The sequence below is a fragment of the Promicromonospora alba genome (assembly GCF_042654905.1).
GTDB lineage: Bacteria > Actinomycetota > Actinomycetes > Actinomycetales > Cellulomonadaceae > Promicromonospora > Promicromonospora alba.
Genome location: NZ_JBHSFI010000008.1, coordinates 56,042 through 165,945, shown reverse-complemented (window position 1 = coordinate 165,945; position 109,904 = coordinate 56,042). Strand labels below are relative to the sequence as shown.

The window sequence follows — 109,904 nt, the reverse complement described above, 5'->3', positions numbered from 1 at the left end:
CGCGAGCGCAGGCCACGGGCGAGCGTCTCCAGGGTCTGGGCGAGCTCGGTCACCGCCTGCTCGGCGAGGGCCCGCGGACGGCGCCGGGTGTCGCCGGGCGTGAGCAGCGCGACGAGGAGGGCGATCGCGCCGCCGACCAGGGCGTCCGTCCAGCGCCCGAGCGGCCCGCCGGAGACCGAGGGCAGGCCGACCACGATGATCGCCTGCACTCCGGCCTGCGTGACGAGGAGGGCGCCGCGGTCGATGAACCGGGCGGCGATCGCGGAGATGAAGAGCACCAGGGAGAGCTGCCACCAGCCGGATCCGATGAGGTGCACGATCAGGTCGCCCATGGCGACGCCGACCGCCACACCCACGGCCATCTCGGACACCCGGCGGACGTCCCGCTGCGCGGAGAACCCGAGGAGGACCCACGCCGCGACGGGCGCGAAGAAGGGCTGCTCGTGTCCCAGCAGGTACCGCGCGACCAGGTAGGCGGCGCCGGCGGCGAGCGAGGCCTGGGCGATCGGGATCAGGCCCGCCCGCGCGCGTGTCCAGCCCTGGCGCAGCCGGGTGCGCAGCATGAGCGTGCGCATGGCCTTGCGCCACATCTCGTCGGCCGAGCCGGACAGTGAGCTCACTGGTGCATCCTCGCATCCGCCCGCCCGGCGACCTGTCAGACCCCCATGGAGGTGTCAGACGTACAGGTCAGCGGAGTGACCTGCACGTCTGACACATGCGTGCGCGTCTGACAGGTACGCGGTCAGATCAGGCTGCCCGGACCGCGCAGGCCACGGGTCAGCGGACCGTGCGACTCGGGGCGGTCGACCGACATGCCGTCGCCCGGCACCACTACCTCCTGAGCCGCCGACACCTCGAGGATCTGGCCGGAGACCTCCCCCGCCACCATGAGCTCGGCCTCCTCGGGCACGTTGCGCTTGAGCACGGCCAGCCCGATGGGTCCCAGCTCGTGGTGCCGGGCCATCGAGGTGAGCGTGCCCACGACCTTGCCGGCTCCGCCGTCCGGCGCCGGGAGGCGCACCTCGGCGCCGGGCTCGGGGAGCAGGTGCTGGGAGCCGTCGAGGTGCAGCATGACCAGCCGGCGCGGCGGCCGGCCGAGGTTGTGCACGCGGGCGACGGTCTCCTGGCCGCGGTAGCAGCCCTTGTTGATGTGGACGGCGGTCCGCAGCCAGTCCAGCTCGTGCGGGATGCTGCGGGCGTCGACGTCGCGCGCGTACCGCGGGCGCCACGCCTCGACCCGGAGGGCCTCGGTGGCCCAGGTGCCGGCCAGCGGCCAGCCGGCCGCCTCACGTGCCGAGACCTCGGCGTCCAGGTCCGCACGCGGCACCAGCACGAGCCGCCACGGGCGGGTCGCACCGGGGTGCTCGGACTCGGGCGGGCCGTAGCGCGTACCGCCGGGCAGGACGTTCGGCCACGCATCGTGCCAGGTCACCGGCTCGCCCTCGGCGCCCTCCGCGGCGACGGGCTCGCCGATCGCCGCCCACTCGTCGGTGACGTCGGCGACCTCCACACGGAGCGTGAACCGCATCCGGTCGAGCCAGCCGGCCAGGCCGGGCGCCGACTCGCGCTCGGTGATCAGCCACGTGGCCTCGCCGTCATCCACGACGCCCGCCGCATGCTCGATGTGGCCCTGCGGCGAGAGGACCAGCAGCTCGGTGCTGGTCCGGGGCGCCAGGCCCTCCAGCTGCTGCGAGGTGATCGAGTGCAGCCACTTCAACCGGTCCGGGCCGGCGACCCGGACGATCCCGAGGTGCGACTGGTCGACCACCGCCCCGCCGCGCGACAGCGCGCGCTGCTCGGCCGTCGGGTCGCCGTAGTGCCAGGCGATCCCGGCGTCGGGACCGGATGCGGCGACCGCGCCGTGGCGGCTCAACAGGGGGCTCTCGTAATCCATGCTCACCTCAGGTGCAGCGTTGTGGGCCGACGGGGCATTCCCCGCCTGCGTTGTCACTGCCGGTTGTTACTGCCTGTCCAGCTCCGCCGACGCGTACGAGCGCATGGGCTCGCCGAACGCGGCGAGCTCCTCCACCCACAGCAGGCGGCCCTGCACCAGGCCGTACAGCCGCTTCGACGCACGCACCTCGGACGCCGTCGACGTCCGCGCAATGGCGTCCGAAGCCAGGTCGATCCGCCCGTTGCCCGCGGCGCCGACGTAGACCGTGATGCGCCCGGAGGCGTCGGCGACGAGCACCTCGAGCGCGTGCTTCTCCTCCTCGAGGCCGTCGGGGCGGTCGGTGGACACGCGCCAGTAGCCCGTCTCGGTGGACCAGACGGTGCCGACCGGGTCCGGCACGGGCGCCGGCCACTCGCCGTCGTCGGGCAGCTTGTCCGGGACAGTCTCGTCCAGTACCCGCAGCGTGGACTCGAAGCGCACGTACGGGCCGCCGTCGTGGTCGAAGACCAGGTCTTGCACGAACGTCTTCTTGCCGATGCTCGGGTACTCGATCACACCCTCGCCGCGCCACCGGCCGACCAGCCAGGCCAGCGGGTACACGTCGGGCGAGAGGCCGTCAGGGAACGTGAACGTCATCAGCGCTGGCCCGTGTACAGCTTGTAGACGACGTAGCCGGCGAACCAGGTGACCGCGACGGCAACGGCGACGATAAGGCCGGTGAAGATGAGCTCAAGGGCATGGATCGACATGCTGTCGATCCTAACGGTCGAGCGCTTACAGTCAGCGGCATGCGCCAGCTCGTGATCAAGACCACTGCGGGCCTGGATCGGCCCGAGGCCACCAACCAGGCATTCACCGTCGCGGCCGCCGCCGTGGCCTCCGGGGCCGAGGTGAGCCTGTGGCTCACCGGCGAGTCGGCGTGGTTCGCGCTGCCCGGCCGCGCGGCCGAGCTCGCGCTCGAGCACGCGACGCCGCTGCCCGACCTGCTGGAGGCCGTCCTGGCCGCTGGAACCGTCACGCTCTGCACCCAGTGCGCCGCACGCCGGGACATCACCGAGGCGGACGTGCTGCCGGGCGTCCGGATCGCGGGCGCGGCACTGTTCACGGAGGAGATCCTGCGCGACGGAGCCCAGGCGCTCGTCTACTGAGCGGCCTGGGCTCCGTCAGGAACTGATACCTCGATCAGGCGCGGACCAGGCCCGTCCGGCGCAGCAGCAGGTACATCTCGCACCCGAGGCACAGGCCGACGACGGCGTTGAGCGCCGCTGCGACGAACGCCACCGCCGCCGCGATCGGCACCGCCGGAAGCACGCCGAAGAACCCGAGGATCACGCCGACCGCCGTCACGAAGAGGCCGACTCCCTGCGCGAAGCGCGGCGGACGCCGGTCCTCCATCTCCGCGGGCGGGCCCAGCCGCGGGCGGACGAACTTCTTGAACAGCATGCCCTGCCACGAGCCCTCGGCTCCGCGCAGCGTGCCGAGCAGGAAGCTCAGCATGATGAACGTGAGCAGCCACAGGCCGGCGGTGCTCGCGCCGAGCAGCACCACGGCTGCCAGCAGCACCGCCGTGATGCTTGCCCCTACGCGCGGTCCGCGCGGGTCGATCCCCTTGTTCACGCTCATGACTGCCCTTCCCCGTCCGCTTCGGCCGCCGCAGTGGGGACCCGGTTGAGTGCCTGACGTGCCTGCGTGTCGGAGACTACGCCGCTCATGCGGGCCACCTCGCGACCGCCGCCGTCGACCACGAGCACCGTGGGTGTGCGGAGCACGCCCAGGCTGCGCACGAGGTCGAGGTGGTCGTCCACGAGGAGCTCGCGGTGCCCGACGCCGGAGCTCGAGCCGGTGAGCCCGCCGAGCACCCGTGAGGTGGACCGGCACGCGGCACACACCTCGGCGGAGAACTGCACGAACGTCACCCGGTCCGCGAGCGCGATCCCGGCCGACGCCCAGTCGATGCCGGCCGGCGCCTGCCGGGGTGCGCGCACAGCACCCTGACGTGCTGACCACCACACTCCGAGAGCTGCGGTACCCAGCACGAGCACGACCAGCGCGACCACTTGTCCCAACAACATTTAACCCACGATGCCGTGTGTTGCTCGTCCAGACAAGTCCTCACCTGCAATGACACCTGTCACATTGCGTGCCGACTCGCTTCTCGCAGGTTCGCCCGCGTGATTTCCTTGGCACCGCCCCCGACCGAAGCAGTATTTCTCGTGCCGAAATGCCTACCAAGCCCATGTCGCCCCGGTGGTAACGTGCATGTATCCGCATATATGGGAGAATTTGCTAAGATGGAAGTTTTGCCAACACGTACCTGGAACGGAATCACCATCCCGGCGGCCGGGAAGTACGCGCTCGACCAGAACCACAAGCGGCTCGGCTTTCTCGCCATGCACATGATGGTCAGCCCGGTCCGCGGCGAGTTCGCCGAGGGCGAGGCGACGGTGCTCGTCGCCGACGACCCCTTGATGTCCCAGGTCAGCTGCACGATCCAGGCGGCGTCCATCGGCACCCACGTGCCCGACCGCGACGCGCACCTGTCGGGGCCCGACTTCCTGGACGTCGAGAACCACCCCACCATCGAGTTCCGCAGCACCGGCTTCCGGATGCGGACGCAGGTGGACCCGATCTTCTCGTGGGCGCGGCTCAAGGCCGGCACCGCGGGACGCCGTCCGCACGACCCGGACCAGCCCGACGGCTCCTTCACGAAGTTCGTCATGGACGGCCTGCTCACGGTCCGCGGCGTCACGCGCCCGGTCTCGCTCGACTGCGAGTTCGGCGGCGTGGGGCACGACCCCTACGGCCAGGACATCTTCGGGTTCCACGGCAGCTGCGACATCGACCGCGAGGAGTGGGGCCTGCTCTGGAACGTCGCGCTCGAGGCCGGCGGCGTCCTGGTCGCCAAGAAGGTCCGCATCGAGATCGCCGGCGAGATGATCCGCCAGTCCTGATCCGTCGGTCCTAGAGGATCACCATCCGGCCCACGACGAACACGAAGATGCCGCAGACCGCTACGGGCAGCGCGGCCGCCGTGAGCCCGGCGAGCCGTGCACCGCGGGCGGGCAGCCGTTCCAGCAGCAGGTGCAGCGCACCGACCACGACACCGGCGACGAGCCCGCACCACAGGCCGCTCACGGTGTCGATGTCCGGCAGCAGCGTCGCCGCGGCCCCGCCCACCAGGACGGCGGCGACCGCGGAGATCCCCAGCGCCACCCAGCCGCGGACCGGCAGCGCCGCCACGGCAGCCGCGACCGCCAGGGCGACCGCGCTCGTCACCACCAGCGTGGCGCCGGCGTCGGACCGCGCGGCGGCGATCCAGCCGGAGGTCGCGATGGCGGCGACGACGCCCGCGACCGTGCCCGAGACCGACTCGGTCAGCTGCGGGCGGCCGTCGCGGCGCAGCATCTGTGCGATGAACGAGAGCACCACCGCGCCGGCCAGGACCGTCGGCAGGTGCCGCAGCACCGGCTCGCCCTGGGTGAAGTAGGTAGCGGCCGCCCCGCCGGTGCCGCAGAGCGCCACGACCAGCCGCGTGCTTCCCGCGGCGGGCAGTCGCAGGAGGGACGGCCAGCCCAGCGCGACGAGAACCACCAGGACCACCACCGCCGCCACGAGGGGCAGCGGCCGGGGCTGGACGTAGGACGCAGCGGCGACGAGGGCTGCGAGCACAGCGGTCGTCACGGCGCGGGTGGAGACGGACACGGCACGAGTTTTCCAGAGTCTGTCCGAGTTCTTTGAATCCAGCCTCCGAACAGGCCGCTGATCCGCCTGATCAAAGGCCTGTGAGAGTCGGGCAACGCGCGTGTCATGTGAGTGTCACGGGTCCTGAGCAGCATGGTGGTGTCCAGGAAAAGGGCGTGTAACATGCACGCAACAAGCAACAGGGCAGACTTCCGCAGAGCCAGTTGGACGCGACGGGACGTCTCGCTACAGCGAGACCCGAGCCAGGGACGGTTGCAAGACGCCGGTTCCGAGAGGAGGTGCGTCAATGGCAGAGCTGTTGATCCTCACACCCGCCACCGGTGGGTCTGCCGAGGTACTGCCCGCACTAGGACTGCTTTCCCATCGGGTCCGGGTGCTTCCGATGGAGCCCTCGGCGCTCGTCGATGCCCCGGATGCGGACGTCGTCCTGCTGGATGCCCGCCGTGACCTGGTCGCCGCCCGCACCACCTGCCGACTGCTGCACGCGACGGGCCTGACCGTGCCGCTCGTGCTGATCCTCACCGAGGGCGGCCTGACGGTGGTGACCCACGAGTGGGGCGCCAACGACCTGCTGCTGGAGACCGCCTCACCCGCCGAGGTCGAGGCCCGTCTGCGCCTGGTGATCGAGCGTTCGGCGCGCGGCCCCGCAGAGGAGTCGCAGCAGGAGATCTCCGCGGGCGAGCTCGCCATCGACGCCGGCGGGTACACCGCCAGGCTTCGCGGCCGCCCGATCGACCTGACCTACAAGGAGTTCGAGCTCCTCAAGTACCTCGTGCAGCATCCGGGCCGCGTGTTCACGCGTGCGCAGCTGCTGCAGGAGGTCTGGGGCTACGACTACTACGGCGGCACGCGCACCGTCGACGTCCACGTGCGGCGGCTCCGGGCAAAGCTCGGGCCGGAGCACGAACAGCTCATCGGCACGGTGCGCAACGTCGGCTACCGGTTCGACCCGCCGAAGGAGCGACCGATCGAGGAGCTCCCTGCTCCGCCGCCCTCCGCAGCGCTCCCGCCCGCACCGGCGGACGCCGCGGCGGCCGGCACGGACGACCCCAACGCCGGGCCGGCCGGGAGACAGGTCGCACAGACCGGCCACTGAGCCGGTGGCCGGTAGCCGGGCGCGCACGGCACCGACCGCGTAGGTTCGTACCTGTGACCGCACTCTCGGCCCGACCGGCCGTCCGCACGGCAGCCACCAGCGACTACACGTGCGCCCTGGTCGAGGGTCCATGGCAGCACGAGTTCGTCTCGTCGGGCGGCTCGCGCTTCCACGTGGCGGTCGCCGGGACCGAGAGCCGTTCGGCGCCGCTGGTCGTCCTCCTGCACGGTTACCCCGAGTTCTGGTGGGCGTGGCGCGCGCAGATCCCCGCTCTGGCCGACGCCGGCTACCGCGTCGCCGCGATGGACGTGCGCGGTGTGGGCGGGTCGGACAAGCCGCCGTCGGGCTACGGGGTGCCCGCACGGGCGGCGGACGTCGCCGGCGTCGTCCGCTCCCTCGGGCGCGAGCGCGCCGTGGTGGTGGGGCACGGTACGGGCGGCACGCTCGCCTGGGCGATGGCGTCCCTGCACCCCGGCACGACGGCGGCGGTCGCCGTGCTGGCCAGCCCGCATCCGGCCCGGGTGCGTCTGCGCAGCCGGGCCGCCTTCACGGCGGCGGCCCTGCGCGAGATCGCGTACCTGCAGGTCCCGACCCTGCCTGAGCGGGCACTGGCCCAGGGCGACCTCGTGGAGCGCACCCTCGCGCTGGGCGCGGCCACCCCGCTGCCCGATGACGTGGTCGACCTGTACAAGGCGGTCATGCGGATCCCGTTCGCCGCGCACTCGGCTGCGGAGGCGCTGCGCTGGGCCGTGCGGTCCACTCCGCGGATGGACGGCCGCCGGTTCGGTACCGCGCTGCGCCGTCCGCTCGGTGTACCCACGCTGCAGCTGCAGGGCGACCGGGACGGCATCGTGCGGCCCGAGCGCGCCGACCTCGACGCCATAGCCCTCGCGCCGGACCTCCACTACGAGCTGATCCCGGGCGCGGGCCACTTCCTGCCCGAGGAGGCCCCGGACGAGGTCAACGAGATCCTGCTGAGGTGGCTGGCCCGGGTGAGTCCTGCGCCGAGGTAGCGCTACTTGAGGGGCAGGCCCGCAGACTCCGAGCGCTCCGGCGCCGGGCGCACCAGCTTCGCCGCCTTGTCGGGGTCCGTCTCGCCCGCTCCGTAGGAGGGGCACAGGTCGGCGATGCTGCACGCCCCGCACGCCGGGTTGCGCGCGATGCACACCCGTCGCCCGTGCCAGACGAGGTGGTGGCTGAGCATGGTCCAGTCCTTCTTGGGGAACAGCTCCCCCACCTCGGTCTCGACCTTCACCGGGTCCTCCTCGGTGGTGAGGCCGAGCCGCCTTGCCACCCGCCCGAAGTGCGTGTCGACGGTGATCCCCGGGACGCCGAAGGCGTTGCCGAGCACCACGTTCGCCGTCTTGCGCCCGACGCCCGGGAGCGTGACCAGGTCCTTCAACCGGCCCGGGACCTCGCCGTCGTACCGCTCGACGAGCGCCTGGCCCAGGCCGATCACCGCGCGCGCCTTGGCCCGGAAGAAGCCCAGGGGCCGCAGGATGTCCTCGAGCTCGTCCGGGTCCGCCTCGGCGTAGGCCCGGGCGTCCGGGTACATCACGAAGAGCTCCGGCGTGGTCTGGTTGACCCGGACGTCGGTGGTCTGGGCGCTGAGCACGGTCGCGATCAGCAGCTCCAGCGGCGTCCTGAAGTCCAGCTCCGCCCGGGCATCGGGATAGGTCTCCGCGAGCAGCCGATTGATACGCCGTGCTCTGCGCACGAGCGCCAGCCTGCTCTCCGCCGTGCCCTCCGCTGCGTTCTCGGGTTCGCGTTCCCTGACTGTGGTCACATCGGCCAGACTAACGATCCCCACTGACATTCGGACCCTGAGCCCGGCCGCCCGGTTTGGCGCCATGTACCTAGGACGCGGAGTATGAGAAGGTCGAGGACGCATATCTGAGGACCTCACGACGGTCCACGTGAATCGAGGAAGAGTCACCATGCCGTACACGCACCACCTGCGCGTCTACCCGTCTGCCGAGCCGCTCAAGCGCACCGACCAGCTCGCATGGAAGCTCGCGGAGCTCGCCACGGACGCCGTCGAGCCCACCGCGGAGGTCACCGACATGGTGATCAACCGGGTGATCGACAACGCCGCCGTCGCGGCAGCCAGCCTGACCCGCGGACCCGCGGTCGCCGCCCGCTCACAGGCGCAGGCGCACCCGTACCGTCCCGGGTCCACCGTGTTCGGCCTCGCCCCCGAGGCGACCAGCAGCCCCGAGTGGGCGGCGTGGGCCAACGGCGTCGCAGTGCGCGAGCTCGACTTCCACGACACGTTCCTCGCGGCCGAGTACTCCCACCCGGGTGACAACATCCCGCCGATCCTCGCGGTGGCGCAGCACGCCGGCTGCACCGGCAAGGACCTGGTCCGGGGCATCGTGACCGGCTACGAGATCCAGGTGGACCTGGTCCGCACGATCAGCCTGCACAAGCACAAGATCGACCACGTGGCGCACCTCGGCCCGTCGGCGGCGGCGGGCATCGGCACGCTGCTCGGGCTGGACACCGAGACCGTGTTCCAGGCGATCGGCCAGGCCCTGCACACCACCACTGCCACGCGGCAGAGCCGCAAGGGCCAGATCTCCACGTGGAAGGCGCACGCACCGGCGTTCGCGGGCAAGCTCGCGATCGAGGCCGTGGACCGCGCGATGCGCGGCCAGACCTCCCCCGAGCCCATCTACGAGGGCGAGGACGGCGTCGTCGCCTGGCTCCTCGACGGGCCCGACGCCGCCTACGACGTCGTGCTGCCCGAGGCCGGCGAGCCGCGCACCGGCATCCTCGACACGTACACCAAGGAGCACTCCGCGGAGTACCAGGCGCAGGCCGTCATCGACATGGCCCGCGCGCTCGGCAACGAGCGGCCGGAGCTGCGGGACCCCCGGAACATCCAGGGCATCGTGCTGCACACCAGCCACCACACGCACTACGTGATCGGCTCGGGCGCCAACGACCCCCAGAAGTACGACCCGACGGCGTCCCGCGAGACGCTCGACCACTCGGTCCCGTACATCTTCACGGTCGCGCTGCAGGACGGCGGCTGGCACCACGTCGACTCCTACGCCCCGTCGCGGGCGCAGCGGCCCGACACGGTAGAGCTGTGGCGCAAGGTCACCACCGCCGAGGACCCGGAGTGGACCCGCCGCTACCACTCGACCGACCCCGCCGAGAAGGCGTTCGGCGGCCGCGTGGAGATCACGCTCACCTCGGGCGAGGTCGTGACCCGCGAGATCGCCGTCGCCGACGCCCACCCGCTGGGTGCGCGTCCGTTCGCCCGCGCGAACTACGTCGGCAAGTTCCGCACGCTCGCCGCCGGGATCCTGGCGGACGCCGAGATCGAGCGCTTCCTCGGCCTCGCCGAGCGGCTGCCCGAGCTGACGCCCGCCGAGGTCCGTGAGCTCACGATCGTCGCGGCACCCGGGGTGCTGGACGCGGTCAAGTCCCCGACGGGCCTCTTCGAGCTGGGGCAGGCCTGATGCTCTACTCCCACCTCACCGCCGCGGCCAAGCGCCGCGCCTTCCGCGAGGCCCTCGCCGGGCCGGACATCCTTCGCCTCCCGGGCGCGTTCAACCCGCTCAGCGCCAAGCTGATCCAGGACAAGGGGTTCGACGGCGTCTACGTCTCCGGCGCCGTCCTCTCCGCCGACCTCGGCCTGCCGGACATCGGTCTGACCACGCTGACCGAGGTGGCCGGCCGGTCCGGCCAGATCGCCCGGGTCACCGACCTGCCGGTGCTGGCCGACGCCGACACCGGGTTCGGCGAGCCCATGAACGTGGCGCGCACGGTCCAGACGATGGAGGACGCCGGCGTGGCCGGCATCCACATCGAGGACCAGGTCAACCCCAAGCGCTGCGGTCACCTGGACGGCAAGGAGGTCGTCGGGCTCGACGACGCCGTCCGCCGCATCCGGGCCGCCGTCGACGGCCGCCGCGACCCCGACTTCCTCATCATGGCGCGCACCGACGTGCGCGGGACGGAGCCGGGCGAGCGCGGGCTCAGGCTCGCGATCGACCGCGCCAAGGCCCTGGTCGACGCCGGTGCCGACGCGATCTTCCCCGAGGCGATGAAGGACCTCTCGGAGTTCGAGGCCGTCGCCTCGGCGCTGGACGTCCCCGTGCTGGCCAACATGACGGAGTTCGGCAAGTCCGAGCTCTTCACGGCCAAGCAGCTGCACGACGCCGGGGCGCAGCTCGTGATCTACCCCGTCACCCTGCTGCGGATCGCGATGGGTGCCGCGGAGCGCGCGCTGGAAGAGATCTCGGCGTCCGGCACCCAGGACGCCCTCGTGCCCCAGATGCAGACCCGCGCGCGGCTGTACGAGCTCACCGACTACGCGGCCTACAACCACTTCGACTCGAACGTCTTCACCTACAAGCCCTGATTTCGAAATCAAGTTCTGACTTAGTCTCGACACGAAGGAGTGCTCATGACCGAGACCACGGAGATCCGTAAGGGTCTGGCCGGCGTCGTCGCCGACACGTCGGCCATCTCGAAGGTCAATCCCGAGACCAACTCGCTGCTGTACCGGGGCTATCCGGTGCAGGAGCTGGCCGCGAGGAAGAGCTTCGAGGAGGTCGCCTACCTGCTGTGGCACGGCGAGCTCCCGACGTCCGCCCAGCTGGCCGAGCAGACGGCGACCGAACGGGTGCACCGCGAGCTGCCGGACAACGTCCGCGACGCGATCCTCGAGCTGCCCACCGACTGCCACCCCATGGACGTGTGCCGCACGGCGGTGTCGATCCTGGGCGCCCACGACCCTGCGGCCGAGGACTCGTCCGTGGAGGCCGAGCTCGCCAAGTCCGTCCGCCTGTGGGCGGTCCTGCCCGCCGTCGTCGCGCTGGACCAGCGCCGTCGGCACGGCCAGGAGCTCGTGCACCCGCGCGAGGACCTCGGCTACTCCGCGAACTTCCTGTGGATGGCGTTCGGCAAGGAGGCGGAGCCCGCCGTCGTGCAGGCTTTCGAGGCCTCGATGGTGCTGTACGCGGAGCACTCGTTCAACGCTTCGACGTTCACCGCGCGCGTCATCACCTCGACGCTCGCCGACCTGCACTCCGCCGTCACCGGCGCCATCGGCGCCCTCAAGGGCCCGCTGCACGGCGGGGCCAACGAGGCCGTGCAGGCCACGTTCGAGGAGATCGGCACCGCCGACCGGGCCGAGGCATGGCTCGAGGATGCGCTGGCGAACAAGAAGAAGATCATGGGGTTCGGCCACCGGGTCTACAAGAACGGCGACTCGCGCGTGCCGACCATGCGAGCCGTGCTCGGCGACCTGGCCGAGCACTACGGCGACACCGCGGTGCTCGACCTCTACGACACCCTCGAGAACGCCATGGGCAGCCGTAAGAACATCAAGCCGAACCTCGACTACCCGGCCGGCCCGGCGTATCACCTGATGGGCTTCGACACGAACATCTTCACGCCGCTGTTCGTGGCCTCGCGCATCACCGGCTGGACCGCGCACATCATGGAGCAGCGCGCCGCGAACGCGCTGATCCGACCGGTGTGCGAGTACGTGGGCCCGGAACAGCGCGACGTTCCCTGAGAGGTCCCCGGGACGCCCGTTCCAAACTCCCAGGTGAAACCCCCTAGGATTTATGGACGGGCGTCCTACTTCGCGCCGAGCAAAGCCGACATCCCGCATCTGGCGGACGATCACGTCGGGCTGCACGCCACGCGGACGCCGCGAGAAACCCGATGACCCGGCAATCTCGTGACATTGAGGCAGACTGAGAGGTGGAAAAGACTGATGGACGAAAGTCCCCGACACGTGAGGACACCACTGGTGGACGACGAAGTCGTACTCTCTGCCCCCCTCTTCGCGGACATGGAAGGCGAGGAGACGCGCGCGCTCTTCGAGTCCATGGTGCCCGTGGAGCTGGTCCGGGGTGACGTGCTCTTCCGCGAGGGCGAACCGGGCGACCGGCTCTATGTCATCGCGCAGGGCAAGATCAAGCTGGGTCGCCGGTCGAGTGACGGCCGTGAGAACCTGCTGTCGATCCTCGGCCCTGGTGAGATGTTCGGGGAGCTCTCCCTGTTCGACCCGGGCCCCCGCACCGCCTCCGCCTCCTCCGTGTCGGACTCCGTGGTCTACGAGCTGCGCCACGAGTCGCTCGTGCGCTGGATCGCCGACCACCCGGGTGTCGCCACTCAGCTGCTCGGCGCGCTGGCGCGCCGGCTGCGCCGCACCAACGAGACCCTCGCGGACCTCGTCTTCTCCGACGTGCCCGGCCGCGTGGCCAAGGCGCTGCTGGACCTCTCGACCCGCTTCGGCGAGCCGAACGACGACGGTATCCGCGTCGCGCACGACCTCACCCAGGAGGAGCTGGCGCAGCTCGTCGGAGCCTCCCGCGAGACCGTGAACAAGGCCCTTGCCGACTTCGCGACCCGCGGCTGGGTCCGCCGCGAGGGCCGCGCGGTGGTCCTCCTGGACCTGGACCGGCTGGAGCGCAGGGCGCGCTGAGTCCGTCGCTTGTGTGATCGGCAAAAGGTCAGGTGATCGGCAGCTCGGACTGCCGATCACCTGACCTTTTGCCGATCACACGGGACCGCGGCCGCAGCTATACCGCGCGGGCCGTCAGGGTCATCACTGTCGCCTCCGGGCGGCACGCGAACCGGACCTGGGCGTAGGGCGAGGTGCCGGCGCCCGCCGAGACGTGCAGCCACGTCGAGCCCTCGCCACCCTCGCGGTCGGGCCGGGCGCCGGGCCAGCCGTGCAGGCCGGACGCCCGCGTACGGTCCAGGTCGCAGTTCGTCACGAGCGCGCCGTAGAACGGCAGGCAGAGCTGCCCGCCGTGCGTGTGGCCGGCGATGATCGCGTCGACGCCGTCGCCCTTCAGCTGGTTCAGCACGCGCTTGTACGGCGCGTGCACGACGCCGAGGCGCAGCACCGCGTCTTCTTCACCGGGCACGCGGCCCGGCTCCGGCATGACGTCGCGGTCGAGGTGCGGGTCGTCCATGCCGACCAGCCCGACGGTGCGACCGTCGCGCAGCTCCACCAGGCCTCGGCTGTTGTTCAGGTCCACCCAGCCGGCTTCGGTGAACGCCTTGGTGAGCGACTCCGTGGGCAGCGCCACCTTCTTGTCCGCACCCGGGATGCGAGCATCGGGCAGCAGGTACCTCGCAGGGTTCTTGAACGACGGCGCATGGTAGTCGTTCGAACCCATCACGAACGCGCCGGGCACGTCCATGAGCTGGCCGAAGACGTCGAGCAGCGGGGCCAGCGCGTCGGTGTGCCCGAAGTTGTCGCCGGTGTTGATCACCAGGTCTGGCTCGAGCGCGGCCAGCGAGCGGACCCAGGCCTGCTTGGTCCGCTGGCTCGGCGTCAGGTGGAGGTCGGAGACGTGGAGCACTCGGATCGGCCGTTGCCCCGGGGGCAGCAGGGGCACGGTCACGCGCCGCACGCGGAAGAGTTTCGTCTCCACGTGCGCGTACGTGATTCCGGCGGCCACTACGCCCCCGACGATCCCGAGCGCCTTGCCGACGTTACCCAGCGTTGCCATAGAGATCAGTCGTCCCCGTTGTTGCCGCCGTTGCCGTTGCCGTTGCCGCCGCCGGCGTCAGCGTCAGCGTCGCCACCGCCACCGCCACCGGTGTCTCCGGAGCCGCCACCCTCGGAGCCGCCGCCGTTGGAGTCACCCTCTTCGTCGTCGTTGCTCTTTTCCGGCTTCGGCGCAGCCGGAGCCTTGCCGACGAGCTTGGGGTCGGGCGTGGGGAAGCTCTTGGCGGGCAGGTCGGCGACCGCCTGGTCCATGTAGCGACGCCACGTCGGCGCGGCGACCGTGCCGCCGAACAACGCGTCGGCCTCGGGGGAGCTGTCGTACCAGGTCTGCGCCGGCAGGAACACTCTCATGTGCGGGACATTGCCGCTGGCCTCACCCACCCAGACCGAGGTGGAGAGGTTGGGCGTGTATCCGGTGAACCAGCTCTGCATGGCGGAGTTCGTCGTGCCGGTCTTGCCCGCGACGGGCCGCCCGTCCCCAAGGCCAGGGCTCAGCTTCCACGCCGTGCCCCACGGGCTCGTCTGGAAGACCTTTGTCATCGCGTAGGCGACGGTATTGGCGACATTGGGCTCGAGCGTCCGCCTGCAGTCAGCGGAGGGCACCTTCAGCTTCTTGCCGTCGGTGTCCTTGACCTCGAGGATCGCGACCGGGTCGCAGTAGATACCGCCGGAAGCGAACGTCGCGTACGCCGATGCCTGGTTGATCGGTGTCGAGGCCTGCGTCCCGAGCGTCATCGACGCGAGCACGTCGATGTCACGCTGCTCAGGGTTGTCGATCGTCCGGAACTTGCCCACGCCGTCGTGCGTCAGACCGGACGTCGTCGGCCGGAAGCCCGCGTCCCATGCGGTCTTCTGCACGTTGCAGAGGTCGAGCTGCTGCGACATCCGGGCGTAGACCGTGTTCAGTGACTGGAAGGTGCCCTGGAGCACGCTCACGTTCCCGCTGGCAGCCCCGTCGACGTTCGACACGGGCCAGGCCTGGTTCGTGAACGCGTGGACGCAACCCGAGGCCTGGAAACTCGTCTCGTTGGCCGAGAAATTGTTCGCATTCACACGCTCCTGCAGGGTCCTCCCGCTACGCAGCCACTCGGCGAGGACGAACGGCTTGAAGTTGGAGCCCACCTGGAACCCCCGCGAGTTCCCGTGCAGGTAGTCGGCCGAGTAGTTCTGCGCGGTCGTGCCCGGCGTGGACTCCGCTCTAGCGTTGTACGGGATGTTCTGTGCCATGGACTTGATCTGCCCGGTGCCCGGCTCGACCGACGTGACGGCGGCCTCGAGCTGGCTGGCGTTGTCCCCCGGGACCGCCTCGACGATGGTCTTCTGAGCGGCCCTCTGCATCTTGACGTCCATCGTCGTCTTGATCCTGAGGCCACCGCGGTACAGGAGGTCGGCCCGGTCGTTCCTGGTCTCCCCGAACTCCGGGCTGGCCATGATCTCCTTGATCACGTAGTCGCAGAAGAAGGCTGCGCCACCCGCTGCGTCGCAGCCGACGTCGATGCGCTGGACGTCGAGCATGTCCGACAGCTCGGTCGCCAGCGCTTCGTCGCGCTCCTCCGTGGTGATGTAGCCGAGCTGCCACATCTTGCCGATCACGAGGTCACGACGGACCATCGCGTCCTTCGGGTTGGCCACCGGGTCGAACTGGCTGGGCGCCTTGGTGATTCCGGCGATCGTGGCTGCCTCGACGATGGACAGGTCCTTCGCGGACTTGTTGAAGTAGTGCCGCGAGGCCGTCTCGACGCCGTAGACCTTTGTGCCGAACTGCGCGATGTTGAGATAGCCCTGCAGGATCTCGTCCTTGGACATCTCCTTCTCGAGCGCGATCGCCAGCTTCGCCTCGCGAAGCTTTCGTGTCAGCGAGTCCTCGCGAGCCTCCAGGATGCCGAAGGCGTCACCCGACCGGTCGGCCTCCTCGATCAGGACGTTCTTCACGTACTGCTGGGTGAGCGTCGAGGCGCCCTGCGTGTTTCCGCCGCCGAAGTTCTGCAGCGCAGCGCGCGAGATGCCCTCGGGGTCCACACCGCCGTGCGTGTAGAAGCGCTCGTCCTCGATGGAGATCACGGCGTTCTTCATGTGAACCGACACCTTGTCGAGCGGCACGACGATGCGGTTCTGCGCATAGAACGTCGCCAGCTTCGTCTTGCCGTCGCTCGCGTAGATCTGGGACTGCTCCGACAGCGGCCCCGGAACCAGCTCGTCAGGCACCTCCTCGAACACTTCGACGCCGGTGTCGACGGCGGTGTTCACGCCGGACGCCAGCGGGATCACGAGCCCGGCCGCGATCACGCCACCAGCGCCTGCGGTGAGCACGAATGCGAGAAGAAGTCCGATGAGCTGCGCGGCGGGGATGGTTCGGGTGATCCGGCGCGGCTCGCGAGGGTTCGCCATGGCCATGGGCCCAGGTTACGGGGTGTCCCTGACAGGGCGCGCCCAAACCGGACTCGCCCGTGTGCAGGTCTCGTAGGGAATCGCTGCCGCCATTCGCGGGCTAGCTGGTGGGCTTGAGGGTTGTCGGAATGATCGAACTGACGTCCGGGTCGATCAGCGGTTGACATGCCGTTCACGGGTGTTTGTCAGTGGTCGGTGGCAGGATGAACTGCATGCCCAGGCACACGTCGTTCCGGTTCTGTCTCGACCCGTCGGTCGAGCAGGAACACGTGCTGTCCAGGCACGTGGGGGCGGCGAGGTTCGCGTTCAACCAGGCCCTGCGCCTGCACAAGGACGCCCGCGCCGCCGCCGAGCGCGGGCAGGGCCGCGACTCCACACCCGGGGCCACGCCCGGAGTCGGGTCCGGAGTCGGGTCCGGAGTCGGGTCCAACGATCACCCCGGGCGTGACGTCTCTGACGCCGTCCACGTGCCGTGGACGGGGTTTGGTCTGATCAACGAGTTCAACAAGTGGAAGAGGTCCGAGGCTGCCGGACGCCGGTTCGTGGTCGACGCGACCGGGATCGCGCGGGTGGAGGTGACGGGTCTGGTCTGGCGAGACCAGGTGTCTTCCCAGGTGTTCGAAGAAGCGTGTGTCGACCTCGGCCGCGGGCTGAGGGCGTTCACCGACTCCCGCACCGGTACCCGGAAGGGACCGAAGGTCGGGTTCCCACGGTTCAAGAAGAAGAGCCCGACGGGTGGGTCGTTCCGGATCCGGAACAAGACCAGCAAGGGGCGCGCCAGTGTTCACCTCGGGGACGGGGGACGCGTCCGGTCAGTGAGTCTGCCGAAGATCGGCGTCCTGCGCGTGCGGGACTGCACCCGACGGCTGCGTCGGATGATCGCCAAGGGCCGTGCCCGGATCCTGCACGTGACCGTATCCTGCGGGGCCAGCCGGTGGTGGATCTCCATCACCGTGGAGGCCGCGGACCTGCACCCCGCGCACCGGCACGCCGCAGCACGCCACGCCTCCCAGCCAGCCGAGGCGGGTAAGGGCAACCCTCAGCCCGCTGGGAGTGGCGGGAAAGGTTGGGTGGGTGTGGATCGTGGTCTGCATGCCCTGGCCGTCGCCGGCTCGTCCGACGGCACCGAGGTGCTCCGTCTGAACAACCCACGAGCCCTCCGGCGCGGGCTGCCACGCTTACGGCGGCTGTCCAAGGCCGTGTCCCGGAAGAAGAAGGGATCGAAGAACCGCAAGAAGGCTGTCGTGCGTCTGGGACGACAGCATGCCCGGATCCGTGACCGTCGTCGCCATGTGTTACATCAGGTGTCCAACCAGCTGGTCAAGAACCACGCCCTACTGGTCCTGGAAGACCTGAACATCACCGGCATGCGGTCCAACCCCAAGCTCTCCCGCGCCATCTCGGACGCTGCCTGGGGTGAGCTCGCCCGGCAGATCACCTACAAGCAGGCCTGGCGCAGCGGGCAGGTCGTGGTCGCGGATCGGTGGTTCCCGTCGTCCAAGACCTGCTCCGCCTGTGGTGAGCTGCGCAAGGACCTGACGCTCAAGGACCGCACCTTCGAGTGCCGCGAGTGCGGCCACAAGTTGGACCGTGATCTGAATGCCGCCGTCAATCTCGCCGCCTGGGCCGAGAACCACACCCTCACCGTCATGGACGGTGCGAGGAGTGGTGTTGCCCGGGTCGGGGACCGTCAAGCAGCCGGCCCCGTCACCAACGCCCACCGACAGGACACCCCCACCCACCCCGGCCCTCGTGGTCGTGGCGGAAAGGGACTGGACGACGTAGGAACCAACCCTCAGACCGCACCCGCGGCCTGAAACCTGGACGCCCGAGAAGGGCGGTGTTCCACAAGTCACACGACTTCAGAAACACGCCGTAGCATCGTCGCCATGGCAGCAACGAAGTGGGAGTACGCGACGATCCCCCTCCTCATTCACAACACCAAGGCGATCCTCGACCAGTGGGGCTCGGACGGCTGGGAGCTCGTGCAGGTGGTCCCCGGACCCGACGGCACCGGTCTCGTCGCCTATCTGAAGCGGCCCGGCGGTGACGCATGAGCTTTGAGAAGCGCCTCGCCGAGCTGGGCATCACGCTCCCCGAGGTAGCCGCTCCGGTGGCGGCGTACGTCCCGGCGGTGCAGACCGGCAACTACATCTACACGTCCGGCCAGCTGCCCTTCGTCGAGGGCAAGCTGCCCGCGACCGGCAAGGTCGGCGAGGGTGAGGGCCTGGTCTCCGCCGACGACGCCGCGGCCTACGCGCGCACGTGTGCGCTCAACGCGCTCGCCGCGGTCCGGTCGGTCACCGGCTCGCTCGACGCGATCTCACGGATCGTGAAGGTCGTCGGATTCGTCGCGAGCGACCCGTCGTTCACCGGTCAGCCCGCGGTCATCAACGGCGCCAGCTCGGTGCTCGGCGAGATCTTCGGCGACGCCGGCGTGCACGCCCGCTCCGCCGTGGGCGTGGCAGTGCTTCCGCTGGACTCGCCGGTCGAGCTGGAGCTCGTCGTCGAGCTGGCCTAGGGCCTCCGCAGCGGCCTGGAACGGGCGTGATCGGACCCACTCCGGATTCGGTTTCCGTTCCGGGCCCTGCGTCGGCTATTCTGAGCAGGCTCCCGCGGAAAGGCTTCGTGCCTGTCGTGAGGTGGACTCAATCGGGGTGTGGCGCAGCTTGGTAGCGCGCTTCGTTCGGGACGAAGAGGTCGCAGGTTCAAATCCTGTCACCCCGACCATGTGAAAGGCCCTCTGACCAGCAGAAATGCTTGGTCAGAGGGTCTTTTTCGTTACCCGGAAGGGCCTCGAGCCGACGTCCTCGGGCTGACCTCGCCTGGGCGCACATCCGCTGAACCGGCCGCCGTCGGGCGCTCGTGCCTGCCCAGCGCACCGGTGCAAGACTTGGGACCAACCCAGCACGGGAGGTATCCGATGGATCCGTACGTCCTCCTCGGCGGCGGGCTGACCACAGCCCGCGCCGCAGAAGCGCTCCGCACCGGTGGTTACGACGGCGACCTGGTGGTCGTCACGGCCGAGCCCCACCATCCGTACGAGCGCCCGCCGCTGAGCAAGGACTACCTGCGCGGTGAGTCGGAGCGAGACGTCGTCTTCCCGCTGAACGAGGCCTGGTACACCGAGCACGACGTCACCATCCAGGCCAACGAGACGGTGGTCGGGCTGGACGCGGCCGGACACACCCTGACCCTGTCCGATGGCGGCACGCTCGCCTTCGCGAAGGTCCTCCTTGCTCCCGGGTCCACGCCGCGCGCACTCGGCCTGCCCGGTGCGGATCTCGCCGGAGTGCACTACCTCCGCACCATCGACGACTCGGACCGTATCTCCAGCACGCTGCTCGAGGCCTCCCTGGAAGGTGTGGGCCGCCTCGTGGTGATCGGCGACGGGTGGATCGGGCTCGAGGTGGCCGCGTCCGCACGGTCCCTGGGCCTGGACGTCACCGTGGTCGGTCGAGGTTCACGCCCCCTAGGACGCGTGCTCGGGCCCGAGATGAGCGACTTCTACGCGGACGTGCACACCGAGCACGAGGTACACCTGCTCCGCAACGCCTCCGTCACGCGGATCCAGGGCGCTGACGGCCGCGTCACCGGCGTCGACCTGGCGGACGGCAGGCACGTCGGAGCGGATGTCGTCGTGATCGGCGTGGGGGCCACGCCGAACGTCGGGCTCGCAGAGGTCGCAGGCCTGGACCTCCGGCCCGCGGCGCAGGGCGGAGGCGTCGTCGTGGACGGCACGCTGGCGACGTCACACCCCGACGTGTTCGCCGGAGGTGACGTAGCCAGCATTCCGTCGCCCCACTACGGACGTCCGCTCCGGGTGGAGCACTGGGCCACCGCGCAGAGGACCGGAGCACATGCGGGCCGGGCCATGCTCGGAGCTCCCGACCAGTACGACAAGCTGCCTTACTTCTACAGCGACCAGTACGACGTCGGCATGGAGTACACCGGCTGGGTGGACGTCGAGGCCGGTTACGACGACGTAGTGGTCTCCGGCGACATCAGCTCGCGAGAGTTCGTGGCGTTCTGGCGGGTCGATGGCCAGGTGGTGGCCGGGATGGCCGTCAATGTGTGGGAACAGATGGAGCGTGTGGAGGAACTGATCAGGTCCAGGAGGAAGGTGCCGCGCGAGGAGCTGGAGGGGTTCACCGGCTGATCCCCGATGGGAGGATCCCCGGGTGTCGCCACTCCACCGGGCCCTCGTGCTCGCCACCGTCTCCGCTGTCGTGCTCGCCGGCTGCACCCCGGGCGCGGGGCAGCCCCCCGCCGAGATCCGGGCTGCGGCCGACTCGGTGCGCGACCTGGACGGCGTCGTCGCCGTCGAGGTCACCAGGAGCCGCCCGATCGAGACTGCCAGGGGCAACTTCGGGCAGCGGGAGCAGGCCAGGCCGAGCACGGTCGACGTGCGGGTCAGGCTGGACGAGACGCTCGGGCCGAGCGATGCCGGGGCGGTCACCGAGGAGGCGCAGTCGCTCCTGGTGTCTGATGCCGACCTGCTGGAGAGCCGTGACCAGGTCTCGCTGTCCGTCGAGTACTACACGGAGACCGAGGAGCCAGGCCCCACGCAGGGCGGGTACGGCGAAGGCCCGTCGCTGCACGTCACCACGGGTGCCGGCCCCGCGACGAAGGTGCTGCGTGACGCCGCGACGGACGCGTACCACCTGCGAGAGGCGGGTGCCCTCATGGTGACGATCAGCCTCGGCGACGGCCCAGGCACCTGGGAGGACGACCCGACCGCAGCGACGGCCCAGGTGCGCGCCCAGTCCGTCGACGCCCTGCCGGGCCTGGCCCGGACCGCCGTCGAGCTCGACCGCTCCGCCGATCTCTCCGCGTCCGGCGCCGACTTCCGGTCGGCGAGCCAGGTGCCCGACGTCGGCGCCGTGGCGCTGCTGGTCGCCGCGGCCGAGCGTCCGGAAGTCAGCAGCGCGACGTACCTCGCCCAGGAACGGCGGCTGACCGTACGGGCCGACACGACGTCGCCCGCGCACGACCTCACAGAGCTCCGCCGGTGGCTCGACCGGCAGGAGTACGCGCGAGCGAGCGGGTACCACGTGGCCTACACGGTCATCGACGCCGAACAGGCCGAGACGACCGGCTGGGTCTCTGGTTTCGAACCGTCCGCCCAGGACTCCGACACTCTCCCGCTGCCCGGAGGCGCCGCGCCGTGGCCCGTCGACCCTGCCGCCCCCGACTGCACCGGCGACGACCTCGAGGTCACCTTCGGCGTCGTCGACTCCTCGCTCGGCACGCGGGCGGCGAACGTGCGCGCCCGCAACATGTCGGGCGCGCCGTGCGCGATCGAGAACATCCCGGACCTGACCTTCCGCAATGAGGCCGGTCAGGCGCAGGAGAACGTCACCATCGCCCCGGGCGACGTCGAACCCGCCCGCGTGGTGGTCCCCGACGGTGAGTACGTCGCGTCCGCCTTCCTGTGGCGCGCGATGTCCACGGTCAACGACCCGGACACGACCACGACGGTCGAGGTCATCGCCGTCCCCGGCGCCGATCCGGTCCGGCTCGACGCCACCATGGACGGCACGCGGGCGTCGGGCCTCGACGTCCTCGACGGCGCCGAGGTGCGCCAGAGCCCGTGGACCCAGGCCGGCCCGCCCGAGGACCCCTTGACGGCCGGCTGACCTCTGCCGCCTCAGACCGCGAACAACAGCCCAGCGCTCACGAGCACGACGACGGCTGTGGCGAAGTGGATCCCGAACGCGACGGCCTTGCTCCCGCCGTGGCGGAGCACGATCACGGTGTCACCGAGCGGCGCTATCGCCACGGCGAGCATGAACCAGGCCCCGGCGTGCGCACCCGCAAAGGCAAGCAGGACGAGGCCCACGATGCCGAAGGTGGCGTCTCGCAGCCCCTTGATCTCGAGGTAGGCCCGGTCCTGCGTACCGGGGACGCCATAGCCGGCGGCGGCGGGGAAGGGCTGGAGCAGGAACCGCACCCCGATGAACAGGATGAACAGGTTCAGGACGACGGCCAGGCTGTACGCGACAACGGCCATGACAACTCCCTGCTAGCGCTGACAACTGATATAGCCACGCTAGCAGAGCGGGAGCAGATTGCCTAGCAGCGCTAGGATCTGCTCATGACGATTGAGACGCGCCGTGAGCGCGAGCGAGCGCAGCGGGAACAGCTGATCGTCACCGCTGCCCGGGAGCTGGCCGAGGCCGAGGGGTGGGAGGCGGTCACCACCCGACGGCTCGCCGCCGAGATCGAGTACAGCCAGCCCGTTCTGTACAGCCACTTCAAGGGCAAGGGCGCCATCATGACGGCGGTCGCCGTCCAGGGCTTCGAGGAGCTGGCGGTCGAGCTACGCGCCGCCCGGACCGCGGCCCGAGGAACGCGCGAGGCTCTCGCCGCGGTGGCGGCGGCCTACACCGACTTCGCCCAGAAGCGGCCCGCGCTCTACGACGCGATGTTCACGCATGCCGTCGATCTGACGTTCGCGAGCCCTGACGGGCCGGCCTATCTCCGCGACGGCTTCGACGAGCTGCTTCAGGCAGTCCGGGCGCTGGCCGGGGACGACGACCCCGGCATCCTCACCGAGACCTTCTGGGCAGGCCTGCACGGCCTGGCCATGCTCGAACGCAGCGGCCGCCTGCCCGCCGAGGCGCACGACCACCGGCTGGACCTGCTGGTCGGCCGGTTCGCGCCGGCAGCCGGCTGATCATGAGGATCAGGCCGAGCACGCCTCTGCCAAAGCCTTGCCGAGCTCAGCGCTGTCCCTGGACCCTCCGCCCACGTAAAGCGTTCCCTGATACGGCACGACGAGCTCGCGCTCGACACCGAGTGAGCGGACCTTCAGGGGGACGCCGTCGAAGCTGTAGCGGACAGTCGAACCACGGGTGATCTCCCCCTGCGGATTGTGGATCCACAGCGCTACCGAACGGCCCGGGGGAACAACGACGGAGCTCTGGGTTCCCTCAGGGAGGCTACCTTCGTCGCTGGCCGCGAATGTGTGGTCCATCGCGGGGTCCTCGCTGAGTGGCTGGAACCGGTACACCTCGGGGTCCGTACTGACGACCGCCACGGGCCACGGGGACGGGTTGCGCAGCGTGTGCGCGACGACAACGTCCTCGTCCGTACCGAACGACGTCCAGTAGTCGTCCTGTGGAATGCAGTCAGGAAGATCGAGGCCGCCGGACATCGCCGCCGAGCCGGTGTCGATCCGCCCGATCCGAGCAACACCCTGCCAGGCGGCTACGCCGACGAGCAGGGCCACCACCAGCGTGAGGGGAATCCAACGCCCACGACGTCGGCCCGTTGCCGGCGTCTGCACGGATTCAGCCGGGTCCACCGTGTCGTCGCTGTTCACAGGCTGAGGTTAGGTGCTGCGCGAGACCGGGTCCACGGAACTGCCGAGCTCCTCGCTGGTCGAGCTTGCCGAGACGGGCTCGACAAACTCGACCAGCGGAAGAACGCCAGGCTCAGCCGCGACGCTCGCGGACGGCCTTCGCCAGCTCCCGGAGGAGGTCCTCCGTGGTGTCCCAGTCCATGCACTTGTCCGTGACCGACTGGCCGTAGACGAGCTCGGACAGCGGGGCGGGCTTCTGCGCGCCGGCTTCGATGAAGCTCTCCATCATGAGGCCGGTGATGCCCCGCTCGCCGTCGGCGATGCGGTTGGCGATCTCGTGCACGACGCCGGCCTGGCGCACGTGGTCCTTGCCCGAGTTGCCGTGGCTGGCGTCCACGATCACGCCGTTCTCGACGGGACCACCCAGCCCGGAGGTGCGGGCCACGCGCAGCGCGGCGGCGACGTCCTCGGTCGAGTAGTTGGGGCCGGAGCGCCCGCCACGCAGGATCACGTGGCAGTCCGGGTTGCCAGTGGTCTCGACGGCGGCGGCACGGCCCTGGCCGTCGGCCCCGAAGAAGGTGTGCTCGCTCGCGGCGGTGATGCAGCCGTCCACGGCGATCTGCACGTCGCCGTCCGTCGCGTTCTTGAACCCGACAGGCATCGAGAGGCCCGAGGCGAGCTGCCGGTGCACCTGCGACTCGACGTTGCGGGCACCGATGGCGCCCCAGGTCACTGCGTCGGCGATGTACTGAGGGCTGGTCGGCTCGAGGAACTCGGCCCCGGCCGGGACACCGGCGTCGAGCACGCCGAGCAGTACCTCGCGGGCGAGGCTCAGGCCGTGCCGCACGTCGTGCGAACCGTCCAGGTGCGGGTCGTTGATGAGGCCCTTCCACCCGACCGTGGTGCGCGGCTTCTCGAAGTACACCCGCATGACGACGACCAGGTCGTCGGACAGCTCGCGCCGGAGCGTGGCGAGCCGGGCCGCGTAGTCGAGCGCGGCGACCGGGTCGTGCACGGAGCACGGGCCGACGATCGTCAGCAGGCGGTCGTCGTCGCCGGTCAGGACGTCACGCACCTCGCGGCGGGACGTCGTGACGAGGTCGCTGCGGGCGGTGCCGAGCGGCATCGACTCCAGCAGGCTGTTCGGCGCGGGGAGCGGGTCGAGAGCGCGGATGCGCAGGTCGGAGGTGCGGGTACCGAGGTCGGATAGCTCGGTGCTGGGTTCCGCAGGCGTGATGCTCATCGGGATCGGGGCTCCTGGTAGGCGGGTCTGGTTCGAAGGAACCGGACGGCCCGCCACCGACTCCTGGTCCGGAGCGGTCCGTCTGGCAAAGACGAAGGGCCTGGACGCGATCGGCGTCCCAGGCCCTGGCTCCGGGTGGAAAGTTGGTCAGGCGTGCGCCCGCCGAGCCCCACCAGGAGCCGACGTAAAGCGCCAATACCAACGGATGTCCACAACGAAAACGGTAGCCGCACCTCTACAGGCTGTCCACCTGGTTCCAGGATGCGGTCGGTCACAGTTGCGCCCGGCCACGCCGCTAGCGGGAGTAACGCTCCACGAACGCCCGCAGGATGCGCATCGGCTCGGTGATGGTCACGGCGACCGCCCGCGCGCGGACGAGCTCCGCCTCGTCCCTCGGGAAGTAGCCGTAGTCGCGGTAGACGGCGATCCGCTGGGCCATGCCCGTACCGTCCAGCTCGGGGTGGAACTGCGTCGCGTAGAGGTTCTGCTTGATCCGGAACATCTGCACCGGGCAGCCCGCCGACGACGCGAGCAGCACCGCGTGGTCGGGCAGCTTGCGCACCGCCTCCTTGTGGCCGACGTACGCGGAGAAGTTCTGCGGCATGCCCGCCAGCAGCGGGTCCGACGCCGCGTCCGGCGTCAGCTCCACGACCACCGGACCCACCGGCTCCGAGTACGTCCCGTCGATCACGGCGCCCTGGTGCGCACCGAGCGTGCCGACGCCGTAGCAGGCGCCGAGGAAGGGGAAGTCGCGGGCAACCAGCTCGTCGAGGAGCGCCGCGAGCTCAGCCTCGACGCGGCGCTGCACCGGCCCCTTCTTCTCCGCGGGGTCCGAGGAGTTGAAGGGGCCGCCGCCGACGAGCACGCCGGAGTAGTCGTCGAGGTCCACGGGCGGCAGCGGGTCGCGCTCCAGGCGCACCCGGTGCAGCTGCTCCGGCGCGAGGCCGCCGTAACGGCAGAACGCGTCGTACTCACCGTCGGCGGCCACGTCTTCTCCGCGGGTCGCCAGCAGCAGAAACGGCTTCATGACAAGAGAGTAGGTGAGATCAGCGCGTCTCGGGACGGCGCGCCCACCACGTCGCCAGGGCCGCTCCCGAGAGGTTGTGCCACACCGAGAAGAGCGCGGCCGGCAGCGCCGCGGCGGGCGAGAAGTGGGTGGCCGCGAGGCTCGCTGCCAGGCCCGAGTTCTGCATGCCGACCTCGATGCTGACCGCGCGGCGCGCCGGCCGGTCCAGGCGCGCCAGCTTCGCCGCTCCGTACCCGAGCAGCAGCCCGAGGAGGTTGTGCGTGATGACCGCGAGCGCCAGGAGCAGCCCGGTGGCGAGCACCGTCTGGGCGTTGGCCGCGACCACGCCGAGCACGACGAGGACTATGCCGCCCACGGAGACGATGGGCAGGTAGGGCAGCAGCTTCTCGACGAAGCGTCCGGCGACGGCGCGAATCACCAGCCCCGCGAGGACCGGGGCGAGCACCACCTGGAGGATCGAGCCGAACAGGTCCATGAACCTGATGTCCAGGGCCTCGTCGGCGAGCCGCAGGATGAGCAGGGGCGTGAGGAACGGGGCGAGCAGCGTGGAGATGGCGGTCATCGTCACCGACAGAGCGGTGTCGCCCTTGCCGAGGTACACGATCACGTTGGACGCGGTGCCGCCAGGGGCGGCCCCGACCAGGATCATGCCGAGCATCGCCATGCCGGTGAGGCCGTAGAGCCCGCCCACCGCCCATGCGAGCGAGGGCATGATGACGAACTGGGCCACGACGCCGATCAGCACCGCCCACGGGCGCTTGGCCACGAGGGCGAAGTCCCCGCCCCGCAGGGTCAGCCCCATGCCGAACATGACGATCCCGAGGAAGAGCGGGACGTGTCCCGCGAGGGGCGCCAGCTGGGTCGGGGCGAGCAGCCCGGCGACTCCGGCCAGCAGCACCAGTACGGCGAACCAGCGCCCGACCAGGTCCGCGATCTTCCGCAACGTTCCCACGTGTTCCCTCCCGGGTGTCAGCCTCGACATCGGCCGGGTCACCCTAGACCCGGCCCGGGTGAATTCCGGGCCGGGTCCGTCAGGTGGTCAGCTCCAGCGGAACAGCTTCACGCCGAGCGGGAAGAGCACGAGCGTCCAGGCGACCAGGACGAGCACCTGCGCCAGCGGGAAGCCCTCGTTGCCGAACCAGCCGATCGTCAGCCCCTGGGCAGAAGCACCGAGCGGCAGGTAGAGGCCGATGTTCTGCATCCACTCGGGCATGATCGGCAGCGGCACCCACACCCCGGAGAACATCAGGGACGGAAAGTAGATGAGCATCCCCAGGCCGGACGCCGTCGTTCCCTTCTCGGCACGTGCGGCCACCAGGAGCCCGAGCGAGAACATGGCGGTCGTCGAGAGCACGAGGACGAGCAGCACGACCAGCGGGTCGGCCGCGAACGGGACGCCCAGCACCACCATGGCGCTGACCACCGCGACGCCGGCCGACACGATCAGCGCAACCATGTTGATCACCATGTGGGCGCCGATCAGGTTCTGCGGCGGCATCGGCGTGGTCGACAGCCGCTTCAGGATGCCCTTCTCCCGGAGGGTGGCGAACTGCACCGGCATGGTGGTCAGTGCGATGGTCCCGACGGCCAGCGCCACGACGGTCGGCAGGTAGCTGGTGATACCGGGCGCCTCGTTCCAGGGCGGTGGGGCGTCGATCATCGGCTCCTGGAAGGAGGGGATGGCAAGCCCGAGGCCGAGCAGCAGCATGGTCGGGAAGACCAGCGCGAAGAACACGGTGGTCGGGTCCCGCAGCCACACCTTGAGCTCGGTGGCGAGCAGCTTTCCGAAGCCGCGCGTGCCCCCGCCGTGCCGGCGCGCGGGTGCGGGTGCGGCCTGTCCGACGGCGGTCATGCCGCCACCTCCTCGTTCTCGTTCGCCCGGTACTCCCGGCCGGTGACCTGCACGAACACGTCCTCGAGGGTGCGTTCGAGCGTGCGGACGTCGTCGGGGACGACGTCGGCTGCGGCGAGCGCCTGCACGACAGCGAACAGGACCTTGCGGGTGCCGGTCACCTCGATCTCGTCCCCGACGGGTACGGCGGCGGTGACGTCGTCGTCCCGCTCGGCGAGGGTGGTGAGGAGCTGGGTGGCGCGAGCACGGGCGCCGTCGTCGGCGAAGCGGAGCCGGACTCCCCTGTCGCCCTCGAGCCCTTCGATCAGGGCCGACGGCGTCCCCTCGGCGACCACGCGGCCGCCGTCGATCACGACGAGCCTGTCGCAGAGCCGTTCGGCCTCGTCCATGAAGTGGGTGACCAGCAGGACGGTGACCCCGGAGTCGCGGACGCGCTCCACGAGCTCCCAGGTGGCGCGGCGGGCCGCCGGGTCGAGACCCGTGGTGAGCTCGTCGAGTATGGCCACCTGCGGTTTGCCGACCAGCGCGAGCGCGATGGACAGCCGCTGCTTCTGGCCGCCGGACAGCTTGCCGAACTGCTGGTGGCGGTGCGCGGTCAGGTCGAGGAGGTCGAGGAGCTCTGCCGAGTCCGCGCGCTGGGAGTAGAACGAGCCGAAGACCTCGAGCGCCTCGGCGACGGTGATCTTGTCGTGCAGCGCGGCCTCCTGGAGCTGCACGCCGACGTGCTCGCGGATCAGCCCGGGATCGGCCTGGGGGTCCTGGCCCAGGACGCGGACCGTGCCGCCGTCTGCGTGCCGGATCCCGGCGACGCACTCGACGGTGGTGGTCTTCCCGGCCCCGTTGGGGCCGAGGATCCCGAAGATCTCGCCTCGGGCGACCTCGAACGACACGTCGACGACGGCGGTCTTGGGGGCGCCGCCGCGCTTGGCGGGTGGATAGGTCTTGCGGAGGTGACTTGCCACGACGACTGGGGACGTCATGTGAGCTCCTTCGAGGGTCGGATCAGCTGGGCCGTACGGGAATCGTGCGGAGCAAGGCGTAGAGCAGGAGGGCGGCCAGGACGACGGCGAGCGCTGCCCCGCCCAGACCGAGCAGCATGGTCAGCAGGCCCTCGGACGGAGGTACCTCCGCGTGTTCGATGTCGGGCCGGAGCTCGACGTTGGCGATGGACCCCACCACACCCGTCCGGGTCGCGAGGTCGACGAGTACGGCGGGTAGCGCGAACGGGACGACCAGGAGCGTGCCCCAGGCCCGGTAGCGCGCGAACCCCGCCCCGACGCACGCCCCGAACAGGAGGTACGTGGTGATCACGAGGGCTTCGGCGACGACGGTGCCGAGCACGGTCAGGGGCGAGTCGAACGGGAGGGCGCCCAGCCGCCGCCAGGTCATGCCGAGCGAGATGCTCAGCGCGCGTTCGCCCAGCAGGGCGATCGTGGTCACGACGCCGTAGCCTGCGCCGACGGCGAGGGAGCCGCGGAGCACGCCCTCGAACAGGGACCGGCGGCTCCCCCCGGCCGACACGTGGAGGGCCAGGACACCCACCGAGGCGGCGATGCCGAGCCAGATCATCGACCAGCGCGACGCGCCGAGCGTGGCGTCGAGCGCGCTGATCTCCAGGTCGTTGCCGGCCACGGCGTTGCCGACGGTGATCCCGACGGCGTACAGCGCGTAGATGGCCCAGAACCAGATCCCGATGACCAGGCCGGAGTGCCGGAGCCGTCGGCTCACGCCGACTACGCCTCGCAGGTGACCGGCCCGGACGAGGTCGGTGCGGCTCATCGTCGTCTCCTCAGCGGTCGGTGTCGTCACGGTCGCTCCCCTCATGGCGTCGGCCGGAGCGGGACGGAGCGCAGGGGGACGCTGAACAGCCAGGCTGCGAGCGCGATCGCGGCCGCGCCGCCCACCAGGCCCAGCAGCACACCGGTTCCGCCGTCCGGCAAGTTGTCGAGGCCTGCGATGAGGGCCGCGACACCGGTATGCGACGCCAGGTCGACGAGTGCCGCCGGGACGAGCGCCGCGAGGACGTAGACCGTGCCCCGCACCATGCCGAGGCGGTAGTAGCCGGCGGAGATCGCGGCACCCACCAGGTAGTACGTGGCGGCGACCAGCGCCTCGGTGAGGAGCGTCAGTGCGATGCCCGCGTAGCCGTCCACCGGCAGCCCGTACTCGCGCGACCAGGTCAGGTCCAGCGCCCCGAACAGCGCACGCTCGCCGACCGTGTACACCGCGGTGACCAGGCCGATCAGTGCGCCACCGACGACGGCGCCGCGGACGGTGCCGGTCACGAGCGACCGGCGGGTGCCGCCCGCCGCTACGTGCAGCCTGAGATATGCGGCGGGGACGACGGTGCCGAGCACCATCATGAACCAGCGCGACGAGCCGCCGATCTGGGCGTCGACGACACCCTGGTCCAGGCCCGAGCCGAACTGCACGCTGCCCACGACGACCGACACGGCGACGACCGTGAAGATCACCCAGTACCACCCGCCGATGACGCTGACGACCCGCACGCTGACCGCGGCGGCCTGACGGGCGCCGCGCCGGTCGGCCGCGCGGACCAGTTCCTCCCGGCTCAGGCCGGCGGTGACGGGGTGGGTCGTCCCGGCGCTCATGACTGCACGCTCCCCTGACCGGTCAGCCGGACGAAGAGGTCCTGGACGGGCACGGCGCCCACCTCGACGCCCGCACCGCGGGCCGCCGTCAGCTCGTCGGCCTCGAGGGCTCCCTCCAGCGTGACCTGGACGGTCGTGCCGAGCTGCTGGCGGTGCAGCACCCGGCGTCCGCCCGCGATCCGCTCGACGGCGTCCTTGGTGCCGGTGAGGCTGAACCCACGCGCCCGCATCTCGTCGGCGGACTCGGCCAGCAGCACGCGCCCGCGGTCGATGACCACGACGTCCTCGAACAGCCGCTCGACCTCCTCCACCAGGTGGCTGGAGAGGAGGATCGTGCGCGGGTGCTCCGCGTAGTCGGCGAGGAGCTCGTCGTAGAACGCGTACCGCGTGGGCGCGTCCATGCCGAGGTACACCTCGTCGAAGATCGTCAGCGGTGCGCGTGCGGCCAGACCGAGGGTGGCGCCGACCGCCGACCGCTTGCCGCGCGACAGCGCGGACGGGTTCTTGCGGACGTCGACCTCGAACAGGTCCAGCAGGCGCCCAGCCGTCTCGGCGCTCCACTCGGGCCGCATGTCGGCGTAGTACTTGAGGGAGGTGGCGACCTTCTCCTCGGCCATCAGGTCACCGCTCTCGCGGACGAGCTGCGTGCCCGAGGTGATCCAGGGGTTCTCCCACGGGTCCTCCTGAGCGCCCTCCGGCCCGACGACGACGGTGCCGCTCGTCGGGCGGGTGAACGCCGCCAGCAGCGAGAGCATCGTCGTCTTGCCTGCACCGTTGCGGCCGAGCACGCCGGTGATGGCCCCCGGCCGGATGGTCAGCGTGGCGCCGTCGAGCGCTGTGCCCGCGTCGTCCTTGATCGGGATGCCGTTCTGCTGCATCCGGTAGCTCGTGCCGAAGTGGACGACGACGTCGTCCAGGCGGGCGCCGAACGGTGCCGTGGTCATGACTCCTCCGTGGTTGGCTTGCGCCGGCCGTTCGCGCCGAGGACGTAGGCGACCACCTCGTCGGTGGAGATCCCGAGGATGTCCGCCTGCTGCAGAGCCGGCGCCAGGACCTCCTCGAAGTAGCTCTTGCGGTAGTCATCGAGCAGGCGCTCCCTGGCGCCCGGCGCGACGAACATCCCCAGACCCCGGCGCTTGTAGAGCACGCCTTCGTCGACCAGCCCCGCGAACGCCTTCTGCGCGGTCGCCGGGTTGATGCGGAACGTCGTCGCGAACTGTGTGGTGGACATGACCTGCTCCTCCTCCTTCAGCTCACCGGCGAGCACCTGCGCGCGGATCATCTGCGCGATCTGGAGATAGATCGGCTCGGGACCGTCGAACACCGGCTCACCCCCTTCGTTGGTTCGTTACTTGACTAATGAACCATACGCCACGTCGGCGCGCAAGGCCCTGTGCGGACGAAGAACGAGGGGCGGGGAAGCCTGCGCGATGTGCGCACGCTCCCCCGCCCCTCGTGGCGGTCGGTCGTCGGTCAGGCGTCGTCAGCGGCGTCCAGGGTCTGCAGCTCGGCCAGGTCGGCAGCTATGAGCTCGGCGATCTGGATCGTGTTCAGGGCTGCGCCCTTGCGGAGGTTGTCGTTGCTGACGAACAGGACCAGGCCACGGCCGTCCGGGACGGACTGGTCCTGCCGGATGCGACCCACCAGGGACGGGTCGATGCCGGCCGCCGCGAGCGGCGTCGGGACGTCGGCCAGCTGGACGCCGGGGGCTTCGGCCAGCAGCTTGCGGGCCTCGTCCGGGGTGATGGCACGCGCGAACTCCGCGTGGATCGACAGCGAGTGCCCCGTGAACACCGGGACGCGTACGCAGGTGCCCGCGACGGCCAGGTCGGGCAGGCCCAGGATCTTGCGGGACTCGTTGCGGAGCTTCTGCTCCTCGTCGGTCTCGCCCGAACCGTCGTCGACGAGGTTGCCCGCCAGCGGGAGCACGTTGAACGCGATGGGCGCCACGTACTGCTTGGGCGCGGGCAGGTCGACGGACCCGCCGTCGTGCACCAGGCCCTCGAGATCCTGCCCGACGGCGGACCGCACCTGCCCCGCCAGCTCCTCCACCCCGCTGAGCCCGGAACCGGACACCGCCTGGTAGGTCGCCACGCGGAGCCGCTCCAGCCCGGCCGCCTGCGCCAGGGGCGAGAGCACCGGCATCGCGGCCATGGTGGTGCAGTTCGGGTTGGCCACTATGCCCTTGGCCGCCTCGCTGATCGCCTCCGGGTTCACCTCGGAGACGACGAGCGGCACCTCGGGGTCGAGCCGCCAGGCCGACGAGTTGTCGACGACGAGGGCGCCCGCCTCCGCGAACCGCGGCGCGTGCTCGCGCGACGTGCCGCCGCCCGCGGAGAAGAGGGCGATGTCGATGTCGGCGAGGTCGTCCGTCGCGGTCGCGGCGAGGTCCTCCACCGGGACGTCGAACCCGGCGAACGGCAGGGTGCTGCCCGCGGAACGCGCGGACGCGAAGAACCGGATCGAGGCGACGGGGAACTCCCGCTCCTCCAGCAGGCGGCGCATCACGGCACCGACCTGGCCGGTGGCCCCGACGACTGCGACGTGCACACCGTGGTCGTTGATCTGTGCCATGTCAGCGCCCCGTTCCCGCGTAGACGACCGCTTCGCCGTCGACGCCGTCGAGCTCGAACGCGGTGTGGACGGCGCGCACGGCGTCGTCCAGCGAGTCCTCGCGAGTGACCACCGAGATGCGGATCTCCGAGGTGGAGATCATCTCGATGTTGATGCCGGCGTCACGCAGCGCGCCGAACAGCCGCGCCGAGACACCGGGGTGCGACTTCATGCCGGCGCCCACGAGCGAGAGCTTGCCGATCTGGTCGTCGAACTGCAGGGAGTCGAAGCCCACCTCGCCCTGCACAGCGGTGAGGGCCGCCATGGTGGCCGGGCCGTCGCCGTCGGGCAGCGTGAACGAGATGTCCGTGAGGCCCGTCGCGGCGGCGGACACGTTCTGCACGATCATGTCAATGTTCGCGCCCGCTCCGGCCACCACCTCGAAGATGCGGGCGGCCATGCCCGGCACGTCAGGCACGCCGATGACGGTGATCTTGGACTCGGAACGGTCGTGCGCCACGCCGGAGATGATCGGGGCTTCCATGGGGTTCTCCTTCGACTTCTTCTCTGCCGCGACCACGAGCGTGCCGTCGTGGGCGCTGAACGAGCTGCGGACGTGCACCGGCACGTTGTACCGGCGCGCGTACTCGACGCTGCGCAGCGCGAGCACCTTCGCGCCGCAGGCCGCGAGCTCCAGCATCTCCTCGTAACTGACCTGGTCGATCTTGCGGGCGGCGGGCACGATGCGCGGGTCGGCGGTGAATATGCCGTCGACGTCGGTGTAGATCTCGCAGACGTCGGCGTTCAGACCGGCCGCGAGCGCCACCGCGGTGGTGTCGGAGCCGCCGCGGCCGAGCGTGGTGACGTCGTTCGTGGACTCGGTGACGCCCTGGAAGCCGGCCACGATGGCAACCTGCCCCCTGTCGAGCGTCTCGCGGATGCGGTGGGGCACGACGTCGACGATCCGTGCCCGGCCGTGCACCGCGTCGGTGATGACGCCGGCCTGCTGGCCCGTGTAGGACTTGGCCTTCACGCCCAGGTTGGTGATCGCCATGGCCAGGAGTGACATCGAGATGCGCTCGCCGGCCGTGAGGAGGATGTCGAGCTCTCGCTTGGGCGGGAGCGGGGTGATCTGCTGTGCGAGGTCGAGGAGCTCGTCGGTGGTGTCGCCCATGGCGCTCACCACGACCACCACGTCGTTGCCCGCTCGCTTCGCCTCGGCGATCCGCTTCGCGACGCGCTTCACGCTGCGCGCGTCTCCGACCGAGGATCCGCCGTACTTCTGCACGACAAGAGCCATGCGCCTGCCTTCCGTTGCCGGCCTCCGTCTCTTTCAACGGCCCGCCGGGTGGTTGGGTTTGCGAATCGATGGTACGACGGCGGGCATCCCGGGCGGATGTGATGTTCACCGTGCGGGACAGACGGCCCTATCCGGCGAAGACGTCCCAGGCCAGGCGGGCGATCAGGGCGCCGACCACGACGACGAACACCACGCGGACGAACTTCGAGCCCTTCGCCACGGCCATCCGCGCGCCGATGTAGGCCCCGATCAGGTTGGCCACTCCCAGCCCGAGGCCGAGGCTCCAGATGACGGCCCCGCTCGGCACGAAGAAGATCAGGGCGCCCGCGTTGGTCGCGAAGTTCACGATCTTCGCGATGGCCGACGCCGGGAGGAACGAGTACCCGAGGGCGCTCACGAGGCTGATGACCAGGAACGTGCCCGTCCCGGGGCCGAGCAGCCCGTCGTACGCGCCGATCAGCAGGCCGATCACTGCGGCGATCCGCTTGTGCCCGTTGCCGACCCACCGCAGGTTGTCGTGCTGGCCGACGTTCGGCTTGAGCAGGGTCCACGCCAGCACACCGACGAGCACGACGAGGATCATCGGCTTGAAGAGCTGCTCCGGGATGTACGAGGCGCCGATCGCGCCGCCGAACGCTCCGGCCAGCGCCGCGAGCGCCATCGGGCCGGCGGTACGCAGGTCCGGCTGGACCCGCCTGTAGTAGGTGATGGCGCTGGTGGACGTGCCCATGATGCTGCCGAGCTTGTTCGTCGCCAGGGCCTGCACGGGGCTGATGCCCGGGACGAGCAGGAGGGCGGGCAGCTGGATCAGCCCGCCTCCGCCCACTACGGCGTCGACCCACCCGGCGGCGAGGCCGGCGAGCAGGAGGAGGACGATGGTGAGGAGATCGAGTTCAGGCACAGGTGCATTGTGCGCGAAACGATCCGATTCCCCGGCCCTGTCTCGTTCCCCGGGGGTGTCTCGTCCACCTGGACGCTCAGGACCGGGGCCGTCGCATGAGCTCCCAGGCGTCGGCGACCGGGCCGACGTGGCGGAGCTTGTCGGGGTTGATCACCGACCGGATCACCTGGATCCGCCCGTCGACGACGTCGAGCGCCAGCACGTTGACCACCTTGCCGTCGGCGTCGCGGATCACCGCACCGGGCTGGGCGTTCACCTCGTGCGGCTCCGCGGACAGGCCGGTGCCGGCGAAGCGCTGGCCGAGCCCGCCGAGCATGCGCGCGACGTTGTCGACGCCGACGACCACGCGCATCCACTGGGGTGCCTTGCCGCCGCCGTCGCCGTAGACCGCGACGTCGGCCGCGAGCAGCTCGCGCAGCCCGTCGACGTCGCCCTCGACGAGCGCGCCGAAGAACCGCCCGGCCAGCTCCTCACGCTCCTTGCGGTCGACGTCGAACCGGGGCCGTTCCTCGTCCATGTGCCGTCGGGCACGGGTGGCGAGCTGTCGGCAGGTCGCCTCGGACTTCCCGACGATGCCGGCGATCTCGCCGAACGGGAACCCGAACACGTCGTGCAGCACGAACACCGCCCGCTGCTCCGGGCTGAGCCGCTCCAGCACGAGGAGCGCCGCCATGGACAGCGAGTCGGCGAGCTCCGCCGCGTGCTCGGGATCGGCGTACGCGGCCGAGGCGTCGTCGGTCAGCAGCGGTTCGGGGAGCCAGTGGCCCACGTAGGTCTCGCGCCGCACGCGTGCCGAGCGCAGCACGTCGATCGAGACCCGGGTCACGATCGCGCACAGGAACGACTTCAGCGACACCGGCACCGTCGCGCTCGCCTGGTAGCGGATCCAGGTCTCCTGGACGGCGTCCTCCGCCTCGCCGACGCTGCCGAGGATCCGGTAGGCGATCGAGAACAGCAGCGGTCGCAGGTCCTCGAACTCGTCGACGTTCACGCACTCACCTCCGCGACGTGCCGGAACCCCTGGCGCCACGACGGCCACCCGGGCTCCCAGCCGAGCGCGCGCTTGGCGCGCTCGTTGGACGAGCCACGCGTGCGGGTCAGCATCGAGACCGCTACGTCGCCGGCCACCATCCGGACCAGCCACAGCGGCAGCCGGAGCGGCGGCTTCGCACCGACGCACCCGGCCAGGTAGGGCAGCCACTCCGACGCGGGAGCGGGCTCGTCGTCCACGACGTTGAACACGCCGCGCACGTTGTTCTCGAGGGCGAGCACTGTCGCCTTCGCCGCGTCGTCGAGGTGTACCCACGACATGTAGCCGGTGCCGCCGCCGGCCAGCGGGAACTGGCGCTTGTGCAAGATCTCGGCCATCGCGTCGCCGGGGTCACCGTAGAAGCTGCCGTACCGCAGCACGGTGCCGTCGGCCGCGCGCACGGCGGCCTCGAGGTGCCGGATCGCCGCAAGGCTCTCGCGCTGCGCAGGGGGCGGCGTGGGGTCCAGCGGGTCGTCCTCGTCCTTCACCCAGCCGCCGGTGCGCTCGTTGGTCCAGCCGGCGTAGCTGCCCGCCACGACGTGCGGCACCCCGGTGGCCTGGGCAGCGGCAACCAGGTGGTCGATGCCCTCCGTGCGCAGCCGGTTGGTGATCGCGAACGACCGGTCGAACTGCTTGGTCGAGATGCCGCCGGCGAGAGCGGTCATCTGGTGCACGACCGCGTCCGGGCGCACCGTCGCGACAGCCTCGCCGACGGCGGCCGCGTCCAGGCCGTCGACGACGATCGCGGTCGCGCCGAGGCTCTCGATCAGTGGGACCTTGGCCGCACTCGTCGTGGTCGCGGTCACCTGATGACCACGCTCGACGAGCTGGCGGATCAGTCGGGGTCCGATGGCGCCGGTGCCGCCTGCCAGGTACGCGTGCATCGCTCTCACCTCTCGTCGCTGATGTAGACGATCCCGAGACGAGTTGCTCCCGCGAGAAGTGACAGCTTGCCGGAGATCGCGCTCAGATCCTCGTCCCCCGCCGGACGACGACCGGCGAGCCGTCGGCGACGAAGGCCGAGACCGGTTCGGTGGCGAGGCTCTCGACGAACGCGCGGCCGTACACCTGCTCGACGTCGCAGTCGAGGCCCGGCTCGGCGGCCTGCCAGACGTGCCAGCTCGGGTGCTCGACGCGGTACTCGACGGTGCCGCCGCCCCGCTGCGCGGCGTAGCCCCAGTAGTGCTCGGTGATGAACTGCTCCTGGGAGCCCTCGACGAGCGGCTCCGCGCTCCCCTGGGTGGTGGCCCGGACGTGGTGCCAGGCTCCGGCGTCGCGCCACGAGTACTCCACGACACCGTCCGGGGTGTCGCGGTCGGGGGCGAGGTCGATCCGGTGCCGCATCGGCCGCGCCACGTACTTCTCGCCGTAGCCGGCGCGGGCCACGGCGGCCAGCGCCGGGCGCGGCACGATCTCCTTGACGAAGACGACGCCGCGCCGCCAGCCGTCGTCCGCCCGGCGGCGCACGTAGAACCGCAGGTTGATCTCGTCGAAGTCCCGGTGGAACGGGACCGGGACGCCGAGCAGACGGGTGTCGAGGAACTGGAACCCGACCACGCTGACGAAGTGCTTGCCGCCCCATGTGTCGAGCTCGACACCGCGGGGCACGAACGGCCGCAGGACGGCGGGGTCCGCCTCGTAGTTGAGCATCACCAGCCGGCGCCACTGCGCCGCGAGGAACTTCCCGGTCCGTGCCTCGGGGTCTGTCACGCGGGGAACGTACCAGCCTCGCCGTCCGGATGTCGGTGGCGACCCGTAGGGTGACCTCTTGTGTACGAAGGCGCGGTCCAAGACCTGATCGACGAGCTCGGCCGGCTTCCCGGCGTCGGGCCCAAGAGCGCGCAACGCATCGCGTTCCACCTGCTCGCGACCGACAACGAGGAGGTCAAGCGGCTGGTCGACGCGCTCACCGAGGTGAAGCTCCGCGTCCGGTTCTGCGAGCTCTGCGGCAACGTCGCGGAGTCGGAGCGCTGCCGCATCTGCCTCGACCCACGGCGCAGCGACGACGTGATCTGCGTCGTGGAGGAGCCCAAGGACGTGGTCGCGATCGAGCGCACCCGGGAGTTCCGCGGGCGCTACCACGTGCTCGGCGGGGCCATCAATCCCATCGAGAACGTCGGGCCGGACGACCTGCGCATCAGCGAGCTCCTGGCCCGGCTCGCGGACGGGACGGTGCAGGAGGTCATCCTCGCGACCGACCCGAACGTCGAGGGAGAGGCCACGGCGACCTATCTTTCCCGACTGATGGCGCACATGGGTATCACTGTCTCGCGGCTGGCCTCGGGTCTCCCCGTGGGTGGAGACTTGGAGTACGCGGACGAGGTGACGCTCGGTCGCGCGTTCGAAGGTCGCCGCGTCATCGCCAACAACTAGAGCATCGGCAACGACAAGTAGGTGGGATCACGATGAGTGAGATAACCCCTGGATCAGACCTCAGCGAGGTCGCAGACCAGGTGTCCGCACAGGCACGGACGTTCCTCTCGACGGTGACCCAGGTGGCGTCCGGAGGGATGCCGGGGGCGGAGCTCTCGCTGCTCGTGCTGGCGTCGTCCGACCTGCTGGCCGCCGGGGCGCGGCTCGCCGCGATCGTGGACGTGGTGCCCAAGGAACGCTACGAGCCCGACGCCGGGCCCGACACCGACCTCGACCCGCTGCGCGAGGCCCTGTCCAAGATGTTCGACGGGTTCGACGACTACACCGAGGTCGTGGACCCGGTACTCAGCGAGGACACCGGTTCGGCGTCGCTGTCCGGCGACCTCGCGTGCGTCGCCGAGGCGCTGGCCAAGGGCCTGCAGCACTTCGACAGCGGCCACGAGCTCGAGGCCCTGTGGTGGTGGCAGTTCTCCTACTTCTCGCTGTGGGGCGAGCGCGCGGCGTCCGCCCTGCGCGTGCTGCAGGGGCTGCTGGCGCACGTACGCCTCGATGTGGAGGACGACGTAGCCGCCGAGGCGGAGTACGACGCCCTCCACTCCTGACCGGGAGGTCAGGCGACCCGGGTGCCCTGCGGCAGCTCGGCCGTCGGGATCCGCAGGCGGTTGACCGCCACGAGGACGCCCGCCGCGCCGAGCAGCAGGTCGAACCCGAGGCCCCACGGCCACACGAGCTGGTCGGTGACCTGGACCGGCTCCACCGGGGACTCCGGCCGGGCTCCCTGGTCGCCCTCGTAGTACACGGCGTCGGTGCACCAGTCCTGCGGACCCGTGTTGCCGGTCCGCGCGTACCGGACGCCGTACTGGAGCGTCGCGAGCATGTTCCCCTCGTTCGCCAGCGACTCGACGTCGCCCTGGAGGGGCTGTGCGTCGGCGACCACGACGAACGGGTTCGGGGCCAGCAGCCACCACGTGCGCTCGCTGTGCCACACGGACATCTCCTGCGTCTGCCACTCGCACTCGGGTGCGGTGGTCTCTTCCCAGTCGTAGCCGGCCTCGACACCCCAGACCCTGACCTCCTCGGTGGTGCTGGTGGCGGGTACCAGCAGACCGAACGTGATCGGCAGCGCCACGGTGATCGCGCCGATGGTCAGGTACGTCAGCACTGCCGACCCCGACGTCTTGCCGACCAGGGCCGAGAAGCCCAGCCCGATGGCGCAGACGACGCCCAGCACCAGTGCCAGCATGAGCACCGTGGTCAGCAGCGCGAACCAGTGCACGCCGCCCCCGAGCAGCGCCCAGACGAGGAACGGGATGCTCGCGACGAGGAAGGCGAGCGCCGCGATCCAGGCGGCCGCGAGCTTGCCGAGCACTATCTCGGCGGGTGACAGCAAGGTGACCTGCAGCGTCGCGAGGGTTCCCGCGTTCCGGTCGCCGTTGATCGCACCCGACGACAGGGTCGGCGCCACCAGCAGACCCAGGAACAGCACGAACCCGACGACGATGCTGTAGACCGTCCCGCCGTACGAGACGCCTCCGGACATGGCCGCGTCGCCCGAGAGCATCTGGAACGCGCCGGTGGTCAGGAGCGTGATCAGGCCGACCACCACGAACCAGACGATCAGCGCGGTCTTCCACCGTGTCGAGCGCACGCGCTGCCGCAGCTCCAGCACCGTCACGGTCCGCAGGCCGTGCCAGGACAGGGACCAGGTACCGCGTCCGCGGGGTGCTCCGCCGGCGGCCGGCGCGGATCCGACGACCTCTACGTCAACGCTCATCGTCGCTCCTCCTCGAGGGCCAGGTAGGCCTGTTCCAGCACGCCGCCGGCCGGGGCGAGGCTCGACACCGCGACGCCGCCCTCGACCGCGGAACGCAGCAGCGCCGCGGCTGCCGCGTCGCCGGCGAGGTCGACGAGGACGCCGGGCCCGTCGGCCTCCTTGCGATAGGCGGGACCGTTCTCGTCCAGCCAGGCCGTGAGCGCTTCGGGGTCCAGGCCGGTCAGGCGCCACGCCCGCGGCCGGTCGCCGTCGGCGACGGACCGGGTGTCGACGGTGCGGCCCCGCGAGATGAACACCGCGTCGTCGGCCATCTCGTCGAGCTCGGTGAGCACGTGCGAGGAGACCAGGATCGTCTTGCCCTCGGCGGCGAGCTGCCGGAGCAGCACGCGCAGGTCCACCCGGGAGCGCGGGTCCAGGCCCGAGGCGGGCTCGTCGAGGAGCAGGACGTCCGGGTCGTGCACGAGCGCGCGGGCCAGGCCGAGCCGCTGCTTCTGACCGCGGGACAGGACGTGCGCGGGCTGGTCGGCCAGCTCGGAGAGGTGCACCAGCGCGAGCAGCTCGCTCGCGCGGTCCCGGCCGGCGGCGGCGTCGAGCCGGTACGCCGCCGCGACGGTCGTCAGCACCTCACGCGCCGTGAGGGAGTCCCAGGTGCCGAACACGTCGGGCATCCAGCCGGTCCGCGAGCGCGCCGCGTAGTTCTCGGCGACCGGGTCCGCACCGGCGATGCGGATGCTCCCCGCATCGGGCGCCAGCAGACCGGCGAGCATGAGCAGAAGGGTCGTCTTGCCCGACCCGTTGGGTCCGATGAGCGCGGTGACCCGACCCGGTGCGGCGACCAGGTCGACGTCGGCCACCGCGTGCACCGGACCGAACGAACGCCGCACGCCGTGCGCGCGGATACCACCGTCTGGTGTCATGACGGGACACTAGCGCGGCCGAGGTCCCACGGCCGTCAGCCCCGGGGATGACTCCGGTGTCAGGTCCGGCGCGCCTTGCCGGACACGTCCAGCACACCTCGGTCACCGAAGGCGACGTTCTGGTCGACCAGCACAGCCACGTCCTCGCCGGAGAACCGCAGCTCCAGGCGCAGCTCGAACGGTGTACCGAGGAAGATCATGCGGCCGCGCAGCGTCAGCTCGTCGGTCCAGGCCGCCGCGGTGGCCACGTCGGCCGGTGCGCCCAGGAACGAGGAGGTTCCCGGGCTCCACTCCTCGTAGCCGAACGGCACCACGAGGTCCACGCCGTCGACGGTGAAGGCCACCTCGGTCCGCCCGTCCGCGCCGCGACCGAGAGTGAGAGCGCTGAAACCTCGCGGGTTCGGCTCGAGGTCGTAGGTCACGCCCAGGAGCGAGTCCTCGACCGGGGTCGACTCCGCTCCGGCAGGCGTGTGCAGCGCGAGCTCCAGCGGGGCCACCCCCTCCGGCGTCGGGGCCTCGGCGCCCGCCGGCGTGACCCAGGCGTCGTCGCTCAGGAACGCGTCCCACACCGCCTCCGGTACCGCCGGCAGGTCCGACAGGCCCGAGGTCGTGGTGATCACCATGTCCTTCTCCGGCCAGACCAGGATGTACTGACCGAAGGCGCCGTCGGCCCGGTACGCGCCGTGCTGGCACTGCCAGAACTGGTAGCCGTAGCCCTGGTCCCAGTCGGGCGAGTCGCTCGGGCCGTTCTCGACCTGCTTCACCGTCGCCGCCGCCACCCACTCGGCCGGGACGAGCTGCTTTCCCTCCCAGACGCCGCCCTGCAGGTAGAGCTGGCCGAACGCGGCCATCTCCTCGATGGTGATCGAGAGGCCGAACCCGCCCGTGTCGATGCCGTCCGGGTCCTGCTCCCACTCGGCGTGCGTGATGCCCAGCGGCGCCAGCAGGCGCGGCGCCAGGTAGTCGAGCAGGCGCTCGCCCGTGAGCCGGTGCAGGATCGCCGAGAGCAGGTAGGTCGCCCCGGTGTTGTAGACGAAGCGCGTGCCCGGCTCGTGCTCCACCGGCTGCGCCAGGATCGCGCGGGCCCAGCCGGCGCCGGGCAGCGAGATCGTGCGGTTGATGCCCTCCATGGTCGAGGCGCTGTGGCCCGTCGTCATGGTCAGCAGGTCGCGTACGCGCATGGCGCGGAGGTGCTCGCCCGGGTCAGCGGGAGCGTCGTCCGGCAGGAGGTCGAGCACATGGTCGTCCAGCGTCAGGAGCCCCTCGTGGACCGCGATCCCGACCGCGGTCGACGTGAAACTCTTGCTCACCGAGAACATCGTGTGCGGCCGGTCGGCGGTGTGGGGATGCCACCCGGCCTCCGCGATGACGCGGCCGTGCCGCAGCACCAGCACGCCGTGCACGTCCTCGATGCGATCGAGGCTGTCGATCAGGCGCCGCACCGCTGCGGGCTCGACACCCTCGGCCAGCGGGGTGGACCGGGGCAGGATCCGAGACATGCGGGCACGATACCTGGCCAGACCTCATGCCAGCAGCCAGGTCGGGTTGCGGAGGTAGGACTCGGCCACCTCGAGCGTGCCGGGTACCTGCGCGGACCAGAGGTCCGGCGGCAGGGCATCGGCGCGGTGGGTGGTGGTCCAGCCCAGCATCTGCAGGCGGCGCACCATGGACAGCGCACACCCGAGCTCGACGGCGTCCCGCGTCAGCGGCCGCACGGACGTGTACCCGGCGAGCCACTCCACGGCCATGGTCGGCGCCTCCGGCGTGTGCTCCAGGAAGCTCAGCGCGGCCGCGAAGTCGTACTGGAACCAGGTGTGGCCGCAGTCGTCGAAGTCGATGACGGTCAGCGACTCCCCCTGGATCATGATGTTCGACGGCCGCAGGTCCGCGTGCACCAGCCCCCAGGCGGCGGTGTCCCGCGGGGCCCGGGCGACGACCTCGAGCGCCGCCGCCTGGGCCTCCTCCAGGAGGGTGCGCTCCGTGGCGTCGTCGACGGCGTCCTCCCAGCGTCCCCAGCGCGCCGTCGGCCCGAGCATGTCCGGGACGTCCCACGAGTGGCGGGCGAAGTCCGCGGGCGGGGCCCAGGTGAGCGCGTGCTCGTGCAACCGGGCGTTGATGGCGCCGATCTCGCGGTAGTACGACGTCGGGTCGGCGGCTGCGCCGCCTGCATCCGAACCTGCGTCGCTGAACAGGTCCTCCAGGATGCGCCCTGAGACGTAGCCGTACGCGACGCACCACCAGTCGGCGCCGTCGTCGGAGGCCAGGGCCGCGCAGAACGTGCCGGACCGGGTGCGCAGCGCGGCGGGCACCTGGCAGACGCCGTCGGCGGCGAGCGCCGCGACCCAGGCGACCTCGGACTCGAATGCGTCGGCCCCGGCCAGGTAGCCGGGGCGGGCGACCCGCACGACGGCGGCCGGCTCGCCGTCGGCGGTCACGAGGAACGTCGCGTTCTCGGAGACGGTGATGAGGCGCATGGCGACCTCGCCGCCGGGGGCCTGCCCGAACTGCCAGGACTCGGTCACGCCGTCGCGGAGCCAGCCGGGCGCCAGGTCCCCGGGGACCAGCGCGTCGAACGCGGCGAGCGCCGCAGGCGGGGTGGGTGGCTGCGGACCTGATGCGGACTGCGCTGCGGCGGTGGCGGGCATGTAGTTGCTCCTCAGGCTGGGAGCGGAGGCGGGCGGCCGCTGCCATGGTGCGCCGCCAGCTGAAGCCGCACAAGGGACGCAACGGGAAATTCACGCAAGTCACCAGCACGAAACAAGCCGGGCGGGTATTGCGCCGAACGGTTACCCGACCGTCATCGCGAGGCTGCGCCCGGGGCACACGCTGCCGCCACGATGGGGACCGTCCTGCGGACGGCCGGGCGGCCGTAAACCCCTCCTGGGACGCGAGGTGGGACGCGAGCGTGAGGAGCACTGCCGTGGCTACTCGGTCGACGATCATGGATACCAACGCCTTCCGGCCCGGTGACTCCACCGGTGGCCTGCCGCCACGGACCGCTGAGCTGGTGGACCGGCGGTCGGGCGTCCTGGGCTCCGCGTACCGGCTCTTCTACCGCGAGCCCGTGCACCTGGTGCGGGGCAGCGGCGCCCACGTCTTCGACACCGACGGCAACGACTACCTCGACGTGTACAACAACGTGGCCTCGGTGGGACACGGTCACCCCCGGGTCGTGGACGCGATCGCGAAGCAGGCCGCGGCGCTGAACACGCACACGCGGTACGTGCACGAGCGGATCGTCGACTACTCCGAGGCGCTGCTGGCCACGATGCCGGCCGAGGACTACCGGGTCATGTACCTGTGCACGGGTTCGGAGGCCAACGACCTGGCCGTCCGCGTGGCTCGCGCGCACACCGGCGGCACCGGCGTCATCGTCAGCGCCGAGGCCTATCACGGCAACACCGAGCTGACGTCGTCGCTGTCGCCCGCCCTGGGCTCCGGGCAGGACCTGGCGCTCGACGTGCGGACCGTCCCGGCCCCCGACCCGTACCGGGCGCCCGTCGCCGCCGAGGACCTGGGCCGGTGGTTCGCCGACCAGGTGGCCCGGCAGGTGGCCGACCTGGAACGGCGTGGCGTACGGCTGGCCGCTTTCCTGGCCGACTCGATCTTCTCGTCCGACGGCGTCTTTCCCGACCCTGCGGGCGACGCCGGCTTCCTGGCGCCCGCGATCGAGGTGGTGCGGCGCGCCGGCGGTGTGTTCATCGCCGACGAGGTGCAGCCTGGCTTCGGCCGCACGGGCGGCGCGATGTGGGGCTTCGCCCGCCACGACGTCGTGCCCGAGATCGTGACCCTCGGCAAGCCGATGGCCGCGGGCATCCCGGTCAGCGCGGTCGTCGCGCAGGCCGACGTGCTGGCCTCGTTCGGCGACAACATCCCGTACTTCAACACCTTCGGCGGCAACCCCGTGTCGATGGCTGCCGCGCAGGCCGTGCTCGACATCCTCCAGGAGGACAAGCTCCAGGAGCACGCCGCCCGCGTCGGCGCACGGATGCTCGCCGCCCTCCGCGAGGCGGCCGCCGACCATCCACGTGTGGGCGACGTGCGCGGCGCGGGCCTCTACGTCGGCGTCGACATGGTCGCCGACCCCGAGACCAAGACGCCCGACGTCGCCGCGGCCCTCGACGTCGTCGAGGCGCTGCGCGAGCGCCGGATCCTCACCTCCGTCTGCGGGCCGGGCAACGTGCTCAAGCTGCGCCCGCCCCTCGTGTTCGACGACCAGGACCTCGACCGCCTGATCGACGGCTTCTCCGAAGCGCTCACGGCGCTCGGCCACTGAACTCACTGGAGGACCGCATGGCAACAACCGGAACGACGCCCGGAACCGCGGGCGTCACCTACACGCAGGCCGACGGCCAGTACTTCGAGAAGCGGCAGCTGCGGCGCAGCGCCGGGTTCTGGGGTCTGTGGGGCATCGGGATCGCCGCGGTGATCTCCGGCCAGTTCTCCGGCTGGAACGTGGGCCTCGGCACCACGGGCTGGGTCCCCATGCTCGTCGCCATGGTCCTCGTGACCGTCATGTACTTCACGATGATCTTCTCGATCGGCGAGATGTCCGCGGCCATGCCGCACACCGGCGGCGCGTACTCGTTCGCGCGCGCCGCGATGGGGCCGTGGGGCGGATTCGTCACCGGGCTCGCCGAGACCATCGAGTACGTCGTGACCACCGCCGTCATCGTCTGGTTCTCCGGCGTCTACGCGGACGCCGCGCTGAGCGCCTTCATGGGGTATTCGCTGCTGCCGCAGTGGGTGTGGTGGATCGTGCTGTACGTGGCCTTCGTGGCGATTAACACGCTCGGGGCGCACGTGGGCTTCCGGCTGGCCGTGGTGGTCGCCGTGATCGCGCTGGTCGTGCTGGCGTTCTTCGCCGTGGCGACCGTGGTGTCCGGGGCGGTCGACTTCTCGCGCCTGAACGACATAGTGCCCGCCGACGGCGGTACCGAGCTGCTGCCGTTCGGCACCATCGGGATCCTCTACGCGCTGCCGTTCGCCATCTGGTTCTTTCTCGGGATCGAGGAGCTGCCGCTCGCCGCCGAGGAGGCGCACGACCCGGCCCGCGACATCCCCAAGGCCTCGGTATGGGGCGTCGTCACGCTCGCGGTCTTCGGCCTGATGGTGCTGTTCCTCAACCCCGCGGTGACGGGTTCCGCCGCCATCACCGTGTCGCCCGGCGACGGCGACGAGCCGCTGCTGGCCGGGTTCCGCGCGTTCCTCCCGGAAGAGGCGGCCGGCGTGCTGGCGCTGCTCGCGCTCGTGGCGCTGCTCGCGTCGCTCCAGGGCATCCTGTACGCCGCCGGGCGCAACATGTACTCGCTCTCGCGGGCGGGCTACTACCCGACGTTCCTCTCGCTCACCGGCGCCAAGCACAAGACGCCGTGGGTGGCGCTGGTCGCGACGGCGGTGCTCGGCCTCGTGATCCTCGCCCTTGTGCTCATGGTGGTCCCGGCGATCAGCCCGGACGCCGCGGGGGCGGCGTCGGGCGTGATCCTGTTCATCGCGGTGTTCGGCGCGGTGATCTCGTACGTCATGCAGATGGTGTCGTTCGTGCTGCTGCGCCGAAAGTTCCCCGACGCCGTACGGCCCTACCGGAGCCCGACCGGCATCTGGGGTGCCGTGGTGGCCGGCGTGATCTCCGTGGCGGCGTTCCTCGGCATCGTGCTGAACAGCGCGTTCCAGGTGGCGGTGGTGACGTTCCTGGTCGTCTTCGTGGTGGGGCTCGTCGTGTTCGCGCTGGTGGGGCGCAAGCGGCTGGTGCTGTCGCCCGAGGAGGAGTACGCGATGTCGGGCGGGCTCTCGGCGGCCGACGGCGTCTCCGGGACGAGCAGTGGGGACGCCGATGGCGCCACCGAGCCAAAGGCCGCAGCAGCCGACGTCAGCGCATGAGATGACCATGCATCTGCTGCCAGGATCAGCACCGTCCTGGCAGCAGGTGCATGGTCACCCCGTGCCAGACTCCCTGGCATGCCCCGCGACCTGCGCGCGCTGCCCAAGGCGAACCTGCACCTGCACCTGACGGGGTCGATGCGGCCGTCGACCGCCGCCGACCTGGCCGCCGGCTACGGCCTCCCGGCGCTCCCCGCCGTGGCGATCGAACCCGGCATGGTGCACGGCTGGGACGCGTTCCAGGCGCGGTACGACACCGCCCGCGCGGCGGTCCGCTCGGCCGAGGTCATCGCGCGCGTGGTCCGTGAGGCCGCGGAACAGGATGCCGCCGACGGCGTCGGCTGGACCGAGCTGCAGGTCGACCCGACGTCGTACGCGGGATGGCTCGGATCGCTGGAGGCGGTGGTCGAGGCCCTGCTCGACGCCGCCCGCGGACTGCCCGTCGGCGTGATCCTCGCGGCGAGCTGGGGCGCCGACCCCGCGCACGCGGAGCGGATCGCCGATCTCGCGGTGAGGTACGCGCCCGACGGCGTGCTGGGCTTCGGCCTCTCGAACGACGAGCGGCGCGGACGTGTCAGCGACTTCGTCCCGGCGTACCGGACGGCGGCCGAGGCCGGGCTGGCTCGCGTACCGCACGCCGGGTTCTATGAGGGCGCGTGGCACGTGCGCGACTGCGTCGACCTGCTGGGCGCCACCCGGATCGGGCACGGGCTGACGGCACTCCAGGACCCGTCGGTGGTCGCGCTCCTGGCGGAGCGCCAGGTGACGCTCGAGGTCTGCCCGACGTCGTATCCGCCGTTCGGCGTCACACCCGCCCTGGCCGCGGTGCCGGCGCTGCTGGCCGGCGGCGTCCCCGTCGCCCTCGCGAGCGACGACCCGCTGCTGTTCGGGGTCGGGGTGCGGGGCCAGTACGAGATCGTGCGGCAGGTCTGCTCCGACTCAGAGCTGGCGACGATCGCTGCCGCCTCGATCCGGGCCTCGCACGCGCCGGCCGGCCTGCGGCGGCAGCTGCTCGACGGAGTCCAGGACTGGCGGAAAAGCTAGCCGTCTCAGAGCAGCAGCTCTCCCACCACCTCGTCGAACAGGAGGTTCCCCGTCTTGCGGAAGCCGCAGCGCAGGTAGAACTCCTCGGGCCCGTCCGCGCCCGGGACCCACAGGACGGTGATGCGGTCGAGCCCGCGACGCCGTGCCTCCTCAGCAACCTGCTCCACCGCGAACCGGCCCACCCCGCGCTTACGCGCCTCGCGTGCCACGTTGAGTCGCCAGATCCCGGCCCGGAACTCCGGGATCTCCTCGTCCGGGTTCCAGTTCGCCATCACGAAGCCGACCACGTCGTCGCCGTCGAGCACCACCCTTGGCCATGCGGTGGGATTGACGTACGCCTCGGCGACCGACCAGGCGACCGGTGCCACCGGCTCCTTGTCAGGTGGTTGAGGTGGCAGCTGGATGGCCGCGAAGAGATTGTCCGTCGTGAGCTCGGCGATCTGGAGGTTGGCCATGGACTGACTGTGCCACGGGCCACCGACACTCTCGACGTGAGAGCGATCGCGGCGGACTAGCCCGCCGTGACCGCGCCCGACGGGTCACCGATCAGCCGTCGAAAGGCCGCTTCCGCAAGGGTCCACGCGCGTTCCCGGGCCTCGCCCGTACCTGGTGACCTCGAGTCCGGCAGCATCGCCTCCGCCGTCCGCAGCTCCGTCTCGACGAAGTCCAGGAGGGCGTCCTGCACCACGATCGAGCCCATCTCCCGGATGCGCGACTTACGGCCGATCAGCTCGTCGACAAGCGCCCCGAGGCCCTCAGGAAGCGCGGATCCCGCCGCGAGCGTCGGCAGATCCATCGGGGGCGGTGCCGTGGTCTCCCGCAACCGCATCCAGCGCAGCGTGACGGCCGGACGCAACGCGTAGAAGAACTTCTTTGTCACACCGCTGGAGGCCAGCAGAGCCAGGTTGTTCCGGGCCACGTGCACGTAGTGCTTCCGCAGTGCGTCCTGGTCCACGACGTCTTCGGCCAGAGCCAGCAGGTCGTCGCGAAAAGCCACGTCACCGCGATAGACGATCGGCGAGCGCAGCCACTCCCCCACCGTCGCGTTTCCCTTGACCATCAGTCCCAGGGCCTTGCGGACGTCCCAGCCGTTGACGTCGAAGACCTTGTCGAGGGGCGTCTCGACCACGTCACGCCGCGCGCGCAGGCTCAGGTAGTCGCCGGCGCGGCGCACGTAGAGAAAGCGGCAGTCGTAGTCCGAGTCCGGCGACGGAAACCCCCAGGCGCGGCTACCGCTCTCGATCGCCCACAGCACTCTGATGCCGTGCTCTTCCTCGACGCGGTCCAGACGCGCGTCGATGGCACGAACGACGTCCGGATCCATCGAGGCAGGGATGTTGCGCATGCACGGAACGTAGCGGCGGGCGGCTACGGAGTCGCGGTCTTTTCGATCCGTCCGATGGCCGGTCAGTCCGCGACGACCTCGACCTCGTAGCCGTCGCCGTTCTCCAGGTAGGCCGCGTAGTGGTCCGGTCCGCCGGCATGCGGATGCCGGTCGGGGAACAGGAGCGCCCAGCCGTGTTCCGGCGCCGCCTCGACCAGCCGGTCCACCTCGTCGCGCGTACCGCCGTGGAACGCGAGGTGGTTGAGGCCTGGAGCGAGCCGATCGTGGGTGTCGGCAGCGAGGGCAGGGCTCTGCTCGACGACGACGTAGGTGCCGTCGAGGATCCAGCTCAGGCCGGCGTCCCACCGCTGGTGCTCCGCGTAGCCGAGCGTCGTGAGGAGCCAGCCCCAAGACCGCTCCGCGCGACCGAGGGACGGGACCCACAGCTCGACGTGGTGCAGGCGGCCACGACTCACGGGGCAGCCGCCGCGATGACCCGCGTGAGGCTGCGGTGCAGCGCCTGGAGCTCCTCGGCGGACATGCCCAGCCGCGCCATGATCGCCGGCGGCACGAGCAGCGCCTGCTCGCGCAGCGCGCGGCCCTCCTCCGTGAGCTCGACGGCGAGCGCCCGCTCGTCACGGGGATCGCGGCGGCGTGTCACGTAGCCGATCGCCTCGAGCCGCTTGAGCAGGGGCGACAGGGTGCCGGGGTCGAGCTGGAGCAGCCCGCTGAGCTGCTTGACGGACAACGGCGACCGCTCCCACAGGGCGAGCATGACCAGGTACTGCGGGTGCGTGATGCCCATCGGTTCGAGCAGCGGCCGGTACAGCGCGATGACGCTGCGTGAGGCGACGGCGAGCGCGAAACAGACCTGGCGGTCGAGAGCCAGGAGGTCGTCGGCAGCTGTGGCGTCGGGCTGTGATGTGGCGGTCATTTCACTCCTCTCGGATCTCCCTTGGATATTGACCAGACTAACAGTTTGTGTGCAAACTATTGGTACACCAAGCAAATGGAGGAACGGATGCGCAACCGCGACGGCCTGACTCTCGGATACCGCTTCAAGTGGCGGCTCAACTGGCTGCTCCTGACCGTGGCCGGACCCGCGCAGCAGTCGGACGACACCGACCCCCGTCGCCGCATGGAGCGTGAACGCGCTGCGCTGGTGGCGCAGCTCCGGGCCGAGCGGGCCCAGGGCTGAGCTCAGTGCCCTGCGGCGATCAGCAGGTCCCGAGTGAGCGGCGCAAGGGGGTAGCTCGCGACCGGGTCGGCAGGATCGATCCACACCAGCTCCTCGATCTCTGCCCGGACGGCGACCTCGGTACCCGGTCGCAGACGGACCTGGTAGACGTGCGCGTCGACGACGTGGTCGGGCTCGTTCGCGGCCGGCGCCCCGAACCTGCCGAGGCTCTCGATGTCCGCCGGCTCGAGCCGCAGGCCTACCTCTTCCTCGACCTCCCGGACGAGCGCGGCCAGGGGCTCTTCACCCGGCTCGATCTTCCCGCCCACCTGCATGAACGTCTGTGTGCCTCGCTTGCGGACGAGCAGGTGCCGCCCGTCGGACCGCTCGACGACGACCGCGACGATGCGCAGCGTCGTGATCGGACCGACGGCGCCGTCCCCGCTCATGACTGCTCCAGGATCTCTTCGATCACCGTTCCGCCCAGCACCTGCACGACGAGCGGTACGCCGACCATGCCGGCCGACGTGATGTCGGGGTCGTCCTCGGACGGCTCGTCGTAGAAGTCGGGTTCGCCGGCCGGGGCAACCGCCGCTCGGGGCGCGCTCGTACCTGCGTCCGCGGTGGTCCCGCGACGGGGCTCGGGGGCGGCACCGCTCGCCGCTCGCGCCCGGCGCTCGTTCGCCTGTCGCAGGGCCTCGCGCGCACTGCCCGCCCCCGACATGGGGGCGGGCGCTGGTGCTGAAGCCGGCGCTGGGGCCCGGTCCTCGTAGACCGGCTCGGGCTCCGGCATGTCGTAGTCCGCGGGAGGTTCGGTCGCGCTGGCCCCCGAGAGCCAGGCCTGGTCGGCCGCGCTCGCCGCCGCCGGCGGGCGGCCGGCAGGCCTGGAAGGCTCCGGACGACCGGGCTCAGGACCGGTCGGCTGGTCCCGAGAAGGCTCGGGACGCTCGGCAACCGCGACGCTCCCCTGGGCCGACGCCGGAGCCACCGCCACCGACCCGCCCGAGGAGCTGCCGCCCACCGCACTCATCGTGGCAACACCGACGACGGCTACCGCATCGGCCGAGGCCGGCGGCGCGGACACCGTGGCCGAGGCCCCGCCGGGCGGCGGCACGTCGGGCCAGTCGGGCGCCGGAGCGGTATCGGGCGCCGGCGCCTCGCCGCGGGGCTCGTCCGACACAGGACCGACGCCGCCCTCCGCCGGACCGCCGCCCGACGACGCTCCGGCCGCGGGGCCTCCGCCGGAGGTCCCGCCGCCGGACGCCGCACCTCCGCCGGACGGCCCCTCGTCGAGAGTCGCCTCGACCCGGACCCGGATGCCGAGCGTCTGGTAGACCGCCTCTTCCACCGCGCTGGTGTGCCGTGCGTTCGAGAACGTGCGGGCCAGGCCGGGGGCCGCGAAGCCGAGCTTCAGCGTGTTGCCCTCCAGCGAGGCGACCTGCGCGTTGGGGCCGACGAGCGACCACGTCACGCGCGCAGCGGCGAGCGAGCCGAGCACCTCTGGCCAGCGCCGTCGGACCGTCTCCGTCGTGACAGCCGACTCCGCCTGGGATGTGGCGGCCGGCGCCGGGGCAGGCTCCGGCGTGGAACGCTCCGGGGCAGGCTGGGCCGGCGCCTCCTGAACAGGTGCCGCCGCGACCACCGGCTCGGGTTCTGCGGGCGCCGCCGGCGCGGGCGTGGCCTCGGTCGTCGGCTCGGGCTCGGGTGCGGCAGCAGCAGCCGGCGCAGCCTCGGGCGCGGGACGGGCAGGCTGTGTCGTAGCGGACTGGCCCGGTTCACCCCGCTTCTTGCGCGCGTCGAGCACCGCACGCGCCGCAGCCGCCCCGGCGAGCCCGCCCGCCGTCGGCTCCTGCGGCGGCGATCCGACAGGTGCCGCTCCGCCGGGTGCCGTGCCGTGGCCCGGTCCGGGTGCGGCCGGGGCTCCGGAGGCGACGATCCCGCCGCGCTCGAGCCGGTCGATACGCGCCGCGAAGCCAGCGGCACCGTCGTCGGCTCCGGGCAGGAGCAGACGAGCGCACAGCAGCTCCAGGTGCAGGCGTGGTGACGTAGCGCCCGTCATCTCGGTAAGGGCCGCGTTCACGAGGTCGGCGGCCCGGGAGAGCTCGGCGACCCCGAGGCGTCCCGCCTGGGTTCGCATGCGGTCGAGCTGGTCGGTCGGGATACCGCGCAGGACGGCACTGGCAGCGTCACCCGAGACACCGATGACGATGAGGTCGCGCAGCCGCTCCAGCACGTCCTCGACGAACCGTCGCGGTTCGTGCCCCGTCACGATGACCTGGTCGACCACCCGGAAGATCGAACCGCCGTCGCGCGCCGCGAGTGCGTCGACCACGTCGTCCAGCAGGGTCGCGTGCGTGAAGCCGAGCAGGCCGACCGCGAGGTCGTAGTCGACGACTGCGTCCGGTGCGCCGGCGATGAGCTGGTCCATCACGGACAGCGAGTCGCGTACCGAACCGCCGCCGGCGCGCGTGACCAGCGGGAGCACTCCGCTGGTGACCTCGACCTTTTCGGCCGCGCAGAGCTGCTCGAGGTACGGGGACAGCACGTCCGGCGGCACGAGCCGGAACGGGTAGTGGTGCGTCCGCGACCGGATGGTGCCGATCACCTTGTCCGGCTCCGTGGTCGCGAAGATGAACTTGATGTGCGGCGGCGGCTCCTCGACGATCTTCAGCAGCGCGTTGAAGCCCTGCGGCGTCACCATGTGCGCCTCGTCGAGGATGAAGATCTTGTACCGGTCGCGAGCCGGCGCGAACGTGGCACGTTCGCGCAGGTCGCGCGCGTCGTCCACACCGTTGTGCGACGCGGCGTCGATCTCCACGACGTCGAGCGAGCCGGAGCCTCCGCGCGCCAGCTCGACGCACGAGGGGCACTCGCCGCACGGGGTGTCGATCGGCGACTCGGGCGTGTTCTTCGCGCAGTTCAGCGTCCGCGCGAGGATGCGTGCCGACGTCGTCTTTCCACAGCCTCGTGGACCGCTGAAGAGGTAGGCGTGATTCACCCGCCCGCTGCGCAGGGCCTGCATGAGGGGGCCCGTGACGTGGTCCTGGCCGATCACCTCGGCGAACGTCTCGGGCCTGTAGCGGCGGTATAGGGCGGTGCTCACCCCCGCAACGATAGACGGCCTCACTGACACGTGGAGGACAGCCCTCCACAGGTTCGATCAGGGGCCGTCACCGGCCGGCTGACGCCCGGTCCTGCTGCCGTACGCGCAGCTTCATGACCAGCCCGGGGATGCCCACTCCCAGCAGGACCGGGATGGCCGCGAAGATCCCGACCCAGAGGACGATGGCGAGGTAGCCGAGAGCCGAGTTGGACGAGTCGGCGTCCGCCTGGACAAGAAACACGACGCTCGTCACGGACGCGGCCACCACGAACACCGCGATGACTGCCGCGGCCCAGACCAGGATGTTGGCCCATCGCCGGTAGGTGACGCTGATCTCGCGCGTCTGCGGTGGTGTGTAAGGGCCTGGCTGCTGATCCGTCATGGGTGCACTTCTACACCACCCCGCGGACCAGCAGCCATCACCTCATCGTCTGAGCGCCCGCCGCGCCAGCCCGTTCCCCAGCCACTGCACGGCCTGGACGATCACCACGATGATCAGCACGACGACGGCAGTCACCGCCCAGTCGTACTGGCGGTAGCCGTGGACGATCGCGAAGTCACCAAGACCTCCGGCACCCAGGTAGCCGCCGATCGCGGACATGTCGAGCACACCCACGAACAGGAACGTGTAGCCGAGGATCAGGGGCGCGAGCGCCTCGGGTACCAGCACCGTCCGGACGATCCGGAACGGTGAGGCGCCCATGGCCCGGGCGGCCTCGACCACTCCGGGGTCGATCGAGACGAGGTTCTGCTCGACGAGCCGCGCGAAGACGAACGTCGCCATGAAGCACATCGCGAAGGTGAACGCCTCGATGCCGATCGTCGAGCCGATGACGGCGCGGGTCAGCGGCCCGAGCGCCACCAGGAAGATGATGAACGGTATGGGCCGCACCACGTTGACGGCGAGGTTCAGCACCGCGAACACGACCCGGTTGCCGAGCAGGTTCCCTGGCCGGGTCAGGTACAGCCCGAGACCGAGGGCGAGCCCGAGGAAGCCGCCCACGAGCAGCGTGATCAGCACCATGTACGCGGTCTGGCCGGCTGCCTCCCAGAGCAGCGGCGTCAGCTGGTCCCAGCTCATGCGGCCGCCCTCCCGTGGTCGTCCACCCAGGTGACGTCGCGCAGTGCGGCCACGGCGGCCTCCACCGCGGACGTCTCGCCGACGAGCTCGACGGTCAGCGAGCCGTACGGCCGCTCCGCGACCTCCGTGATGCCGCCGAAGACGACGGTCCCGTCGACGCCGTGCTCGCGCAGCGTGCGCGTGAGCACCGCCGACGACCCCGCGACCTCGTCCACGCCCACCGTCACGATGTGCCCGGCGTGCCGGGCACGCAGGCGCGCCAGCACCTCCGGCGACGGCCGGTCGCGGAGCGCGGTGGCGACGAACCGCCGGGTCACGTCGTGCGCGGGCGCGCTGAACACCTGGTACGCCTCGCCCACCTCCACGACGCGCCCCCGGTCCATCACGGCGACGCGGTGACAGATCGAGCGCACGACGTCCATCTCGTGCGTGATCACCACCACGGTGACACCGAGCTCACGGTTGACGCGCTGGAGCAGGTCCAGCACGTCGCGCGTCGTCTCGGGGTCGAGGGCCGACGTCGCCTCGTCCGCCAGCAGGATGCGCGGGTTGGTGGCGAGCGCCCGGGCGATGCCGACGCGCTGCTTCTGCCCGCCCGACAGCGCGGACGGGTGCACGCCCGCCTTCTCCGACAGCCCGACGAAGGCGAGCAGCTCGGCCACGCGCGCCTCCCGCCGTGCGCGCGGCCAGCCGGCCACCTCGAGCGGGTAGGCGACGTTCCCGGCGACCGTGCGGGAGGCGAGCAGGTTGAACTGCTGGAACACCATCCCGATCCCGGCGCGCACCGGGCGCAGCCGGGCCTCGTTGAGGGCGCCGAGCGCGACGCCGTCGACCACGACCTCGCCCCCGGTGGTGCGCTCCAGCGCGTTGATCAGCCGGACCAGGGTGGACTTGCCGGCACCCGACTGACCGATGACGCCGAAGATCTCGCCCTCGCGGATGTCGAGGGTGACATCGGAGACGGCGCGCACCTCCGCACCTCGCCCGCGGCCCGGGAACACCTTGGAGGCACCCTCGAACCGCACGATGCTGCTGGTCGCAGCGTCGGTCACGGCAGACATCAGGACGCGTCCGCCTCGATGCCGGCCAGGATCTCCTGCAGCTCGGAGGCCGGGTTGTCCTTGATGACACCGGTGCCGCCCGAGGCCTCGAGCACGCCCTCCTCGACCTCCGGGGAGTGGTAGATCTCGATGAGCTGCTGGAACACCTCGTTGTCGGCGTCGGCCGCCCGTGCCACCCACACGTTGATGTACGGCTCGGCGGCGGACGCGTCCGGGTCGTCCGAGTAGATGGCGTCCTCGGCGGTCAGGTCGGCGTCGCCGACGAAGTCGTTGTTGATGATCGAGGCGTCGACGTCCTGCAGCGCGAGCGCGGTCTGGGCGGCGTCGACCGGAGTGACGGTCACGCGCGACTCGTCCTCGAGGATGTCGGCCGGCGTGGAGAACGCGCTGCCGCCGTCGCGCAGGGCGACGAGCCCGGCCTCCTGGAGCACGAGCAGCGCCCGGGCCTGGTTGGTGTCGTCGTTGGGGATGGCGATCTCGCCGCCGTCGGGGATCGCCTCGACGCTGTCGTGCTTCTGGGAGTACAGGCCCAGCGGGTAGACGGCGGTCGCGCCGATCGGCGTGAGGTCCTGCCCCGAGGCCGTGTTGTAGCCCGCGAGGAACTGCAGGTGCTGGAACTGGTTGAGGTCGAGGTCGCCGTCGGTCAGGCCCTGGTTGGGCAGCTGGTAGTCGCTGAAGTTCACGAGCTCGACGGTGATGCCCTCCTCCTCGGCCAGGTCGGTGAAGGTGTTCCAGTAGTCGTCGCCGGAGTTGACGACGCCGATGCGTACCGGGTCCTCGGCGGTGCCTGCGGCGGCCGTGGCGTCCTCCCCGGCGCCGCAGGCGCTCAGGGCGAGGGCGGTGGCGGCAGCGAGGCCGGTGGCCAGGACAGAGGTGAAGCGAGACATGGGTGGTCCTCTCAAGGGCGCACTGGCGCGGGTATGCCTGTGCTCAGGATGCGTGGGGTCTGCGTCTGACGCAGGCCGAGGTGAGACGGCGGGCCACGGCCATCAGCAACGTGGCGAGCTCGGAGGAGTTCGAACGGCCCTCAGCGGGCGGCGGGACAGAGCGGCGCTCTCAGCGCTCGCACATTCGCTCGCCGCGCACGTGGCCGCGACACATGGCGTCGCGACAGGTTCGCGACGTCGGTGCTGCGGTACAGGTGCGGGTCATACGGACATCGTGCGGCACTGCACGACGTCGAAGCGAATTGCCTCAGGGTAAATCCCACGATGCGGAACGAATGCCATCCACATGGTGGATGAGCCGCTGAATCCCGGGCATTGAAGGACCCCTCGCACACCCACCAGAGCTCACTTACCCTTGCTGCCTTCCGGCCCTGGGGGAGTTCGGCGAGGTGGTGCCGCACGAGGGGTCTACCCCCAGCCTAACCGATCCGGACACCCCGGCCCAACCAGGCAGAACCCGCTGTACGCGACCTCACAGCCGCGCCGCGCGCTCCGATTCGTTGTCCGAGCATGGCGTCCGGTATCCTCGACAGGCCGCGCCAGACTCCGGTCCTGTGGCCGCGCGCCGCCTCGGCGAGCGCGAGGAGGATTCGCCTAGTGGCCTATGGCGCACGCTTGGAAAGCGTGTTGGGTTAACGCCCTCGGGGGTTCGAATCCCCCATCCTCCGCAGTGCGCAAGGGCTCGGAACCGTTGGAATTCCAACAGTTCCGAGCCCTTCGTCATGTCCGGCGGGGTCCGCTCCCCAGACGATCGACTACGTCACGACCGCCATTCCGCGCGGTAGTCCGGGTGATCGGCGAACACCATGGCGTGGGCCAGGACTGCGACCTGGAGTCCGGCGAACAGGTTCCTGGTCACTGCGGCCTCGTCCGCGCGTCCGCTGTCCACGGCCTTGGCCAGGACCCGGCCAAGCTCCTCGTACGTCTCGACGATGGTCCGCTTGGCCGCAATGTCGACGAGGACCTGAGTCGGGCTCCAGCGGTCGATGTGCCGCTGCTGCTCCGGGAGGAACGGGGCGGCCGGCGCGGGCTCGCCATCGGTCTCGCCGGGAGGCGCAGAGGCACTGTCGGCCGCTCGTGCGATCGACTCGTCCTCATCCAGTCGTGCAATCAGGAACTCGGTGATGGTCATGCCACCGATCCTTCCACGCAGCCCCGGACTGGACCCAGGCTGCCGCCGTGTCCGCGGCAGTCGTCGGGCTCGGTGACTCCCTGAGCCGCGCAGTTCGCCGGCCCGTCACGCAGCGTTGTGGACGTGCTCACCTCTGTCTGGTCGGGTGGGCGGGCACCAGTTCCCTGACCTGGAGGAGAGCCCATGTCCACCACTCCTGGCACAGCCGGAGTCTCACGCCGCACGATACTGACGGCCGCAGGCGCTGCGGCAGCAGGTGCCCTCGGCGCCTCGACCGCACTGGCCGGCCCGGCCTCCGCCCGGACCGCAGGGGCCGGCCGGCCGGTGATCGGCCGCGCACGGGGCGAGCTGCTGCACGCCATGAGCTTCAACGTCCGCTACGACCGCGAGGGCCAGACCCAGCCCGGCGAACCCGACTACTGGCCGGAGCGCGCGCCGCTCACCTCGGCCTTCCTGGCGCTTGAGCAGCCGACCATCCTGGGGGTCCAGGAGGTGGAGTTCAACCAGCTCTCCGCCGTCGAGGCCGGGCTCGGACGCGGATACGAGATGGTGGGCTTCGGGCGCGACGGCGGTGCGGCCGGCGAGTACTCGGCGATCTTCTACGACGCCCGGCGCCTGACCGTGAAGTGGTGGGACCAGTTCTGGCTGTCCGACACCCCGAAGGTCATCGGATCCGCCACCTGGGGCAACACCGTCACCCGGATCGTCACCTGGGCCGAGCTCCACGACAGCGTGACCGGCCGCGACTTCCTGCACATCAACTCGCACTTCGACCACCAGGCGGAGAACGCGCGCGTGCGCAGCGCCCAGGCGGTCCGCGACCAGATCGCGGAGACCGACCTCCCGGTCATCTTCACCGCCGACTGCAACGCGGCGGCCGAGGGTTCGGCGGCGTACGACGTCCTGGTCGCCGAGGGCGGCCTCCAGGACACGTGGCTCACCGCCGACCGGCAGCTCACGCCGTACGCGGGCACGTTCCCCAACTACGGGACGCCGAACCCCGACGGCACACGCATCGACTGGATCCTCGCGTCACCCGGCGTCGAGGTTCGTGCGGCGGCGATCAACACGTGGACCCGCGGCGGCCGCTACCCGAGCGACCACACCCCGGTCCAGGCGCTGCTGAAGCTCTGAGGTCTCGACACGCTCGACCAGCAGGACGGGGCTCGACCACCGGGACCACCGGTGGTCGGGCCTGTCGAGACCAGCGCTCGTCAGCGAGCAGGCGTCGCCGACTCCTCGTCGGTGGACTCCCGCACATCGATCCTGGGCTGCGGGTCGATCTCCGCCGCCGGCACACATCCCTCGGCATTGGTCAGCGGCGTATCCGCCGAGATGCCGACGTCAGCGTTGTCCAGAGGGCCTTCCCACTTGGCCCCGATCAGGAGATCGACCGTACGGTCCCTGTTCCGCCGATCGTCGAGGACGAGCCGGACGTCCGGAAGGTGCGCCGCAACGGTGTACGCGGCGACGATCCCGCCCTTGCCGAACCGCAGCTCGGAGTACGCGAGGTTCTTGTCGGCGTTGGTCGCCTCGTCGACCTTGAAACCCCGCTCCCTGAGCGCGGTCTCGTACGCGCCCCCGAGGCCGGTCTGGCCGACGCCGCCGGGGCCCTCGCCCGAGGCGTTCAGGACTCGGATCCGGACGTCCGAGTACGCCATCGGCAGGGCGCCGTCCGGCTGGCCCTTCACCGCAGGCAGGCATGGCACCGGGTAGGTCTCCTGCTCCGCCACGCCCACCGTGTTGAACGGACGGTTGAACGGCGAGCTGATGGCGCCCGAGTAGACCGCGAGCGCGAAGATGCCGCAGACCGCCAGGAATGCGATCAGCACGCCGAAGACCACTGCCTGGCGCTCGTGCTCTCGGCGACGGCGCTCCACGCGCGCCTGGTCCAGCCCGGGGGATGTCACTCTTGGAACCTACCTGAGGTCAGCGGATGGTGAGCACGCGAGCGTGCAGCACTGGACGTTGTTGCAGGGCGGCGCGCACCGCGCGGTGCAGGCCGTCCTCGAGATACATGGTGCCCTCGTACTCGACGACGTGCGCGAACAGGTCACCGTAGAACGTGGAGTCCTCAGCGAGCAGCGTATCGAGGTCGAGCGTGCGCTTCGTGGTCACGAGCTCGTCGAGCCGCACCTGGCGTGGCGGCACGTCTACCCAGTCGCGTGTGCGCGAGCGCCCGTGCTCGGGGTACGGGCGGCCGTCACCTACGGCCTTGAAGATCATCGGTCCATCCTCACTGGACTCGGCGGGGCACGGTCCGGGAGCGGCGGTGAGAACCTGCCTGCTGACGCCGAACGGCGCCTCGAACCCTACCGGACGGAGTGTACGGAGGACAGCCGCACACCCCGCCCGGACACGTCAGCCGTTCTGCAGGTCGCGCCGCCGGAAACCGGCGAAGGCCAGCAGGAACAGCAAGGCGGCGACGCCGCACAGGCCCCACAGGTGAGCCGCGTCGACGCCGTCGACCATCGGGTTGCCCACCCACCAGAAGGGCGAGATCCCCCGCGCCCAGTCCGGCAGGCCGAACAGGTCCGCGAACATCCCCACCACGAACACGTACCCGAACAGCACCCAGGCGAGGCCTGTGGCCTTCGGCACCCAGGCGTAGAGCGCGGCCGCGAACGCGACGACGACCGCGAGACCAGGCAGGTAGGCGAGGGCGAGCTCCAGGTAGGCGCCGAAGCCGGGCTCGTCGAGGCCCGACGACGCGGCGCCCGCCCACAGGGCGAGCACACCGGTCACCTGCACGACGGCCGCACCGGCCAGTGCGAGGACCAGGCCGGAGGCCAACCACCGCGCACGGCTCACCGGCTTGGTGAGGACGAGCCCGGCACGGCCGCTCTCCTCCTCGCCCTTGGCCCGGAGCGCCATGGCCACCCCGAACGCCGCGGCGCCGGAGCCGGCATAGAGGCCGAACACCCCGAGGAACGCCCGGATCAGGTCGTCGCCCTCGCCCAGGATCGCGGAGTACACGGGGTTGTCGGCCACGGACTCGACGAGGTCGGGCACCGCCTCGACCACCCCGCCCGAGGCGAACCACATGAGGCCGAGCCCCAGGCTGGTCCACAGCAGGGCCGTCCGCTGCTGGACCCAGGCAAGGGCGAAGGGCCCGGTCAGTGCGGGGGCGGCGTCGGACCGGCCCGCTCGGACGGCGACCAGACCCGCGCCGAAGTCGCGTCGCGAGCCCAGCACGGCGGCCAGCGCGATGAGGAGGACGATCGCGGCGGCGCACAGGCCGAGCGGCCACCAGCGCAGGTCCACGAACACCCGGGTCTGCTGTACCCACCCGATCGGGGACAGCCAGGACAGCCAGCTCCCGTGCTCCTCCTGGATGTCGCCGACGGCCCGGAGCGAGTACGCCCCGCCGAGCACGGCGAGCGAGATTCCCGTTGCCCCCCGCCCGTGCTCCATGGCCTGCGCGGCCACCAGCGCGACGGCGCCGAACACGAGCGCACCCAGAGCTATCGAGAACGTCATGGTGAACGACTCGGCCGCGTCGAAGTCGAAGGCCACCAGCACCAGGCCCGAGACGACGGCGACGAGCACGTTGGCGATCACCACCTGCAGCAGTGCCGCCACGGACGACGCGTGCCTGCCCACCGCACCGGCGCGCACCAGCTCGGACCGGCTGCTCTCCTCCTCGGCGCGCGTGTGGCGCACGACCTGGAGGATGCTCATCACGGCGAGCGTGAGCACCAGCCACAGGATCAGCTCGTTCGCCACCGCCGCACCTGGCGTGTAGTCGTCCACGCCGTAGCCGGGGCCGGCCATCGAGATCATGGCGGGGGTCCGCATGAGGGTCGCCCGGACCGACATCGCCTCCGGGTCGTCGCCGAGGATCACGTACTCGCCGAGCGCACCCGCGTAGAGCAGCGCGACACCGAGCGGCCAGACGAGCAGCCGCAGCCGGTCCCGGCGCAGCATGAAGCGCAGCAGGCTGCCGGTGCCCGCGAGCGTGGAGCCGAAGACAGGCCCGCGCACGGCGGAGGGCGCGGCCGGCGCGGTAGCGAGGGCGGTCATCGTGCATCCACCAGCACGTCGCCGTAGTGGCGCATGAACAGCTCCTCCAGCGACGGCGGGGTCGCGGTGAGGCTGCGCACGTCGAGCGCGGCGACGGCGGACAGGACGGCGCCGATCTGCGCGTTGTCGACGTCGAACGTGACCCGCGTGCCGCCGTCGGCGGGCGTCGTGACCAGGTCATGGACGCCGGGCAGCCGCATGACGGACGACGGGTCGCCGGCCACTACTGCGGTCACGCTCGTGCGCGTGAGGTGTCGCAGCTCGTCCAGCGTGCCGGACTCGACGTCGGTCCCGTTGCGGATGATCGTGACGGTGTCGCACACCTTCTCGACCTCGGACAGGATGTGGCTGCTGAGCAGCACGGACCGGCCGGCGCCCTTGGCCTCGCGGACGTACTCGGTGAACACGGCCTCCATGAGGGGGTCCAGGCCGGACGTCGGCTCGTCGAGCACGTACAGCTCCGCGTCGGTCAGGAACGCCGCGACCAGGGCGACCTTCTGCCGGTTTCCCTTGGAGTAGGTGCGTGACTTCTTGCGCGGGTCGAGCTCGAAGCGTTCCAGCAGCTCGGCCTTGCGTGCCGCGAGCCGCTTCTTGTCGTGGCGGCCGCTGAGCCGGGCGAGGTAGTCGATGCACTCGCCGCCGGTCAGGTTGGGCCACAGGCTCACGTCGCCGGGCACGTACGTGATGCGCTTGTGCAGCTCGACGGCGTCGCGCCACACGTCCCCGCCGAACAGGCGGGCGGAGCCGGAGTCGGTCCGCAGGAGGCCCAGCAGGACGCGGATGGTGGTGGACTTCCCCGCCCCGTTCGGGCCGAGGAACCCCCGGATCTCGCCGGGCTGGACGGTCAGGTTCAGGCCGTCGAGGGCCTGGACGCTGCCGAACGACTTACGGAGGTCGTGGATCTCGATCGCGGGTGTCGCGGTCGGTGTGCTGCTGGTCATGGCTCGTTCGCTCTCTGACGTCGGTAGGTGGACGTGGCAGGGCAGCGCTCGCGGGACCGCAGTTCCGGTCAGCCGCGTATGGGCGCCGCCTCGTCCTGCGAGGGCGGGTCGGGCACGTACATCAGGTACTCGTCGAGCATGCGGCGCGAGGTGAGGAAGCCTTCTGTGAACAGCTCCAGCATCGGCAGGTAGCTGTTCGTGAGGTAACCGCGGACGATGCCCACGAGGTCGCTCGGGTCCGACGGCGGGCTGAGCGTCACCTCGAGCAGCAGCGCACCCAGCGACGAGAGGGTGAGGTAGCGGGCCCGCGCCACCTCGTCCCGGCTGGGCACGATCACGCCCGCCGCTACGCCGTCCCTGGTGTAGCCCACCGCGTCGTCGACCATGTGGCCGATGAAGTCCTGGGCAAGCGTGCTGCCGTCCTGCATGGACCGCAGGACGTACCCGACGATGGGCGCGTTCTCCTCGGCAGCCGCGAACTTGTGGAAGAGACTCTGGCCGGCGGCGGCCTCGGCGACGTTCTCGCGCTTGAGCCTGCCGATCGTGGCCAGCAGGTGCGCGTCGCACTCGGCGCGCAGCTTGTCCTTCGAGCCGAAGTGGTGCATCACGAGGCCGGCGCTCACGCCGGCGTCGGACGCGATGGCACGCACCGAGGCGCCGAAGCCCTCCACCGCGAACCGGTTGATCGCGGCGTCACGGATCCGGGCGCGCGCGGTGAGATCGCTCGTCGACTCTCCGCTGCCGGCTTCTCCAGCCCTGGCTGAACGCATGTTCAACATGCTAACCACGCGTTCAGTCCAGTGTCCAGACATGAGTCAGGCGCACAGATCACCGGGTGTGATCCGTGCGCCTGAGACCCGCGTGATCAGCCCTGAGCGGTGCCCCGCCAGCGGCCGATGGCGCCCATGACGTGGTAGATCACCAGGGCGGCGGCGGTGCCGAGAGCGATGGCGCCGAACTCCAGGTTCCCTGCGGTCCAGGTGAAGCCCGCGATACCGATGACGAGTGGAACGGCGGCCGTCGCCAGGTTGACCGGGTCGGAGAAGTCGACCTTGGCCTGCACCCAGATGCGCGCGCCCAGGATGCCGATCATGCCGTAGAGCATGGTCGTGACCCCGCCGAGCACGCCCTCGGGGACGCTAGCGATCAGTGCGCCGAACTTGGGCGAGAGGCTGAGCACCAGCGCACCGAAAGCGGCGACCCAGTACGCCGCCGTCGAGTACACGCGGGAGGCCGCCATGACGCCGATGTTCTCGGCGTACGTCGTGGTGCCCGAGCCGCCGCCGAGGCCCGCGAGGGTGGTGGCGACGCCGTCGGCGAGGAGCGCCCGCCCAGTCAGCGAGTCGTAGTTGCGGCCGGTCATCGCGGCCACCGACTTCACGTGACCCACGTTCTCGGCGATGAGGACGAGCACCACCGGGAGGAACAGGCCGAGCACGTTCGGATCGAACGAGGGTGCAACGAAGTGCGGCAGGCCTATCCAGTCCGCCTGCTCGACCTTCAAGAAACTGACCTCGCCGCGCGCCACGGCGACGACGTACCCGATGACAACCCCGAGCAGGATCGCGAGCCGGCCGACGAGACCCCGGAACAGGACCTGGATCAGGATGATCGAGGCGAGGGTGATCACCGCCGTCACCGGGGAGGTCTGGAAGTTGTCCCAGGCTACCGGCGCCAGGTTGAGGCCGATCAGGGCGACGATGACACCCGTCACCACCGGCGGCATGGCGACCTGGATCCAGCGCGGTCCCACGAAATGCACCACTACGCCGACGAGCGTCAGCAGCAGGCCGGTGGCGAGGATGCCGCCGATCGCTGCCGACTGCCCGCTCGACGCCGTGGCCGCCAGGATCGGCGCGATGAACGCGAAGCTGGACCCGAGGTAGCTCGGCAGCTTGTTGCCCGTGATCAGCAGAAAGGCGATGGTGCCGATCGCCGAGAAGAACAGCGTGGTCGCCGGGTCGAACGTCGTGATGGTCGGCACCAGGAACGTCGCACCGAACATCGCGACGATGTGCTGCAGACCGATCCCGATGGTGCGCGGCCAGCTCAGCCGCTCGTCCGGGGCGACCACCTCACCAGGGTTGATGCGGGCGCCGTCGCCGTGCAGCTTCCAGCGGAGTCGCATGTTCTTGTCCTTGATCTCGCAACGGGAGTGTCGCGCGGATCTTAGCGGCAGGTACTGCGGTACTCACCGATCAGCGTGTCCGGGACAGGCGGCGGGCAGAGGAACCGCGTGTACCGCTCGTCGTCGTCCACGTAGCGCTTGAGCCAGGACAGGCTGTACCTCGCGATGGTCGTGCTCTCAGCAGTGGGCACCGAGTGTGAGGCGTCACGCAGCTCCAGGTATGCCTTGTCGCCGTCGGCGGGCAGCGACTCGTAGAAGCGCTCGGAGTGTGACCGGACCGGCGCGATGCTGTCGTCCTCCGCGCCGATGATCAGGGTCGGTGTGGTGACCTCGGGGAAGGACTTGTCGGTGTTCCACGGCGCGAGCGGGATCGCCGCCTGCATCTCCGGGTGGTCCTTGGCGGCCTCCAGACTGCCGCCCCCGCCCATCGAGTGGCCCATCACGGCGAGCCGGCCGGGGTCGATCCGGTCGGCGAGCTCGGTGCGCTGCAGGTAGCCCAGCGCGGCCAGCAGCTGGTCGCCGCGCCGGTCGGGCGAGTCGGACAGGCGGAGCGTGTCGATGGTGATCACCACGAAACCCTGCGACGCGAGCCGCGGACCCAGCCAGGCGACGGCGGCCTGCGAGGACCGGTAACCCGGCGACACCGCCACCGCACCGAAGGTGCCCTCGGAGGTGTCGACGGGGTAGTACACCGTGCCGCCGCCGAAGCCCTCGGCGGCGGCACGCGTGACGACCGCTGTCCCGATCTCGAAGGTGCCCAGCGGCGCCTCGATGCTCTCCACCGTCGGGTCGGGTCCGCGCTGATAGCTGTCGTCGGCGACGGCGGCGGGCAGTGCGACGAGGGTTCCTGCGACGAGCGTGGTCGCCGCGAGAGCGGCTCGGACGGCACGAGAAAAGCTCTGCATTGAGTTCTCCGATGTGTGTCGCGGCAAGCACGGCCGACACGACCATAAGAAGAATCTCTCCGCCCGGCCTGCGGTAGCCGTAATTTCGCACCGCAGGCCGGGCGTGGCTCGTCAGCCGAGCTGCGGGCGCACCTCACGCGCGATCAGGTCGAGGTGGTCCAGATCGGCCAGGTCCAGGATCTGGAGGTAGACCCGCTGGACCCCTGCGGCCTCCAGGGCCTTGAGGCGGTCCACGACCTCGGTGACGGTCCCGGCGATGCCGTGCTCGCGCAGCTCAGCGGGCTCGCGGCCGATCGCCGCCGCACGCCTGGTGAACTCGGCCTCGTCCTGGCCGACGACGGCGACCAGCGCAACGGACTGGACCAGCGACCCGGGCGCGCGCCCGGCGTCGGCCAGCGCCTTGTTGATGACCTCGATGCGCGGGCCGATCGCATCGATCTCCGGGAAGGACTGGTTGTACTCGTCGCCGTACCTCGCCGCGAGGGCGGGGGTCCGGCGCGGGCCGCCACCACCGATGAGCACGGGGATCCTGGACTGCTGGGGCTTCGGCAGGGCCGGTGAGTCGACGATCTCGTAGTGCTCACCGGAGAACGAGAACTTCTCCCCCACCGGGGTGCCCCACAGGCCCGTGATGACGGCGAGCTGCTCCTCGAGGATGCCGAACCGCTTGTCGGGGAACGGGATGCCGTACGCGCGGTGCTCGGCGCCGAACCAGCCGGTGCCGAGGCCGAGCTCCACGCGGCCGCCGGACATCTGGTCCACCTGTGCGACCTGGATGGCGAGGACGCCGGGGTGGCGGAACGTCGCCGAGGACACCAGCGTGCCGAGCCGCACGGTGGACGTGTCGCGGGCGAGGCCCGCGAGCGTGATCCAGGAGTCGGTGGGGCCGGGCAGGCCGTCGCCGTCGCCCATGGCGAGGTAGTGGTCGGACCGGAAGAACGCGCTGAACCCCAGGCGCTCGGTCGCCTGGGCGACAGCGAGCTGGTCGTCGTACGTCGCGCCCTGCTGGGGCTCGGTGAAGATACGCAGGTCAAGAGTCATGACCTCAACCTTGCCACGCTCTACCGACGTCGGCTGCGGGCGACCAACGCGCTCAGTCGAAGGCGGGGTCCGTCGCGCGGGAGCGCTTGATCTCGTAGAAGTACGGGTACCGCGCGAGCGTCACGGAGGCGTCGAACAGGGCTGTCGCCTCCTCGCCGCGCGGGATGCGCGTGAGCACCGGGCCGAAGAACGCGACGCCGTCGACGTGGATGGTGGGCGTGCCGACGTCGTCGCCGACGGGCTTCATGCCGGACTCGTGGGAGGCCGCGAGCGCCGCGTCGTAGTCGGAGGACGTCGCCGCCGCCGCGAGGTCGGCGGGCAGGCCGGCCTCGGCGAGCGCCTTGACCGCCACCGCGTCGAAGTCCTTGTTCTGCTGGTTGTGGATCCGGGTGCCCGCCGCGGTGTAGAACGCGGAGAACGCCTCAGGGCCGTGGTCGGCCTGGACCGCCGCGGCGATGCGGCCGATGCCGCGTGACCGCTCGATGCGCGCCCGGTACCCGTCGTCGATGTCCCGGTCCTTGTTCAGCAGGTAGAGGCTCATCAGCTTGAAGGTCAGGTCGACGTCGCGGAGCTGCGAGACCTCGAGGGCCCAGCGCGACGTGATCCAGGCGAAGGGGCACATGGGGTCGACGTAGACGTCGACGACGGGCTTGGCAGCGTTCTCGGTCACGCCCGCAGACTACGCTCACTGCGTGACCGGGATCCGTTGGGCGAGTCTCGCCACCGTCGTCGGCGGTGGGGTGATCTTTCTGGTGTGCCTTGTCGGAGTTGTACTGGGTCATCCGTGGTCGGCGGTACCCGGTGGCCTCGGCCTCCTGATGGCCGTGCGCGAGGTGCGCTACCTGCACAGACTGCGGTCCGGCAAGATCTCGAGCCCGGAAAACTAGGGCCTTGACCGCCACGTATCGCTCAAGGATTTTTCCCGCAGCCCGAGGGGTACGCGGTAGCCTGCCTGGCATGACCGCCGTCCGTACCCACACGCATGCGCAGGCAGTAGACGTCGCGGTGGACCTGTTCACCCGGCAGGGGTACGAGGGGACCACCGTCGAGGAGATCGCCGACGCCGCAAAGGTCAGCCGGGCCACGTTCTTCCGCCGGTACCGCTCGAAGGAGGACGTGGTCTTCGCCGACCACGAGCTCCTGCTCGAGGAGGTGGTGGTGATGCTCGCCGCCACCCGCCCCGACGCCCGCACCAGCGAGGAGTCCGGGCACGACCTCGGCCGTGCCTGGGACCCGGAGATCGACCCGTACCTCGAGGTGTGCCGCGCGGCACGCATGGTGTTCGACCACCATGTGGGCCAGCGCGAGACGTCGCTCGCCCGGTACGCCCTGCTGCAGCAGGTCCCGGCCCTGCGCGACCGTGAGCTCATCACCACGCACCGCTACGAGCGGGCGTTCACGCACTACCTGCGCGACACGCTGCCGCCGGAGCGGTCGACGTCCACGGCGTCGATCGCGTTCGCGGCGTCCGTCGTCGCCGTGCACAACGCGATACTGCGGCGCTGGCTGCGCACGCCGTCGCTCGAGCTGCGGCCCGAGCTCGAGGAGGCGTTCGCCGATCTGCGGCGGGCCGCCGTCCTCGGCGCCGGCGGCAACGCTCCGGTGGGCGGCGGGGCGCCGTCGGGCCGCCGTGTGGTCGTGACCGTCGTCTCGGGCGGGGCTGGGCCCGACGAGGTGGCTCGCGCGGTCCGGGAAGCGCTCGCGTAGCGAGCTCACCCGGCGTCCGCGGCAGAGACCCTTCCGGCCGGGAATGACGCCGTGGCATCCTGTGTTCCGCAAGCAGCAGTGCAGTAGTTCAAGTGCAGCAGATGCACACGTGCTCCGGGGTCGGTGAAATTCCGAGCCGGCGGTGACAGTCCGCGACCCGGGTCGCTCCTTCGGGAGGGGCTCGGTTGACCTGGTGAAACTCCAGGACCGACGGTTAAAGTCCGGATGGGAGGAAGCACGTGCGGCGCGCGCCGTCACCCTTCGGGGTGCCCTCTCGCGTCGTCGTCGGTGTCCTTGTGGCGCGCCGACCCTCACCCCGGAGTCCCCGTGTGCGGACCTTCGGAGAGGGAAGAGACATGGACTGGTTCCGCGCCGCCTATGACGCGACGTTCCTGGTTGCCGACCAGCAGATCTACTGGCGCGAGGTCATCGGCAACCTGTTCGGGCTGGCGTCGGCGCTCGGCGGCCTGCGCCGCAAGGTCTGGGCCTGGCCCGTCGGCATCGTGGGCAACATCCTGCTCTTCACGGTGTTCATGGGCTCGTGGTTCGGCGACGCGACCCGAGCGGACATGCTGGGCCAGGCCGGCCGCCAGATCATGTTCATCGCCGTCTCGATCTACGGCTGGTACCGCTGGCGCCAGACCCAGCGGATGGGCGGCGTCGGCACGGTCGCCGTGCACCCGCGCTGGGCCTCCTGGCAGGCCCGCGTGGGCCTGGTGACGGGCATGTTCGCCGGCACGCTGCTCCTCACCCCGCTCTTCCGGGCCCTCGGCTCGTACGAGCCGGTCTGGGCGGACGCCTGGATCTTCATGGGCTCCGTGCTCGCGACCTACGGCATGGCCAAGGGCTGGGTCGAGTTCTGGCTGATCTGGGTGGCCGTCGACCTGGTCGGCGTCCCGCTGTTGTTCTCGGCCGGGTACTGGGCGACCGCGCTGATGTACGTGATCTACGGCCTGTTCACGCTGTTCGGGTTCTTCGCGTGGTGGCGGATCAGCCGCCGTGAGACCGCGGAGCCGGACGAGGCGGCGGTCGCCGGCGCGTGAGGGCGTAGCGTCGGGCTCCGTGACCTCACGGGACCGCACGGCCAGGATCGGGATCGTCGGCTCGGGCTTCCGTGCCCGGACCATGCTGCGGGTGCTGCATGCGCTGCCCGACCGCTTCGAGGTGGTCGGCGTGGCCACCCGCAACGCGGCGGACCGCGCGGAGCTGGCGGCCCGCGGCCTTCGCGCCGCGGGCCTGCCCGGGCTCCCGGCACCCGCCTACGCCTCGGTGTCCGAGCTGCTCGCCGGCGGCCGGCCCGACGTCGTCCTCCTGACCCTGCCCGCCGGCGCGGCCCAGCCGGTGATCCGCGACCTCGCCGAAGCGGGCGTCCCCGTCCTGACGGAGACACCCGCTGCGGGCACCGTCGAGGAGCTGACGGCCCTGCAGCGGCTCGTGGACGACGGCGCCTGCGTGCACGTCGCCGAGCAGTACCACCTGGAACCGCTGGTCGGGGCGCAGCTCGCGGTCGCCGGCTCGGGACTGCTGGGCGCCGTGACGGACGCGCACGTCGCCGTGGCACACGACTACCACGGCCTCAGCGTGCTGCGCCGGGCCCTTGGCATCACCTTCGAGGACGCGGTGATCACGGCCCGGCGCGATGCGCGCCGCGTGCTGCCGAGCCCCAGCCGCGCGGGCGACCCCGAGGACCTGGACCTCGTCGACACGGTGCACGCGACCGCGTGGCTGGACTTCGGCGGCCGCCTCGGCACCTACGAGTTCGACGACGTCCAGTACCGCTCCTGGGTCCGCTCCCCCGCGCTGTCGGTGCGTGGTGAGCGCGGCGAGCTGCGCGACGACGTCGTGCGCCGCGTCGGCGCCGACGGGCTCCCCCGGCGTTCCACGCTGGAGCGGGTGGCCGCGGGCGGGGCCGGCAGCCACGAGGGCCTGTTCCTGCGCGGCTACACGCTCGACGGCGGCTGGCTGTACCGCAACGAGTTCCGGCCGGCCCGCCTGCCCGACGACGAGCTGTCGATCGCGCGCATCGTCGCCGACATGGCCGACCACGTGCTGCACGGGGCGCCGTCGCCCTACTCCGTGGCCGAGGCCGCGCAGGACCAGTACCTCCAGCTCGAGGTGCGGTTGGCCGCGGCGTCCGGCGAACGGGTGCGGACCCGGCCGCAGCCATGGACCCACGGCTCGGCCTGCCGCCGCGCCGAGCCCGAACGTGAGACCTAGTATCGTTTGACCTGAGATCCAGTACCGGAGCACCATGGAACCATGACCCAGACCCCAGGAGTGACGGCGCCCGACTACGACGTCTCACAACCGCTCGACATCGACTTCGCCGGTGCCTTCGCCGACGTGACGGAGGAGGAGCGGGCACACCAGCTCGCCGTCCGCCAGTTCGTGCAGGACGAGGTCCTGCCGGTCATCGACGGCTACTGGGAGCGGTACGAGGTCCCGATGGACCTGGTCAAGCGCATGGCCGAGCTGGACTTCCTGCGCGACGGCGTGGACGTGCCCGGCTACCCGAAGATCTCCAAGATGGCCGAGGGCCTGGCCGCGATGGAGATGTCGCGCGGCGACGGCTCGGTCTCCACCATCTGCGGTGTGCAGGGCGGCCTCGCGCTGCGCTCGATAGTGATGCTCGGCTCCGACGAGCAGATCGAGAAGTACGCCGGCCCCATGGCCCGCGGCGAGATCCTCGGCGCCTTCGCGCTGACCGAGCCCACGCACGGCTCGGACTCGGTGGGTCTGGAGACGTCGGCAGTGCCGGAGACGCGGGACGGCGTCGAGGGCTACGTCATCAACGGCGAGAAGAAGTGGATCGGCCTGGGCTCGATCGGTGACATCTCGGTCGTGTGGGCACGTGGCGAGGACGGCCAGGTGCACGGTTACATCGTGCCGCAGGACGCCCCCGGCTACGAGGCGACGACCATCGAGGGCAAGGTCTCGCTGCGCGCCATCCACCAGGCGCACATCGTGCTGAACGACGTGTTCGTCCCGGCCGGGAACCTCCTGCCGAAGGCCCGCACCTTCAAGGACACCGGGCGCGTCCTGTTCGCGACCCGCCTCGGCGTCGCCTGGCAGGCCGTCGGCCAGGCCGTCGCGTGCTACGAGTCGGCGGTGGCCTACTCGAAGCAGCGGACGCAGTTCGGCCGCCCGCTGGCCGCGAGCCAGATGGTGCAGGAGCGCCTGACCAGGATGCTGTCGATCCTCACGCAGATCCAGCTGCTCGTGAAGCAGATGACGCGGCTCGACGAGGCCGGGCTGCTCACGGGCCCGCAGGCCTCGCTCGCCAAGTACACCTGCACGCGGGGCGCCCGCGAGATCGCGGCGATCGCCCGCGACCTGCTCGGGGGCAACGGCATCCTGCTGGAGAACCGCGTGGCGCGGCACTTCACCGACATCGAGGCCCTGCACACCTACGAGGGCACCGAGAGCGTGCAGGCGCTGATCATCGGTCGCGACATCACGGGCACCAGCGCGTTCGCCTGATCGCTCCACCAACGGGCCGGGGGTAGGGGAAACCCCACCCCCGTGCCGTGGGGCGGCAGCATGTCGCGGGGCCGCGCGTCGGCCTAGTGTCATGCACATGACCAGCGATGACGGCCCGACGCCGCCCCAGCCCCGCACCCTCGAGGACCGCGTCGCGCCCGCACTCGTCTCGGCCCCCGCGTTCTTCCGGGCGCCGTACGACGCCGCCACCTGGCGTGCCTTCGCCGCCCTCGCCGTCGGCTGGATCTGGCACCTGACGGGCGGGCTGGTCCTGTGGGTCCTCGTCGCGCTGTCCGCGGGCCTCGTCCCGGCGCTCGGCATCGGGGTGCCGCTCCTCGCCGCAGCCCTGATCGGCGCGCGGTGGTTCGGCGGGGTCGAGCGCGCCCGCCTCGCCACCCAGACGGGGCTCACGATCCCCGCCCCGCCGCCGCTCCAGGTCCCCGCGAGGCGCAGATTCGGGTCGACGCTGTGGGCGCCGGTCCGAGACAACCGCGCGTGGGCCGCCACCCTCTACGCCTTCCTCGCGATGCTGGTCAGCTCCGTGTTCTTCGCGGCCGCCGTCGCGCTGGTCGGCGGGGCCGTCGCCGCGCTCGTGTTCGTGCCGCTCGGCAGGGACAGCGCCCTCGCGAGCTGGTCAGGGCTGCCGTGGCCCGCCGCCGTCGTCGGCGCGCTCTCCGGCGCCGTCCTGCTCGTGTGGGCCGCGGCCGCCGTCGCGCAGTACGGGTCGTACCTCGTCCTGCGCCTCGCGACGTTCCTGCTCGGGCCGTCCGCCGCGGACATCGCCCACGCCCGCGCCGCCGTCGCCGAGCAGGAGACGCGCCGCGCCGAGGCCTCCGCACACACCGCCCGGGAACGGGCGGCGGTCCTCACCGAGTCGCGCACTGCGGTCGTCTCGGCGGCCGACACCGAACGCCGTCGCATCGAACGCGACCTGCACGACGGCGCCCAGCAGCGCCTCGTGGCCCTCGGTGTCGAGCTCGGTGTGGCCCGCCGGCTGGCCGACAAGAATCCTGAGCACGCGGTCGCGGCCCTCGAGCTCGCGCACCGCGAGATCAAGGAGACGCTCGCCGAGCTGCGCGACCTCGTGCGCGGTATCCATCCCGCGGTCCTCTCCGACCGCGGTCTCGACGCCGCGCTCTCCGCCCTCGCGGGACGCAGCCCGGTACCCGTACGCGTCGAGGTCACCGGCGACCTGTCGCCCGCGAGCGCCGCCGCCCAGGCCGCCGCCTACTTCGTGGTCGCCGAGGCCCTGACCAACGTCGCCAAGCACGCCGGGGCGGACTCCGTCCGGGTGGAAGCGGTCCTCGTGCCCGACGACGACCCGGTGCGCCTACGCATCACGGTGCACGACGACGGCCGCGGCGGCGCCGAGCTGTCCCACGGCAGCGGCCTCGAAGGCCTGCGCGGCCGGGTCATGGCCCTCGACGGCACGTTCGAGCTCGACAGCCCGCCCGGTGAGGGCACCCGCCTGACCGTGGAGGTCCCGTGCGCATCGTGATCGCTGAGGACTCCGTCCTCCTCCTGGACGGCCTCACGCGGCTGCTCGCCGCCGAGGGACACACCGTGACGGGGCACGGCACGGCGGACGATCTCGTCCGCGCGCTCTCCATGCCCGACGTCGAGCTGCCGGACCTGATCGTCACGGACGTCCGGATGCCGCCGTCGCACACCGACGAGGGGCTGCGTGCCGCCGTGCACCTGCGGAGCCTGCACCCCGACCTGCCGGTCCTCGTGCTGTCGCAGTACGTGGAGCAGAGCTACGCGACCGAGCTGTTCGCGCGCGGCGCCCGCGGCCTGGGCTACGTGCTCAAGGACCGCGTCGCCGACGTCGACGAGTTCCTCGACGCGGTGGCCCGGGTCTCCGGGGGTGGCACCGTCGTCGACCCCGAGGTGGTCACCCAGATCATCGCGCGCCATCCCGGCTCCGACCTCGACGTCCTGACCCGGCGCGAGCGCGAGGTGCTCGCGCTCATGGCCGAGGGGCGTTCCAACGCCGCCATCGCGGACCGCCTCGTCGTGGGGCTCGCCGCGGTGGAGAAGCACGTCACCAACATCCTGAACAAGCTCGGCCTCCCGCCGGCCGCCGACGACCACCGCCGTGTGCTCGCCGTGCTGCGCTGGCTCGACCAGAACGGATCCCGCTCATGAACCAGCCATATCCCCAGGACACCCCGGTCCCCGTCGACGCACCGGAGCCGCCGCAGCGCAGCGCCACCGGCCGTGTCCTGGCAGCCGCCGGCATCGCTCTCGCCGTCGTGGCGATCGTCCTCGGCGCACTGTTCCTGACCGACCTGACGATGTCGGAGACCCGCACCACCCACGAGTCCTACGACGCCGTGGACACCGTCGAGCTCGTGGCCGACGGCGACGTGACGGTCACCGCGGCCGAGGGCGACATCGAGGTCGACGTCATAGCGCACAGCGGCCTGCGGGAGCCCACGTACTCGTTCGACGAGTCCGCGAGCCGCCTCGAGCTGACGCACCGGTGCGGATGGTTCATCGCCCTGCCGCGGTGTTCGGGCGAGCTCGACGTCGCACTGCCGGCCGGCACCGAGGTCGTGATCCGCACGGAGAACGGCGACATCGTGGCGACCGGCCTCGCCGGCGACCTGTCCGTGGACACGAGCAACGGCGACGTCGAGACCTCCGGACTCACCGGCCCGCTGGACGCCCGCTCCAGCAACGGCGACATCGACGTCAGCGACTCCCGGGCCGACGTGGACGCCTGGACGTCGAACGGCGAGATCTCGATCGCCGACGTCGACGGCGCGGTCACCGCCGACAGCAGCAACGGCGAGATCACCATCGACTCGGTGACCGGCGACGCCTCGGCGGACACCAGCAACGGTTCCGTGGAGATCTCCGGGGTCGACGGCGACATCTCCGCCGTGTCCAGCAACGGCGAGGTCACGGTCGTCGGCGGCGGAGAGCCCGTGGCCCTCACGATCGACACGTCGAACGGCGACCAGATCATCGAGGGAGCCACCGACCCGAACGCCGAGCGCACGGTCGAGATCCGCAGCTCCAACGGCGACGTGGCCTACCTCGACAGGTAGACCCGGGCAGGTCCGCCATCCAGCACGTGCAAGGATGTGGCCGTGCCGAGTGCGTCAGACATTTCGCCAACGCCCCAGCCAGCCCCCAAGGCCGTGGGCAAGGACATCCTGCGGTCCGCCAACCATGTGCTCACCTCGTGGCCGGCCCTGTGGATCGGGTTCGTGCTGGCCCACGCCTGGATCATCCTGCAGGCGTGGGTCTTCGAACCGCAGATCCTCGGCGACGTGGGCCTGTACGAGTGGTGGGTCCGCAACGGCATGAACACCGGGTCGTGGCCGGTCTTCGACTACGACTGGGTCTATCCGCTCGGCGCGCTCGCGCCCATGGTGATACCCGCGCTGTTCACCGACTCCACGCACGACTACGACTGGGTGTGGATGGGCCTCGTCACCGTCGCGAACGCCGGTGCGGTGCTGGTGCTCGGCCGGGCCCGCCCGCGCGGACGGGTCGCCGTCTGGTTCTGGCTCGCCTTCCTCATGGCGCTCGGGCCCATCTGGATCGGCCGGCTCGACGGCCTGCTCGCGCCGATCATCCTCGTGGCGCTGCTCGTCGCGGCCCAGCGTCCGGCGCTTGCCATGGCACTGGCCACCATCGGCGCCTGGATCAAGATCGCCCCGGGTGCGGTGGCCCTCGCGCTGGCCGCGACGGCGTCGGGCGCCAAGGGGTTTCTCCGGAACGTGGTGCTGCCGGGCGCAGCGGTGTGCGCGGTGGTCGTGGGTGTCGCCGTCGCGGGCGGCGCACAGGACAACGTCCTCGACGTGTTCGGGGAGCAGGGCGACCGCCAGCTGCAGGTCGAGGCGGTCGGCGCGACGCCGTTCACCGTGGCACGGCTCTGGGACCCCTCGATCCGGGTCGAGTACGACAACGTCATCTACACGTACGAGGTGCAGGGCGCCCAGGCCGACGCCGTCGCCCAGGCCCTCGATGTCGCGCTCCCCGTCGCCGCGCTGCTGATCGCTGCCCTCGTCTGGTGGGCGGCACGACGCCGGCCCGACCGCGTCGGCGACGTCCTGCTGATCGGCGCCACCGCGGAGCTGCTGGCCCTCATCGTCTTCAACAAGGTGGGTTCGCCGCAGTTCATCGCGTGGATCGGGCCGCCCATCGCCGCGGCGATCGCGCTCGGGACCCGCAGCCAGGGCACCCGCCGCACCTGGTTCCTGCCCGCGCTCGGCACCATCGTGGTCGCCCGGCTCACCATGGAGATCTACCCGCTCCAGTACGGCGAGTTCCTGGGCGGGTTCCCGCTGGCCACGACCATCGGAGCCCTGCGCAACGTGCTTCTCGTGGCGCTGATGACCGGGGCGATCATCCGGCTGGTTCAGGTCGCCTGGTCGCGTCGGGCGGTCTCCAGAACGAGCTGAGGGGCCTTCGAGGAGGTTCGTCGTGCCAGTTGCATGATGGCTCGGTTACGGTCGAGAACGTGACATCGTGTGTAGCGGTTACCGTCTCGACGCCACCCGTTCCTCGGCTCGCCGCACTAAAGACTCCGTCCGGACATCGACGACCGGCAGGTTCGTAACGTGCGAGTAGCCATCGTTGCGGAGAGTTTTCTCCCGCAGGTCAACGGGGTCACGAATTCCGTCCTGCGGGTTCTCGAGCACCTGCACGAGCGGGGGGACCAGGCAATGGTCCTCGCGCCCGATGCCGACGCCTCGATCGGTCATGTCCCTCCCTTCGTCAGCGGCGCCCCGGTCGTCGAGCTCGGCTCCATCGGCTTCCCCGGGTACCCGGACGTGCGGCTCGTCGTCGGCAAGAAGTGGCGCACCGAGCGCACGCTGGCGACGTTCGCGCCCGACGTCGTCCACCTCGCGTCGCCCTTCATCCTCGGGTGGCGCGGCATCCTGGCCGCCGAGCGCCTGCGGCTGCCGAGCGTCGCCGTCTACCAGACCGAGGTGCCCGGCTATGCGGCGCGCTACGGGCTGGGCGGTTTCGAGCCGCTGCTGTGGAAGCGGGTGAAGGACATCCATGACCGCGCGACGATGACGCTCGCGCCGTCCACGGCGACCATGCGGCAGCTCGAGGACCACGGCATCCCCAACCTGCGGCTCTGGGGCCGCGGGGTCGACACGGAGGTGTTCCACCCGCGGTTCCGGGACGAGGCCTGGCGCCGCAAGGTCGGTGCCGGCCGCGAGATCCTCGTGGGCTACGTGGGCAGGCTCGCCGCGGAGAAGCAGGTCGAGGCGCTGCGTGTGGTGCAGAACCTGCCTGGCGTACGGCTGGTGATCGTCGGAGACGGGCCCGAGCGGGAGCACCTGCAGCAGGTTCTCCCCGAGGCCCACTTCACGGGTCTGCTGCGCGGGGCCGAGCTGTCGCGGGCGATGGCCGGCCTCGACGTGTTCGTGCACCCGGGCGAGCTCGAGACGTTCGGCCAGACGCTGCAGGAGGCCCACGCCAGCGGGGTCCCGGTGGTGGCACCCGCCGCGGGCGGCCCGCTGGACATCGTGCGGCACTCCCACGACGGCTGGCTGTACCCTCCAGGTGACCACGAGGCGCTCCGTGCCCGCGTCGTCGACCTGGTGGGCGACGAACGCAAGCGGCGCGCCTTCGGCACGTCGGCCCGCGAACGCGCCGAGGGCCGCACGTGGCACGACATCTGCTCCGAGCTCATGGGGCACTACGACGACGCGGTCCGGGTCCACGCGAGAGCCGGCTCAGCGGAGGTTTGACTTGCGAATCGTCCACGTCGCGAACTTCTACAGCCCCCGGTCCGGGGGCATCCGGACCGCTATGCACGCCATGGCCGGGCAGTACCTGTCCCGGGGGCACGAACCCGTGCTCGTCGTGCCGGGCAAGCGGGACGGGGTATCGCTCGTGGACGGCGTCCGGGTGGTCACCCTCGCCGCGCCGCGCGTGCCGTTCTCCGGCGGCTACCGCGCGGTCGTGCAGCCGGGCAAGATGCGGGGCCTGCTCGAGACCCTCGCGCCCGACCGGCTCGAGGTGAGCGACCGCACCACTCTCGCGGGGCTGGGCGACTGGGCCCGCGAGGCCGGTGTCCCGTCGCTGATGATGCTGCACGAGCGCGTCGACGGGGTGCTGCGCTCCTGGATCCCCGGTGCCGCGGCGGGCGGTGCGGCGGCCACGTTCGGTGCGGCCACGGCGCCGGTCCTGGCCGACCGGTACAACCTCGCCACGCTCACCCGGTTCGACCGGCTGGTGGCCACCACCCAGTTCGCGGCCGGCGAGGTGGAACGTCTGGCGGACCGCAACCGGTCCGCCGTGCTCCCGCCGCTCTACCGGGTGCCCCTCGGCGTCGACCTGGAGCGGTTCCGGCCCGACCGGTACTCCGACGAGGCCCGCGCGCTGTACGCACCGCCCGGCACCGCGCTCATCGTGCTCGCGAGCCGCCAGTCCGCGGAGAAACGCCCGGACCTCGCGATCGACGCCGCCGCGCAGCTCGTGCGGGACGGCCGGCCCGTGCGGCTCGTCGTCGCGGGCGCCGGGCCGCTCCTGCCGAAGATGCGACGCCGGGCCGAGGCTGCCGGGCTGCCGCACCGCTTCCTGTCGTTCGTCCCGGACCGCGACCGGCTCGCAACGCTGCTGACCTGCGCCGACGCCGTCATCGCCCCCGGGCCGATCGAGACCTTCGGGCTCGCGGCGCTCGAGGCGCTGGCGTCCGGGACGCCGGTCGTCTGCAGCTCGTCGAGCGCCCTGCCCGAGGTGGTCGGTACTGCCGGTGCCGCCGCACCGCCCGACGCCGCCGCGCTCGCCCTCGCGCTGCACGAGGTGCTGGACCGCGACGTGGACGGACGGCGCAAGGCCGCCCGAGCGCGCGCGGAGCTGTTCCCGTGGAGCGCCACCGGCGACGCGATGCTCGAGCTGCACTCCCGCAGGGCCTTCGACCTGGAACCGGACCCCGTGGGGCAGCGGTGAGATGACGCCGCCGGCGGGACGTGAGCGCGGCTTCCGACTCGCCGCCCTCGGCGACTCGATCACCGTGGGCGTCGGCGACACGGTCGGCGCCGACGCCGTCCACGGCCCCGGCTGGGCAGCACATCTCGCCACCGTGCTCGGCGCGGAGACGTTCGCCAACCTCGCCACCGAGGGCGCGCGCTCGCGCGACGTCGCCGGCACGCAGCTCGCCGCCGCCCTGGCGCTCCGGCCGCACCTCGCCACCGTGCTGGTGGGCGGCAACGACGTGCTCCGCAGCGACTTCGACGCCCGCCACACGCTCGCGGACCTGCACCGGTCCGTCGGCGAGCTGTGCCGCGCCGGTACCGACGTCGTGCTCGTGCTGCTGCCGGCCATCGGCCTGTTCGAGCTGGGCCCGCGGCTCGTGCGACGTGTGATGCGGCGCCGGGTGGCGTCGATCAACGCGGCGGTGGAGGAGGTGGCGGGCTCAGCGCCCGGGCGGGTGGTCGTCGTGGACGCCGCGCGGGCGATCGAACCGGCCGGGTCCAGGGCGTGGCACATCGACCGCGTCCACCCGTCGCCGCTGGGCCACCGGGCCCTGGCCCTGGCAGCTGCGGCCGCCCTGTCCGCCAGTCCCGGCACCGTGGATGAGAACGGGGTTGTGCACGCGACGTCGTCCGTCACGAACACAACCCCGTTCTCGGCCGCCGAGGCCCGCGGGCGGCTGCCTGAGGCGCCCGAGCCGCCGTCGGTGTGGGAGCGGCTGGTCTGGCTTGTTCAGGCCGGACTGCCCTGGTGCGTGCGCAGAGGGCGGGACTTTCTGCCCGGGCTGCTGCGTGCCGTCGTGCACGACGTCAAGCCGCGGATGACCCGCCGGACCCGTCCTGCGGCCGCATCGCGTCGATGATCCGGGTCCAGTTGTCGCCCCCGTGGCCGTTCTCGCGGACCCAGGTGTAGTGCGCCTGGACCGCCGCGGGCAGGGCCGTGTCGACGCCGACGGCCTCGCTCGCGGCGACCACGTGGTCCGCCGTCGCGCCCATCATGGTGGCAGTGCTCAGGTCCCCGGGGTGCTGGCCGGCGTCGATCTGGGCGCCGGGACTCCCGCCGACCGCGAGCATCTCCCCCACGCCGACCAGCGTGAGCATCAGCTCCTCCAGCGCTGCCGTGGCGGTGACCCCGCCGGACTCCAGCAGCGCCGTGGCGTGCATGAGCGACGCGAGAGACGTCAGGAACACGTCGAGGTTGGCCAGGTACATGAGCTGCGCCAGCCCCAGGTCCTCGCCGAGATAGCGCGGCCTGCCGATCGTCGCGAGCGTCTCCCAGTTGGCCTCCATCAGGTCGCTCGGGCCGCTGTAGTAGACGTACGCCGCCTCGGTGCCGACCATCGGTGCCGGCGTCATGACGCCGCCGGTCAGGAAGCGGGCGCCGTGCTTCTCGGCCCAGGCGGCACCCTCGCGGGTGCGGTCCGGCGAGTCCGAGCTGAGATTCACGAGCGTGCGGCCCGCGAGCCCCTCCGCCATAGGACCCAGGATGTCGTGCATCGCCTGGTAGTCGGTAAGGCTCAGGATGACGAGCTTGCTCGCCGCGAGGGCGTCGGCGGGTGTGGCGGCAAGGGTGGCGCCGGCCGCGACGACGTCGGCGGCCCGGCTCGGGGTCCGGTTCCAGACGGTGACCGGGTGCCCCGCGCGCAGCAGGGCGTGGACCATCGCCTGACCCATCGGGCCGAGGCCGATCAGGGTGACAGGTGCGTTCATCGTGCGTCCTCCGTGCTGTCGGCCCGAAGGCTCTCGTAGATTCTCGCGAAGCCCTCGGCTCCGTGGCCTGCTGCGATCTGCTTGCCTATCAGCTCCTGCACCGCGGCGATGGGCACGGGCTGCACGCCCTGCTCCTCGCTCGCCCGCACGATGTGGCTGAGGTCGGAGAAGTCCAGGCTCTGCTGTCCCGGGACCGTGTAGTCGCCGCCGTCGATCACCGACGCGAAGTGCGCGAACGAGTCGGTCATCGCGCTGAGGAACGGCGTGGCACGGCCCGCGAACTCGGTGGCGCTCATCCCTGCGGAACCAGCCATCGCGGCGCCGTGCAGGAATCCGGCGAACATCGAGTACATGCCCGAGAGCATCGCCAGGTCGAACAGGGAGGCCAGGCCGCTGTCGGCGCCGTCGTAGGTGCTGTCGGCCCAGCGGTCGAGCACCGGACGGGCATCGTCGAACACCTCGCGGAGACCGCTGTACAGGATCGCCGCCCCTGGGCCGCCGATCATGGGTGGTGTCGCCATGATCGCGCCGTCGAGGTAGCGGACGCCGTGGCCGGCTGCCCAGGTGGCGAGCTCACGCGCCTCGTTCGGCGTGGTCGTCGTGAGGTTCACCAGTGCGCTGCCCCGCATCTGCTCGATGACGGGGTCGAGGGTCTCGTGCACGGACGCGTGATCGAACAGGACGGCTACGACCAGGGGCTGCGCCGTCACTGCCGCGCCGATCGTCGGCGCCGCCGTGGCTCCCCGGGTGCTGAGCGCGGCTGCCCGCTCGGGCGTCCGGTTCCAGACCGTCGTGTCGTGGCCCGCGTCGAGCAGGGTGGCCGCGAGGGCGCTGCCCATCGCGCCCAGTCCGAGCACCGTGACGCCGGCGGGTTCGGGGTGACTCATCAAGATCTCCTCCGTAGTGGGTACGTGACTATGCTCGGCGTCGAACGTACGATCACGGAAGTACCCACTAATTACTGGGGTACTTACCTATTGGGAAGTACCCTTGAGTATCTGGAGCAGTGCGATGACGAAGTCACCCCGGAGCGGCCCTTACATCTGCGGCATCGACGCCGCGCTCGACGTCGTCAGCGGCAAGTGGAAGGGCCTGATCCTCTGGGAGCTCGACGAGCACGGCGTGCGCCGGTTCGCCGAGCTGCGGCGCGGCCTGCCCGGCGTCAGCGAGAAGATGCTCACCCAGCACCTGCGCGAGATGGAAGCCGACGGGCTGGTCGACCGCCAGGTGTACGCCGAGGTCCCCCCGCGCGTGGAGTACTCCCTGACGGAGCACGGCAGGGCGCTCAACGCAGCCCTGGCGCCGCTCGGCGTCTGGGGTATCGAGCGGATCCGACGGGAGCGGTCGGACCTGGTCGAGCACCGCGACGCTGCGGCGCTGCCGCGGCCGTGACCTACGGGGTTCCGGCCAGCGGCAGCAGCCCGCGCTCGGTGAACACCTTCCGCGCGACGCCGACGGCGTTCAGCGCACGCGGGAAACCGCAGTACACGGAGCTGTGCAGGAAGACCTCGATGATCTGCTCCGGGGTGAGCCCGACGTTGAGCGACGCGCCGACGTGCACCTCGAGCTGCGCCTCGCTGCCGCCGAGGGCGGTGAGGATCCCGAGGGTCACCAGCTGCCGCTGCTTGGGCTTCAGCCCGGGCCGGGCGTAGATGTCCCCGTAACCCCACGCGACGATCTGGTGCCCGAGCTCGGGGGCGATGTCCGCCAGGGAGTCGATGACGTTGTGACCGGGGTCGTCATGGACGGAGTCGAGGACCTTCTTGCCGGACGCGAATCGTTCCGCACGTACCGCATCGTTCTCGGTCATCGTCCTTCTCTCTCTGAGCTGCCGGCACGGGTGACGTGGGCTCGATTGTTGATGCAGGAGCATGCGCTGGTGGGCGCGGCCCCAGTCCAGCCCATGACCAGGCCGTAGCGCAAGATGTCTGCGCAGGTCAACGGGGCTTTCTTTCACCCGCTCACGTGCGGGCGACGTCGGGCCCGAGCTGTTGCTGTCCCGAGGCGTGACAGTCGACCTACGCTTGCCGTGTGACCGCATACGTACCCTTTGCTCCGCTACCTCTCGATCAGGAGGACGTCCGGTACGAGCACGGTCCTGACTCGGCACGCAGGCCCGGCGTGCCGCACGGCTTCACCGTCGAGCTGGTCTGGGAGAGCGCGGCGTACCCCGGGACCACGCGGAAGGTCTGGATCCACGTGCCCGCGGCCTACAACCCGGCCGAGCCCGCCGGGATCGCCGTCTTCCAGGACGGCTGGTGGTACCTCGACCCCGACGGCGAGGTCCGGGGCGGGATAGTCCTGGACAACCTCGTGCACAGCGGCGACATCCCCGTGACGATCGGCGTGTTCGTCGACCCGGGGGTCTTCGCGGACATCGAGGATCCCGACCGGCGCAAGAACCGCGACGCCGAGTACGACGCCTTCAACGGCTGGTACGGCGCCTTCCTCCTCGAGGAGATCGTCCCGGAGGTCCGACGGCGGTTCGCGATCACCGACGACCCGGAACGCTGGAGCATCGTGGGCGGCAGCAGCGGCGGGAACTGCGCCCTGACCGTGGCCTGGCACTACCCGGACCGGTTTCGCCGGGTCGCCGGCTTCCTGTCCAGCTTCACTCAGCTGCCGGGCGGCAACAACTATCCGGCGCTGATCCACCTGATGCCCCGCAAGCCCCTGCGGATCTTCATGCAGGCCGGGCACCGGGACCTGCGCTGGAACCAGCCCGACAACAACTGGCTCGCGGAGAACCTGCGGGTCGCCGCGGCCCTCGCCGAGGCCGACTACGACTTCCGGCTCGTGCTCGGCGACGGTGGGCACCATCCCAATCACACGGGGGTCCTGATGCCGGACGCGCTGCGGTGGCTGGGGCGCCCGGTTGCGGCTGCTCGTTAGAAGCGGACGGTCACCAGCGTCTTGTCGTCGTGGCTTCGATCGCGGCCAGCGGCGTCCGTTCAGGTCGGAGGCTTCCTGTGAATACAACAGCTGAGCGATTTCACCCCATCCAGTCTCGCGCCCCTATTGTCCGTAATGTTCGCTCTGCGTAAGTTGCTTGCGTCAACAGTGTCAGAGCATTGGGAGAGCGAGGAGAACCTCACGCGCAAGCAAAGTTCGCTACTGGGCGTCCGCCGTGGCTGCTGGACTGGTGGCCGCGTCGGCCTCGGTCTTCGGGTTGCCTGCGGTCGCCGCTGATGACGGTGACAGCACGTCCATCACGCCCGTTGACGATTCCTGGGTCGTCTCGTCTGGTGATGGGTGGCAAGTCTCGAGCGAGCCTTTGGCCGTCGGATCATCGTCGAGAGCCGCAACGTCGCCGGACGAGGCGGACTGTACGACGGTGTCGAAGGAAGGCATCTGGAGCTGCATCGAGATCGGCGACGCCAGCGAGGCCCCAGCAGCGGCACGGACCTCTCCGGGAGCGGCCCCTACCTTCCCCATCCCTGAGTGGTGCCTGGAGCACGGGGCTGATGGCGTCACCTACGTGACGCGGAGTGTCGGCTGCCGGATCGTTCCCATCGACTACACGGTGTACGAGCGCCGTGACGGTGTGCCCGTGGTCGTGGGGTACGCCCAGCTGATCGCCTACCAGTACATTGGCACGGCTGCCGATACTCCGTACTGGGCGCACGAGCTCACCGTGAGCCCGGCGATCATGACGGGGCTGGCTGCCGAAGGCCTGCACGTCGCGGGACTGCCGACCTGCTTGACCAGCCCCGGCAACTGTGCGTTGTACGACTACTCGTTCCCGGTCTCGGTGCTGGAGACCGTCGGGTCGGAGGAGTCCGGACTGGCCGAGTGGGAGTGGCCCGTCGTCGCCGGTGGACAGGGTACGAGCAACACGAGCTGGAGTCTGCAGGTCAACCTGATCGCGGACTCGGAGTGGGCAACCGCAGAGATCAGCAACGCAGCTGAAGTCCGATGCGACAACGAGCTCGGTGACCGCGGGCCGGGTTGTGTGATCCCCTTCGCCACGCCCACCATGACATGGGATGCCTCGGTGTTTCCGGAGTACGCATCGCACGTACCCGCCGCGGTGAACAGTGGACTCCCCGGAGCGAATCTCGGTGCCAGCTCCGTTCCGCTGCACCGACTGACCGATCCACCTCTGCGAGATGCCAACAGAAACAAGGCATGCCCTCAGTCACTGCCGAGGTCAACTGGAAAGTCCTGCGACGAGTATCCGTTCGCTTCCACCTACGAGGGAGCATCAACTGGAGGCGGCACAGGGCGCACTTTCAACTGGTGCAGCATCACGACCCTGCCCACCGGGATCACCGGGCCCACCGGTTACAGTGCGTGCATGATCGATGAGGTTCAGAACTCGGGAGCGGGCAACCTCCTGAACTCCCAGCTCTACTCGCCTCAGCGGGTGCTGGACGGCGACGCGTTCTGGATCAACTTCTTCCTGTGACGGCGAGGTGGCAGCCATGAGATACCTGACGCGCGTCGAAGAATCGTGCCTCAACGTGCACGGCACCTCATGGCTGCCACCGCATGTCCCAGGCCTGATCAAACACCTGGTGCTGGACGTGCCCGCACCTCCTGAGAGCACCTCTGACATTTCCCGCCTCATTGGACCGGGCCGCCGGTACCAACCGCGGCGACCAGCGGCCGTTGACCGCCTGCCCGTCCTGGACCGGGCGCCCCTGATCCGTGCGGGCATCTCGATGGGCCCCGTCTCGGTGGAGGTGCGCGAGTACGAGGCAGAGCCCCGTCGAGAGCCGTCCGGCTGGGAGGACGTAGCCGAGTTCAGCGTGCTGGTGCGGGACAAGCCGGCATATATCGGTGGGTTTAACCAGGACTTCAGAACGACTCCCAACATTGGCACTGCGGGTCCCGGCTGGTATCGGCTACGCGTACATGCACGGGGGAGGGCAACAGCGCCCGATCTTGTCGTGACCGAGCCAACCGAGGACTACCTCGTCCAGGTTTGGCGTGCGGATCACGCCGAGCCGCTAGCGCTTACCGAGTCCGTCACCCAACTGTGAGGCTGCGGCTACTTCGACGTCATCCACGGTGTCCGACGTCGTATCCGTCGCCGGCCGCCAAGCGCGTTCGGTAGACGGCACGCTCGGGTGCGCCAACTGCGTCGGCGAAGGGCGTCGGATGGCGGCGTGCCGGACGGCGGAATGGTCTGGCGGCTGACTCAGCCCAGCGCGGCGGCGAGGTAGTCCTGCACGACCGGCGCGAAGCCGCGCGGCACGTAGCTGCTGAGCTCTGCGGGCGCGGCCCACGCGATGTCCTGAACCTCGTCGGTGTCGGCGACGTGGGCCGTACCCTCCTGCACGCGACAGACCACGTAGCCGATGAGCCGGCCGGTTTCCGGGTGCACGCGCTCCCCCAGCGTCGTGACAGCCGCGACCACGAGACCCGCCTCCTCCGCCGTCTCGCGCACCGCCGCCTCGGCGAAGGCCTCACCAGGTTCGACGGCGCCGGCCGGGAGCTGCCACGACAGGGAGCCTTCCGAGACCCGCCGCTGGACCAGGAGGAGGCGACCGTCCTGGACGATGACCGCTGCGGCGATCGCGAGTCTCCCGTCTGCGGTGGCCTCGGGCATGTGCGCGCTAGGCGTCGAAGTCGTAGCGCAGCACGTAGGCACCCGCGTCCATCACCATGACGTTGACCTCGACAGGGTCGCCCGACTCCGTGACAGCAGTACGAGTCACGACGAACACAGGAGTTCCGGCGGGCATCGCGAGCTCTTCGCTCTCTGCCTTGGTGGGCATCCGGCCGACGATGTCCTCGCGGAAGTGAGCCGGCGCGTGGCCGAGGTCAGCCAGCCGTGCGTAGATACCGCCGGCACCTGTGTCCTCCGCCAGGATCTGACTACCGGCGACCAGCGCCGCCGGCAGATATGACGTGGCAACGATGACGGGCTTGTCGTCCAGGAGGTAACGCCGTCGACGGGTGGCAACCTTGTCGTCGCTGTCGAGGATGGCGGCGATGTCGTCGGGAGCATCGACCTCCGCGACGATCTCGAAATGATCGACAGTCGGGCGACGGCCGCGCGTCTCGTCATCCCAGACGCTGCGCCCAGCCTTCCACTTCCGCGCGCTGACACGGCTGATGCCGTTGCGCACGATCGGATCGAAAGAGCGCACGAAGACTCCGACCCCACGACGCGTCGTCGTCAGGCCCTCGGCCTGCAACATCCCGAGCGCGCTGCGCACCGTCAGCCGAGCAGCGCCGTAGTCCTTGATCAGTGCGTTCTCACCGGGCAGCTGATCGCCCGGCCGGTACTCCCCGCGCTCGATGGCGTCGCGAAGTTCGGCCGCAATCGTCTCGGCCACCCCCTGCTTCGCATCTTTAGACATGGCTCAAGCCTATGCGGCCCTCGCGGAAGCGAGTCACCCACGGCCGGGGTCCTCCAGGCGACTTCTTTGTAGATGCGGTTGACATCTTAAAGAAGCGATTCACAGTGGAGGTAGTCACATCTTTAAAGATGCGCCGCACGCCGGTCGACGCCGCTGAGCGAAGGAGCCATTCATGGCCGCAACGAAGAGGGTGCTGTGATGCCGGAGTATCGAGTCGAAGCTCTGGACGTGAGCCGCAAGTACTTGTTCGAGGCGACCTGGAGCCTGTCCCGCGCAGGACAGCGCCTGACCGAACACGGCTCGGAAGAGGACGGCACAGCCGAGGCCGGCCGGGAATCGTGGCGCCTGTCGCGGCAGGTCGAGGCACTGAAGACGGTCGTGCGTCAGGCGCACGATGCGGCAACCGCACCTACTCACCGAGCTGGGAGAAGCTCGGATCAAATGGGTCGAGATCTTCCGGGACCGCCTAGTCATGCACCCTGCGCGGCGGTCAGAAGGAGAGGCAATCGCCAACCAGCTGGGAATCCATGTCGCGACGGACCACCCGGCCACGCGGCCAGGATTCACGCTGTGGACCGGCAGCTGGAAGGGCATCGACATGTACATCTACGGAGAACTGCGCGAAGCCGTGCCGCAGGTTCGGCCGTGGTGAGCGCGCCCTCGGCGTCCGGCCACCCGTAGTCGTCGCCAGGGCTGATGACGTTGACCTCATCCTGCGCCTCGTCGCCGAACCCGGAGCTCGGCAGCCTCAGGGACAAGATCCTGCGCGCGCTGCCCGACGGCGGGATCCCGGCCGGCAGTCCTGAGGACGCCCCGGCTGAGGACATGGCGAAGGCCGGTCCGCGCGGGACCGGCCTTGGCCGTGCTCAAGCGAGGAGCAGGAGGACGGCGACGACGACCATGACCGCCGCGGTGGCGAAGTGGACACCGTAAGCGGCCGCGCGAGGCCCCTTGGAGCGCAGGACGATCAGGCCGTCGAAGACGGGCATCACCGTGGCGGCGAGCATGACCCAGCCGGCGAGCGAGGTGGTACCGAGGGCGATCACGACCAGGAGCATGAGTCCGGCGCCGACGTCGCGGCCACCTTTCACCGTGAGCCAGCTGTCGAGGACCGGGTCCGGGGCAGTGCCCGGGATGCCGAAGGTCGCGAAGAACTGGGGCCTGAGCATGCCGGTGGCACCCATGGCGAGGACGGCGAGCCCGATGAGCGCGGCGAGGGCGGTGGCGATGATGGCAAGCATGGGGTGGTTCCTCTCAAAAGGCGCGTTACGAAATCTAGCGTTGCTAGGTCCGCGCTCAACGATAGGCCATCAGTGATCAGAAAACTAGCGGTGCTAGAATATTGGAGTGACTGCTACTGAACGCCGTGAACGGCAACGCGCCGAGCGCCACCAGCTGATCATCACTGCAGCCCGCGAACTCGCCGAGGCCGAAGGCTGGGAGACCGTGACCACCCGCAGGCTCGCCGACAAGGTCGAGTACAGCCAACCGGTGCTCTACAGCCACTTCGCGAACATGGAGGCCATCCGCGACGCCGTCGCCATCGAGGGCATCGGCGAGATGGCCGAGCTCCTTCGGGAGGCACGCCTCGCCGCCCCCGAGCACGAGTCCATACGCGCGGTCTGCACCGCGTACCTGGAGTTCGCTGCCGCGCACCCGGCCGCGTATCAGGCCATGTTCTCCTTGCCCACCAACGTGAAATGGGCCAGCGCCGAGACTCCGGCCCCGTTGCGTGCCGCGTTCAACGAGATCGTGAGCGCGTTCGGCCCGATCAACGACAGGAACACGGCCCTCGCCGAACTGATCTGGGGTTCGCTCCACGGCATGGCGGTGCTGCTGCGCAGCGGCCGGATCCCGCAGTCCGCGCAGGAGCAGCGCCTCGACCTGCTCGTCACACTCTTCGCCAACGCCCCCGCGTAGGGACGTGCCGGGGAGTATTGACCGCGTGACCCTGACGATCCGACCCCGCCGCGAGGAAGACCTGCCGAGTCTCGCCAGCACCCTTGTGCGTGTGCATGCCGTTGACGGATACCCGGTCGAAGGCGTGGCCGATCCCGAGGCCTGGCTACGCCACCCCCACGAGATACAGAGCTGGACCGCCGCAGATGACGACGGACCCATCGGGCAGGTCACTCTCACCCGTGCCCAGCCCGAGGACGATGTCGCGGTGGCCTGGCACAAGTACACCGGCGGGGATATAGAGCGACTGGCCATCGCAGCAAGACTCTTCGTCGATCGCGACCACCGAGGCAGCGGTGCCGGGCACCTCCTGATGGAGACCGCGCGGGATTTCGCGCGGTCTCACGGGCTCGCGATCGCGCTCGACGTCGTGCTCAAGGATCGCGCCGCGATCAGGCTGTACGAACGGCTCGGAGCAGAGCGGATCAGCGACGTCATTCACTGGTACGGCGACGGCCTGACGGCCGCCGGCGTCGTCTACGTGATCTGAGGTCAGGCGGCCAGCGGCGCAACCGTCAGGGTCCCCGCATCGGCGTCGAGCTCGCACTCGACCCCGAGCGGGACAGACACCGGATTCTCGAGGTGCCCGAGCGGCAGCCCGGCCAAGACAGGCACGCCGAGCGAGCCGAGCCGGTCGCGAAGGACGTCCAGGACCGTCCACTCACGATCCTCGTAGTCCTCGAATCCCTCCAGGGCGCCCACCGCAACACCTGTGATCCCGTCGAGAGCGCCCGACATCAGCAGCTGCGTGAGCGCCCGGTCGACCATCCCGAGACCTACTTCCCGGTGCGTTTCCAGCAACAGGACATGGCCCGCGAGGTCGTTGTCGACGACGCCGACACCGCGGGCCAGCATCTCGAGATTGCCGCCGAACAACGCCCCGGAAGCCGTGCCGCCAGTGGTGAGCTCGGCACCGAACCGGCCGCTGTCGCTCCGCACCGGGTCGGCGCGCTCGCCGATCAGCAGCCGCCGGACGGTCCCCGCACGAGCCCCGGCGACGGCGCCATGGACCGACGGAACGCCCGCCAGGTGCCACACCTGGTGCAGCGCGGTGATGTCGCTGAAGCCGATGACGGGCTTCGGGTCCGCGCGCAGGGCGTCCGTGTCGACGTCGGCGAGCAGCCGGAAGCTGCCGCACCCGCCGCGCAGGCACACGATGGCCCTGACCTCCGGGTCACGGAGCGCGGCGTTGAGATCTGCAGCGCGCTCACGATCACCGCCGGCCAGGTACCCGAGCCGGTCCGTGGCGTGATGCCCGACGCGTGCCCTGAACCCCCATGACTCGACGGTAGCGACGCTCTGAGCCACCCACGGCTCGTCGCTCCAGCTGGCTGGCGAGACGAGCGCGATCACGTCGTCGGGCTCGAGCCTCCGCGGTCGAGGCACCGTGGACCGAGGCTGAGCGAGTCGCGACATGCGCGGGACCCTACCGGGCCGACGGCGGCGTCAGGCCGCTAACCTGCCGGCGTGCCCCGACCCGATGCGTTGTCCACAGGCCCTGTGGATCTCATAACCCTCCGCGAAGCGCTGGAGGCGTCGTGGAGTGCGAAGACGTCGTACGGCGGGGTGTGGGAGGAGGGCAATCCCGCGCTCGGCCAGTGCTATCCGACGTCGCGCGTGGTGCAGCACTTCCTGCCCACGAGCGAGATCGTCAAGGGAACCGTGTGGACCGGCGTCCGGCACGAGATCCACTTCTGGTGCGAGCTCACGGTCGGGGACGGGACGGTCGCGCTCGACCTGACGTGGCAGCAGTTCCCGCCCGGATCCGTCGTGACGGCGCGGGAGACCCTCGACCGGGACGACCTCGGAGACAGCCCGGCCACCGTAGCCAGGTGCGATCTCTTGCTGTCGGACGTCGAGGCGTACCTCGATCTGGACGGTCGCTAGCTCCGGTCACTCGCCGAGCGGAACCTCACGGATCACGTCCCACTCGTACATCCGCTGGTCCCGGTGCATGCGGATCAGCGAGACCTTCGTGTACGTCGCGGTCGACGGCGCTGCCGGCTCGGCTCGGTCGAGGGCCTCACGGATCGGCGCGGCGTCGGCGTCAGCATTGCCGTACGCAACTGAGACATGAGCGCGGAACCCGTCCTCGGATTCCGAGCACTCGCCGAGCGCGTCGGTGATACCCGCCCGGATGGCGCGGCGAACCTCGGCGAATGCCGCAGGATCGTCCGGCGTCAGGCTCACGGCTTCGCTCGAGATGTCGGCACGCAGGTACGACGTCGTGATCGGGGCGAGCACGCGCAGTCGGTCCGCCACTCGAAGGGTCACGAAGTCGAGGGCCGCGATGTTGATGTCCTCGACGTGGCCGACGCCCTGCATGGTCATGTGCAGCCACTCGTCCGGGATGGGGTCGAGGGTCTCTATCGTGCTCAGTGCGGTGCGGTACCGCTGCGCGAGGTCGTGCACCTCGGCCTGGTCGTCCTGTGTGATGTGCCAGGCGTAGAACCTGGTCCCGATCCGCCAGCCTGGACGCCACCACCAGTGGTCGGTCATGGCGTCGTGATCGGCGTTGCGCGCGCTGTCGTCAGTCATCAGATATCAGACTCCCGTGCGATGAAATCAGGCTCGACCAGCATGCCGTAAGTGGACGCACATAGCGTCTGACGTGATGGGTGATCCTGGCTCCAGGGACGACAACGGCCCCTGATCGACTGACACCCGGGTCAGGTGACGGGTCTTGTCCAGTTCACAGCGTCCCGCGCCCTGCCAGCCGACCAGATGGAACCTGGAAGGTCGAGGCCCGGCCCTTGAACAGAGACGATGACCTCAGACCCCGGGAACCAGTATCGAGAATGCAGCTCTGTGTCCCGATCGGCGATCAGCTCGGCCAATGCACCCTTGGCCAGTGTCCCCTCCAAAACCTCGGCGGAGGCAACGACAGGTTCGATGGGTCCGTATGTCGCGTGGATCTTTGGAGGCACGAGCAATGACGGGTCGCCGCGCAAACGATGCGTGTGAACGCTCGCGTCGGTGCAGGTCCAGTCCGCGTCCCACTTCTCGAACGAAACTTCGACCAGCCCGTAGTCGCGCCGCATTCGGCGGCCTTGCACATCGATGAGCGGCCAGTCAGGGCCACCCAACGCCCGATCCCAGGCGGCTGGACTCGAATCCAGGTCTGCACCGAGCAGCCGGCCAGACGTGATGAAGTCGATGCACAGTCCGGTTGCACTCATTCAGCGGCTCCAAGTCAGCCCAGGCACGGGCTCAGTGGTCATGCCGCCGATCGTCCCATTCAAGGCCCTACTCTGGCGCGCATGACCAAGAGCTCAGGCACGGGGGTCGAGGCGCGATGAGGACCTGGCCGGAGGCACCCGCCCGGGCCGACGTCGAAGCGGTGGTCCGTGACTACTTCGACCTGCTCCGGGCCGGGCAGGTCGACGACGCCGCGCAACTGGTCGACCACACGCCGGTCCCGCACGTGCTCAGGTCGCTCTGGAAAGGGTCGGTGGGGACAACCCTCGACGAGGGACTTGGCAGCGGTCTTCCCGCCGACGCGTGGAGCACCGACCTGTCGTGGCTCGGCGAGCTCCATCTCGGGGACTTCAGCTGGGGCGACAGCAACCACTTCTACGTCGAGATCGTCTACCGCGCTCAGGTGAGCGAGCTGTCGCTGGGCTTCTGGGTCAAGCCTCTCGATGACGGCTGGGCCGTCTCGGGGCCGTCGACGCTCTGGTAGGGCACGCCTGGCGTTGTCCGTCCGGGCGCGCGGCGTCCCGTCCCGCTCATGGTTTCCGCCGCGACTTGCCACTTCCGTAACGTCAACCTCTAGGGTCGCGAGCATGACCGACGAGCCCACGGTGTGCGCGGAGTGCGCCGCCGGAGCGCTCAGCGGTGGCCACGGTGACCATCGAGGACACCTCGCTGGATGGCACCTTTCCCGCAGCCGGGTACGAGCAGCGGATGCTCGACTGGGCGCGCTCGGTCTCGACCGAGCGCGCCCGCAGCTGACGGACGGCGCCGCCTGCTGCCTGCCGTCCACCGCAGACGACCGACGCGCCCGGGTGGGCGTCGTTCGGGGCGGTGGCGACCGCAGGAAGGGCATCCGAACCTACGAGGAAGGCCAGACTGGATCCCATGTTGAGGATGTCCAAGGAAAAGATGTCAGTAATCGACGGAACCTGCGCGGAGCGGTTCAGCTGGCCGGTCGAACACCTCGGCCAGGACGAGCACGGCACATGGCTGGGCGCGCGGCGCGGGAACCCGGTCCGTCAGCCCGACGGCCGCCGCGAAGAGGCTCAGGAACACGATGCCGTCTGGCTTGTCGCGGAGGGCGCATGGTTCCTGCCCGCCTTCTGGTTCACCGACTCGACCGACCTCACTATCGACATCTGCACGCCGCCGAGGCTTGATGGAGGTGTGTGGTCCTTCATCGACCTGGAGCTGGACCTGTTTCGCAGCACCGATGGTCGCGCCGGCATCGTCGACCAGGACGAGTTCGACGAGCTAGCCCGGTCCGGGCACCTCACCGACAGCCAGATAGCGACTGCAACCGAGGTCGCACAATCACTCCTGCCTCTCGTGCAGATGGAGGCAGAACCCTTCGGCGGAGCAGCGAGAGCATGGCTGCGGTCACTTCGCGCCTCGACATGACGAAGGCCCCCAGATCCGCATGATTTTGCGGTTGGGGGCCTTCAGGGTGCGGTAGCGGTGAGATTCGAACTCACGGTGGACTTTCACCCACACACGCTTTCGAGGCGTGCTCCTTAGGCCGCTCGGACACGCTACCTTTGCCCGCCACAAGAGGAGCGGGCCGTAGCAGGATACCCGGTCGAAGCCCGGTTCCACGAATCGACTTCGGCGCCCCCGGCACACAGTGACGAGCGTCTCTCCCAACCCACGACTGTCCGACGACCAGAACCGCCAGATCCCCCGGACGCGTCGCATCATCCAGCGACCCGGACCCGACCGTAGAGTGGCCTCATGGCGACGACCGCTGACGCAGAACCTCTTTCCGACACTGCGGCAGGCGCTGCGGCGAACACTGCGGACGACCCTTCAGACGCCAAGGTCGGCGACCTCGTCGAGCGCACGGCAGCCTCGATCCGCACCTGGATCATCACGGGCAAGGCTCGCCCGGGCGAACGCCTCTCGGAGAAGGCAGTCGCCGAGACCCTCGCAGTCTCGCGCAACACGCTGCGCGAGGCCTTCCGGGTGCTCACCCACGAGAACCTGCTCGTCCGGCGCCCGCATGCCGGCGTCATGGTGGCCGTCCCTACGCTGGCGTCGATTCTCGACATCTATCGCGTGCGCCGCATGATCGAGGGCCAGGCGCTGCGCGGCGCACTGCCCGGGCACCCGGCCACCGAGATCATGCGCAAGGCCGTCGAGAGCGCCGAACGAGCCCGCGACGAGAAGGACTGGCGCACGGCCGGCACCGCCAACATGGAGTTCCACCGGGGGATCGTCGCGCTCTGCGACTCCGAGCACCTCGACCGGCTCTACGCCACCGTCTCGGCCGAGCTGCGCCTCGCCTTCGGCCTGCTCGCCAACCCGGAGTACCTGCACGCCCCGTACGTGGCGCGCAACGCGCGCATCCTGGAGATGACCCTCGCCGGGGACAGCGCAGCAGCAGCGGCGGAACTCGACGAGTACCTCGTCCAGTCCGAGCGGACGGTCGCGGCCGCGTACTCCCGGCGTACGCCCGGCGACCCGGCCTGACGCCTCAGCGACCGACCGACCGACCGGCCGACCGACAAGCAGCACTCACCGCACCGGCAGCACCGCCAGCAGCTCCTCGAGCTGCGCTCTCGTATTGGCGACGTAGCCGCCCCGCAGCCGCATCGCCGCGTCCCACACCTCACGCTCCCCCGACGACTGCCGCTCCAGCACGCTCATGTTCTCGGTGAGATCCAGCCGCCGGTTGAAGCCCTGGACCGTGTCACGCCAGCGGTGCAGTGCGGTCACCAGCACTGTGTCCCGGCGCCGGTCGAGCGCCCCCGAGACGAGCGCCGCGTCGACGGCGGAGACCGCGAGCCGCGCGAAGACGGCTCGCGGCCGGTCGTCCGTCGTCCGCGCGAACTCGTTGTCGGCGAGCACCGCCCGGTTGCGCTCCAGCTCGCGCCGGATCGCCGCGAGCACCTGAGCGTGCCGTTCCGCCTCGCTGCTCAGCCGCTCCACGATCAGCCCCGTCATACCCGCGATGAGGGTCAGCGAGTTGACCGCCGGCTCCCAGCGCGGTTCTCCGGGAAGCGCGAACCACAGCACGCCCAGCACAAAGGCGGTGGCCAGCAGCACATAGGTGACCGTCGCGACGGTGGCGCGCGCGACGGTCACGTGCCGCTCGACCAGCCAGCCCAGGCCGGGCACGGTCAGGCCCAGATGGTGAACGGCCGGTCGTCCACCCGCGGCTCCGCCACATCAGGCGGGCCGACGACGTAGACCCGGTCCCCCGGACCCAGGACATCGAGGATGCGCTCAAGAGCAGCCGCGGCGTCGGCGTCGTCCGTGACGGCGAGGTCCAGGTGCAGGTGCAGGACGCCCGCACCCACCCGCGCCCTACGCCGGAGCAGAGGCACCGCGCGGACCAGCAGGCCGAGCCGATGCCCCACGGGCTGCTGCACTGTCGGTTCGGCCATGTCGGTCATCCTCCGGCGTGAGCGGGCAGATATCGCTGCACAACCAGGCTAGCGGCGTCCGACATAAGTATCTAGGTTGTTCAACAACTTTCCACCGACCGGCTGCACAGCAACGACGTCCGGCAAGCACGCCCAGGCGACTCCCAGCCAGTTCCAGGCTTAGCCCAGGCCCACCACAGGGCACCCCCGGGTCCATGCGTTTACCTGCAGTTCATCACCACGCAAACCCCGGAGAACCGATGAACCAGTTCGTGCTCTACGCGGTCGACCTCGTCGCCGTCACCATCCTCACCTTCGCGCTGTACTTTCCACGGCACCGGCGGCGCGACCTCGTCGTCGCCTATCTCGGCGTCAACGTGGGCGTGCTCGCGGTCGCCGCGACGCTCTCCGCGAGCGCCGTCGCAGCGGGCCTGGGGCTGGGCCTGTTCGGTGTGCTGTCGATCATCCGGCTGCGTTCGACCGAGCTGTCGCAGCACGAGGTCGCCTACTACTTCGCCTCGCTCGCACTGGGTCTGCTCGGCGGGCTCGGGACGAGCACGGGCTGGCTCGGGATCGCGGGCAGCGCGCTGATCCTGCTGGTCATGGCCCTTGCCGATCATCCGCGCCTGTTCGCGCGGCACCACAGCCAGCTGGTCGTGCTGGATCGCGCGATCACGGACCAGGAGGAGCTGGTGGCGCACCTGGAGCAGCTCCTGGGGGCTCGGGTCAATGCCCTCTCCGTGCAGCGCCTGGATCTCGTGAACGACTCCACGTGGGTGGACGTCCGCTACTCGGAGGCGCGTCGCCTGCCGATCGTGACCGACGACGGCACGGGCGCCCCCACCACCGTGCACGAGGGGACGGCGGGCGCCGGCCGCTCGGAGCTGGTGGCGGCCCGATGATCGAGACGCTCACCCCGGTCGGCCTCGACGAGCTCAACGACACCGCCGCGCTGCAGACGCGCCGCGACCGCAAGTACGTCCTGAACCCGGACGAGCTGGCCGGCCTGCTGGCCGCGCTCCCGCCGGCACGGGTCCTCGAGATCGACGGCGCCCGCTCGTTCGCCTACGACTCGACCTACTTCGACACCCCCGGGCTCGACGCCTACCGCCTGGCGGCGACGCGCCGTCGTCGTCGGTTCAAGGTCCGCACGCGGACGTACGTCGACTCCGGGTCGTGCTTCGTCGAGGTGAAGACCCGCGCGGGCCGCGGCACCACGGTCAAGGAGCGGCAGCCGCACGACGACGCCGGCCACCTCGGCGGGGCGCGCACCTTCGTCTCGGCCCGCCTGGCCGACGCCGGTGCCCCACCCGTACCGGTGCTCACGCCCACCCTGCGATCGAGGTACCACCGCACCACGCTCCTGCTCGACGACGCCCGGGTCACCCTCGACACGGGCCTGGTCTGGGAGCTGCTCACAACCGACGACGTCGGATCTGATGAACCGCGCAGTGCCTTGATCGGCGACCGCGTCGTGGTCGAGACCAAGACCGCCGCCGGCTCCGGGCCGTCGTCGGTGGACCGCCTGCTCTGGCGGGCCGGGCACCGCCCCGACCGCATCTCGAAGTACGCGACCGGGCTGGCCGTGCTCCTGCCGGGCCTGCCCGACGCGCCCTGGCGGCGCCTCGTCCGGCGCCGTCTCGACATCCGCTCCACCCCCGGCACGACCACCTGCACCACCCAGCTGACCAGCGAGAGGACCCCCTCATGACAATCCGCCGACCCAACCGCTTCCTGACTGCCACGCTCTCCGGAGCCCTCGCGATCGGTGCGCTCGCCGGCTGCAGCACTGCCGCGGCGACACCCACCGACACCGCCTCACCGGTCACGATCTCGGACGTCGCCACCTCTGTCGACGACGCCCTCGCCGACAACGAGGACTACACGGAGCTCGCCGCCCTCGCGGACGAGACCTGGGACACCGCGAGCGAGACCACCGTCGCGCTCGACGGCGACGGCGCGACCGTCTCGGGGGACGGCGCCACCGCGGACGGCTCCACGGTGACCATCTCGGCGCCGGGCACGTACCGGATCAGCGGCACCCTGGACGACGGCCAGGTGATCGTCAGCTCAGAAGCTGACGGCCTGGTCCGGCTCGTGCTCGACGGCACCGACATCACCAGCTCCACCGGCTCCGCCATCGCGGTCACGCAGGCGGACGACGTCTCGGTGGTCCTGGCAGACGGTTCGTCCAACAGCCTCACCGACGCCTCGACGTACGAGGACACCAGCGAGGACGCGCCGAACGCGGCACTCTTCTCGTCGGACTCGATGGTGATCTCCGGTACCGGCGCACTGAACGTGACGGGCCGCTCCAACGACGGCATCGCCTCGAAGGACGGCCTGGTGATCACGAGCGGCGACATCACCGTCACCGCGGTGGACGACGGCGTACGCGGCAAGGACTTCCTGGTCGTCACCGGAGGCACCCTCGACGTCGACGCGACCGGCGACGGCCTGAAGGCGGACAACGAGGACGGTACCAACGACGACGGCGAGACCGTGGGCTACGCGGCGCTTCTCGGCGGCGAGATCACCGTCGCGTCCGGCGACGACGGCGTGCACGCCGAGAGCGACCTCCTGGTCGGCGATGCGACGGTCACCGTGTCCGAGTCGGTGGAGGGCCTGGAGGCGGCGCACATCCTTGTCACGGATGGCACCGTCGACGTCACCTCGTCGGACGACGGCTTCAACGCGGCGGGTGGCACGAGCACCGCGGCGACCGCAGAGGCTGCGGAGACCGCGGCGGAGGGCGAGCCCCCGACGTCGGACACCATGCCTGAGGGTGGCCCGCCCCAGGGCGGCGGCGGTATGCCTGGCGAGGCCGCGGGCGACTTCTCGCTGGCGATCGCCGGCGGCACCGTGACGGTCGACGCCGGCGGCGACGGCCTGGACTCGAACGGGACGCTGACCGTCTCGGGCGGTGACGTCACGGTCTTCGGCCCGACGGACGGCGGCAACGGCACGCTCGACAGCGCCGGCGCGATCACCGTCGACGGCGGGACGCTGATCGCGGTCGGGTCCTCGGGCATGCTGCAGACGCCGGGCGACGGTTCGGAGGGCTGGGTCGCCGCGACCTTCGACACCCTGGGCGCCGGTACGGACCTGGTGGTGGTCGACGCGTCGGGCAGCACGGTTGCCGAGGTGACGCTGACCAAGGACGTGCAGGCACTGGTCCTGGCCTCGTCCGCCGTGACGAGCGGCGAGGAGTACACGATCCAGGCGGACGGCGCGGAGGTAGCGACGGTCACGGCGGGCGACACCCCGGAAGGCACCGGAATGGCCGCCCGCCCCTGACCGTCGGCGTTGAGTGCTGGGTATTTGTGTGTTCTGACCGTCAGAACACACAAATACCCAGCACTCAACGGGTTCAGTAGACGTACGGCCAGCCCGCCGAGTCGTAGGCCAGGAGGTTGATGCCCAGGCGGGACGCCCCGCTGTCCGTGTAGTAGTGGTAGAAGAATGCGTCGGCGTCGTTGTCGGCGAGCACCGCCTGGTGGCCGGGGCCGTGGATGCTCCCGTGGCCCGCCAGGATCTCCGTCCCACCACCCGAGTTCATGGCGGTCCCCGCGCGGTCGACGTACGGACCGGTGACCGACGTCGAGCGGCCCACCATCACGCGGTAGGTGCTGCTGGCGCCCTGGCAGCAGGCGTCGAACGAGACGAACAGGTAGTAGTAACCGCCCCGGTAGTGGATGGTCGGTGCCTCGATGGCGCCGCCGCCGCGGCCGGCGATGCTGTGGAACTCGGTCCCGGACCGCTTGCCCGTCGCGGCGTCGAGCCTGATCATCTTCAGCCCCGACCAGAACGAGCCGAAGCTCAGGTACCAGCGGCCGGACTGGTCGATGACGAGGTTGGGGTCGATGGCGTTCCAGTTGTCCGACGTCCGCGACTCGACGACGAGGCCCTGGTTGGTCCACGAGCCCTGCGCGCCGGTGGTGCTCGTGGCGAGGAAGATCGCCGAACGGTTCGAGCCGAACGTCGAGGCCGAGTAGTACATGTAGTAGCGGCCGTTGACGTAGGTGATGTCCGGCGCCCAGACGTGGTTGCTGTTGTTCGTGTACCCGTGCGCCCACGGGACGCCGTTCGGGAACGCGGCACCGGCGTCGTTCCACCGGGTGCGGTCGGTGGACGTCTTCAGGGTGATCCCGTTGCCCGTGTGGGCGAGCAGATAGCCGCCCGACGGCGTCTTGGCGACCTCCGGGTCGTGCACGCCGGTGCTCCCGGTGACGGTCCCCGGGTTGGGATAGGCCGCCACCACGCTGGGTGCGGCCATCGACGCGGCAGGGCTGATCGCGAGCCCCGCGGCGACAAGCAGCGCGACGGCCACCTGTCGACGTCGGGCTCTACTGGCTGATCGGGTTCGGAACTGGTGCATCTTTGCCTCCGTCCGGAAGGTGCCGGCCGCGACGGAGCCCGGTTGTGAGCGCTCACATTCCAGGGCCGGACCGTCGTCGCTCCGGCTTCTACAAGGTTGTAGAACAGTGTGGGGCGGGTGAATTGGCGCGTCAAGGGGTAACCGGGACCAGTGCTGGCAGCGCCCGGGTCGGTACCTCGAAGCGGTCGGCGAAACGGGCTGTCAAATCTCCCGTTCTGCGCGGTAGCCTTCCGACACCGCCGAGGGAGGACACCGATGCCCGCGCCCACGCTCTTCGACTACTCGGACCACAGTCCGTACTCGAACCCCGGAAATCACGCAGGACTCTTCACCGAGCTGAGCACCGCCCCAGCCGACCTGCACAAGTTCGTCTGCTCCGCCGTCGTGCACTACCGGGCCGGTGGCCCGCAGCTGACCGAGGCCCAGAAGGCCGACCCGGACCGTCGCTGGCTGACCTCGATCCTCGATGCCGCCGAGATGCGCGCGCCGCTCGACGGGCCGCGCACGCAGGCTCAGCAGGTGGCCGGCTGCTGCCGTGACCACACGCTCCTGTCGCTCGGCGTGCTGCGTACGCACGGCGTACCCGCGCGGTCCCGGATCGGCTTCGCCACGTACTTCATCCCCGGCTGGAACGCCGACCACGTGGTGGGCGAGCGCTGGGACGGCACCCGCTGGGTGCGGTTCGACCCGGAGCTCAGCCAGGAGGACTTCGACTTCGACGTCCACGACATGCCGACCGGACCGGACTCGCCGTTCCCGACGGCGGCCGAGTCGTGGCTGGCGATTCGGGCCGGCACCACCGACCCCGCCACGTACGGCGTGGATCCGGACCTGCCGGGCCTGAGCGGCCGGAACTTCGTGCGCGACTACGTGCTGCTCGAGGTGGCGCACCGGCACCGCGACGAGCTGCTGCTCTGGGACCTGTGGGGATCGCGGCTTCGGAGCCCGGTAGTCCGCGAGGCGGGGAACGGTCGCGCAGAGACCTGGGTCCAGGAGGCCGGCCTGCCGGGCGCGGACGTCTCGGACGCCGAGCTCGACGCCGTCGCCGACGAGCTCGCGTACCTGCTCGTCGCCGCCGACGCCGGAGACCAGGAGGCCGCCGACCAGCTCGCCGAGCTCTACCGCGAGGACGTGCGGCTGCACCCGGGCGAGCGCGTGCTCACGCTCTCCCCCACGGGCCACGGCGGCATCACGGACCTCTCCGCCCACTGACGGCCCCGCCCTCTGCCGAGATAGAGCTGTGGCGAAGTAGAACTGCGGCGAAAGGGGTCAGAGGCGGGTAGCCAGCTCCTGCAGGACGTCGCTCGTGCCCGCCTCGACCTTCACCGTCGCGTACTTGTCGCCGCGGGTGATGCCGCGGTTCACGATCACCACGGGCTTGCCCTCGCCCGCCGCGTGCCGCACGAACCGGAGCCCGCTCATCACCGTCAGGGACGAGCCCGCGACCAGCAGCGCGTCGGCGGAGTCCACCATCGCGAAGGCCCGCTCCACCCGCTCGCGCGGCACGTTCTCGCCGAAGTACACGATCTCCGGCTTGAGCACCCCGCCGCAGAACTCGCAGGGCGCCGGCCGGAAGTGGGCGGTCGACTCGATGACGGCGTCGGCGTCGGGCGCTATCTCGATGTCCGCGACGTCACCGATCGACTCGAGGAAGTCCGGGTTGAGGGCGTCGAGGCGCTCGGCGAGGTGCGTGCGCGAGATGACCCGGCCGCAGGACAGGCAGATCACCCGGTCGTAGCGTCCGTGCAGGTCGATCACGTTGCGCGAGCCCGCGTCCTCGTGCAGCAGATCCACGTTCTGCGTGATGATCCCGGCGAGGAGGTCGCGCTCCTCCAGCCGGACGAGGGCCCTGTGCCCCACGTTCGGGACCGTCCGGTTCACGTGCTTCCAGCCCACGTGGTTGCGGGCCCAGTAGTGCCGGCGGAACTCCTCGTCGCCCACGAACTGCTGGTAGGTCATCGGGTTGCGGGGCGGGGAGTCGGGACCGCGGTAGTCGGGGATGCCTGAGTCGGTAGAGACCCCGGCTCCCGTGAGCGCGGTGAACCGCAGGCCGGCGAGCACTTCGACGGCGTCGTCCACCGTGGTGCGGGCGACCTCGACGGGCTCCGGCTGCCAGGTGGTGGGTCGGGCTTGAGGGAACACGCTTACGAGGGTATGCCGGGAGACGTCCGGCGGCGCCGCCATGTGTTCCATTTCGCACCGGACCGCATCCCGCTAGCCTGAGATCTCTTTGCACCGGAGCACGAGGGGACCGCGTGGGCGACTCAGCGATATCAAGGATCGACAGCACCCTGGCCGGCGACGACTTCGGGTGGTCCGTGACCCTCGTCGGCGAGGACCAGTCGGACAAGCTCGCCACGCTCGCCCAGTACCTCGACGACGGGCACTCGAGCACCGGTGACGGCAAGCGCGTCCCCTCGGGGTACGCCTACTGGGGTATCGGTCCCACCATCGCCTGGTTCAGCGCCTCGAACGACCCGACCTACATGGTGATCAAGGTCGGCACCGAGATGTTCCGCAGGCAGTGGCGCACCATCTCGCCGCTCGTCACCGACGAGTGCGTGCACCTGGTGAGCCTGGGCGTCGGCACCGGCGCCAAGGACGGGATGTTCCTGGAGACGATGGCGCGAGCCAATCCGTCGATGCTGTACATCCCGATAGACATGAGCGCAGAGATGCTCCGGACCGGCTCTCGCACCGCCGTCCGGGAAGCGCGTTTTCCGCTGGACCGCTCGCTCGGCCTGCAGATCGACCTCTCCCTGGACGGGAACCTCGAGGAGCTCAAGCAGTTCCTCGACCGGCTCGTCGACGACGAGCCGATCCTCTACTCGCTGGTCGGCAACACGGTCGCCAACTTCGACGGCGACGAGGACTTCCTGAACGGCCTCGCCAAGGTGCTCCGTCCACAGGACCGGATGCTGGTCGAGTTCGCGAGCACGGAGAGCCTGTCCGACGTCGCCGTGCGCGACACCGAGGCCGAGTACCGCCAGACCCGCGGGTTCGTGGAGTTCGTCGCGAGCGCCGTCCGCTACAACACCGACCTCAAGGTCGATCTCGAGCACATCAGGTTCACCGGATCGGTCGAGGACGAGAGCATCCTGCTGAAGGTGTTCTGGCAGAACACGGGCTCCGAGGCGATCCGGATGCACGTCCCGGGCAGCCGTCCGATCCGCCTCAAGCCGCAGGACACGATCCGGCTGTACACGACGCGCAAGTACACGACGGAGCGCATCGACCAGCTGGTCTCGAGCGCCGGCCTGCGCACCACTCATGTGCAGCGCGAGCACTACCGGCACACGCAGCGGCACAACCCGTTCGGTCTGGAGCTGCGCCTCCTGGCTCCCGACGAGAACGCGCCGGTCCAGCTGCCGACGTTCGACGTGTGGAAGTGATGCGGGCGCGGCTGCGCCTGCTGCGGCGACGGGCCCTGGTGGCATGGTCGAGCCGCCGCTGGGCCCGCCGACGGCGCGTGATCGTCGCCGTGATCACCTATGCCCTGCTCGGAATCGCCTTTGTGCTCGGCATCCTGTGGATACTCGGCGTCGGACCCGAGTGGGAACCCTGGGTCAACTCGCTGACGCTTCTCGCCGGCGTCACGGGGCTCATCGTGGAGCGGCAGAACGCGGAGACGGAACGCCGCTCGGAGGTGGTCGCCTCGGTGGTCTTCGAGCTGCAGCAGAACCGTGCGATCGTCGAGCGCCGGCTCGCCGGGCTCCGGACCGGCGGTGACCGCGCCCTCTCGGTCAGTCCTCGGCTCGCGCTGTCCGCCGTCGACGCGGCACTCGCCTCGGGTGTGCTGAGCCGCACGCCCGACAGCCCGCTCGTCGGGCAGCTGCACCGCTGGCGCGAGCAGGTGCAGGGCTACAACTGGCGCCGGGACCTGACGGAGTTCGAGCTCATGCTCATCAAGTACCAGGACGCCGCGGCTGGATCGAACCTGTCCAGCCTCGCGAACGAACGGCTGTACCTGCTCCGTCTCCGTACGCTGCTCGACCAGCTTCACCTGGCGCTGCCCCAGGTCTGACGACCGCTCAGCCGCGCCGCGCCTCGAAGAACTCGCGGAGCAGCACCCCGCACTCCCCCTCGCGCACGCCGCCGAGCACCTCCACCTCGTGCAGCGCGCGCTGGTCACGCACGAGGTCCCAGACGGAGCCGGTGGCGCCCGCCTTCGGGTCCCACGCGCCCAGCACGAGGCGGCGCACCCTGGCCTGCACGAGCGCGCCCGCGCACATCGGGCACGGTTCGAGCGTCACCACCAGCGTGCAGCCGGTCAGGCGCCACTCGCCGCGCGTCGCGGCAGCGGCCCGCATCGCGAGCACCTCGGCATGGGCGGTCGGGTCCCCTGTCGCCTCACGCTCGTTGTGTCCGACGCCGATGACCCGTCCCGCCTCGTCGAGCACCAGGGCGCCGACCGGTACGTCGCCGGTGTCGAGGGCGCGGCGCGCCTCGTCGAGCGCGGCGCCCATCCAGCTCTCCCAGTGCGCGCGGCGCTCAGCGACGCTCATCGCGCTCAGGCCCTCCGACGTGTCAGACACAGAAGTCACCATAGTGACCCACACGTCTGACAACTCGGTGTGGCCGACGCGCGGTGTGGGCCTGGCAACGTTCGGGACCTCCACGCCGTCCTGGCGCGCGACTGCCCGGTAGCGTGGGGCCCATGCGCCTCCACGTCGTCGATCACCCGCTGGTCGCCCACAAGCTGACCGTCCTGCGGGACGAGACAACTGCCTCGCCCACCTTCCGCCTGCTCGTCGACGAGCTCGTCACGCTCCTGGCCTACGAGGCCACGCGGGACATCGCCACCGAGCCGCACGAGGTCAAGACCCCGGTCGCGACCATGACGGGCACCCGCCTCGCGTCGCCGCCGCCGCTCGTGGTGCCGATCCTGCGCGCCGGCCTGGGCATGCTCGACGGCATGAGCCGTCTGCTCCCGACGGCGGAGGTCGGGTTCCTCGGCCTCGTGCGCGACGAGGAGACGTTCAAGGCCGTCACGTACGCGAACCGCCTGCCCGACGACCTCACCGGTCGGCACGTGTTCCTGATCGACCCGATGCTCGCCACCGGCGGCACCCTGGTCGCCGCCATCGACTACGTGCTGGAGCGCGGCGCCCGCGAGGTGACGGCGGTCTGCCTGCTGGCGGCCCCCGAGGGCATCCAGCTCCTCGAGGAGCACGTGGGCGACCGCGCGAACCTGACCGTCGTCGTGGCCGCGGTGGACGAGCGGCTCAACGAGAAGGCCTACATCGTGCCCGGTCTGGGCGACGCGGGCGACCGCCTGTACGGCATCGTCTGACGGGTCGGCGTCAGGCCTGGTCGGCGGGCTGGTCGATGCAGGTGTCCAAGCCCTGCCAAGGCCACTGGTTCTCCGTGCGCGGGACGTCCGACGTCTCGTCCCTGCCCAGGGCAGCCGGATTCGCGTCCGGGGTCAGCTCGCACTCGGCGCCTATGCAGTTCTGGCCCCGGACGCCGTACGACCACTCCACCTCGTGGGTCCTGCCCTCGAGGTCACGGTAGAGCCGCACGGTGACCGAGCCGTCGGTGCTGAGGGCGGTCTGCCGAGTGAGCGTGAGGGCGGTGGTCTGCCCCGCGGGCACCGGCTGGTCGGGCCCGACGTCGTTGCTGCCCTCGCGGACCAGCAGGCCCGTCCAGTCGCGGCCGGTCCGGTTGTCCACGGTCGCCGTGAGCTGCACCTGCGAGTCGGCGGAGCACGCCGTCTCGGTACCGACCGAGACGGCGTCGCCGGGCCACGTGAGCTCGGCGCACGACTCGAACGAGACGTTCGTCCTGTCCAGCACCTTGCCCCCGGCCGTGATCTCGGAGGTCTCGGTACCCCAGACGACCGGGTACTCGATCACCTGGGTCTGTCCGGCCTCGACGGTCCTGGTCACGTCCCCCACGTGGAACCGCACGGGCAGCGTCGACGCCGTGTTGTCGGCGGTGAAGGAGTACTTCTGCACCGAGCGGTCCTGCGCGGCGTCGAACTCGCAGGCTCCTGCGATCACGGGCTTGTCGCCCAGTGCCGGGGCGATCGTCGCTGCGTCGTAGTGCGCCGTCGGGTTGTCCTTGGACACGACCGCCTGGGCAGGCGCGTCGCCGTCCTCGTCCTTGCCCTCCCGTGAGAGGCGGAAGACCGCCTCACCCTCGGGCACCATCGCGCTACCGGTGTCGACGGTAAGTGTCTGAGTTCCGCCCGGCGTCACGGGGAGGGACACCGACTTCATGGCGGTGCCGTCGACCGTGACCACCATGTCGACCGTCATGGTCTCGTCCGAGGTGTTGGTCACCTTGCCCTCGACCGCCACGGTGCCGCCGGTGTTGAACGTCTGTGCGCTCACCTCGGTCGTCCACGACGGCGTGTAGCAGTCAGCTGCCTCGTGGTCACCCGCCGGCACAGGCGTCTTGTAGGTCCGGCCGTCCACATCGGTGGCCAGGACGAAGACCGCCTGACCTGCCGGAAGCCGCAGGCCGTCGTGCACAGTCAGCTCGGTGGACTCCCCGGGTGCGAGACTCTTGCCCGTGGAAGCGCTGGTACCGGCCGCCTGGAGGGCTACCCGCACCGTGCGCTGAGTCGTGTTGGTGTACGTGCCGGTCACCACGGCGTCGGCTGTGCCGACTCCGCCCTCGTCGAGGCAGGAGGCCGCGACCGTACCCACGCCGTCGGCGGCGTTCGCCCAGGCGGACGTGACGGTCACCGTCGCGGTGGTGGAGTACGCGTAGCCCCCGGAGACGACCGGGCGGATGTTGGCGACGCCGAGCTCCGTGGCTTCCGCCGAAGCCTCGACCGCCGACGTGACGTTCAGCGCTACTGCGCGGCCGTCACCGGGCTCGACCGCGGTTGCCGCGTCGGTGTCCGCACGGGGGGCGCAGAACCAGGCGTTCGGCGACTCCGTAGCCGAGCAGGACAGCTCGGGCTGCGACCCGGCGGGCTGGACGCCGTCGGGCAGCGACACCTCGACGCCCCAGTCCGCGGGGACCGTGCGGTCGCCGGTGCTGTTGACGCGGATCGGCAGCGCGGCGGTCCCCGGGCTGCCCAGCGAGACGTTGTCGGTCGACGCGGAGAGCTCCGGGCCGAAGTGCGCCACCGTGCGGTCCGCGAGATCGATGGTCACGTGGTCGAGACCGTCGGCCCACACCTCGGCACCGATGGGGTAGTCACCACCGGCGTTGGCCCGGACGGGCACCTCGACGCGGTGCGCCTGTCCAGGTGCGACCTCGCCGAGCGAGCAGAGCAGCACGTTCGCCTGCTCGGTCGGGTTGCAGGCGATGGGGCCCTCGTTCTGGAGCGGTCCCACGGTGGCGGGCGCGCTCGGCGACGCACTCGGCTCGGCCTGCGTCTCGCCGTCGGACGTGTTCTCGGGCTCCGTACCGTCGGCGCTGTTCTCACCCGTGCCGGCATCGGGCGTCGAGGTCCCGGCGTCGTCGGCGCCTTCGGTCGGCTCCGCGGTGTCCCGGGCCAGCCGTCCTCCCACACCCGTGCCGAACGGTCCTTCGTCCGGCGTCATGGTCAGGCCGTGGGGAAGCGTGAGCTCCAGCTGCGTACCCGTCGCGGCGACCTCGCCCGCGTTCGTGATGGTGAAGCCGAGGATCTGGTGCTCGCGCGGTGCCAGCGGGTTCGAGGCGTCGGTGTAGTCGACGCGGAGAACTGCTTGCGTGCTCGGGTCCGGCTTGACGTCGTTGTTGTCGGACGGCGCAACCGGCTTGCCGTTGATCTCCTCGGCGCCGGGCAGCCCGCGGCCGTCCTCGGTGCTGATCACCTTGTCGTTGGCCACTGGCTCGGGGTCGCCGGGTCCCGCGATCTGCAGCGCCGCGACCATGCTGACGGCGGCGACGGCGATCGCGCCGGCCGCCACGCTGCCGCCCGTCGCGGCGGCGAACGCACTGGCGGTCGCGGAGACCGCGGACGACACCGCACCCGAGAACGTGCCGGTCGAGGCCGCGCCGACAGTTGCCGTCGCCGCCGGTGCGCTACCGACGGCCGCACCCGCACCGGCCTTGGCCGCGACGAAGATCCCACCGATCGGCGCACCGGCGCCGACGAGAGCCAGCCCGCCCGCACCGAGCACCAGCGGGGCGATGACCGTCTTCATGCCGTGTGCGACGTCGTGCAGCTCGAGCACCAGGGCGCTGCAGGTGCCGCAGGTCGCCAGGTGGTCGGCGATCTTCGTGGTCTCCCGCTTGGACAGGCTGTCCCGCACGTACCCGCCGAGCAGCGGGTTCACGGAGCGGCACGTGTCCGAAGGGGCATGCGTCAGGTGCTGCTGCAGGTAGCCGGCGCGCAGCGCTTCCTTGGCCCGGTAGAGCAGAGCGGAGACGCCGTTGGGGCTGAGCCCCAGCACCGGCGCCACCTGCGCGGGCTTCAGGTCGTCGACCAGGACGTACCAGAGCACCTCGCGCCAGCGCTCGGGGAGGTCGAAGTAGGCCTTGGAGACCACGCTGCGCTCGAAGCCGGCGAGCGCAGGGTCCTCGTCGGACGCGACCCGGCCGACCACGGACTCGATCTCGTCGTCAGTGCTGGGGCGCGTACGCGCGGCGCCGCGGGACACGTCGAACGACCGGTGGCGCACCACCGTGTACAGGTAAGGGCGGAACCCTGCGTCGGGGCCCGCGCCGCGACGAAGCATCTCGAAAAGCTTGCTGAAGGCGTCTGCGACGACATCGTCGGCGTCAGCGGGCGAGACGTACTGCCGCGCGAGCGCTCGCGCGGCCCCCGCGTGGCGCTCGTAGAGCACGCCGAAAGCCTCGCGGTCACCCGACCTGACCTGCAGGATCAGTTCCGCGTCACTCGGGGTTTCCCCTGTGCTGCTCTCGGCTTGTTTCACGTCTACCCAGACTCTCGGCCGTGTCCCTGCCCAAGACTATAGAGCCACACCGCCATCTTAGGGGCTGAAAAAAACATTACCAGGATGATCTTCGGGTGAAGTGCGGTACACCACCCCTGAAGGTGCGTCATGATTGGTCTCCGTGAGGGTCCCTTCATCATGAGCGAGTCACAGCAGGAGGCGCAGGTGCGAGTGCATGACCTGCGCGAGCGGTGGCGCGCCAGCAGTCTGGCCTCGGTCTGGATCCGACCGAACGACTGGGAGCACCCGGCCGCTGAAGCGCTGGCAGAGGCATTGGCTGAGGGCCGCGGAGTCATAGCACCCGCGGAGCGTCTTGGTGCCGCGCGGGCCGCCGTCGGCGCCGGGATCACCGAGGCGCTGGACGACGTCGCCTGTCTGTATGCCGCGTTCGGCCGCCCCACCGACGTCGGCGCGCTGCGCGCCGCGGCGATCGGCTGGGTCGGAGAGCGCGAGCGGGTCCCCTACCAGATAGCCACGCACGACCCGTCGACAGGCCTGCCGACCGGCGAGTACCTGGGCGAGCGTCTGCGCGAGACCTACGGCACCGCGCAACGCGCCGGCTCCACCGCCGGAACCACCCATTGCCTGCTGGTGCTCGACGTCGGCCTCGACAGCCTCGACACCTGGCAGCGGCTCGCGCGCTCAGCGGCGATCGGCCGGACCCTGCACCAGGTCTTCGGCGAGGGTCACCCGATGGCGGCCGTCGGCGACGGCACCTTCGTGGTGCTGTGCGAGCGCGGCCCCGCCACCGCGGAGCTGGGT

At 70.6% G+C, this 109,904-nt stretch carries 116 protein-coding genes, 3 tRNA genes, 1 other RNA gene and 1 riboswitch (2 of these 121 running past the window's edge); of the genes, 53 read left to right on the top strand and 67 right to left on the bottom strand.

Annotation, left to right across the window (positions count from 1 at the left end; all coding sequences use genetic code 11):
* The 3 genes from ACFO6V_RS23355 to ACFO6V_RS23345 all read right to left on the bottom strand — a co-directional run.
* Positions 1-620, bottom strand: partial view of an FUSC family protein gene (locus tag ACFO6V_RS23355; RefSeq protein ID WP_377140125.1) — the 5' portion only. It extends 496 nt beyond the left edge of the window; the window shows 620 of its 1,116 coding nt (coding positions 1-620); the start codon lies at positions 618-620; the stop codon falls past the left edge of the window.
* A 122-nt stretch (positions 621-742) separates the two neighbouring features.
* The gene (gene ygfZ, locus ACFO6V_RS23350) at positions 743-1,894 is read right to left on the bottom strand and encodes a CAF17-like 4Fe-4S cluster assembly/insertion protein YgfZ (RefSeq protein ID WP_377140123.1); all 1,152 of its coding nucleotides are present in this window, start codon (positions 1,892-1,894) and stop codon (positions 743-745) included.
* A gap of 66 nt (positions 1,895-1,960) precedes the next feature.
* Positions 1,961-2,530 carry a heme-binding beta-barrel domain-containing protein gene (locus tag ACFO6V_RS23345; protein ID WP_377140120.1) on the bottom strand — a complete coding sequence of 190 codons (570 nt, stop codon included), beginning with the start codon at positions 2,528-2,530 and terminating at the stop codon, positions 1,961-1,963.
* 152 nt (positions 2,531-2,682) lie between these two features.
* Between ACFO6V_RS23345 and ACFO6V_RS23340 the strand changes: the two genes are divergently transcribed.
* Complete coding sequence (locus ACFO6V_RS23340) at positions 2,683-3,042, top strand: DsrE family protein (RefSeq protein WP_116677078.1); 360 nt, start codon at positions 2,683-2,685, stop codon at positions 3,040-3,042.
* A gap of 34 nt (positions 3,043-3,076) precedes the next feature.
* On the opposite strand, the gene ACFO6V_RS23335 is transcribed toward ACFO6V_RS23340, so the two are convergent.
* Together ACFO6V_RS23335 and ACFO6V_RS23330 are read right to left on the bottom strand one after the other, a co-directional pair.
* On the bottom strand, positions 3,077-3,517 hold the full coding sequence (locus ACFO6V_RS23335; RefSeq protein ID WP_377140117.1) for a DUF4395 domain-containing protein: 441 nt from the start codon (positions 3,515-3,517) through the stop codon (positions 3,077-3,079).
* A complete protein-coding gene (locus ACFO6V_RS23330) occupies positions 3,514-3,966 on the bottom strand; it encodes a thioredoxin family protein (RefSeq protein WP_377140115.1) in 453 nt (150 codons plus the stop codon). The genes ACFO6V_RS23335 and ACFO6V_RS23330 overlap by 4 nt, the downstream gene beginning before the upstream one ends.
* A 219-nt stretch (positions 3,967-4,185) precedes the next feature.
* Between ACFO6V_RS23330 and ACFO6V_RS23325 the strand changes: the two genes are divergently transcribed.
* Positions 4,186-4,845 (top strand): YceI family protein, encoded by a 660-nt coding sequence (locus ACFO6V_RS23325; protein ID WP_377140112.1) that lies wholly within the window; start codon positions 4,186-4,188, stop codon positions 4,843-4,845.
* 10 nt (positions 4,846-4,855) lie between these two features.
* On the opposite strand, the gene ACFO6V_RS23320 is transcribed toward ACFO6V_RS23325, so the two are convergent.
* Positions 4,856-5,596 carry a hypothetical protein gene (locus ACFO6V_RS23320; RefSeq protein ID WP_377140110.1) on the bottom strand — a complete coding sequence of 247 codons (741 nt, stop codon included), beginning with the start codon at positions 5,594-5,596 and terminating at the stop codon, positions 4,856-4,858.
* A 286-nt stretch (positions 5,597-5,882) separates the two neighbouring features.
* Between ACFO6V_RS23320 and ACFO6V_RS23315 the strand changes: the two genes are divergently transcribed.
* Together ACFO6V_RS23315 and ACFO6V_RS23310 are read left to right on the top strand one after the other, a co-directional pair.
* Entirely contained in the window at positions 5,883-6,692 is an 810-nt protein-coding gene (locus tag ACFO6V_RS23315; protein WP_377140108.1) for a winged helix-turn-helix transcriptional regulator, read from the top strand.
* A gap of 53 nt (positions 6,693-6,745) precedes the next feature.
* Entirely contained in the window at positions 6,746-7,705 is a 960-nt protein-coding gene (locus tag ACFO6V_RS23310; protein ID WP_377140105.1) for an alpha/beta fold hydrolase, read from the top strand.
* A gap of 2 nt (positions 7,706-7,707) precedes the next feature.
* Here ACFO6V_RS23310 and nth read toward each other — a convergent pair whose 3' ends face one another.
* Entirely contained in the window at positions 7,708-8,487 is a 780-nt protein-coding gene (gene nth / locus ACFO6V_RS23305; RefSeq protein WP_377141141.1) for an endonuclease III, read from the bottom strand.
* Between the two features lie 142 nt (positions 8,488-8,629).
* On the opposite strand from nth, the gene ACFO6V_RS23300 reads away from it, so the two are divergent.
* The 4 genes from ACFO6V_RS23300 to ACFO6V_RS23285 all read left to right on the top strand — a co-directional run bounded on the left by ACFO6V_RS23300 (position 8,630) and on the right by ACFO6V_RS23285 (position 13,146).
* Positions 8,630-10,162 (top strand): MmgE/PrpD family protein, encoded by a 1,533-nt coding sequence (locus tag ACFO6V_RS23300; RefSeq protein WP_377140102.1) that lies wholly within the window; start codon positions 8,630-8,632, stop codon positions 10,160-10,162.
* Positions 10,162-11,067, top strand: coding sequence for a methylisocitrate lyase (gene prpB / locus ACFO6V_RS23295; protein WP_377140099.1), 906 nt, complete (start codon positions 10,162-10,164; stop codon positions 11,065-11,067). The genes ACFO6V_RS23300 and prpB overlap by 1 nt, the downstream gene beginning before the upstream one ends.
* A 45-nt stretch (positions 11,068-11,112) precedes the next feature.
* Positions 11,113-12,228 carry a bifunctional 2-methylcitrate synthase/citrate synthase gene (locus tag ACFO6V_RS23290; RefSeq protein ID WP_377140097.1) on the top strand — a complete coding sequence of 372 codons (1,116 nt, stop codon included), beginning with the start codon at positions 11,113-11,115 and terminating at the stop codon, positions 12,226-12,228.
* A 240-nt stretch (positions 12,229-12,468) separates the two neighbouring features.
* A complete protein-coding gene (locus ACFO6V_RS23285) occupies positions 12,469-13,146 on the top strand; it encodes a Crp/Fnr family transcriptional regulator (protein ID WP_116677089.1) in 678 nt (225 codons plus the stop codon).
* Between the two features lie 97 nt (positions 13,147-13,243).
* Here ACFO6V_RS23285 and ACFO6V_RS23280 read toward each other — a convergent pair whose 3' ends face one another.
* Complete coding sequence (locus tag ACFO6V_RS23280; RefSeq protein ID WP_377140094.1) at positions 13,244-14,185, bottom strand: metallophosphoesterase; 942 nt, start codon at positions 14,183-14,185, stop codon at positions 13,244-13,246.
* Between the two features lie 5 nt (positions 14,186-14,190).
* The gene (locus ACFO6V_RS23275) at positions 14,191-16,578 is read right to left on the bottom strand and encodes a transglycosylase domain-containing protein (protein ID WP_377140091.1); all 2,388 of its coding nucleotides are present in this window, start codon (positions 16,576-16,578) and stop codon (positions 14,191-14,193) included.
* Between the two features lie 206 nt (positions 16,579-16,784).
* Here ACFO6V_RS23275 and ACFO6V_RS23270 point away from each other — a divergent pair, with 206 nt between their 5' ends.
* The 6 genes from ACFO6V_RS23270 (at position 16,785) to ACFO6V_RS23245 (ending at position 22,211) form a co-directional block, all read left to right on the top strand.
* Positions 16,785-18,389, top strand: coding sequence for an RNA-guided endonuclease InsQ/TnpB family protein (locus ACFO6V_RS23270; protein ID WP_377140089.1), 1,605 nt, complete (start codon positions 16,785-16,787; stop codon positions 18,387-18,389).
* A gap of 72 nt (positions 18,390-18,461) precedes the next feature.
* Complete coding sequence (locus ACFO6V_RS23265; protein WP_377140086.1) at positions 18,462-18,629, top strand: DUF4177 domain-containing protein; 168 nt, start codon at positions 18,462-18,464, stop codon at positions 18,627-18,629.
* Positions 18,626-19,093: a RidA family protein gene (locus tag ACFO6V_RS23260; protein WP_377140084.1), complete on the top strand. Its 468-nt coding sequence runs from the start codon at positions 18,626-18,628 to the stop codon at positions 19,091-19,093. The genes ACFO6V_RS23265 and ACFO6V_RS23260 overlap by 4 nt, the downstream gene beginning before the upstream one ends.
* 132 nt (positions 19,094-19,225) lie before the next feature.
* Positions 19,226-19,302: transfer RNA gene (locus ACFO6V_RS23255), tRNA-Pro, on the top strand.
* A gap of 193 nt (positions 19,303-19,495) precedes the next feature.
* The gene (locus ACFO6V_RS23250) at positions 19,496-20,731 is read left to right on the top strand and encodes an NAD(P)/FAD-dependent oxidoreductase (RefSeq protein WP_377140081.1); all 1,236 of its coding nucleotides are present in this window, start codon (positions 19,496-19,498) and stop codon (positions 20,729-20,731) included.
* 22 nt (positions 20,732-20,753) lie between these two features.
* Entirely contained in the window at positions 20,754-22,211 is a 1,458-nt protein-coding gene (locus ACFO6V_RS23245; protein ID WP_377140079.1) for a DUF4232 domain-containing protein, read from the top strand.
* A gap of 11 nt (positions 22,212-22,222) precedes the next feature.
* On the opposite strand, the gene ACFO6V_RS23240 is transcribed toward ACFO6V_RS23245, so the two are convergent.
* Entirely contained in the window at positions 22,223-22,585 is a 363-nt protein-coding gene (locus tag ACFO6V_RS23240) for a DUF4267 domain-containing protein (protein WP_377140076.1), read from the bottom strand.
* Between the two features lie 84 nt (positions 22,586-22,669).
* Between ACFO6V_RS23240 and ACFO6V_RS23235 the strand changes: the two genes are divergently transcribed.
* Positions 22,670-23,251 (top strand): TetR/AcrR family transcriptional regulator, encoded by a 582-nt coding sequence (locus ACFO6V_RS23235; protein WP_377140073.1) that lies wholly within the window; start codon positions 22,670-22,672, stop codon positions 23,249-23,251.
* 9 nt (positions 23,252-23,260) lie between these two features.
* Here the strand turns inward: ACFO6V_RS23235 and ACFO6V_RS23230 are convergent, their stop codons facing one another.
* The 16 genes from ACFO6V_RS23230 to ACFO6V_RS23155 all read right to left on the bottom strand — a co-directional run bounded on the left by ACFO6V_RS23230 (position 23,261) and on the right by ACFO6V_RS23155 (position 38,106).
* Positions 23,261-23,899, bottom strand: a complete 639-nt coding sequence (locus ACFO6V_RS23230) for a hypothetical protein (protein WP_377140070.1) — start codon at positions 23,897-23,899, stop codon at positions 23,261-23,263.
* 112 nt (positions 23,900-24,011) lie between these two features.
* Positions 24,012-25,121: a 3-deoxy-7-phosphoheptulonate synthase gene (locus ACFO6V_RS23225; RefSeq protein ID WP_377140067.1), complete on the bottom strand. Its 1,110-nt coding sequence runs from the start codon at positions 25,119-25,121 to the stop codon at positions 24,012-24,014.
* A 295-nt stretch (positions 25,122-25,416) separates the two neighbouring features.
* Positions 25,417-26,148: a glutamine amidotransferase gene (locus ACFO6V_RS23220; protein WP_377140064.1), complete on the bottom strand. Its 732-nt coding sequence runs from the start codon at positions 26,146-26,148 to the stop codon at positions 25,417-25,419.
* Between the two features lie 19 nt (positions 26,149-26,167).
* Positions 26,168-27,100: a bile acid:sodium symporter family protein gene (locus tag ACFO6V_RS23215; protein ID WP_377140061.1), complete on the bottom strand. Its 933-nt coding sequence runs from the start codon at positions 27,098-27,100 to the stop codon at positions 26,168-26,170.
* Positions 27,101-27,187: 87 nt separating this feature from the next.
* The gene (locus ACFO6V_RS23210; protein WP_377140058.1) at positions 27,188-28,000 is read right to left on the bottom strand and encodes an ABC transporter permease; all 813 of its coding nucleotides are present in this window, start codon (positions 27,998-28,000) and stop codon (positions 27,188-27,190) included.
* Positions 27,997-28,980: an ABC transporter ATP-binding protein gene (locus ACFO6V_RS23205; protein WP_377140056.1), complete on the bottom strand. Its 984-nt coding sequence runs from the start codon at positions 28,978-28,980 to the stop codon at positions 27,997-27,999. Before ACFO6V_RS23205 ends, ACFO6V_RS23210 begins: the two co-directional genes overlap by 4 nt.
* 22 nt (positions 28,981-29,002) lie before the next feature.
* Positions 29,003-29,779: a hypothetical protein gene (locus ACFO6V_RS23200; RefSeq protein WP_377140054.1), complete on the bottom strand. Its 777-nt coding sequence runs from the start codon at positions 29,777-29,779 to the stop codon at positions 29,003-29,005.
* Positions 29,780-29,820: 41 nt separating this feature from the next.
* The gene (locus tag ACFO6V_RS23195; RefSeq protein WP_377140052.1) at positions 29,821-30,612 is read right to left on the bottom strand and encodes a hypothetical protein; all 792 of its coding nucleotides are present in this window, start codon (positions 30,610-30,612) and stop codon (positions 29,821-29,823) included.
* Positions 30,609-31,556, bottom strand: coding sequence for an ATP-binding cassette domain-containing protein (locus ACFO6V_RS23190; protein WP_377140050.1), 948 nt, complete (start codon positions 31,554-31,556; stop codon positions 30,609-30,611). Before ACFO6V_RS23190 ends, ACFO6V_RS23195 begins: the two co-directional genes overlap by 4 nt.
* Positions 31,553-31,936 (bottom strand): GntR family transcriptional regulator, encoded by a 384-nt coding sequence (locus ACFO6V_RS23185; protein WP_377140047.1) that lies wholly within the window; start codon positions 31,934-31,936, stop codon positions 31,553-31,555. Before ACFO6V_RS23185 ends, ACFO6V_RS23190 begins: the two co-directional genes overlap by 4 nt.
* Positions 31,937-32,085: 149 nt before the next feature.
* The gene (locus ACFO6V_RS23180) at positions 32,086-33,186 is read right to left on the bottom strand and encodes an aspartate-semialdehyde dehydrogenase (protein WP_377140044.1); all 1,101 of its coding nucleotides are present in this window, start codon (positions 33,184-33,186) and stop codon (positions 32,086-32,088) included.
* A gap of 1 nt (position 33,187) precedes the next feature.
* Positions 33,188-34,465, bottom strand: coding sequence for an aspartate kinase (locus tag ACFO6V_RS23175; RefSeq protein ID WP_377140041.1), 1,278 nt, complete (start codon positions 34,463-34,465; stop codon positions 33,188-33,190).
* Between the two features lie 127 nt (positions 34,466-34,592).
* Positions 34,593-35,366 (bottom strand): TSUP family transporter, encoded by a 774-nt coding sequence (locus ACFO6V_RS23170; protein ID WP_116677108.1) that lies wholly within the window; start codon positions 35,364-35,366, stop codon positions 34,593-34,595.
* Between the two features lie 76 nt (positions 35,367-35,442).
* Positions 35,443-36,357, bottom strand: a complete 915-nt coding sequence (locus ACFO6V_RS23165) for an RNA polymerase sigma-70 factor (RefSeq protein ID WP_377140037.1) — start codon at positions 36,355-36,357, stop codon at positions 35,443-35,445.
* A complete protein-coding gene (locus tag ACFO6V_RS23160; RefSeq protein ID WP_377140034.1) occupies positions 36,354-37,280 on the bottom strand; it encodes an NAD-dependent epimerase/dehydratase family protein in 927 nt (308 codons plus the stop codon). Before ACFO6V_RS23160 ends, ACFO6V_RS23165 begins: the two co-directional genes overlap by 4 nt.
* Positions 37,281-37,362: 82 nt before the next feature.
* Positions 37,363-38,106: a YqjF family protein gene (locus ACFO6V_RS23155; protein ID WP_377140031.1), complete on the bottom strand. Its 744-nt coding sequence runs from the start codon at positions 38,104-38,106 to the stop codon at positions 37,363-37,365.
* Between the two features lie 60 nt (positions 38,107-38,166).
* Between ACFO6V_RS23155 and recR the strand changes: the two genes are divergently transcribed.
* Positions 38,167-38,769 carry a recombination mediator RecR gene (gene recR / locus ACFO6V_RS23150; protein WP_377140028.1) on the top strand — a complete coding sequence of 201 codons (603 nt, stop codon included), beginning with the start codon at positions 38,167-38,169 and terminating at the stop codon, positions 38,767-38,769.
* Between the two features lie 32 nt (positions 38,770-38,801).
* Positions 38,802-39,371, top strand: a complete 570-nt coding sequence (locus ACFO6V_RS23145) for a DUF5063 domain-containing protein (RefSeq protein ID WP_116677111.1) — start codon at positions 38,802-38,804, stop codon at positions 39,369-39,371.
* 8 nt (positions 39,372-39,379) lie between these two features.
* On the opposite strand, the gene ACFO6V_RS23140 is transcribed toward ACFO6V_RS23145, so the two are convergent.
* From ACFO6V_RS23140 to ACFO6V_RS23125, 4 genes are read right to left on the bottom strand one after another with little or no spacing between them, the layout of a single operon-like run.
* The gene (locus tag ACFO6V_RS23140; RefSeq protein ID WP_377140023.1) at positions 39,380-40,543 is read right to left on the bottom strand and encodes an ABC transporter permease; all 1,164 of its coding nucleotides are present in this window, start codon (positions 40,541-40,543) and stop codon (positions 39,380-39,382) included.
* Entirely contained in the window at positions 40,540-41,460 is a 921-nt protein-coding gene (locus ACFO6V_RS23135) for an ABC transporter ATP-binding protein (RefSeq protein WP_377140020.1), read from the bottom strand. Before ACFO6V_RS23135 ends, ACFO6V_RS23140 begins: the two co-directional genes overlap by 4 nt.
* Before the next feature lie 59 nt (positions 41,461-41,519).
* A complete protein-coding gene (locus ACFO6V_RS23130) occupies positions 41,520-42,959 on the bottom strand; it encodes a serine hydrolase domain-containing protein (RefSeq protein WP_377140017.1) in 1,440 nt (479 codons plus the stop codon).
* Positions 42,960-42,983: 24 nt separating this feature from the next.
* On the bottom strand, positions 42,984-44,105 hold the full coding sequence (locus ACFO6V_RS23125; protein WP_377140014.1) for a phosphotransferase enzyme family protein: 1,122 nt from the start codon (positions 44,103-44,105) through the stop codon (positions 42,984-42,986).
* Between the two features lie 275 nt (positions 44,106-44,380).
* Between ACFO6V_RS23125 and ACFO6V_RS23120 the strand changes: the two genes are divergently transcribed.
* The 3 genes from ACFO6V_RS23120 (at position 44,381) to add (ending at position 48,384) form a co-directional block, all read left to right on the top strand.
* Positions 44,381-45,736, top strand: a complete 1,356-nt coding sequence (locus ACFO6V_RS23120; protein ID WP_377140011.1) for an aspartate aminotransferase family protein — start codon at positions 44,381-44,383, stop codon at positions 45,734-45,736.
* A 17-nt stretch (positions 45,737-45,753) separates the two neighbouring features.
* A complete protein-coding gene (locus ACFO6V_RS23115; protein ID WP_377140008.1) occupies positions 45,754-47,340 on the top strand; it encodes an amino acid permease in 1,587 nt (528 codons plus the stop codon).
* A gap of 78 nt (positions 47,341-47,418) precedes the next feature.
* Entirely contained in the window at positions 47,419-48,384 is a 966-nt protein-coding gene (gene add, locus ACFO6V_RS23110; protein ID WP_377140005.1) for an adenosine deaminase, read from the top strand.
* A 5-nt stretch (positions 48,385-48,389) separates the two neighbouring features.
* On the opposite strand, the gene ACFO6V_RS23105 is transcribed toward add, so the two are convergent.
* From ACFO6V_RS23105 to ACFO6V_RS23090, 4 genes are all read right to left on the bottom strand, one after another.
* Entirely contained in the window at positions 48,390-48,839 is a 450-nt protein-coding gene (locus ACFO6V_RS23105) for a GNAT family N-acetyltransferase (protein ID WP_377140002.1), read from the bottom strand.
* Positions 48,840-48,895: 56 nt separating this feature from the next.
* Positions 48,896-49,729, bottom strand: a complete 834-nt coding sequence (locus ACFO6V_RS23100) for a nucleotidyltransferase domain-containing protein (RefSeq protein ID WP_377139999.1) — start codon at positions 49,727-49,729, stop codon at positions 48,896-48,898.
* 62 nt (positions 49,730-49,791) lie between these two features.
* Positions 49,792-50,184: a VOC family protein gene (locus ACFO6V_RS23095; protein ID WP_377139996.1), complete on the bottom strand. Its 393-nt coding sequence runs from the start codon at positions 50,182-50,184 to the stop codon at positions 49,792-49,794.
* A complete protein-coding gene (locus tag ACFO6V_RS23090) occupies positions 50,181-50,642 on the bottom strand; it encodes a MarR family winged helix-turn-helix transcriptional regulator (protein WP_377139993.1) in 462 nt (153 codons plus the stop codon). The genes ACFO6V_RS23095 and ACFO6V_RS23090 overlap by 4 nt, the downstream gene beginning before the upstream one ends.
* 87 nt (positions 50,643-50,729) lie before the next feature.
* On the opposite strand from ACFO6V_RS23090, the gene ACFO6V_RS23085 reads away from it, so the two are divergent.
* Entirely contained in the window at positions 50,730-50,906 is a 177-nt protein-coding gene (locus ACFO6V_RS23085; RefSeq protein WP_377139990.1) for a hypothetical protein, read from the top strand.
* A gap of 2 nt (positions 50,907-50,908) precedes the next feature.
* Here ACFO6V_RS23085 and ACFO6V_RS23080 read toward each other — a convergent pair whose 3' ends face one another.
* From ACFO6V_RS23080 to ffs, 7 genes are all read right to left on the bottom strand, one after another.
* The gene (locus tag ACFO6V_RS23080) at positions 50,909-51,334 is read right to left on the bottom strand and encodes an NUDIX hydrolase (RefSeq protein ID WP_377139987.1); all 426 of its coding nucleotides are present in this window, start codon (positions 51,332-51,334) and stop codon (positions 50,909-50,911) included.
* Positions 51,331-53,988: a DNA polymerase III subunit gamma and tau gene (locus tag ACFO6V_RS23075; protein WP_377139984.1), complete on the bottom strand. Its 2,658-nt coding sequence runs from the start codon at positions 53,986-53,988 to the stop codon at positions 51,331-51,333. The genes ACFO6V_RS23080 and ACFO6V_RS23075 overlap by 4 nt, the downstream gene beginning before the upstream one ends.
* 67 nt (positions 53,989-54,055) lie before the next feature.
* Positions 54,056-54,370, bottom strand: a complete 315-nt coding sequence (locus ACFO6V_RS23070; protein WP_377139981.1) for a hypothetical protein — start codon at positions 54,368-54,370, stop codon at positions 54,056-54,058.
* A gap of 42 nt (positions 54,371-54,412) precedes the next feature.
* Entirely contained in the window at positions 54,413-55,069 is a 657-nt protein-coding gene (locus ACFO6V_RS23065) for a methionine ABC transporter permease (RefSeq protein WP_377139978.1), read from the bottom strand.
* Positions 55,066-56,130 (bottom strand): methionine ABC transporter ATP-binding protein, encoded by a 1,065-nt coding sequence (locus tag ACFO6V_RS23060; protein ID WP_377139975.1) that lies wholly within the window; start codon positions 56,128-56,130, stop codon positions 55,066-55,068. The genes ACFO6V_RS23065 and ACFO6V_RS23060 overlap by 4 nt, the downstream gene beginning before the upstream one ends.
* Complete coding sequence (locus ACFO6V_RS23055; protein WP_377139972.1) at positions 56,130-57,017, bottom strand: MetQ/NlpA family ABC transporter substrate-binding protein; 888 nt, start codon at positions 57,015-57,017, stop codon at positions 56,130-56,132. The genes ACFO6V_RS23060 and ACFO6V_RS23055 overlap by 1 nt, the downstream gene beginning before the upstream one ends.
* A gap of 375 nt (positions 57,018-57,392) precedes the next feature.
* An RNA gene (ffs, locus tag ACFO6V_RS23050) (signal recognition particle sRNA small type) lies at positions 57,393-57,489 on the bottom strand.
* A gap of 171 nt (positions 57,490-57,660) precedes the next feature.
* On the opposite strand from ffs, the gene ACFO6V_RS23045 reads away from it, so the two are divergent.
* A tRNA-Ser gene (locus ACFO6V_RS23045) sits at positions 57,661-57,745 on the top strand.
* A gap of 92 nt (positions 57,746-57,837) precedes the next feature.
* Here the strand turns inward: ACFO6V_RS23045 and ACFO6V_RS23040 are convergent.
* Positions 57,838-58,209: a DUF6221 family protein gene (locus tag ACFO6V_RS23040; RefSeq protein WP_377139969.1), complete on the bottom strand. Its 372-nt coding sequence runs from the start codon at positions 58,207-58,209 to the stop codon at positions 57,838-57,840.
* 183 nt (positions 58,210-58,392) lie between these two features.
* Here ACFO6V_RS23040 and ACFO6V_RS23035 point away from each other — a divergent pair, with 183 nt between their 5' ends.
* The gene (locus ACFO6V_RS23035; protein ID WP_377139966.1) at positions 58,393-59,343 is read left to right on the top strand and encodes an endonuclease/exonuclease/phosphatase family protein; all 951 of its coding nucleotides are present in this window, start codon (positions 58,393-58,395) and stop codon (positions 59,341-59,343) included.
* Between the two features lie 80 nt (positions 59,344-59,423).
* On the opposite strand, the gene ACFO6V_RS23030 is transcribed toward ACFO6V_RS23035, so the two are convergent.
* From ACFO6V_RS23030 to ACFO6V_RS22990, 9 genes are all read right to left on the bottom strand, one after another.
* Positions 59,424-60,119 carry a LytR C-terminal domain-containing protein gene (locus tag ACFO6V_RS23030; RefSeq protein ID WP_377139963.1) on the bottom strand — a complete coding sequence of 232 codons (696 nt, stop codon included), beginning with the start codon at positions 60,117-60,119 and terminating at the stop codon, positions 59,424-59,426.
* A 19-nt stretch (positions 60,120-60,138) separates the two neighbouring features.
* Entirely contained in the window at positions 60,139-60,435 is a 297-nt protein-coding gene (locus tag ACFO6V_RS23025) for a type II toxin-antitoxin system VapB family antitoxin (protein ID WP_377139961.1), read from the bottom strand.
* 135 nt (positions 60,436-60,570) lie between these two features.
* Positions 60,571-62,232: an ABC transporter permease gene (locus tag ACFO6V_RS23020; RefSeq protein WP_377139958.1), complete on the bottom strand. Its 1,662-nt coding sequence runs from the start codon at positions 62,230-62,232 to the stop codon at positions 60,571-60,573.
* Entirely contained in the window at positions 62,229-63,173 is a 945-nt protein-coding gene (locus ACFO6V_RS23015; RefSeq protein ID WP_377139955.1) for an ABC transporter ATP-binding protein, read from the bottom strand. The genes ACFO6V_RS23020 and ACFO6V_RS23015 overlap by 4 nt, the downstream gene beginning before the upstream one ends.
* 68 nt (positions 63,174-63,241) lie before the next feature.
* Positions 63,242-63,943, bottom strand: a complete 702-nt coding sequence (locus ACFO6V_RS23010) for a TetR/AcrR family transcriptional regulator (RefSeq protein WP_377139952.1) — start codon at positions 63,941-63,943, stop codon at positions 63,242-63,244.
* 95 nt (positions 63,944-64,038) lie between these two features.
* Positions 64,039-65,301, bottom strand: coding sequence for a uracil-xanthine permease family protein (locus tag ACFO6V_RS23005; RefSeq protein ID WP_377139949.1), 1,263 nt, complete (start codon positions 65,299-65,301; stop codon positions 64,039-64,041).
* A gap of 41 nt (positions 65,302-65,342) precedes the next feature.
* The gene (locus ACFO6V_RS23000) at positions 65,343-66,206 is read right to left on the bottom strand and encodes a poly(ethylene terephthalate) hydrolase family protein (protein ID WP_377139946.1); all 864 of its coding nucleotides are present in this window, start codon (positions 66,204-66,206) and stop codon (positions 65,343-65,345) included.
* A gap of 111 nt (positions 66,207-66,317) precedes the next feature.
* Positions 66,318-67,247, bottom strand: a complete 930-nt coding sequence (locus ACFO6V_RS22995) for an LLM class F420-dependent oxidoreductase (RefSeq protein ID WP_377139943.1) — start codon at positions 67,245-67,247, stop codon at positions 66,318-66,320.
* A 52-nt stretch (positions 67,248-67,299) separates the two neighbouring features.
* On the bottom strand, positions 67,300-67,917 hold the full coding sequence (locus tag ACFO6V_RS22990) for a DsbA family protein (RefSeq protein ID WP_377139940.1): 618 nt from the start codon (positions 67,915-67,917) through the stop codon (positions 67,300-67,302).
* Positions 67,918-67,939: 22 nt separating this feature from the next.
* On the opposite strand from ACFO6V_RS22990, the gene ACFO6V_RS22985 reads away from it, so the two are divergent.
* From ACFO6V_RS22985 to ACFO6V_RS22930, 12 genes are all read left to right on the top strand, one after another.
* On the top strand, positions 67,940-68,134 hold the full coding sequence (locus ACFO6V_RS22985; protein ID WP_377139937.1) for a hypothetical protein: 195 nt from the start codon (positions 67,940-67,942) through the stop codon (positions 68,132-68,134).
* Between the two features lie 70 nt (positions 68,135-68,204).
* The gene (locus ACFO6V_RS22980) at positions 68,205-68,954 is read left to right on the top strand and encodes a TetR/AcrR family transcriptional regulator (RefSeq protein ID WP_377139934.1); all 750 of its coding nucleotides are present in this window, start codon (positions 68,205-68,207) and stop codon (positions 68,952-68,954) included.
* Positions 68,955-69,059: 105 nt separating this feature from the next.
* A riboswitch (FMN riboswitch) is annotated at positions 69,060-69,197 on the top strand.
* Positions 69,198-69,310: 113 nt separating this feature from the next.
* On the top strand, positions 69,311-69,997 hold the full coding sequence (gene pnuC / locus ACFO6V_RS22975) for a nicotinamide riboside transporter PnuC (protein WP_377139930.1): 687 nt from the start codon (positions 69,311-69,313) through the stop codon (positions 69,995-69,997).
* 19 nt (positions 69,998-70,016) lie between these two features.
* Positions 70,017-71,171, top strand: coding sequence for a Gfo/Idh/MocA family protein (locus ACFO6V_RS22970; RefSeq protein ID WP_377139927.1), 1,155 nt, complete (start codon positions 70,017-70,019; stop codon positions 71,169-71,171).
* 42 nt (positions 71,172-71,213) lie between these two features.
* Positions 71,214-72,434, top strand: a complete 1,221-nt coding sequence (locus ACFO6V_RS22965; protein WP_377139924.1) for an acyl-CoA dehydrogenase family protein — start codon at positions 71,214-71,216, stop codon at positions 72,432-72,434.
* Between the two features lie 97 nt (positions 72,435-72,531).
* Positions 72,532-73,932 (top strand): sensor histidine kinase, encoded by a 1,401-nt coding sequence (locus ACFO6V_RS22960; RefSeq protein ID WP_377139921.1) that lies wholly within the window; start codon positions 72,532-72,534, stop codon positions 73,930-73,932.
* A complete protein-coding gene (locus tag ACFO6V_RS22955) occupies positions 73,920-74,582 on the top strand; it encodes a response regulator (RefSeq protein ID WP_377139918.1) in 663 nt (220 codons plus the stop codon). Before ACFO6V_RS22960 ends, ACFO6V_RS22955 begins: the two co-directional genes overlap by 13 nt.
* Complete coding sequence (locus tag ACFO6V_RS22950) at positions 74,579-75,490, top strand: DUF4097 family beta strand repeat-containing protein (RefSeq protein WP_377139916.1); 912 nt, start codon at positions 74,579-74,581, stop codon at positions 75,488-75,490. The genes ACFO6V_RS22955 and ACFO6V_RS22950 overlap by 4 nt, the downstream gene beginning before the upstream one ends.
* 93 nt (positions 75,491-75,583) lie before the next feature.
* Positions 75,584-76,852, top strand: coding sequence for a hypothetical protein (locus tag ACFO6V_RS22945; RefSeq protein WP_377139913.1), 1,269 nt, complete (start codon positions 75,584-75,586; stop codon positions 76,850-76,852).
* Positions 76,853-77,011: 159 nt separating this feature from the next.
* Positions 77,012-78,157 carry a glycosyltransferase family 4 protein gene (locus tag ACFO6V_RS22940; RefSeq protein WP_377139910.1) on the top strand — a complete coding sequence of 382 codons (1,146 nt, stop codon included), beginning with the start codon at positions 77,012-77,014 and terminating at the stop codon, positions 78,155-78,157.
* Between the two features lies 1 nt (position 78,158).
* Positions 78,159-79,361: a glycosyltransferase gene (locus ACFO6V_RS22935; protein WP_377139907.1), complete on the top strand. Its 1,203-nt coding sequence runs from the start codon at positions 78,159-78,161 to the stop codon at positions 79,359-79,361.
* 1 nt (position 79,362) lies between these two features.
* A complete protein-coding gene (locus ACFO6V_RS22930; protein ID WP_377139905.1) occupies positions 79,363-80,247 on the top strand; it encodes an SGNH/GDSL hydrolase family protein in 885 nt (294 codons plus the stop codon).
* On the opposite strand, the gene ACFO6V_RS22925 is transcribed toward ACFO6V_RS22930, so the two are convergent.
* Both ACFO6V_RS22925 and ACFO6V_RS22920 read right to left on the bottom strand, forming a co-directional pair.
* Positions 80,195-81,094, bottom strand: a complete 900-nt coding sequence (locus ACFO6V_RS22925) for an NAD(P)-dependent oxidoreductase (RefSeq protein ID WP_377139902.1) — start codon at positions 81,092-81,094, stop codon at positions 80,195-80,197. The genes ACFO6V_RS22930 and ACFO6V_RS22925 overlap by 53 nt on opposite strands.
* Entirely contained in the window at positions 81,091-81,981 is an 891-nt protein-coding gene (locus ACFO6V_RS22920) for an NAD(P)-dependent oxidoreductase (RefSeq protein ID WP_377139900.1), read from the bottom strand. Before ACFO6V_RS22920 ends, ACFO6V_RS22925 begins: the two co-directional genes overlap by 4 nt.
* A gap of 124 nt (positions 81,982-82,105) precedes the next feature.
* On the opposite strand from ACFO6V_RS22920, the gene ACFO6V_RS22915 reads away from it, so the two are divergent.
* A complete protein-coding gene (locus ACFO6V_RS22915) occupies positions 82,106-82,486 on the top strand; it encodes a winged helix-turn-helix transcriptional regulator (protein ID WP_377139897.1) in 381 nt (126 codons plus the stop codon).
* Position 82,487: 1 nt separating this feature from the next.
* On the opposite strand, the gene ACFO6V_RS22910 is transcribed toward ACFO6V_RS22915, so the two are convergent.
* A complete protein-coding gene (locus ACFO6V_RS22910; protein ID WP_377139894.1) occupies positions 82,488-82,904 on the bottom strand; it encodes a carboxymuconolactone decarboxylase family protein in 417 nt (138 codons plus the stop codon).
* A gap of 221 nt (positions 82,905-83,125) precedes the next feature.
* On the opposite strand from ACFO6V_RS22910, the gene ACFO6V_RS22905 reads away from it, so the two are divergent.
* From ACFO6V_RS22905 to ACFO6V_RS22895, 3 genes are all read left to right on the top strand, one after another.
* The gene (locus ACFO6V_RS22905) at positions 83,126-83,986 is read left to right on the top strand and encodes an alpha/beta hydrolase (protein ID WP_377139892.1); all 861 of its coding nucleotides are present in this window, start codon (positions 83,126-83,128) and stop codon (positions 83,984-83,986) included.
* 235 nt (positions 83,987-84,221) lie between these two features.
* Positions 84,222-85,502, top strand: a complete 1,281-nt coding sequence (locus ACFO6V_RS22900) for a NucA/NucB deoxyribonuclease domain-containing protein (protein WP_377139889.1) — start codon at positions 84,222-84,224, stop codon at positions 85,500-85,502.
* 16 nt (positions 85,503-85,518) lie between these two features.
* On the top strand, positions 85,519-86,079 hold the full coding sequence (locus tag ACFO6V_RS22895) for a hypothetical protein (protein WP_377139886.1): 561 nt from the start codon (positions 85,519-85,521) through the stop codon (positions 86,077-86,079).
* A 158-nt stretch (positions 86,080-86,237) separates the two neighbouring features.
* Here the strand turns inward: ACFO6V_RS22895 and ACFO6V_RS22890 are convergent, their stop codons facing one another.
* From ACFO6V_RS22890 to ACFO6V_RS22880, 3 genes are all read right to left on the bottom strand, one after another.
* A complete protein-coding gene (locus ACFO6V_RS22890) occupies positions 86,238-86,648 on the bottom strand; it encodes an NUDIX hydrolase (protein ID WP_377139883.1) in 411 nt (136 codons plus the stop codon).
* A gap of 7 nt (positions 86,649-86,655) precedes the next feature.
* The gene (locus ACFO6V_RS22885; protein ID WP_377139880.1) at positions 86,656-87,405 is read right to left on the bottom strand and encodes a GntR family transcriptional regulator; all 750 of its coding nucleotides are present in this window, start codon (positions 87,403-87,405) and stop codon (positions 86,656-86,658) included.
* Between the two features lie 866 nt (positions 87,406-88,271).
* On the bottom strand, positions 88,272-88,646 hold the full coding sequence (locus ACFO6V_RS22880; RefSeq protein ID WP_377139877.1) for a DUF4267 domain-containing protein: 375 nt from the start codon (positions 88,644-88,646) through the stop codon (positions 88,272-88,274).
* A gap of 106 nt (positions 88,647-88,752) precedes the next feature.
* Between ACFO6V_RS22880 and ACFO6V_RS22875 the strand changes: the two genes are divergently transcribed.
* Complete coding sequence (locus ACFO6V_RS22875) at positions 88,753-89,325, top strand: TetR/AcrR family transcriptional regulator (RefSeq protein WP_377139874.1); 573 nt, start codon at positions 88,753-88,755, stop codon at positions 89,323-89,325.
* Between the two features lie 25 nt (positions 89,326-89,350).
* Positions 89,351-89,854 (top strand): GNAT family N-acetyltransferase, encoded by a 504-nt coding sequence (locus ACFO6V_RS22870; protein ID WP_377139872.1) that lies wholly within the window; start codon positions 89,351-89,353, stop codon positions 89,852-89,854.
* A 2-nt stretch (positions 89,855-89,856) separates the two neighbouring features.
* Here the strand turns inward: ACFO6V_RS22870 and ACFO6V_RS22865 are convergent, their stop codons facing one another.
* The gene (locus ACFO6V_RS22865; protein ID WP_377139869.1) at positions 89,857-90,780 is read right to left on the bottom strand and encodes a S66 peptidase family protein; all 924 of its coding nucleotides are present in this window, start codon (positions 90,778-90,780) and stop codon (positions 89,857-89,859) included.
* A gap of 84 nt (positions 90,781-90,864) precedes the next feature.
* Between ACFO6V_RS22865 and ACFO6V_RS22860 the strand changes: the two genes are divergently transcribed.
* Positions 90,865-91,251, top strand: coding sequence for a YunG family protein (locus tag ACFO6V_RS22860; RefSeq protein WP_377139866.1), 387 nt, complete (start codon positions 90,865-90,867; stop codon positions 91,249-91,251).
* Between the two features lie 6 nt (positions 91,252-91,257).
* Here the strand turns inward: ACFO6V_RS22860 and ACFO6V_RS22855 are convergent, their stop codons facing one another.
* Together ACFO6V_RS22855 and ACFO6V_RS22850 are read right to left on the bottom strand one after the other, a co-directional pair.
* Positions 91,258-91,902 carry a 2'-5' RNA ligase family protein gene (locus ACFO6V_RS22855; protein ID WP_377139863.1) on the bottom strand — a complete coding sequence of 215 codons (645 nt, stop codon included), beginning with the start codon at positions 91,900-91,902 and terminating at the stop codon, positions 91,258-91,260.
* 131 nt (positions 91,903-92,033) lie between these two features.
* Positions 92,034-92,543, bottom strand: a complete 510-nt coding sequence (locus ACFO6V_RS22850; RefSeq protein ID WP_377139860.1) for a hypothetical protein — start codon at positions 92,541-92,543, stop codon at positions 92,034-92,036.
* Between the two features lie 116 nt (positions 92,544-92,659).
* On the opposite strand from ACFO6V_RS22850, the gene ACFO6V_RS22845 reads away from it, so the two are divergent.
* Positions 92,660-93,046 (top strand): hypothetical protein, encoded by a 387-nt coding sequence (locus ACFO6V_RS22845; protein WP_377139858.1) that lies wholly within the window; start codon positions 92,660-92,662, stop codon positions 93,044-93,046.
* Positions 93,047-93,453: 407 nt separating this feature from the next.
* Positions 93,454-93,960 carry a DUF402 domain-containing protein gene (locus ACFO6V_RS22840; protein ID WP_377139855.1) on the top strand — a complete coding sequence of 169 codons (507 nt, stop codon included), beginning with the start codon at positions 93,454-93,456 and terminating at the stop codon, positions 93,958-93,960.
* A 49-nt stretch (positions 93,961-94,009) separates the two neighbouring features.
* On the opposite strand, the gene ACFO6V_RS22835 is transcribed toward ACFO6V_RS22840, so the two are convergent.
* A tRNA-Ser gene (locus ACFO6V_RS22835) sits at positions 94,010-94,096 on the bottom strand.
* A 194-nt stretch (positions 94,097-94,290) separates the two neighbouring features.
* On the opposite strand from ACFO6V_RS22835, the gene ACFO6V_RS22830 reads away from it, so the two are divergent.
* Positions 94,291-95,028 (top strand): GntR family transcriptional regulator, encoded by a 738-nt coding sequence (locus tag ACFO6V_RS22830; RefSeq protein ID WP_377139852.1) that lies wholly within the window; start codon positions 94,291-94,293, stop codon positions 95,026-95,028.
* Positions 95,029-95,073: 45 nt separating this feature from the next.
* Here ACFO6V_RS22830 and ACFO6V_RS22825 read toward each other — a convergent pair whose 3' ends face one another.
* Together ACFO6V_RS22825 and ACFO6V_RS22820 are read right to left on the bottom strand one after the other, a co-directional pair.
* Entirely contained in the window at positions 95,074-95,676 is a 603-nt protein-coding gene (locus ACFO6V_RS22825; protein WP_357451307.1) for a hypothetical protein, read from the bottom strand.
* A 2-nt stretch (positions 95,677-95,678) separates the two neighbouring features.
* A complete protein-coding gene (locus ACFO6V_RS22820) occupies positions 95,679-95,945 on the bottom strand; it encodes a hypothetical protein (protein WP_377139849.1) in 267 nt (88 codons plus the stop codon).
* Positions 95,946-96,184: 239 nt separating this feature from the next.
* On the opposite strand from ACFO6V_RS22820, the gene ACFO6V_RS22815 reads away from it, so the two are divergent.
* The 3 genes from ACFO6V_RS22815 to ACFO6V_RS22805 are packed head-to-tail and all read left to right on the top strand — an operon-like array spanning position 96,185 to position 99,221.
* Positions 96,185-96,826, top strand: coding sequence for a DUF4956 domain-containing protein (locus ACFO6V_RS22815; protein ID WP_377139846.1), 642 nt, complete (start codon positions 96,185-96,187; stop codon positions 96,824-96,826).
* On the top strand, positions 96,823-97,635 hold the full coding sequence (locus tag ACFO6V_RS22810; protein ID WP_377139843.1) for a polyphosphate polymerase domain-containing protein: 813 nt from the start codon (positions 96,823-96,825) through the stop codon (positions 97,633-97,635). The genes ACFO6V_RS22815 and ACFO6V_RS22810 overlap by 4 nt, the downstream gene beginning before the upstream one ends.
* Entirely contained in the window at positions 97,632-99,221 is a 1,590-nt protein-coding gene (locus tag ACFO6V_RS22805; RefSeq protein ID WP_377139840.1) for a carbohydrate-binding domain-containing protein, read from the top strand. The genes ACFO6V_RS22810 and ACFO6V_RS22805 overlap by 4 nt, the downstream gene beginning before the upstream one ends.
* Positions 99,222-99,294: 73 nt before the next feature.
* On the opposite strand, the gene ACFO6V_RS22800 is transcribed toward ACFO6V_RS22805, so the two are convergent.
* Entirely contained in the window at positions 99,295-100,302 is a 1,008-nt protein-coding gene (locus tag ACFO6V_RS22800; RefSeq protein WP_377139837.1) for an arabinan endo-1,5-alpha-L-arabinosidase, read from the bottom strand.
* 255 nt (positions 100,303-100,557) lie between these two features.
* Here ACFO6V_RS22800 and ACFO6V_RS22795 point away from each other — a divergent pair, with 255 nt between their 5' ends.
* Complete coding sequence (locus ACFO6V_RS22795) at positions 100,558-101,514, top strand: transglutaminase-like domain-containing protein (protein ID WP_377139835.1); 957 nt, start codon at positions 100,558-100,560, stop codon at positions 101,512-101,514.
* A gap of 57 nt (positions 101,515-101,571) precedes the next feature.
* Here ACFO6V_RS22795 and ACFO6V_RS22790 read toward each other — a convergent pair whose 3' ends face one another.
* Positions 101,572-102,444 (bottom strand): Sir2 family NAD-dependent protein deacetylase, encoded by an 873-nt coding sequence (locus ACFO6V_RS22790; protein WP_377139833.1) that lies wholly within the window; start codon positions 102,442-102,444, stop codon positions 101,572-101,574.
* A 113-nt stretch (positions 102,445-102,557) separates the two neighbouring features.
* On the opposite strand from ACFO6V_RS22790, the gene ACFO6V_RS22785 reads away from it, so the two are divergent.
* Together ACFO6V_RS22785 and ACFO6V_RS22780 are read left to right on the top strand one after the other, a co-directional pair.
* Positions 102,558-103,694, top strand: a complete 1,137-nt coding sequence (locus ACFO6V_RS22785; protein WP_377139830.1) for an L-histidine N(alpha)-methyltransferase — start codon at positions 102,558-102,560, stop codon at positions 103,692-103,694.
* Complete coding sequence (locus ACFO6V_RS22780; protein ID WP_377139827.1) at positions 103,685-104,326, top strand: hypothetical protein; 642 nt, start codon at positions 103,685-103,687, stop codon at positions 104,324-104,326. Before ACFO6V_RS22785 ends, ACFO6V_RS22780 begins: the two co-directional genes overlap by 10 nt.
* A gap of 7 nt (positions 104,327-104,333) precedes the next feature.
* Here ACFO6V_RS22780 and ACFO6V_RS22775 read toward each other — a convergent pair whose 3' ends face one another.
* Positions 104,334-104,768, bottom strand: a complete 435-nt coding sequence (locus tag ACFO6V_RS22775; protein WP_377141139.1) for a nucleoside deaminase — start codon at positions 104,766-104,768, stop codon at positions 104,334-104,336.
* A gap of 191 nt (positions 104,769-104,959) precedes the next feature.
* Between ACFO6V_RS22775 and upp the strand changes: the two genes are divergently transcribed.
* Positions 104,960-105,595, top strand: coding sequence for a uracil phosphoribosyltransferase (upp, locus tag ACFO6V_RS22770; RefSeq protein ID WP_116677163.1), 636 nt, complete (start codon positions 104,960-104,962; stop codon positions 105,593-105,595).
* A gap of 10 nt (positions 105,596-105,605) precedes the next feature.
* Here upp and ACFO6V_RS22765 read toward each other — a convergent pair whose 3' ends face one another.
* On the bottom strand, positions 105,606-109,031 hold the full coding sequence (locus ACFO6V_RS22765) for a sigma-70 family RNA polymerase sigma factor (RefSeq protein ID WP_377139824.1): 3,426 nt from the start codon (positions 109,029-109,031) through the stop codon (positions 105,606-105,608).
* A gap of 249 nt (positions 109,032-109,280) precedes the next feature.
* On the opposite strand from ACFO6V_RS22765, the gene ACFO6V_RS22760 reads away from it, so the two are divergent.
* Positions 109,281-109,904, top strand: partial view of a hypothetical protein gene (locus ACFO6V_RS22760; protein WP_377139821.1) — the 5' portion only. The gene runs 144 nt beyond the window's last position; 624 of the gene's 768 nt are visible here — the first part of the coding sequence; its start codon is at positions 109,281-109,283; its stop codon lies beyond the right edge, outside the window.

Excerpts from the sequence above, each read along its gene's own strand:
- ygfZ (WP_377140123.1), bottom strand. The coding sequence starts at position 1,894 with ATGGATTACGAGAGCCCCCTGTTGAGCCGCCACGGCGCGGTCGCCGCA.
- ACFO6V_RS23345 (WP_377140120.1), bottom strand. The coding sequence starts at position 2,530 with ATGACGTTCACGTTCCCTGACGGCCTCTCGCCCGACGTGTACCCGCTG.
- ACFO6V_RS23340 (WP_116677078.1), top strand. The coding sequence starts at position 2,683 with ATGCGCCAGCTCGTGATCAAGACCACTGCGGGCCTGGATCGGCCCGAG.
- ACFO6V_RS23335 (WP_377140117.1), bottom strand. The coding sequence starts at position 3,517 with ATGAGCGTGAACAAGGGGATCGACCCGCGCGGACCGCGCGTAGGGGCA.
- ACFO6V_RS23330 (WP_377140115.1), bottom strand. The coding sequence starts at position 3,966 with ATGTTGTTGGGACAAGTGGTCGCGCTGGTCGTGCTCGTGCTGGGTACC.
- ACFO6V_RS23325 (WP_377140112.1), top strand. The coding sequence starts at position 4,186 with ATGGAAGTTTTGCCAACACGTACCTGGAACGGAATCACCATCCCGGCG.
- ACFO6V_RS23315 (WP_377140108.1), top strand. The coding sequence starts at position 5,883 with ATGGCAGAGCTGTTGATCCTCACACCCGCCACCGGTGGGTCTGCCGAG.
- ACFO6V_RS23300 (WP_377140102.1), top strand. The coding sequence starts at position 8,630 with ATGCCGTACACGCACCACCTGCGCGTCTACCCGTCTGCCGAGCCGCTC.
- prpB (WP_377140099.1), top strand. The coding sequence starts at position 10,162 with ATGCTCTACTCCCACCTCACCGCCGCGGCCAAGCGCCGCGCCTTCCGC.
- ACFO6V_RS23290 (WP_377140097.1), top strand. The coding sequence starts at position 11,113 with ATGACCGAGACCACGGAGATCCGTAAGGGTCTGGCCGGCGTCGTCGCC.
- ACFO6V_RS23280 (WP_377140094.1), bottom strand. The coding sequence starts at position 14,185 with ATGGCAACGCTGGGTAACGTCGGCAAGGCGCTCGGGATCGTCGGGGGC.
- ACFO6V_RS23275 (WP_377140091.1), bottom strand. The coding sequence starts at position 16,578 with ATGGCCATGGCGAACCCTCGCGAGCCGCGCCGGATCACCCGAACCATC.
- ACFO6V_RS23270 (WP_377140089.1), top strand. The coding sequence starts at position 16,785 with ATGCCCAGGCACACGTCGTTCCGGTTCTGTCTCGACCCGTCGGTCGAG.
- ACFO6V_RS23265 (WP_377140086.1), top strand. The coding sequence starts at position 18,462 with ATGGCAGCAACGAAGTGGGAGTACGCGACGATCCCCCTCCTCATTCAC.
- ACFO6V_RS23260 (WP_377140084.1), top strand. The coding sequence starts at position 18,626 with ATGAGCTTTGAGAAGCGCCTCGCCGAGCTGGGCATCACGCTCCCCGAG.
- ACFO6V_RS23250 (WP_377140081.1), top strand. The coding sequence starts at position 19,496 with ATGGATCCGTACGTCCTCCTCGGCGGCGGGCTGACCACAGCCCGCGCC.
- ACFO6V_RS23240 (WP_377140076.1), bottom strand. The coding sequence starts at position 22,585 with ATGGCCGTTGTCGCGTACAGCCTGGCCGTCGTCCTGAACCTGTTCATC.
- ACFO6V_RS23235 (WP_377140073.1), top strand. The coding sequence starts at position 22,670 with ATGACGATTGAGACGCGCCGTGAGCGCGAGCGAGCGCAGCGGGAACAG.
- ACFO6V_RS23225 (WP_377140067.1), bottom strand. The coding sequence starts at position 25,121 with ATGAGCATCACGCCTGCGGAACCCAGCACCGAGCTATCCGACCTCGGT.
- ACFO6V_RS23220 (WP_377140064.1), bottom strand. The coding sequence starts at position 26,148 with ATGAAGCCGTTTCTGCTGCTGGCGACCCGCGGAGAAGACGTGGCCGCC.
- ACFO6V_RS23210 (WP_377140058.1), bottom strand. The coding sequence starts at position 28,000 with ATGACCGCCGTCGGACAGGCCGCACCCGCACCCGCGCGCCGGCACGGC.
- ACFO6V_RS23205 (WP_377140056.1), bottom strand. The coding sequence starts at position 28,980 with ATGACGTCCCCAGTCGTCGTGGCAAGTCACCTCCGCAAGACCTATCCA.
- ACFO6V_RS23200 (WP_377140054.1), bottom strand. The coding sequence starts at position 29,779 with ATGAGCCGCACCGACCTCGTCCGGGCCGGTCACCTGCGAGGCGTAGTC.
- ACFO6V_RS23195 (WP_377140052.1), bottom strand. The coding sequence starts at position 30,612 with ATGAGCGCCGGGACGACCCACCCCGTCACCGCCGGCCTGAGCCGGGAG.
- ACFO6V_RS23190 (WP_377140050.1), bottom strand. The coding sequence starts at position 31,556 with ATGACCACGGCACCGTTCGGCGCCCGCCTGGACGACGTCGTCGTCCAC.
- ACFO6V_RS23180 (WP_377140044.1), bottom strand. The coding sequence starts at position 33,186 with ATGGCACAGATCAACGACCACGGTGTGCACGTCGCAGTCGTCGGGGCC.
- ACFO6V_RS23175 (WP_377140041.1), bottom strand. The coding sequence starts at position 34,465 with ATGGCTCTTGTCGTGCAGAAGTACGGCGGATCCTCGGTCGGAGACGCG.
- ACFO6V_RS23160 (WP_377140034.1), bottom strand. The coding sequence starts at position 37,280 with ATGCACGCGTACCTGGCAGGCGGCACCGGCGCCATCGGACCCCGACTG.
- ACFO6V_RS23145 (WP_116677111.1), top strand. The coding sequence starts at position 38,802 with ATGAGTGAGATAACCCCTGGATCAGACCTCAGCGAGGTCGCAGACCAG.
- ACFO6V_RS23140 (WP_377140023.1), bottom strand. The coding sequence starts at position 40,543 with ATGAGCGTTGACGTAGAGGTCGTCGGATCCGCGCCGGCCGCCGGCGGA.
- ACFO6V_RS23135 (WP_377140020.1), bottom strand. The coding sequence starts at position 41,460 with ATGACACCAGACGGTGGTATCCGCGCGCACGGCGTGCGGCGTTCGTTC.
- ACFO6V_RS23130 (WP_377140017.1), bottom strand. The coding sequence starts at position 42,959 with ATGTCTCGGATCCTGCCCCGGTCCACCCCGCTGGCCGAGGGTGTCGAG.
- ACFO6V_RS23125 (WP_377140014.1), bottom strand. The coding sequence starts at position 44,105 with ATGCCCGCCACCGCCGCAGCGCAGTCCGCATCAGGTCCGCAGCCACCC.
- ACFO6V_RS23115 (WP_377140008.1), top strand. The coding sequence starts at position 45,754 with ATGGCAACAACCGGAACGACGCCCGGAACCGCGGGCGTCACCTACACG.
- add (WP_377140005.1), top strand. The coding sequence starts at position 47,419 with ATGCCCCGCGACCTGCGCGCGCTGCCCAAGGCGAACCTGCACCTGCAC.
- ACFO6V_RS23105 (WP_377140002.1), bottom strand. The coding sequence starts at position 48,839 with ATGGCCAACCTCCAGATCGCCGAGCTCACGACGGACAATCTCTTCGCG.
- ACFO6V_RS23100 (WP_377139999.1), bottom strand. The coding sequence starts at position 49,729 with ATGCGCAACATCCCTGCCTCGATGGATCCGGACGTCGTTCGTGCCATC.
- ACFO6V_RS23090 (WP_377139993.1), bottom strand. The coding sequence starts at position 50,642 with ATGACCGCCACATCACAGCCCGACGCCACAGCTGCCGACGACCTCCTG.
- ACFO6V_RS23085 (WP_377139990.1), top strand. The coding sequence starts at position 50,730 with ATGCGCAACCGCGACGGCCTGACTCTCGGATACCGCTTCAAGTGGCGG.
- ACFO6V_RS23080 (WP_377139987.1), bottom strand. The coding sequence starts at position 51,334 with ATGAGCGGGGACGGCGCCGTCGGTCCGATCACGACGCTGCGCATCGTC.
- ACFO6V_RS23070 (WP_377139981.1), bottom strand. The coding sequence starts at position 54,370 with ATGACGGATCAGCAGCCAGGCCCTTACACACCACCGCAGACGCGCGAG.
- ACFO6V_RS23065 (WP_377139978.1), bottom strand. The coding sequence starts at position 55,069 with ATGAGCTGGGACCAGCTGACGCCGCTGCTCTGGGAGGCAGCCGGCCAG.
- ACFO6V_RS23060 (WP_377139975.1), bottom strand. The coding sequence starts at position 56,130 with ATGTCTGCCGTGACCGACGCTGCGACCAGCAGCATCGTGCGGTTCGAG.
- ACFO6V_RS23055 (WP_377139972.1), bottom strand. The coding sequence starts at position 57,017 with ATGTCTCGCTTCACCTCTGTCCTGGCCACCGGCCTCGCTGCCGCCACC.
- ACFO6V_RS23040 (WP_377139969.1), bottom strand. The coding sequence starts at position 58,209 with ATGACCATCACCGAGTTCCTGATTGCACGACTGGATGAGGACGAGTCG.
- ACFO6V_RS23035 (WP_377139966.1), top strand. The coding sequence starts at position 58,393 with ATGTCCACCACTCCTGGCACAGCCGGAGTCTCACGCCGCACGATACTG.
- ACFO6V_RS23025 (WP_377139961.1), bottom strand. The coding sequence starts at position 60,435 with ATGATCTTCAAGGCCGTAGGTGACGGCCGCCCGTACCCCGAGCACGGG.
- ACFO6V_RS23020 (WP_377139958.1), bottom strand. The coding sequence starts at position 62,232 with ATGACCGCCCTCGCTACCGCGCCGGCCGCGCCCTCCGCCGTGCGCGGG.
- ACFO6V_RS23015 (WP_377139955.1), bottom strand. The coding sequence starts at position 63,173 with ATGACCAGCAGCACACCGACCGCGACACCCGCGATCGAGATCCACGAC.
- ACFO6V_RS23010 (WP_377139952.1), bottom strand. The coding sequence starts at position 63,943 with ATGCGTTCAGCCAGGGCTGGAGAAGCCGGCAGCGGAGAGTCGACGAGC.
- ACFO6V_RS23005 (WP_377139949.1), bottom strand. The coding sequence starts at position 65,301 with ATGCGACTCCGCTGGAAGCTGCACGGCGACGGCGCCCGCATCAACCCT.
- ACFO6V_RS23000 (WP_377139946.1), bottom strand. The coding sequence starts at position 66,206 with ATGCAGAGCTTTTCTCGTGCCGTCCGAGCCGCTCTCGCGGCGACCACG.
- ACFO6V_RS22995 (WP_377139943.1), bottom strand. The coding sequence starts at position 67,247 with ATGACTCTTGACCTGCGTATCTTCACCGAGCCCCAGCAGGGCGCGACG.
- ACFO6V_RS22980 (WP_377139934.1), top strand. The coding sequence starts at position 68,205 with ATGACCGCCGTCCGTACCCACACGCATGCGCAGGCAGTAGACGTCGCG.
- pnuC (WP_377139930.1), top strand. The coding sequence starts at position 69,311 with ATGGACTGGTTCCGCGCCGCCTATGACGCGACGTTCCTGGTTGCCGAC.
- ACFO6V_RS22965 (WP_377139924.1), top strand. The coding sequence starts at position 71,214 with ATGACCCAGACCCCAGGAGTGACGGCGCCCGACTACGACGTCTCACAA.
- ACFO6V_RS22960 (WP_377139921.1), top strand. The coding sequence starts at position 72,532 with ATGACCAGCGATGACGGCCCGACGCCGCCCCAGCCCCGCACCCTCGAG.
- ACFO6V_RS22950 (WP_377139916.1), top strand. The coding sequence starts at position 74,579 with ATGAACCAGCCATATCCCCAGGACACCCCGGTCCCCGTCGACGCACCG.
- ACFO6V_RS22930 (WP_377139905.1), top strand. The coding sequence starts at position 79,363 with ATGACGCCGCCGGCGGGACGTGAGCGCGGCTTCCGACTCGCCGCCCTC.
- ACFO6V_RS22925 (WP_377139902.1), bottom strand. The coding sequence starts at position 81,094 with ATGAACGCACCTGTCACCCTGATCGGCCTCGGCCCGATGGGTCAGGCG.
- ACFO6V_RS22920 (WP_377139900.1), bottom strand. The coding sequence starts at position 81,981 with ATGAGTCACCCCGAACCCGCCGGCGTCACGGTGCTCGGACTGGGCGCG.
- ACFO6V_RS22915 (WP_377139897.1), top strand. The coding sequence starts at position 82,106 with ATGACGAAGTCACCCCGGAGCGGCCCTTACATCTGCGGCATCGACGCC.
- ACFO6V_RS22910 (WP_377139894.1), bottom strand. The coding sequence starts at position 82,904 with ATGACCGAGAACGATGCGGTACGTGCGGAACGATTCGCGTCCGGCAAG.
- ACFO6V_RS22895 (WP_377139886.1), top strand. The coding sequence starts at position 85,519 with ATGAGATACCTGACGCGCGTCGAAGAATCGTGCCTCAACGTGCACGGC.
- ACFO6V_RS22890 (WP_377139883.1), bottom strand. The coding sequence starts at position 86,648 with ATGCCCGAGGCCACCGCAGACGGGAGACTCGCGATCGCCGCAGCGGTC.
- ACFO6V_RS22885 (WP_377139880.1), bottom strand. The coding sequence starts at position 87,405 with ATGTCTAAAGATGCGAAGCAGGGGGTGGCCGAGACGATTGCGGCCGAA.
- ACFO6V_RS22880 (WP_377139877.1), bottom strand. The coding sequence starts at position 88,646 with ATGCTTGCCATCATCGCCACCGCCCTCGCCGCGCTCATCGGGCTCGCC.
- ACFO6V_RS22865 (WP_377139869.1), bottom strand. The coding sequence starts at position 90,780 with ATGTCGCGACTCGCTCAGCCTCGGTCCACGGTGCCTCGACCGCGGAGG.
- ACFO6V_RS22855 (WP_377139863.1), bottom strand. The coding sequence starts at position 91,902 with ATGACTGACGACAGCGCGCGCAACGCCGATCACGACGCCATGACCGAC.
- ACFO6V_RS22850 (WP_377139860.1), bottom strand. The coding sequence starts at position 92,543 with ATGAGTGCAACCGGACTGTGCATCGACTTCATCACGTCTGGCCGGCTG.
- ACFO6V_RS22845 (WP_377139858.1), top strand. The coding sequence starts at position 92,660 with ATGAGGACCTGGCCGGAGGCACCCGCCCGGGCCGACGTCGAAGCGGTG.
- ACFO6V_RS22840 (WP_377139855.1), top strand. The coding sequence starts at position 93,454 with ATGTCCAAGGAAAAGATGTCAGTAATCGACGGAACCTGCGCGGAGCGG.
- ACFO6V_RS22830 (WP_377139852.1), top strand. The coding sequence starts at position 94,291 with ATGGCGACGACCGCTGACGCAGAACCTCTTTCCGACACTGCGGCAGGC.
- ACFO6V_RS22820 (WP_377139849.1), bottom strand. The coding sequence starts at position 95,945 with ATGGCCGAACCGACAGTGCAGCAGCCCGTGGGGCATCGGCTCGGCCTG.
- ACFO6V_RS22815 (WP_377139846.1), top strand. The coding sequence starts at position 96,185 with ATGAACCAGTTCGTGCTCTACGCGGTCGACCTCGTCGCCGTCACCATC.
- ACFO6V_RS22810 (WP_377139843.1), top strand. The coding sequence starts at position 96,823 with ATGATCGAGACGCTCACCCCGGTCGGCCTCGACGAGCTCAACGACACC.
- ACFO6V_RS22805 (WP_377139840.1), top strand. The coding sequence starts at position 97,632 with ATGACAATCCGCCGACCCAACCGCTTCCTGACTGCCACGCTCTCCGGA.
- ACFO6V_RS22800 (WP_377139837.1), bottom strand. The coding sequence starts at position 100,302 with ATGCACCAGTTCCGAACCCGATCAGCCAGTAGAGCCCGACGTCGACAG.
- ACFO6V_RS22795 (WP_377139835.1), top strand. The coding sequence starts at position 100,558 with ATGCCCGCGCCCACGCTCTTCGACTACTCGGACCACAGTCCGTACTCG.
- ACFO6V_RS22775 (WP_377141139.1), bottom strand. The coding sequence starts at position 104,768 with ATGGGCGCCGCGCTCGACGAGGCGCGCCGCGCCCTCGACACCGGCGAC.
- upp (WP_116677163.1), top strand. The coding sequence starts at position 104,960 with ATGCGCCTCCACGTCGTCGATCACCCGCTGGTCGCCCACAAGCTGACC.